Below are 115,343 nucleotides of genomic sequence, written 5' to 3' on the forward strand. Positions count from 1 at the left end.
TCTGTTAAAGACCCAAGGAACAGCTTTAAATTTTCTATTTCTGTAGTAGTTAATTGTAGGGAATCTGTCGGCAACGTTTGGTTCTCTAGTGAGATTCCGATACCATGGCCTCCCCCGCCATTATAAAATTGAATCACTTCATCCAATGTATTATAGACGCCATTGTGCATATATGGAGCAGTTAAAGTTATATTTCTTACTGTTGGTGTTTTAAATGCAAACATCTTTTCTTTTGCTTTTGATACATCATACCTACCTTGATCTTGATCTATCATTGCTCCTTTCCATCTCACCTCCCTAGGGACACCTAATACTTCTAACTCACTATGAGTATAATGAGGAGGAACAGTTCCATTAAAAATTGGAGCAAAATGACAAGTTCCACATTTTGCTTTCCCCATAAATAAATTAAATCCTTCTACCTCTTCTTCTGATAAATCTTCTCCAATATTAGATATTGCTTTATCAAATTTAGATTGGAATGGTGATAAGCTATGGATAAACATAGCTAGTGAATTTCTAACGGCATAACTATCTACTTTTTTATAGTATTTCTGAAGCTCTTTTACATATACATCATTCTTTTGTATCGCTTCAATTACTCCATTCATATGATGATCAAACTCGTCTTTATTATCTACTACTGCTTTAATTTGAGTTTCTAAATTAGATTGTCTTGCATCATAAAATTGAGAAGCTTGTAACCCTGCATACATTAATGTTGGTGCATTTCTTTTATTATCTTTTCCTTTATTGGTGATAGATAGTTTTCTACCATCTGTAAACGCCTTTTGAGGATCATGACAAGTTGCACAACTCATTTTATTATTTCCTGAAAGGGATTTATCATGAAAAAGCTGTTGACCAAGATTGACCAATTGTTCATTATATTTTACGCTATTTCGCGACATAAAACTATTGGTATTGAATGTCTGAGGATGAAATAGAGATAGTGCATCATAATTCACTTTTTGGTCGAATGGAAACTCTACCTCCCAATCATTTGTAGTAGTTACCCACAAGCCCATTAAATGATGAATATGATTTTTTATAAAATAATAGCGATCGAAACGATCAAAGGAAGGACTTTTCTTCAAAGTCTGCTTAGCGTTATCCAATTCTTCATTCCACCTTTCTAAGATTATTTGATCTTGAAATAGAAACTGATTCTGGTCTAATAAATCTTGTATACCTTGTAAAGCATATACACTTTCTTCTAAACTATTTAAATAGACAGGAGAGTCAAAACCACTTATCCCTAACGATGTTATCCGTATTAGTTCGTCTCTTATAGACCATAATAAGTGATAGGGTTGAAATACAGTAATCTTATTGTTTCCAAGTTCCAAATCAATGGTCATTATCATTTGCTTACATTGCTCATGAATACCTTTCACATCGATTTCATCTGCAAAAAGTAATTCCTCAATTACTTGGAAACCTGTTGCTTGTAGTGTTTTGTCTGCGTTATCAAATTCTTCTACCTCTGGTAAATTGGGAGAATTCAACATTTTATAAGTTCTAAAAGAATAGAAACACATGATGCCTTCTATCTTTTTCAAAGATTGTCGCCCTTCATCAAAAGCGATAATCAAACTATCTTTTTGAGAAAGTGTAGACATCTTTTCTATTGATACTCTACAATCCCTTAAATTAGAATAATAATAGGTTTCTATATTAGTTTTTAAGTCCTGTTTCTTTGATTGACAAGACAACAATAAATTACATCCAATAAGTAAAATCAGAAGATTTTTCATAATTAAAAAATTAAAGAACTCAACGACCAAATGAATGATCACTGAGTTCTAAATAGTTTGGGTTAATTATCTTTCAAGTCCCTTAATGACCGTTAGAATACTGCCTTCTTTAATTGAGTTATTAGGGTTGGATTTATCTAAAAAGTCATCAGATTTCCATGAGTGCCCTTGTTGGATTAACAAGAAAGTACCTTCCATTCCTAATTGTTTAGAAACATCGATCATACCTGTTAACTCCCATTTTCCCCAACGGTCATCAATAGAAGAATATCCATTATCAAGACCTGTTGAACCTCTGTGATCTGATTCAAGAACTACTTTTAATACTCCTGTTTTTAAATTATACTGATGTAAATAGGCATCATGTTGTTTAGAAGCTACATCATCATAACCATTAGGATCTTCTTGTATATATAAAAAGTTATCAGTAGCTAAAATGTTATCTGGGCTATGTAAACGATGTGCTTTTCCTTCTAAATTATCTCCATTAAGAAGTACTTCTAAAGTTCCGCTTAGTGGATCATTTTCATCAAGAACTAATTTATAGATTCTGCCGTACTTTGTTCTTGTATCATTGTATTGAGATCTACCTGTAGCAGTAAAGTATATTTCTCTATTAGCAGAAGCATCACCTTTTCTATAATCGATGTCCTCTACTCTATTGAAAGCCATAACTCCTTTAGCAATACATTCTGTGTTTAGTGCATCGTAAGTTCTTTCTTCTAGTTCTACAAAAGAAACAGCAACAGGTTCATCAGAATCAGCCAATTCATTATCCGTCATAGTCCCATTACCTAACTTAAGAGCATATAATTTACCGCCATCTAGGTCACCAACAGTTTCAGATACATACATTGCTAATGCTCCACCAGCATCTCCATGGCTATCATCTCCAATAAGTACTATTGTTTTATTTGGATAAGCATTCTTGCTAAGTGGAACTGCATTTTCAACCGTCCATTGTCCCATGGCGTCCAAAGTTCTTCCCGTAGACTTTTCAGAAGCATCTCTAAAAGGATCAGTAGCAAATACATTTGTAGAAGAACCTCCCCATTCTCCACCAGAAAGATAAATTGGGCCAAAACCGTGTTCTTCAGGAGTTACAAGTGTACCTGAACATTGAGCTGTATTTGCCGTAGCAGTTGCATCTAAGATGATTTCTCCTTTTACTGGTTTAAAGGTCTGATCAAAAGTCACTCTAGCTACAGAGTAGTGTGCCTCGATGTTATTGATTAAAGTAAAAGTACCATCGTCATTTCTTAATAAACCGGCACCATCTGCCATTGATCCATAAAGAAAATCAGGAGACTCCTCTAATCCATCTTCTGAAGAGAGTAAAGAGTAGATTTCTAAATGTTCAAAACCAGAATGTCTTTTCAATAAATGAGGAGTAACCGAATGATTCATCAACTTAACAGCAGAAACAGGCGATGAAATATCAAAAGTCATTACTGTTGAATTAGTAAGAGTTACCGTCAATTGACCTGTAGCTTCATCAAAAGTCACAGTAGCAATACCAACACCATCAGTACCATTAATTGATTCATTGAAATTAATGGTTGAGGTCTCTCCAGATGTAAATTGTACTATCATAGAAAGGCCATCCTCAGCTAACTGATAGCTTACCACATCATAAAGATCTAAATCTTGTGGTGTTTTCGTTTCTTCATTAGAAGAACATCCCATAAAAAATTGCAATGAGATGAAGAGAGAAAAAAAAAGCTTTTTCATTATTGTGTTAATTAGTTTTGGTATAAAATATCCATTGCAAATGTATAAAAGCCCTTTCCTCTTACGGTTAAACTAAGTTTATATCTTCATCATTAAGTTATTAAGAATCAACTCCCTTTTTCATGTTTTCGTAATCATCTAGTCTATCGAATAAAGAATTATGTTGATATACTATTCATATGAAACCCCTTGTATTTGATTTATTAGGCTTATGAAAGAAAAAACGCAACAAAGATCATTTTCTTTGTTGCGTTCATGTTTCTTGCTACTGTCAAATATTTACTTTACAGCAAATTTATGCTAACGTATACGAAATAGTATTAGTCACAGTATTAAATCAAATCAGCTATTTTTACTATTGATTTCCAAGTTCTAGTCGTTGCTTTCACTTTTAATTTTTTCTCAATGGTGTTGTTACCTAATTTAGTTTCGTGGTACTTCCCTTTACAATGAAGGTAAACTGCTTTACCTACAACTTGATATTGATCTTCCCCAGATTTTACTTCAGATAATTTTAATTGATTATCTGCTGTGGGAAATTCATCAAGAACAGTAACATGAAATTGTGCTATTTCTGAAGTGTCGAAAGGGTTATTATTCACTAAAAGATCCCAATTTTCTTGATTTAAAACGATTACAGGAACATCATGACCAAATTTTTCTTTGATTCCATCTTCTAGTCTATCGGCCCATTGTTTTTCATCAAATTCTTTACTGGAAAAAATAACATTACCACTTTGAATGTATGTTATCACCTCAGTACCTCCTAAATCATTAACTAGTGATTTTAGATCCGCCATCAACACCTTTCTTTTCCCTCCTACGTTAATCCCTCTCAGCAAGGCAATATATTTCATCTTAATTCAATTTAATATTTTTCAAAAGGGCATCTATTTTATCAGTAGTCCTTCCTGTATTTTCAGATTGAAGTTTTACTTCTTTAGCGATTAATTCAGCTTGATCCATCAATCCTAATTTATAATACAGATGTGCTTGGGTATCCATCATGTCTAATTTGTTATGATCTTGTGATAAACCATATTCAACCCATTTTAAAGCACTTTTTAATTCTGATGTATTATCTGATGAATTAAAAATCATCCAAGCCCAATCGTTACAATATCCTACAATCTCATGACCTCCAATTTTCTGAGCTGCCATGAAGTTTTGGTTTATTCTATAAAATGCTGTTTGATTATCTCCTGTAGAAAGATAAAATTTTGGCTCATATATAAACGCTGATTTTACGGTATACTCTGCAGGAAGGTATTGTTTTAAAACATACATATCCTTTTCAAAAACTGCTGTTTTTTTCTCCAATAAATGATATGAAAGCGTGTTTTTTATAAATTGAGTATAGATGTTTTGTAAATTTTTTCTCTCTATATAAGACGATATGATTTTGTAATGCTCGATATAGAAAGCAAACGCTTCGTCTTTTACATTAGAATGATAAAGAGAATGGCAAATTACATCCATAACCTGTGGATTATCTAAATCTTCTGCCTTAAGTTTTTTGATAAAACCCTCAAAAGCATCTTTGTCTTTTATTCCTAAATCAAATGCACTAGAACAATAATTTAGGTATTCATCAAATGACAGCTCTTTTCCTTCTCTTAATTTTTCTCTAATTGTAAAAAATTGAAATTTTGGATCGTAAACTTTTTCACACTTCGATAAAAAAACATCCGTTGGCATAGTTCCTTTCATCATATGCAACAACTTTCCTTTAGAATCAAAAAATAAATGAGCAGGATATGATCGAATTCCATACCTAGAAACAAACTCTTTTGCGGTTTGATCTTCTAAATTTCTATTGACATTAATAAAATGAGAATTGAAATAATCACTCACATTTTTGTCACTGTAGACATATTCTATAAAATTTTGACAAGGCTTACTCCATTCGGTGGTAATTCCAAAATAGATTAACTTTTGCTCATCACTTGCCTGTTCTATAATTTCATCCCATTCTCCTGTTTCAAACTGAATTAAATGCTGTGATTTAACCAATAAGAATTGAAACAATAAGAATAATGTTAGTAATGTGTGTTTCATAGATATTTGTTGACGATAATTATTTATTGCTGTTGTAACTAGTAATAAAACCTCTATTTCTTATGATAAAGTTGGTAATGATAGTGTTTGCAAGATACAATTATTTAGTAGAGTATGTCAATGTCTGTTATATATCCTCCTTATTTTTTCCCTTTTAACAAGATGAGGTATACCTTTGTGAAAATTTAAATTTCAAAAAAGTGACGTTCGACGAGTTAAAACTTAATAATTTCCTCAAAAATGCTATTGAAGATCTAGAGTACATTAATGTAACTCCTATTCAAAAAGAAGCATTTCCCGTTGTAGGTGCAGGAAAAGATATAATTGGTATTGCCCAAACGGGTACTGGTAAAACAATGGCTTACCTTTTACCAATTCTTCAAAACTTGAAGTTTTCTAATCAAGATGATCCAAGAGTTCTGATTATAGTGCCTACTAGAGAATTAGTTGCTCAAGTAGTCAATGAAATCGAAGCACTTACAAAATACATGTCGGTGAGAACTGTAGGTGTATATGGTGGAGCTAACATTAATACACAAAAACAGAAAGTTCATGAGGGTTTAGATATCTTAGTGGGAACACCTGGCCGTGTATTAGATATTGCTTTAGCAGGTGTCTTGAAATTTAAATCGCTTCAGAAATTTGTGATTGATGAAGTAGACGAAATGCTAGATTTAGGTTTCCGTCCTCAACTTACTCGTATAATGGACCTATTACCTGCCCGTCGTCAGAACATCATGTTCTCTGCTACTATCACTGATGATGTTCAGGAATTGATTACTACATTCTTTAGCAAACCAGAAAAGATTGAAATAGCTAGAACAGGTACTCCTGCAGATAAGGTAACTCAACGAGCTTATCATGTACCTAACTTCTTTACCAAAGTAAATATGTTAGAATACCTTTTAGAACACGAAGAAGGTATGGAAAAAGTATTAATTTTTGTTCGTAATAAAAAGTTAGCCGATCGTTTACACGAAACAGTTGATAAGAAGTTTCCTGAGCAAACGGGTATTATTCATTCCAATAAATCTCAGAACTACCGTTTTAGACAATTAGAAAATTTAGAAAGTGGTAGTATCAAATTTTTAATTGCTACTGATATTATTGCTCGTGGTTTAGATATTAAAGGAATTACTCATGTTATCAACTTTGATACCCCTGAAGTTCCTGAAGAATACATCCATAGAATTGGTAGAACAGGTCGTGCTGATGAAAAAGGTTTAGCTATCACTTTCATCAATGAAGCAGAACAAGAATATCAAATGCTTATTGAGGAGTTAATGGAAAAAGTAATTCCGTTAGAACCTATGCCTGAAGAGGTGAAAATTTCTGATATTTTCTCAGATGAAGAGAAACCTAAAATTTCAGAGAAGGATTATTTACATGATATCCGACCAAAACGAAGATCTAGTGGAGGTGGTGCATATCATGAAAAACAAGGGATTAACAACCCTGAAAATCAAACCAAAAAAGTGGAACGCGGACCTAAGAAAACAAAGCCTGTAAATAGAGGTCGTCTTAAAAGAAAATTCAGAAAGAAGTAATTGTATTATTATAATACCTATATAACAAAAGGTCTATTTCAAGAAGGTTTGAATTAGACCTTTTGTATTTATCCACCTTTGAACATCATCAAATAAATTTAAATTATTTTGTGATTTTTAAGAGAAAAGTAGAACATTGACAAACTAAATTAATCTTTAATAGTTCATCATATAGACTTTCAATATCACACTATCTTCATGAAAAATTTTATTGCAATAATTCTCTTTATTGCTCCTCATTTTATTTACGCACAAATGGATTCACTTACTATGAAAAATGGTGATCTAATAGTGGGAGAGATCAAAAAGCTAGATAAAGGCATTGTAGAAATGAAAACAGAATATTCAGATGTTAATTTTAAGATAGATTGGCACGGAATACAGAATATGATTTGTAATACAAAATTTGCTGTTACTTTATCCAATGGTGATCGTTATTTTGGAAGTATTCATTCATCAGACAAAAATGAATTTAGCATCACTACTAAAGACAGTGCGGATGTTTCAATTGATCCCAAAAATATTGTATATCTAAAACCAGTAAAAGATTCATTTATCAATAAACTTTCGGCAAGTATAGATGTAGGATACAACTACACAAAAGCTAACAGCCTCTCTCAATTAAATACAAACATTTATTTGGCTTACAACTCAAAGAAATGGATCGTATCCCTAAAAATTAATAGTATCCGGTCTGTACAAAACAATGTTGACCCTATTGTTAGAGATGAAGGAGAACTAACAGCAGGGTACTTTTTACCAAAAGATTTTTACAGTACTGCAAGTATCAGTTATCTCACTAATACAGAACAATCGATTAATCTAAGAGCGATTACTTCTGTGGGTTTAGGTAAATTTATTGTTCATACCAATAAAGCCTATTGGGGTATTTCTAGTGGTATATCCTATTTGTCAGAATCGTTTAACGCTACCACAGATGAAAATGGAATGACAACTACAAAACCTTCTAACCTCAGTACAGAATGGTATTTAGGAACAGAAATAAATTTATTCGACATTGGTGATCTCTCATTCAATGGAACTGCTAAAGGATACAGAGAATTATCAAGCAACGAGCGTTGGAGAATTGATGCAGGAGCAAATCTTAAGTACAGCTTACCCCATGATTTCTATATAAAAACAGGGTATAAAATGAATTACGATACACAACCAGTGGAAGTAGGTAAAGAGCTAGATTATCAATACACTCTAGGATTTGGGTGGGAATTATAAAAACGACATAAAATATCTAATAAAAAAAACAGCTTGATCATGACCAAGCTGTTTTTGTTGAAATTAGAAGCTATAAACTTCTTCCATTCTTTTCTTAATAATATCGTTACCAAGATTACCAATCGAACCTTCATGATTATGATTGACTGATCTCTCTGGGTTATACTCCCCTTTTTCGATTCCTTCTCCAACAATCACATAAGCTTCTCTAAAAGGAATACCTTGTAGTACTAATTTATTTACTTCTTCAACAGAGAATAAGTAATCATAAATTGGTGCTTCTAAAAGATCTTTAGTAGGCTCCATTTTTTCAAACATCAACTTTGTCATCTCAAGGCAATCATTCAACATTTCAATTGCTGGAAGTAAAATTTCCTTGATCTGTTGTAAATCTCTGTGATACCCTACAGGTAGATTACTTAGGATGGACATAATTTGAGTTGGAAGAGATGTAATTTGATTACATTTAGCTCTTGTCAGTTCCAATACATCTGGGTTCTTTTTATGAGGCATAATACTAGAACCAGTTGTGAATTCATTAGGGAATTTCAAGAAACCAAAATTACCACCTGCATACATACAACCATCCATAGATAGTTTAGCCACTGTAGCTCCTACAGATGCCATTGCATTGGCTACGTGATATTCTGTTTTACCTCTACCCATTTGAGCATAGACTACATTCACTGCCATTGTTTGGAAGTCCATCAACTCAGTTGTTCTTGTTCTGTTTAATGGAAATGATGATCCATAACCAGCTGCTGAACCTAATGGATTTCTATCTGTGATATCATAAGCTGCTTTTAGCATGACCATATCATCTACTAATGACTCAGCATAAGCACCTAACCACAAGCCAAAAGAAGATGGCATAGCTACTTGCATATGGGTGTAACCCGGCATCAAGTAGTCTTTAAATTCTTCTGATTTCTCTATTAATGTATCAAAAAGTGATTTGGTATGATCTGCTACATTTTTAATAGCATCACGCAAGTATAATTTCAAATCTAATAATACTTGATCATTTCTTGATCTACCAGAATGCAAACGTTTACCTACATCACCATAACGTTGTGTTAGTAACATCTCCACTTGAGAGTGCACATCTTCTACCCCGTCTTCGATCACAAATTCACCTCTTTCAATCTCCTCGTAAATTTCTTGTAATCCTTTTAATAAAGTGTCTTTATCTTCCTCTGTAAGTAACCCCACTTCTGCTAACATTGTAGCATGTGCCATGGAACCTTTTACATCATAAGGAGCTAAAAGGATATCTAATTCTCTATCTTTTCCTACTGTAAATTTGTCTACTTTTTCGTTGACAGTATACGACGATTTTTGCCAAAGTTTCATTCTAGTATTGTATTTTTATGAGTGATGATTGATCACTTTGATTGACTATATATTATTATCGATCCTTCTAAGACTTTGATATAACCTTCAATGCCTTTTTCGATTTCAGACAAATATATGAATTCATCTGCAGTATGCGACCTTGCAGAGTCTCCAGGACCCATTTTTAATGAGGGAATTGGCATTAATGCTTGATCTGATAGGGTTGGAGAACCATATGTTTCTTTTTGAAGGTTCAACCCTGCCTTGATCACAGGATGATCCATTGGTGCTCCTGAAGGATTTAAGCGAGTAGATCTAGGTGTTACCGTACTACCTACTTCCTTTTTGATAATCTCTAAGGTTTCTAAATTGGAATAGGCATCTGTTGTTCTTACATCTACAACAAACTTACATTCTGAAGGTACTACATTATGTTGTGTACCAGCCTCAATTACCGTTACCGACATCTTTATCGGTCCTAATGTAGGAGACGTTTTTGGAAACTGATAATTTCTAAACCAATCAATATCTTTAATTGCTTTATAAAGTGCATTTACACCTTCGTTCCTAGCGGCATGTCCCGATTCTCCATGAGCTACACAATCCAATACCATCAATCCTTTTTCTGCTACTGCCATTTGCATTAGGGTAGGCTCACCAACTATTGCAAAATCAATATTAGGTAATTGATCCCAAACATCAGCAATTCCCTCTTTTCCTGACACTTCTTCTTCAGCAGAAGCACAAATAACTAGATTAAAAGGTAGGTCTTCTCTTTTATGAAAATAGAGGAAGGTAGCAATTAAACTTACTAAACATCCTCCTGCATCATTACTTCCTAAACCAAATAATTTATCATCAATTACTTTAGGATCGAATGGATTTAGCGTCCAGTCTTTATTAGGTTTTACTGTATCAATATGTGAGTTTAAAAGGATAGTTTCTTTTTTCTCATCATAATGTTTATTCTGTGCCCAAAGGTTATTTTTATATTGATGTACTTCAACATCATTTTCTATAAAAAAGCGAGCTACAATTTCTGCTACATCATCTTCTTCTCTACTTAAAGATTCTGTCGCAATCATTTGCTTTAATAAAGCAGTAGCTTTTTCTACTAATTCAGGATGTTTCATCTTGTTTTAATTGATTTACTATCAAGATATGAAATAATTAGGAGTTAGGAGGTAGGAATTAGGAGTTAAGATTTTGTTTTAAACTAGCGCGAGTCTACTGACTCGTACTTGCGTTATGAGGAGCGAACCACTTGTAACTTGTTTCGTTGCAGAAGGGCGTAAACTCATCAACTCCTAATTCCTAACTCCTACTTGCTACCTATTATCTTCGTCCCCACAGGCTCCTTCGAAAGTAATCCTTCCACTTTCCCTAACCATACTTCTGTTACTGATGCATCAATCGCATCAAAAGCATTTTTTAGTTTAGGAAGCATTCCATCAGCAACTACGCCTTCTGCTTTAAACTCTTCGAATTTCTGAGGGTTTAATACTGGTACTAAAGAATTATCATCATTGATATCTAATAATACTCCTGCTTTTTCGAAACAGTATCTAAGAGATACTTCATGACCTGATTGTCCTAATGCCACAGCTGTTGCTTGAGCCATTGTATCTGCATTGGTGTTCAATAACTGACCTTCTCCATTATGAGTTAAAGGAGCGACAACGGGAGTAATTCCTTGTTCTAATAAACCAACAATAGGTGCTGCATTTGCTTTTCTTACATCACCAACAAAACCATAATCGATTTCCCAACCTGTTCTTTTATCAGACTCAATAATATTGGCATCTGCACCAGTTAAACCAATAGCGTTCGTTCCTTTTGCCTGAAGTTTAGCTACAATATTCTTATTGACTAATCCTCCATACACCATCGTAACTACTTCTAAAGTATCTGCATCGGTGATACGTCTACCGTCTACCATTTTTGGCTCGATTCCTAGACGCTTAGCCATTGCTGTTGCCAACTTACCTCCACCATGAACCAAAACTTTAGGTCCTTCTAATGCAGAAAACTGATCCAAAAAACTTGCTAAAGCTTGCTCGTCGTTAATGATATTTCCACCAACTTTTATGACTGATATTTTCATCAGATTGTATGTTTCTTTTATTGATTTCTAAATATAACAATGACGTTGGGTTGCAACGTCATTGTGTGTATGAACTTGAGTTCGGTGGAGGGGACCTGTGTATCCCCCATGATTGAAATCATGGGTTAATTGAATAATAACCTAATTAAGATTGAAATCTTAATTAGGTGGTACTCCATTCCTTATTAGTTATTACCTATTAATTAAAATGAGGTTGTAAACACTCCTAGCTCCTAGTTACTAATTAGTCTTCTTTCTCAAGCATTGCATTCAACACTGCTGCTGCTGCAAAAGTTCTATTATTCGCTTCCTCTAAAATTAGAGAGTTTTCGCTATCAAGAACGGCATCACTTGCTACAACATTTCTACGAATTGGAAGACAGTGCATGAACTTACCGTTGTCTGTTAATGCCATTTTCTCTTCCGTTATTTGCCAAGAATTATCTTTGCAAACTACTTTTCCGTATTCTGTTGTTGATGACCAGTTTTTGGCGTAAACAAAATCAGCATCTTTTAAAGCCTCATCTTGGTTAGTAGTGAATTTAGCATTACCTGTAAATTCAGGGTCTAACTCATAACCTTCAGGTGCAGTGATGATTAATTCCACATCATCAGCAGTGTTCATCCACTCAGCAAATGAGTTGGGTACTGCTTGAGGTAAAGCTCTTGGGTGAGGAGCCCATGTTAAGACTACTTTCTTCTTAGGTTTATCAGAATTCTCTCTGATAGTTACTAAATCTGCTAAAGATTGTAGTGGATGACGTGTTGCTGACTCTAAAGATACAATTGGTGATTTTGCATATTTCACAAAATCCTTCATGATAGAATCTGCATAATCTTCCTCTTTATTTTGAAGGCTAGGGAAAGAACGAACTCCAATGATATCACAATACTGACTGATAACTGCAGCGGCATCTTTTAAGTGCTCTGCTTTATCGCTGTCCATAACAACACCATCTTCTGTTTCGATTTTCCAACCGTCTTTATCAATATTCATGACCATCACGTCCATACCTAAGTGACGTGCTGCTCTTTGAGTACTTAATCTTGTTCTTAAACTTGGGTTGAAGAACAATAAGCCTAACATTTTATTTTTGCCAACATCCCCGTATGCTTCCGGGTTAGCTTTTATCTTTAGTGCACTTTGAACGATTTCATTTACATCTTGAACATCGTTTACAGATAAAAATTTTTCCATTTCTATAGTGGGATTTATACGATTTCTTTAGTTACTGCTTCAAAAGCATCTACAAATAATTGAGCTTGCTCTTTAGTTAATGTTAAAGGAGGTAATAGACGTACCGTATTTTTGTTAGACGATGCTCCTGTAAAGATTTTATGATCAAATAATAATTTCTTTCTTAATGGAGCAACTGCCTCATTCAATTCAATACCCAACATCAATCCTTTACCACGAATCTCTTTGATTGCTGGGTTGGATTTTAATTGTTCTACTAACCACTCTCCTACTGCAACTGATTTTTCTATTAGATTTTCATCTTTTAGAACATCTAATACTGCAATACCTGCTGCACAAGCTAAATGGTTTCCGCCAAATGTTGTTCCAAGCATTCCGTATGTAGCCTCGAATTTAGGCGAAATGAACACTCCTCCAATAGGAAAGCCATTACCCATTCCTTTAGCCAATGTCACAACATCAGGAACTACATCATACCATTGGTGTGCGAAGAATCTTCCAGAACGTCCGTAACCTGATTGAATTTCATCTGAGATGAACACTGCATTTTGATCATCACATAAAGTTCTGATCGCTTGCATAAATTCTACTGTAGGCTCATAAATACCTCCGATACCTTGGATACCTTCTACAACAACAGCACAAATATCGTGTTGAGCAAAAGCTTCTTTTAAGGCATCAACATCATTAAAAGGAAGAATTAAAGTATCATGAACAGCATTACATGGAGCAACAATATTTTTGTTATCCGTTGCCGCTACTGCTAAAGATGTTCTTCCGTGGAATCCTTTAGTAAAAGAAATAATCTTTGTTTTCTTATTATAAAACGAAGCTAATTTGAAAGCATTTTCATTGGCCTCTGCTCCAGAATTACATAAGAATAAATTCCAATCGTGATAACAACTTGCTTCTCCTAATTTCGAAGCCAATTCTTTTTGAAGTGGATTCTGAATGGAGTTAGAATAGAATACCAAATTCTCTAACTGATCAGAAAGTTGTTTTTTATAGTGAGGGTGAGTGTGCCCGATAGAAATCACAGCATGTCCACCGTACAAGTCTAAATATTTCTCGCCTTTTTCATCAAATACCCAAACATCTTCACCTTTTACAGGAGTGATGTCAAATAAAGGGTATACATCAAATAAATTAGCCATAATAGTTGATTTTTGAGTTTTTAGAATGCCATTGGTTTAAGATTCAAACCTGTCTTCTCGTCAAGTCCGAAAATCAAGTTCATATTTTGAACCGCTTGTCCAACTGCACCTTTTAATAGGTTATCAATTGCAGAAGTTACTAATAGAGTATCCTCATGTTTTTCAATACTGATAAATCCTCTATTTGTATTTACTACCTGCTTAAGATCCAAAGGTCCATCCAATACTCTTGTAAAAGCAGCATCAGCATAATAATCTTTGAATAATTGAACCGCTTCTTCTTGAGAAAGGTCTGATTTCAGATAACATGAAGCTAAAATTCCTCTTGTAAAGTTACCTCTATAAGGAATGAAATTGATCTTGTGATCGAAACCATTTTGCAATTGGTTAATACTTTGACCTATCTCTAATAAGTGCTGATGTTGGAAGGCTTTGTAATGTGAAATATTACTTGTTCTCCAAGTAAAAGCTGTGCTAGCCATAAGCTTTACACCGGCACCAGTAGAACCTGTAATCGCACTTATATGTACTTCATTGTTCAACTTTTGAGCGTCAGCCAGTGGTAATAAAGCTATTTGAATGGCAGTAGCAAAACAGCCAGGGTTGGCTATATTTTTTGCAGACTTAATGTCCTCTTTTTGCATTTCAGGTAAACCGTAAATAAACTTACGATCGCCCAATTGCATTGATCTATTTTCTACAATTCCTTCACCTAATCTAAAATCTTGACTTAAATCGATGATAACAGTTGATGATGGGAATGAATTATCTTCTAAAAATTTCACAGATTCACCATGGCCTAAGCATAAAAAGACAACGTCTGCCTCTCCAATCTCACCTGTAAAAGTGATATCGCTTTCCCCATATAAATCTTTATGAACAGCATGAAGTGGTTTTCCTACTTGCGATCGGCTATGAACATAGGCAATATCCGCTTCTGGGTGATTTAAAACTACTCTTAATAATTCACCGCCTGTCATGCCGGCGCCGCCAATAATTCCAACTTTCATGATTTTAATATTGAATAAGTTTGTTGTTTCTTCTTTAGTAATTCAGATTGGTTCGATAAAAAAGGATGCAGAAGAAATTCCGCACCCTTAGTGTCATACCAATTCAAGTTATCAGGTTTAAATATTATTCTGATACAGTCTCTTCGGCAGCATCTTTTACTTTACCAAAGATCATGTTCTGATTCGCTAAAATGGTGGCAAAACCTCTAGCATCTTCACCTGTCCATGCATTGTTCATTTCTCCATAAGCTCCAAATTCAGGGTTCATTAAATCAAATTTAGATTCAATACCTTCCAATTCGAAACGGTAAGGGAACAATGTAAGGAATACCTCACCTGTCACATGCGATTGAGTATCTTCTAAGAATTTTTCGATGTTACGCATTACTGGATCAATCCATTGACCTTCGTGCGTTAACATACCATAGTAGTTACCCAATTGCTCTTTCCAATACAATTGCCACTTTGTAAGTGTGTGCTTCTCTAATAGATGATGTGCCTTGATGGTTAACACCGGGGCAGCTGCTTCAAATCCTACTCTTCCTTTAATACCAATAATAGTATCACCCACGTGGATGTCTCTACCAATACCATAAGGAGAAGCAATTTTATTTAATTCTTGAATCGCTTGTACAGGTTTATCATAGATTTTTCCATCGATACCTACTAATTCACCTTTATCAAACGTCAAGCTAATTTTCTTAGGAATAGTCTCTGTTACTTGAGTTGGATAAGCTTCTTCAGGAAGAGATAATCTCGATCCTAAAGTTTCTTTACCTCCTACTGAAGTCCCCCAAAGACCTTGGTTAATCGAGTACATCGATTTAGACCAATCACCATCTACACCTTTAGAAATCAAGAAATCGATTTCATCTTGTCTAGATAATTGGTTATCTCTAATTGGTGTAATAATTTCAGCTTCAGGACAGATAATTTTAAATGCCATATCAAAACGAATCTGGTCATTACCTGCACCTGTTGATCCATGAGCGATACTATCTGCTCCAATCTTCTTTGCATATTCAGCAATTGCTAATGCTTGAAAAACACGTTCAGCACTTACACTTAGAGGGTAAGTATTGTAACGTAATGCATTACCGTAAACTAAATATTTCACACATTGCTCATAGAAAGTTTCTGTTTGATCTAAAGTGATATGAGAAACCACACCTAATTTGTATGCTTTTTCTTCAATCTCTTTTAATTCTTCATCAGAAAAACCTCCTGTTTGAACGATAGCGGTATGCACCTCTAGCCCTCTTTCCTCTGAAAGGTATTTCACACAGTATGTTGTATCTAAACCACCACTGAAGGCTAAAACCACTTTCTTACTCATAGATCTATTTCTTTATTTGTTGTTAATTTTTTATTCTCTATTATTGATCAGTATCTACTACTGATTTATATCTCGGATCTTTTGGATCGAAGATCATACCTGTACACAAACAGTGTTTTCTGAAAGTGCGTTGTAATATATCATAGTTAACACATGATTGACACCCTTTCCAGAATTGCTCATCATCAGTTAATTCAGAAAATGTAACTGGACGGTATCCCAATTCACTATTGATTCTCATTACAGGCAATGACGTTGTTAAACCAAATAATTTGGCCTCAGGATATTTCTTTCTAGATAATTGAAAAGCCTTTTTCTTAATTGCTTTTGCTAAACCAGTTCCTCTAAATTGTGGATTTACTATCAAACCTGAGTTAGCAACATATTTATTATGCCCCCAAGATTCAATATAACAGAATCCCGCAAAAGTTCCGTCGTCTGCTATTGCAATAACGCCTTTACCCTCTGCGAATTTATTTTCAATATATTCTACTGATCTTTTGGCAATACCAGTACCTCTCGCTTTTGCTGACTCTTCTATCTGAAAACAGATATCTTTTGCATACTCTTTATGCTCAGTTAAACTCGCCTCTACAATTGAGAAGCTCGATATATGTTTCATTTCTTGAATGGTATTCTTAATGGTCATTGTTATGCCCTATCAAGGGATTTAATCAAAATAGTGTTTTTTCTTTTTATCTAAAAATTAAACCGATCTACTTAGGTTTTTTTAAAGTATGAATAAGTTGAGAACTCACCTTCGTAATCGTCGATAAAAAGCAGGGCACATATCACCTTCCATCCTTATAAAAAATAGGGTTGAAAGTCTCCTTTTTTTGGGGGCGATATGTTTTAGTATTCTATCCATTTATTCAAATTGATGAATCAAAGTAGATATTTTAAAATGATAAATTCAAGTAAACCAGCATTTTATTGACACTTTTTTAATGAATTTATTTTTTTGATGACAAATTTAAAATACACATTGTTAAATTTTGAACACCCTACTTTTAAGTGTTAAATTTTGAACACTTAGTGTATTTTTAGTTTACACCATTTATTCTTCTTTTCATTCAGGTAAATCAAAAAATAGGGTCTTAAAAACACACTTTATTAAATGAATTTAAGGTTTGATTAATACTTTATTTACACCACTTTTTTATCATCAAAAGGGCATTATTTACAGAAATAAAAATTAATATTTAAATCGCAATCGGTTACAAAAAAAGTTTCTTGTATAAGTATTGATTATTAATAAAAAAGAGTAGAAATTATATACAGAAAATACAATGTATTTGACCTTTATATAAAATGATGATCAAATTGATCGTCTTTTAAAGTATATATAAGGATTCATTCTACAACCTGAAATAATAATCACAAAGAGAGATATGAATAGAAATAAATTCACAATTGCTGTAGTTTTATTTAGTTTAACTAGTTGGCTATTTTCTTGTTCACAATCAGAACAAGCAGATGGACACAACGATTTTGAGAAGAACGTGTATAACAAATATCCAGCTTATGATGGTGAACTTGGAGTAGTTTATTCATCATCAAATACTACATTCAGAATGTGGTCACCTATTGCTCAATCAGTAACGCTGAAATTTTACGATCAAGATTTAGGCGGAAAACCAACAAAGACAATTGAAATGTCGCCTTCTGTAAAAGGTACTTGGTTCGCGAATGTCGATGGAGATCTAAAAGGTACATATTATACGTATCAGGTCACCACTGAAGATAAAACTCTTGCTGAAACTCCTGGTATTTATACTGTTGCTGTTGGGGCGAATGGTATGAGAGGTCAAATTGTTGATCTTAAATCAACAAATCCTCAGAATTGGGATCAAGATAAACGACCTGCGTTAAAAAACTTAACCGATGCCATTTTGTATGAAATCCATGTGAGAGACATTTCAATTTCTGAAAACTCAGGTATAAAAAATAAAGGTAAATTTATTGGTCTAACTGAAACAGGAACAAAAAGCCCTAAAGGAGTGAAGACTGGTATTGATCATATTGAAGAATTAGGCGTTACACATGTACACCTTTTACCTTCTTATGACTATAAGACAGTAGATGAAACTAAATTAGATGTCCCTCAATACAACTGGGGATACGACCCTCAAAATTACAATGTACCAGAAGGTTCATATTCAACAAACCCAGACGATGGTGCTGTAAGAATAAAAGAATTCAAAGAAATGGTACAAGCACTACATAATAAAGGTATTCGTGTAGTTCTAGATGTTGTATACAATCATACATTTAGTGGCGATGATTCCAATTTCTCTTTAGAAGTACCTGGTTATTACTATAGACAAAACAATGAAGGCGGATACTCTGATGCTTCTGCTTGTGGTAATGAAACTGCTTCTGATCGTGCAATGATGAGAAAATACATGGTAGAGTCTGTTTTATATTGGGCTAAAGAATACCATTTAGATGGCTTCCGTTTTGACTTGATGGGTATTCATGATGTAACGACAATGAATGAAATTGCCAAACGTTTAAAAGAAGAAGTTGACCCTTCTATTATTGTGTATGGTGAAGGCTGGACTGCCAATGACTCTCCTCTTCCTATAGAACAAAGAGCAATCAAAGCCAATACTCCAAAAATGAAAGGTGTTGCGGCATTCTCTGATGATATACGTGACGCTCTTAAAGGTTCTGTATTTTATGATGATGAAATCGGTTTTGTACAAGGAAGTACTAAATTAAATGATGCCATTAAGTTTGGTATTGTTGGTTCTACTCAACATGATCAAATTGATTACAGTAAAGTCAATTACTCTAAAGCTCCTTGGGCACCAAGCCCTGATCAAACAGTGACTTATGTATCTTGTCATGATAATCATACTTTATATGACAAGCTAAAGATATCACAACCTAAAGCTTCTGATGCTGATATTAAAAAAATGCATAAACTAACTTCAGCAATTGTATTAACATCGCAAGGTATACCTTTTATTCATTCAGGTGCTGAAATGATGCGAACAAAAGGTGGTGAACATAATTCTTACAATAAGTCAGATGCTGTTAACCGTTTAGATTACGATTGGAAAGTAGCTAATAATGATGTATTCCAATATTACCAAGGGTTAATTGAGATTAGAAAAGCACATCCTGCTTTTAGAATGATTTCTACTGAAATGATTCAAAAGCACTTAAAATTTATTGATTTCAAAGACAATCATTTGATTGGATACACTATTACAGGACAACCTAATGGTGAGACTTCTAATGATATTGTCGTAGTTTTCAATTCAGGTAAAAAAGGAAAGAATATCAGTAAGTTTATTGAAAAGGGTAACTGGAAGGTTCTTGTGGATGGAAATAAAGCAGATGCTAAAGGAATTAAATCAACTTCATCTCCTGTTGTTGGAGCTATATCCGCTTTAGTATTAGTAAAATAATTACTTCTTGATATCATTTAAATATTAGTCGTAATCACTAAAAATAGAAAAGTCGTAAGTTGTTTCATCAGCTTACGACTTTTCTTTTATGTGCTCTTTTAGATCCTCTATTGTAACCCTCATTCCTTCTTTTGAACTCACATAAATTTCCCATTTAAACTTCATACCTAAATAATTTGCTGAAGATTTAAAAGGCTTAAAATAGTAATCAACTACATCTTCATCAGTTCCTGTTGAAATTACTGACATGCTCTTACCTCTTAACAATCTCCCTTTGTCTTTATGTAAGATTAATCCATCCGTTAGTCTATCAAAAAACGTCTTCATTATTCCAGACATACTATACCAATATACAGGAGTAGCAAAAACTATATGATCGTATTTTAATATCTCATCAAATAGCTCGATAAAGTCATCATTTTGATTATTGAAATTATAATCGAATGGAAGTATGTTCTTTTCTTTTAAATCAATGATAGGATAATCGAATTCTTTGGATATCAATTGAGATAATTGAAAAGTAAATCCTTTAGAACTTGAACTACCCAATAAGATTATTCCATTTTTCATAGCAATATATTTGATCACAAATCGATTAAACATTGAGCATTTAAAAGACATAAAAAAAGGTCAAACCTTTACGGTATGACCTTTTTAGTATTGATAATAAGAAATTAGTCTAAACGTAATTTCTTGTTAGCTGCATAGTTCACTTTCAATGCATTCGCCTCTCTTAATTGTTGACGAACATCAGAAATGATACCCATTTTAGCTTCTCTATCAATTTTTAATGACATAGTGATTTTATCACCATCCTCACCTAGTTTGTCTTTCTCAGTTATTACGTGCTGAACAATTTGATCAGGATCGATTAGTACATCGTTCACCTGAATACGTGCTTCAGTACCAAACTTTTTTCTATCAGTAGGTTCACCGATATAGATGTAAGACACTAGCGATTTCTTTTCAAGCTTTGTTAACTCAGATGCCTGAGGTAACGAGTTCTTTACCAAAAGCTCAGACTCACGGAAAGTCGTTGCAATCATAAAGAAGAACAAAAGCATGAAAATAATATCTGGCAAGGCTGAAGTAGGGATGTCCTGCTTCGTTTTTGTTTTTTTCTTAAACGTTGCCATAGCAAAGTATTTTAAATAAACGCTACATTGAATGCAGCGTTTTATGAATACCTAATTTTAGATTTCAGAAGGTTCAGCATCTGATACTTTGTAAGGGATTGCCTTCTTAGCATCATCTAACTTTTCTTTCTGAGCTGGATTATCTTTATCCAAATTCTGATAATCTTCTAAAGGGATTTTCAAATACTGAGCACGCATTTCTGAGTAAGCCAACTTTAATTCGTCGACTACTGAGATGTACATATCATAAGATGTACCACGGTCAGTTTTTAATGAAATAATCGCCTTTTGAGGAGACTCTGATGATTTTGGATCTTTTTTAGTCCAATCGTTAAGAACGAATTCTTTAACTTTTTTTCTCATCTCACTAAGGTCATTCACTTGTTCTTCTTGAGCAAGGATCATGTCTTGTGAGTTGACGATAATGTTAAATACGTTACGTGTCTTAACTTTTACATCAGTTTGTTCTGCCTTTGGTGGTAACATTACTGTCACACCTTTGTCAGATGCAATCGTAGTCGCCACCAAGAAGAAGATTAATAGAAGGAAGGCGATATCCGCCATTGCACCACCGTTAATCTCTGGCGCATCTTTTTGCTTCTTCTTCAACATAGCTTATCCGAATGATTTGACAATTCTTTGTAATACATCGACAACGATAGCAACAAGTGCTACTGCAAATAAATAATATGTCATGTTTAATACACCACCGATTCTTTGAGAAATCAATGCATTAACATTAAATGTTGACATATCTCTACCTGCGATAATTACCTCACTATCTGCTAGTGATACGCCGATGAAATATAATACTACCAAACCTACAACTGCAATTACTACTACAATTGCTGATTTTGGGTCTGTCGCAATTGACATGATAAAACCTAATACGGTTAATATCAATGCCGCAACGATCAAGAAACCTGTGAAAGGTAGCAAATATTCTGTAAATATAGCTTCACCGTTCATAATTGTGTGTTATTCTAAAGTTCTACAATTAACTATTTACTGTTTGTAAATAGGTGCTACTATTTAGCAGCTACTTCGTGTTTTACTAACATATCGATTAATGATACAGAAGCATCTTCCATATCTAAAACGATACTATCGATAGTTGATACACAGTAGTTGTAGAAAATTTGAAGAATCACACCTACGATTAGACCTGCTACAGTAGTAAGAAGGGCAACTTTAATACCACCTGCTACTAGTGAAGGAGAGATATCACCTGCTGCTTCGATTGCATCGAATGCACCGATCATACCGATTACCGTACCCATGAAACCTAACATTGGTGCCAAGGCGATAAACAATGAGATCCAAGGTAAACCTCTTTCTAATTTACCCATTTCTACTGAACCGTATGCCACAACTGATTTCTCAACCATGTCGATACCTTCAGAAGCTCTCATCAAGCCTTGAGTAAAAATTGAAGCTACTGGACCACGAGTTGCCTTAGTTACTTCTAATGCTGTGTCAACACCACCTGTTGATAACGCTTCATCTACTTTAGCCATCAACTTCTTAGTATTAGTTGTTGATAAAGTTAAAGTGATAACACGCTCAATAGCGATTGCTAAACCAAGAATTAGAGTAATCAATACTGCACCCATAAATTCCCAACCACCTTCGATGAATTTTTGCTTCACCGCTTGTGTATAAGTTGCTTCTTCAACTTGAGCTACATCGTCTGAAGAAATTTCAGTAACTGTAGCTGCTTCTTCTACTACTTCTTCAGTAGTAACTTCTTCTGTTGCTGCCTCATCTTGTGCAAATAACTGTGCTGTGTTGAATGTCAATGCACAGAAAAACATCAATAACGCGAATACTTTTTTCATAACTCTCTAACGTTCAGATCGCAATTTACCGTGGATAAATCACGCACCGATACTGTAAAAATAATTTTGTTTGACTATCATCTGTAATCGTCGAGCAAGTTAATACTAAATATAGAATTAGTATTATTTTTGATAGTTTTTAACGACTACTGACTCGCAAATAAATGTATAATTAAATTTATATACAAGTGGAATTTTCGATTATAAATGCATAATTAACACTAATCACCTAAATAAATGTTATAGTTAGTTAATTTACAAAGTAAGCTCACCTTTTAGGGGAATTCCCATTAATTTTTTCACTCTGTCAATATTATCATATTTTGACAGTAAAGTCATTAATTTTGTGAGCGCTGCCTCGGAAGTCATGTCCTTTCCACTCAGAATTCCTATACTATTTAGTGAAGCACTTGTTGCATAATGTCCTTGTAAGACTGTACCTCCATTACATTGAGATATATTAACAATGACAATTCCTTTTTCAACCGTTTCTTTTAATAAATCAAGAAACCAAGCAGAGGTTGGAGTGTTCCCAGATCCATACGATTCTAACACCACTCCTTGTAATCCTGGGGTGGTCAGAATTTGACGTATTGTGGCTTCTTGCATCCCTGGAAAAATCTTAAGTAAGATCACATTTGCTGAAATGTTCTTCATAGATTTTGCCGGTCCGCTAATAGGATCTTTCCAAAATACATCTCTTTTATATTCAATAAATATTCCTGCTTCGGCTAATGAGGGATAATTATAACTTTGAAAAGCTGTAAAATTAAAATTCTGAGATTTTTTAGCTCTATTTCCTCTGAGAAGTTTACTATTGAAACAGATACACACTTCTTGTACTAACATCTCTCCAGACTCGTGTCTTTCGGAGGCAATTTCAAGTGCCGACATCAAATTTTCTCTAGCATCAGTTCTTTTTTCTCCTATGGGTAATTGAGAACCAGTTAAAATGATAGGTTTATGTAATCCGTCTATCATAAAACTTAATGCTGAAGCAGTATGTGCCATCGTATCTGTACCATGCAAAATGACAAACCCATCAAAGTCATCATAAAATCCTTCAACTATTGTCCCTATCTGTTCCCAATGTTTTGTTGTGATATCAGAAGAATCAATCAAAGGATCTAAAGAGATCACAGTTAATTCAAAGTCAAATGCTTTTAACTCTGGTACAGCATCAATAATTTTCTCAAAATCAAACGGAATTAAACTTCCTGTTTTTGGATCTCTATCCATACCAATAGTTCCTCCAGTGTAAATCAATAAAATTGATGTCTCTGAAGTATTGGTTCCAGTGGAATTAATATTTACTGTTTTAAAATAGGTTCTTCTGCTCATGGGTTCTGCTATTTTGATAAGTACTCTTTTATAGAGAATAACTCATACGCATTTCTATCTGTAATTTCTTCAACTTCACTTCCTGAGATACCATAAAAGTCAGCGACTTTATCGCAAACATAATTGGTATATTCAGGTTCGTTTCTTTTCCCTCTGAAGGGCTTAGGTGCTAAATATGGGCTATCTGTCTCTAAGACTAGATGTTTTATATCTACATGAGGAATCACTTTATCTAATCCTCCATTCTTAAATGTTGCTACTCCCCCTATACCAAGGTGGAATCCTAAATCAATTAACTGACGTGCCTCATCAAGAGTACCTGTAAAGCAATGTAAGACACCAAAAAGTCCTTCTTGCTTAATTTCTTCAAGTAAAGATATAGTTTCGGTCATAGCATCTCTAGCATGAATCACCAAAGGTAATTGATGTTTCACAGCCCAATCTGCTTGAATTTTAAACGCTTCAATTTGTTGTTCTTTGAAAGTCTTATCCCAATAAAGATCCATTCCCATTTCTCCAACAGCAATAAACTTTCTCTTATTTAACCATTCTTCAACGATATATAGTTCTTTTTCAAAGTTAGCGTCTACGTGACAAGGGTGTAGTCCCATCATTGAAAGACACTGTTGAGGATATTTTTCTTCCAACTCTAACATACCATCAATAGATGTATGATCGATGTTTGGCATCAAAATATGTTTCACCTTATTATTAAAAGCTTGAGACAAAGTTTTGTCAATATCCTCTTTGAATTTGTCTGAATATATATGAGCGTGAGTATCTATCATTGCTATAATTTTTTGTTCAATAGACAAATCTAATAGCTTAATAGAAAATTGTTGTTGTGCTTAAATCGAATTTTTGCAATACAATTCAACGATTTCCAAAATATTGCCTAATATTGAATTTAATTATTACGTTATTCATAGAATTCCATGAACCTAGATAAAAATAATATAAAATTAACCATAACTTCATTTTATTTTACCTTTGGGCTTTTTTCACTTTTGATATCTAGTTCAACTGCCCAAAATAAACGTTATGAAACCCCTCCTATTAATAAAGAGATCCAATTCGAAAAAGGAGAAACCCTTACCTATGTAGCGGGTTACGGTGTTTTTGATGCAGGACAAGCTGAAGTAAAACTAGACAAAAAACTACATGAAGTAAACGGACAAGAGTGTTACAAAGTGGATGTTTATGGCAAGAGTATTGGCATGTTTGGACTAACCATGAAAATTAGAGATTTATGGCAAAGCTATTTCAATGTTGAAACCCAATATCCTGCTCAATTCAATAGAGATATATTAGAAGGAAATTATACTTTAATTGAACAATTAGATTTCGATCAAGAGAATGGTCAGGTGAATGCGATGTGGCATAAAAAGGAAGACCCTCCACAAAAAAAATACAAAGAATACAAAATGCAGCCAAAAACTCATGATGTTATTTCTGGGTATTACTTTTTAAGAACCATTGATTACGAACAATTAGCTGAAGGTGATACTTTAACCATGAATGCTTTTTGGGAAAATGAAGGATATGATTTTAACATCATCTACTTAGGTAAAGAAAAAGTTTATACAAAATTCGGTCGTATTGAATCTTACATTATGTCTCCAATAATGCCTGAAAATCAACTTTTCTCTGGTACACATCCTATCAAATTTTGGATTTCAAATGATGTCAATAGGATACCATTAAAAATACAGGCAGAGTTAATAGTCGGGTCTGTGAATGTTGATTTAGTAAAATATAAAGGTCTGAAGCAGAAACTCAAAAAGTCAAAATAAGTATCTGTTGACTTTTCACCTTTAAAAAAAGCTCATCCTATTAATTACCAAAAAACGATAAGATATCGGAATGGTTTTAATAGGATGAGCTTTTTAATTAAGAACTATATAACAACTCTTATAATTTCTTTGGCTAATTCATCAGGAGTTTTTGTTCCTGCTTCAATCATGAATTTTGATTGTTGATAAAAGGCCAATCGCTGACTTCTTTTATCTGATATTGACTGAAATATTTCTTCTTTAGAGGATTGAGAAAGAAGTGGTCTTGTACCGTGTTCGCTCCATACTCTTTCTGTCAAGTGATTTGCATCGACATCTACAAAAACAGTCGTCCCCAATTCATTCATAACATTCATATTATCAAAGAAACAAGGAGCACCTCCACCTGTAGCTAAAATACAGTTCTCTGGATGAAAATCATGAACAATTTCTTGCTCTACTTTTCTAAAATAATCCTCTCCTTCTTTTTCGAATATTTCAGGAATTGATCTGCCTTCTTTTTTTACGATTTCATCATCCATATCAAAAAAAGGCAAATTTAATTGACTTGACAAAGCCTTGGCTAAAGTGGATTTACCACTCCCAGGCATACCAACAAGATAAATTCGTATCATTAGTTTAATCTAATTTTGGGATCTAAGGCAGCATAAATGATATCAACAAAGATATTAACTACCACAAAACCGAAAGCAATAAAAATAGTTGCTCCCATAACTACAGGAAGGTCTAGATATTCTACCGCTTGAATCGTTTTAAATCCCAAACCTTTCCATTTAAAAATATATTCTATAAAAAATGCTCCCGCTAACATAGAGGCTAACCAACCTGACACAGCCGTGATCACAGGGTTTAAAGCATTTCTTAATGCATGAAATACAATTACTCTAATTCTTCCAACACCTTTTGCTTTTGCGGTCCTAACATAGTCTTGCGACAACACATCTAACATAGAACTCCTTGTTAATTGTACAATAATAGCCAAAGGTCTAGTGGCCAAAGTTATTGCAGGTAATATCAAGTTTTCTAAATGTAATTGACGCCCGTACAATGGATCATTCATCCATAAAGAACCTGTCATTGGTAATCCTGTATATTCGGATAAATAATAGCCAAATATCATCGCCATGAGTATGGCTAAAACAAATGACGGCATAGAAATAAAAACTACCGAAGCACTCACAATTGAATGATCTATTTTATTTCCATAGTTTAAAGCCGCTATTACTCCTAAAAAGATACCTAAGGAGGATGCAATTAAAATTGCTGTTAAAGACAACCAAAATGTGCCAGGTAAACTTTCTAATAATATTTGATCTACAGGCTTATTAGTTTGAAACGATTTCCTCAAATAGGGAAATTTAAAAACTAAAACCTTTTTACCTACTGATACTAATTTAGTGTACCTATATTTTTTTTGATTTTGTTCTGTATCTTCTTCTATAGATACCACTGATAAATCACTTAAATAACTACCATATTGATAGATTAAGGACCTATCTAAACCCAATTCTTTTCTAATTAGATCTCTTGTTTCTAAGTCGGCATGTTGACCTGACATTAAATCAACAGGATCTCCAGGTAATGCATGAAACAAGCCGAAAACGACTGTTATCACTCCTATTATTACTAGGAAACCGTACATTAATCTGTTGATTATAAATTGTAACACGCTTATTCTTTATTTAACAATTGAGAAATATCTTGTCTACTAGGAGTATCGTTATGGTGCCATTTACCTAATATTACTCCGTCTTTGACTAACATAATACCAGGATTTGATCTCACCACTGCTTTAAGTACAGTTGCATCTGCATAATAGAATGGAATCGACATACGCATCTTCTTTAAAAAGCCTTCAAAATCTGAGGCATCACTAGTGATTGCCAATGAAGCAACATCTTCAGAAGAAAGGTCTCTTATCAATTGATTGATAGGTTCCATTGTTTCAGACTCAATTTGAGAAACATTTTGAATAATCACCAATAACTTGGTCCCTTTTATAGTTATTTCAGTAAAATCTTCCCCTTCATCATTAGAAATGTAATAATCTGGAATTATAGGCTGACATTCTTTAGCATTGACAGTCTCCATTCTTACAAATTTCCAAGATGGGTCTGTTGGATAGTTTTCAAACCTCTTTTCTTCTCCATCTTTTTCCATATAATACACTGACACGCAAGCTTCTTGAGGTTGCATCATTTCAGCTATATTATTCCCTACTTTATAAGGTCTAAAATCTATTGGAGGTAGATGTTGTAGTGCATAATAACACATGCCAAATGCAAACAAAACAGACATCCAAAGTGATATTTTTTTATAGATTGTTTTATTTTGCTTCTGAACTGATGGACCTCCTCCATATACACCATACTTTGAAGATTTCTTTCCCTTAGATAATAATGACATTGATATCAAGAGCAATACCAAAAGTATAAGGTCTTTGGCAAAAGAACCCCAAGGTGAGAATTTAATCGCATCACCGAAACAGCCACAATCTGTTACTTTGTCATAAAAGGCAGAATAAAAAGTCAGGAAACCGAAAAAGACTAACAAGACTAACGTTAATCGATGCATTAACTTAGCTCTATAATTTATTAATAAGGCTGCTCCTAAAATAAATTCGAAGGCTGAAAATAAAACAGAAAGTAATAAAGACACTCCTACTAGAGATAGAAAAAACTGCTCTAGAAAAGGAAAGGTGGAGGAAACGTCTTCTGCAAAAACGTGAAAATATTCTTCAAATTTTATGGCCGTACCCATTGGATCATCGATTTTCACAAATCCTGATAACATGAATACTATACCAATTATTGCTGAAATTACTTTTTGTAAGGCCTTCATTCTAATAATGTTGTTGCTGTGTTAGTTCAAATCAATAAAGCTAAAAAAATCCTTAGATTTAAAGATATTAATTATGCAGCAAACCCCGAAAGGATTAGTGCAAAAATAGAATAATTAATCATGTCTTGATAATTAGCATCTACTCCTTCAGAAACAATTGTCTTTCCATCATTCCCCTCTATCTGCTTCACTCTCAGTAATTTCATTAAAATAATATCCGTAATTCCAGAGATACGCATCATTCTCCAAGCTTCTCCGTAATCATGATTTTTATCAAACATCAAATTCATTGTATTTGTTGCATGTTTATCGTAGTAGCTCATCACTTCTTGTGCAGGAATATCCATTCGATCATCATCAAGAAGCTCCAACTGAGTTAAAGCCATTAAGCAGTAGTTAATAATCGCTACAAATTCGCCATTAATATCCTCATCAATTTTCTGCTCTCCTTTTTCTTGAATGGAACGGATACGCATCGCCTTAATATAGATTTGATCTGTGATAGAAGACAACCTTAAAATCCTCCATGCGGTACCATAATCTATCGTTTTTTTCTCAAACAATGCTCTACATTCTGACAATACTGCCTTGAATTCCTGTTCTGTTTTTTGTTCTGCCATTTTTATTTATTATTTGGAGACCTCAAATTTTAAAAAGTAATTCCATTAAAAAAATTAAATCCTTAGATGTGTTCTCCGTCATTTTTCAGCTAACTTTGATGCAAAGTTATCACTTACCGTTATTAGCACAAATATAAATGAGGAAATCCAATAATCTATCAATAAAAATTAAAGGAAAGTTAGTAGAATTTAATGAACCGCTTGTGATGGGCATTATAAATACTACTCCTGACTCCTTTTACAATCAAAGTCGAAAAATATATGTAGATGACGCCCTATTTCAAGCAAAAAAAATGTTGAAAGAGGGAGCTAAGATTTTAGATATTGGTGGTTATTCTTCTAGGCCAGGAGCTGATCATGTTTCTATCAAAGAAGAATTAGAAAGAGTCCTTCCTGTTATTGAAGAAATTTCATCTAAATATCCAGATGCAATTTTATCTATTGATACTTTTAGAAGTGAAGTAGCTGAAAAAAGCATTGATGCTGGTGCTGCAATTATTAATGATATTTCAGGAGGTTCACTTGACGAAAACATGTATAATAAAGTTGGTCAGCTTGCTGTACCTTATATTATGATGCACATGAGGGGTACTCCTCAAACAATGCAAACACTTACAGACTACCCCAATGGAGTGACCCATGGTGTAATGCATTATTTTTCTGATAAAAAGAATGAATTTTTAAACGCAGGGGGTCTTGACCTCATCATTGATCCTGGATTTGGATTTGCAAAAACTTTAGATCAGAATTACGAATTACTCAGAGAATTAGAAATGCTACATGAATTTAATCTTCCAATTTTGGTCGGTGTTTCTAGAAAATCTATGATCACTAAGAAATTAAAAATCAATTCAGAAGAAGCATTAAACGGAACAAGTATTATCAATACCATTGCTTTACAAAAAGGGGCACAAATTTTAAGAGTACATGATGTAAAAGAAGCAGTAGAATGTGTAAAACTTACTCAAGAAACTCTTCTTTTTTAGTAGAAAGAAATTATTTTTGTATTCAATAAAATTGGAGTGACATTTCTTAAAAAAAGAAAATATTATTGTTGAACTCCTATTGGAATTACGTATTTATTCTTCGTTAACTAAAATTCTTCATCATTAATGTGAAGAGGAGTAAAAAATTTACTTAATTGAATACAAATAAGATTTTTTTTAAGGTTAACTTCATAGGAACGGTAAGATAATTCAATTCTATTCCTTGTTTCATTTATCAAGCAGTCACTCGATGTTATTATTTAGCTTTGGCTTTTTAGAAATTAATTTCGTTGATTTCCTCGATATACTTTTCGTATCGGTGCTGCTTTTTCATTTGTATAAATTAATAAAAGGAAGTGTAGCTCTAAAAATCTTTGTTGGTGGTTTATCAATTTACCTTACTTATTTGGTAGTAAAAGCCACAGACATGGAGTTACTTTCAGAAATTCTAAGTCAATTTATAGATGTGGGTGTAATTGCAGCCATCATCTTATTCCAACAAGAAATAAGGAAATTTTTACTCTTGATAGGTAAGTCTACTGACTTCAAAAACTTCCCTTTATTTCAATTATTCAAAGCAAAAGGTAAAGACGGAGAAATCAACTTAGATATTCCATCCATCATTGATGCCATGAAAGACATGAGTAACACCAACACAGGTGCTTTAATTGTTATTTCTAAGGATAGTGATCTTCAGTTTTACTCAGAAACAGGAGACTTTGTGGATGCTAAAATCTCGAAAAGACTTCTTCTTTCCATTTTCTTTAAAAACTCGCCTATGCACGACGGTGCTTGTATTATTTATAATAATAGAATTATCGCTGCCCGCTGTATACTTCCTGTATCTGAAAACCCAAATATCCCTGCCACACTAGGTTTAAGACATAGAGCTGGTATTGGTATGACTGAAAACACCAATACTATTGTATTAATTGTTTCAGAAGAAACAGGTCAGATGTCCTACATTCAAGGTGGTACTATCAACCATAATATCTCTGCTATAGAATTGAGAGGTAAAATAAGGAGATATATTACCGATGAAAATGAAAAAGAGACTAAAAATTAATTTCTAATTCCATACTTTATACTTTAAATAACCCCACTTTTTAGAACTATTCTCTGTTAATGCGAGTTGATATAAAAAACCAATTTCGCGTAAAACATGAAAGCATCTATTAAAACTATTGTCATTAACCTACTATTACCTATCATATTATTCTCTTTTACCAATCCTGTTAATGATGACCCCACGAAGTATTTAAATAAAGGGAAAGATTATTTCTATCAAAAAGAATACATCAAAGCCATAGGAGAATTAACGATTGCCATTAGCATGCAAAAAAACTTAGGAGAGGCATACTATTACAGAGGTTTAAGCAAGGATCTTTTAGGAAAAAAAGAAGGATATTACAATGAGGAATTCTGTTATGATTTAATCAAAGCAATGCATTATGGTTATTATGAAGCGGTAGAACAACTCTATAAAAGGGGACAATTTGAAGCTATTCAACTGAGCTACCTTGTGGAACATCCTGAAAAAATATTATGTATTGATTTAGCTGATCATCAACTATCAGAGTTCCCGGAGTCTTTTAGCGAAATGGAAAATTTAATTTCCGTAAACATTAATGATAACAATATTAGGGTCATATCATCTGATTTTTTTGATAATCATCCTAACATCATTCAATTAAATCTCAGTCAAAATTATTTAAAGGAATTACCTAAATCACTTACTCATCAAAAGTATTTGTATGAGCTTAATTTAAGTTACAACCGACTTAAAAGTTTACCTCATCAAATGAACGAAATGAAACAATTAAGGGTTTTGAATTTGAGAGGTAATCAATTACATCATTTAGATCATAATGTAAAAGATTTGGATCAACTTAAAGTATTAAATCTATCGATCAATCAATTTAAAAAAATACCTAAAGTGATCTACCTATTAGCTAATCTAGAAGAGTTAGATTTATCAGGTAACATTATTGATGAGAAAGAAATCAAAAAATTAAAAATGGCATTACCAGATACACATATTATTTATTAATCCGCTATGAAAATCTGATTACATATTTACAATAGTTTATTTTCAAAGCACACATACCTTCAACAAAAAAGGGAGTCATTTCTGACTCCCTTACTTTATACTTTCAATAAACATTTCATTACTTCTTCCCAGAAAACTGAGAAACCCATAACTCTATTGTTCTACCGTATCTTATTTTAGGGAAATTACCATTTTCATCTTCTTCTGCAGATGGATATTGTCTTACAACAGTTCCTGGAGGTAATTCTGAAGCAATATAATTAGTATTGCTTTTACCTAGACCTTGTCCGAATAACACAAATTCAGCATCTCCTTCAGACATCCCTACTAAGTTAGGCACTAATGTTTTAGACTTCCCTAAACCATCTCCAACTACAATATCTACCTTACCGCCTCTATGAACTTTACGATCAGTAATGATTTTCTTACGTAATTTCCTATCGTATTTCTGAATCAATTGACCTTTATATCTTACCTCTAAGATACCTTGATACCTATCTTCTACTCTAGAAATCTTACCAGGTTTTACTCCAATAGTTTTCATTTTTTCAGCAGCATTTTTTAAAGATGAAGTTAAAATATCATCCAATTTTACTAATTCTGCTTGAGAAGGGTTTACCGTTAAATAGATATTTCTATTATCTTTTACTTTCTCTCCTGCTTTAGGTGTTTGTGCTAAAACAGTTAAGTAAGGAAGGTCTGGATTATAATTTATTGGCGTAGAGTCAAATATTGTATATCTCAATCCAGCAGAAGCTAATCGTTTCTCTGCATCGTCTAATGAAAGGCTATCTACATTAGGTACAGTAACTGTTTCACCATGTTTAGTAGCTACATTTAAGTACCCTTCAAAGAATATCCACATACAAATAAACCCTGCAATTAACATCAAAAATAAATTGAAGATTAAAGCGGTTGGGGATTCCCCGAAAATTAGTTTTTTAATTTTGTTTTTATCCATAGTAATTCATTTGCTAAGCTTAGCTTCCGTTCGTTTTATACCATAATCAAGAATATTATCGATAAAGTCATAAGGCTTATAACCATTAATAGCAGCCTGATGGAAAATACATGTTGCAGGAGTCATTCCTGGCAGAGAGTTCACTTCAATAATAATTGTTTCTACTCTCTTCTGTTCTTTCCAAATTCTGACAAAAGCATCAATTCTACAATACCCTTGAACATTTAGTATTTTTGCCACCTTCTCAAGGTCGTTTCTCACAGCATCAGAAATCCATTTTTGTTCTTCTGGATTTGGAGAGAACCTTGGGGGAGTAATATTTTGCCCTTCACCAGCTAAGAATTTCTCTTCTAAAGAAAGAATTTCTCCACTTGCCAAAGCTTCAGAAGGTTCAAATATTTCGTATGTACGAGTACCATCTTCATGCCACTTTGTTAACATTCCACCAGTGATTTCTAAAAAGTGATCTGCATCTTTAGCACTAATAAGCTCCTCAATTAAGATTCTCTGCTTACTTGGAAACTCTTCATTTTTATCTAAATTCAGTTGGTTTCTTAAGTTCTCATTCACCTCTTCCTCCTCTCTGAACATTGCTTCTGCAAAATGCTCTAAAGTAGAACGGTTTTTAACCATCATTACTGCTGAAGAACATCCATCATCTGCAGGTTTAGCAATTATTGGGTAAGTAAAATTAGCTTCAACCACATCAATGGCAGCTTTTGCATCTTTAAGCCAATTTTCTTTTTGCAACAACATATGCTCTGCAACAAAAATATCTTTCTCCCCTAATATTTCAGTAGTCACAAATTTATCAATTGTCACTTCTGAACTATCTACATCTGAACCATTGTAAGGAATACCTTTTTCATTTAAATGCTTTTGTACTGCACCATCTTCGCCAGGTCGGCCATGAAGGGCAATAAAAACAGCATCTACTCTTTCTTTTAATGTATCATAAGTGAGTGGTTTTGGATCAAAACACACACCTGCGGCATATTTATCTGTAATTTTTGACGCCTTTTGAATAGCTTCCGTTAAAACCTCATGCTTTTCTCCAGACAATGCTTGATCAATTTTTAATTTGATATCATCAGCATTATCCTTTAACATGATATTGATAGGCAACTCATAGATGACATGATCTGTATCGCTTCCTGTTAAGAAAATAGGTACAGCCTCATATTTATGTGATGACGCTAGTTTTTCGAAAATATTTCTACCGCTTTCTACAGAAATGTGTCTTTCTGAAGAATAGCCACCCATGATTACACCCACTCTAAGTTTCTGTTGATCGTCTGATGACAATTGAGAAATTTGAGCATCTAATGATTTCAACAAAGGCTTTGTCACCACAGTATTTTTACCTGAACGAATACGGCATGCCAATGACGTTCTAATGATAAAGGTTAAGAATTGTGATGGGTTTAAACCAATTTCAGCCGCTTGATGAAAAAAGAAAGAAGAAGGCATCATACCTGAAGTAGTATTCGGATCATTCAAGAAGACTTCTCCACTATCAGTTACAAATCCATCAATTCTAGCATATACATCAAATTGCAATTTAGTATAGAGCTCTTCACACTTGAATTGAATTTCTCTTACCTTATCAATAGGAAGATCTATAGGAGTTACCTTTCTACTCATACCAGGAAGGTATTTCGATCGATAATCAAATACGCCTTCATTACCTCTTACAATCTCAGTAGGTGGCAATGCTAAAGGGGACGCTTGTTCATCTTCAACAACAATACAAGAAAACTCTCTTCCTTTGATGTGTTGCTCGATCAATAATCTCTCTTCTGCATCTAAAGATTGATAACTCACCAAATCTTTACCTTTTTCCTCTAACTCTGAAGTAAGGTGATTGTATAGTTCTTTTGGATTATAAATGATGGTTTCACTATCTCCATTGACATACACAGGTAAACCAATACCTAAGCGAACATCAACAAAATCATGTACAAAACGAACTTTATCTTCTTTTTCTAAAGAAGTCCATTGTTCTTTTGTAACCTCATCTATAAATAATGATTTCTTAGCAGCTGCTTTAAAAGCTTCTACATTATCTTCTTTAACTATGCTTACTCCTAAAGATGAACCTTGTCTAGGCGCTTTTACTACCAAAGGCATACCTAAAGCAGTTTTCAATGTATTGAAAGTAGCCTCCACATTTTCTTCGGTTAAATTGTCCGCATCAATCACTTGATAATCGGGTGTTTTTAAACCTAAATCAGAAAATAATTTCTTTTGAGTAATCTTATCAATACCAATAGCAGAAGACAAAACACCTGCACCAGAATAAGGAATACCATACCATTCCAATAATCCTTGCAAGTTCCCATCTTCACCGTAAGGACCGTGTAAAGCTAAAAATGCAAAATCAAATAACTGATGAAAATCCTCAGGCTTAATTCTTTGCCCTACAAGATTAGTCATCTCGTTTAATTGTTCTTCTGATAACTTACCTAGAGATTCCACATACATTTGAAAACCCGATAAATCATTAGGAACACTTTGTACAGGAGGATAAAAATCTCTAACTGTACCTTTATATACAAAACTCCAATCTAAATGAATGAAGTTACCTAAACTATCAACAAATATTGGAACAGGCTCGAACAATTGTTTGTCTAAATTATCATACACTGTTCTACCACCTGCAAAGGAGATTTCACGTTCACGTGAAATACCTCCGAAAAAAATTCCTATTTTCATCATGACCAACAAATTTAACAAAAACAAGATGAGAATTAAGTATTAAAGATTAAGTTTTCTTATAGTTTAAGCTAATTATTAATGTTTTTTACCAACAATTCTTTTTTATTTTTTTTAAAATTTAAATGTTGAGTAGGAAAACATTAAAGATCAGAGAATGAATATTGCCATCTTCTAGTTTGGATTAAATAAAACTTATTAAATTTGATGATACTATTTGATCTATTTATGCTAAAAAAATGAAACTCACCCTATCTTATTTCTTATTTATTATTATCACAATTCCTGCTTATAGTCAAGAAACTAACTTCTTTAACTCATTTATGGATTATGTAGAACACAACTCAGACTCTACTATATTTCAAGAGGAATATCATTTCGATAAAATATTTAAAGTTGTGGAAACAAAAGGAGCTGAAATACATGAATTTTATATATACAGCAACAACAAAGAAAACTATTTCGGTATTTCTCAAAAAAAAGAGGCTCAAGAGTTGATGGTATTTGACTATAACACAGAAAACATTATCACTTTTTGTCTTATAAATAATGAGCCTTATGCTATTTGTGGTCCATTCTCCTACTTTAATTATTTTGCACCCAAACCCATTAATTATGCCTTCAAAAAAATAGATCATATAGATCACAAAAAACATTATCAATCTGTTAACGATTCTATCAAACTAGATATTTATCTCTCAAAAGAAAGTGAATTTAATACTGTTGGATTTAAATATGGCTTTTGGATGATGATTGAAGAAACTTCTTTTTATGACATCCCATTATTAGATAAAGGAGCCATTGTAGAGATAAAAAAAAGTCATATAGATAATCAATTGATTCATCATGCTTTATCTCATCAACCCATGAATATAAATAAAACGGTATCATTTAAAGGCAGAAAAATTATGGATTTTGGTGTTTTTAAAGACAAAATGAAAAATGATTAAAAAAAATCATTAACTTAAATAAACATACCTTCTCTATTTATGAAGACTTAAAAATTAAAGCAATTCTAATATAACTATATGACATTAACCCTAAGCATATTAATTCTATTAATTTCCCTTTTCGCTATTTTGATTTATTCTGTATATCAACCTTGCTCAAAGGTGAAATTGAATGAAATTGATGCTTCAAAAATAAGTGTCAATGAAAATGAATTAGCCAAACATGTAAATGCATTATGCACTACGACAGGGTATAGAAATTATAAAAATAAGATTGCTCAAGCTGAAACATTGGGTTACATTTCAAAAACACTGAATAGTTTTGGTTATGAGGTTCATGAACAAAAGTTTACAGCTGTAGAAGAAGAATATGTAAATTTAATTGTCTTCTATGGAAACCCTAATGCACCTAGAATAGTAGTCGGTGCACATTACGATAGTTTTGGAGATCAACACGGTGCAGACGACAACGCAAGTGGTATTGCCGGTGTCTTAGAAATGGCCCGTCTATTACAGGTACATCAACCCATATTAGAGTATTGTATTGAATTGGTAGCGTATGCCAATGAAGAGAGACCTTTTTTCACTACGAAAGATATGGGCAGTTTTGTTCATGCTAAAAGAAATTTTGATAAGAAAGTATCTACAAAACTCATGGTTTGTTTAGAAATGATTGGATATTTTAATGATCAGGAAGGATCTCAAAAATACCCTGTAAGCTTCTTAAACTATTTATACCCAACAAAAGCAAATTTCATAGCTTTAGTTGGAAATATGAATAACCATTCTACCGTCAAAGAATTTAAAAAATACATGAAACAAGTAGCCGCAATTGATGTTTATTCTATTAATGCTCCTTCTAGTATTAAAGGGCTTGCTAATTCCGATCACAGAAATTATTGGCACTTTAAACAAAATGCGCTGATGGTAACTGATACTTCATATTTCAGAAATCCACACTATCATCAAAAATCTGATTTACCTGACACTTTAAATTATAAAAAAATGGCAGAAGTTTTGAAAGGTACTTATTATTCAATTGTAAATATTACACTTTAGACCGTTAATTATGAAGTTTAATCAAATTTACAAAAGCGATTTCCAAGAAATAGGATACAACGAATCTTATCAAATTATAAAATCAACTTGGAATACTCCAATTAATCTTTCTGAAAAAATTTACAGACAAGAATTAAATCAATATTTTGATATTTTAAAACAAACTACCCCTAAAAACGTTTTAGTAGATGCAGTTAAGGCTTACTACCAAATCCTTCCTGAAACACAAGAATGGATGCAAAAACGTAGCTTTGAGATACATAAAGAGGTTAATTTGAAAAAAATGGCATGGTTAGTATCTTCCGATTTATTCTCTCAAATGACCTTTGATCAAGCTATAGAAAACCTTAATGAAGTGGTAGAATTTCAATTAAAATATTTCGATGATTTAGACGATGCACAAAATTGGCTAAAATAAATCTTGGATAAATTATATTATATACATATATTTGAAGACATTAACAAATTGCTTTATTCTTTTTTATAAACACTTTAAACTAACATTGGATGAAAAAATTTCTTACAATATTAACTGTGACTTCATTAGCTTTATTAGCCTGTACTAGAGTTCACAAAACGAGTCCAGAAGAAATATCTTTAGATGATGACTACAGAAAAAGAGAATCTCCTTTTTATTCTTTCAAAATGAAAAAATTGAATGGAGAAGTATTAGATTTTCAATCATTAAAAGGAAAAAAGATTCTTATTGTAAATACTGCTTCAAAATGTGGCTACACTCCACAATATGAAGCTTTACAAGAACTTCATGAAAAATATGGAGAAGAATTAGTAATATTAGGTTTCCCTTGTAATCAATTTGGTGGTCAAGAACCTGGATCAAGTGAAGAGATCGCTTCTTTCTGTAAAATCAACTACGGAGTTACATTTACAATGATGGAAAAAGTCAATGTAAAAAAGAAAGATGATCAATCACCATTATATAGATGGTTATCAGATCCTGATGAAAATGGTTGGAATGATGAAGCACCTTCATGGAATTTCTGTAAATACTACATTAATGAAAAAGGAGAATTGAAAGACTTCTTTAATTCAAATATAAAACCTATGGACGAGGAGGTAATTAAATCTATCTCTAAGTAAAGAATTTACACACATCACAAAACGGCTACCTTAGATCTTTAAGGTAGCCGTTTCTTTTTATAAAAAATTCAGTCTCATGTCTCTAAATATTTTTTTACTGAGTTTTATTATTTCAAACCACCTATTATTATTAATTAATTACTTTCAAATTCCTTCTTTTTATATCTTTATAATATGAGTGATAAAATATTCTGGGATAAAAAATATGAAAACCAACAAACTGGTTGGGACATCGGTTATGCTAGTACTCCATTAGTAGAATACTTTGATCAATTAACCAATAAAGAACTTTATATTTTAATACCTGGCGTCGGAAACGCTTACGAATTAGAGTATTTATGGAAAAAAGGTTTCAAAAATGTCTATGCATTAGACCTTTCAGAAAAACCTATAAATAATTTTCTTCAAAGGGTAAAAGACTTCCCAAAAGATCAAATTATCTGTGATGACTTCTTCAAAACATCAATTAGCATAAAATTTGATCTAATAATTGAGCAGACTTTTTTCTGTGCACTCCCACCTTCAATGAGGGAACAATATGTATTACATACACATCGTTTATTAAAAGAAGGCGGCAAAATCAGTGGATTACTATTTACTTTTCCATTATCAATGGAAGGTCCCCCTTTTGGTGGTTCAATTCAAGAATATCAAAAGTTATTTAATCAGTATTTCACGATCAAAAAAATGGAAGAATGTTATAATAGCATTCCTCCAAGACAAGGTAATGAGTTGTTTGTCATCCTTGAAAAAAATGTTTGAATAAGATTGCTTTATGAATAAACAAATTGGCATTAAAGTATTGTGGTTAGACCAATACGCAAAGCTGAAAAAGGGAAATCAAAAATTAAAAGAAGAATTAGAAAATGCTTTGAAATTTTCTAACTCCTTGATCTCTGATGATCAGAATTTTGAAGTTCATGATGATGAAAAATCTGAACTTATTCTTTCTATAGAAGCAATAAGGAAGCAAAGAAAAAAACTTAAAATTGTAGAATCTGAAAGGAATTGGGTATCTAATGGATTAACTAAATTTGTTGATATTCTAAGAACATCTCAAAACAACCTTGAAGAACTCTGTGATCAAATTATCAATAATTTAGTTTCTTACCTCAATTTAACTCAAGGTGGCTTATTTGTAGTGAGTGAAAACTTAGAGGATAGAAAAGAGCTGCACCTTGTTTCTGCTTACGCCTATGAGCGAAAAAAATATTTAAACAGAACTGTAAAGCCAAGAGAGGGACTTGTTGGACAAGTATTTATTGAAAAGAAACCAATGTATTTAAAGGAAGTTCCTGAACAATACATCAATATAACTAGTGGATTAGGAAAAGCTAGACCAACTAATTTATTCATTGCTCCTATGCTAATGAATGATGAAGTCTATGGAATTATAGAACTAGCATCCTTAAATGAAATGCCTGAGTATCAAAGAGAATTTGTGCTTAAGCTGGGAGAAACAATTGCTTCTACTATTGCCTCTACTAGAAATTCGGATAGAATGAAAACCCTCCTTGAGGATTCTCAAATACAAGCAGAACAAATGAGAGCTCAAGAAGAGGAAATGAGACAAAATGTTGAAGAACTTCAGGCTACTCAAGAGGAAATGCATAGAAAGCAAAAAGAGCTTGAAGCAGCTAACTCAAAAATGCTTCATAACGAAGGAGTTCTTACTAAAGCTTTCGAGAAATTGAGAACATCTGAGGAAAACCATAAAAATCAAATTCAATCTCTTCAAAATGAAAAAGAGCAAAAAGATCAGAAAATTTTGGAATTAGAGAGAGAAATTGAGCTAAAAAACGAAGAAATTAAAAAATTAGGAGGTCAACTCTAATATTATTTCTAAACAAAGCATAGGTTATTGCAAGAAGTTGTAATAACCTATTATTTTTGCTACTTGAAAAAGTAGGTCATCTTACAATTTCTTTTTTTTGAATAGTAACAAAGTTTAGAGCTGTAAATTTTTTATACAGCTACAAAAAAAGTGATATATGAAAATTTCTTTAAACTGGCTAAGTAGCCTTGTAAATATAGAGGATAAAACGCCTCAAGAAATTGACGAACTATTAACAATGTCCGGCCTTGAAGTAGAAGGAATCGAAGAGGTAGAAGAAGTAAAAGGTGGACTAAAAGGTTTAGTTGTTGCAGAAGTGCTTACTTGCGAGCAACACCCTAATGCCGATAAACTAAGAATTACAACTGTAGATATTGGAGCAGAAGAGGCAGTACAAATTGTATGTGGTGCTCCTAATGTGGCTGCGGGCCAAAAAGTGATAGTTGCCACTATTGGTACTGAACTTTACCCTTCACCAACAGAAAGCTTCAAAATTAAGAAAGGAAAAATCCGTGGAGAAGTATCTATGGGAATGATCTGTGCTGAAGATGAAATTGGCATGGGACAATCTCATGATGGCATCTTGGTATTGGATACAGATTTAGCTAATGGTACTCCTGCTGCTAAGTATTTCAACTTAGAAAACGATAATGTTTTAGAAATTGGTCTTACACCTAACCGTGTAGATGGTTCTTCTCATTATGGTGCAGCTAGAGATCTGAAAGTATTACTAGATCGTCCAATTCAACAAGTGGCAAAACCTGAACTATTGGAAAGTTTTAAAGTAGATAATACTTCAGCTACAGTTCAAGTAAACGTACATAACAATGAAGCTTGTCCTCGATATTCTGGTGTTACTATTTCTGGTATAGAAATTAAAGAATCGCCAAAATGGATCAAGCAGAGACTTACTTCAATTGGTCTTTCTCCTATAAATAATGTGGTAGATATTACTAACTATGTTTTACATGAGTTAGGACAACCACTTCATGCTTTCGATTTAGCAAAAGTTGGCAATGAAATCAACATTAAATTTGCAGAAGAAGGACAAGAATTCATCACTTTAGATGAAGAAAAAAGAAAATTAAAAGGTCATGATTTAATGATCGCTAATGCTTCAGAGAACATGTGTATTGCAGGTGTTTTTGGTGGTTTAGCATCAGGAGTAACAGAATCTACAACAAGTATCTTCTTGGAATCTGCTTATTTCCACCCAGATGTTGTTCGTAAAACATCTCAAGGTCATTCTATTAAAACTGATTCATCTTTCCGTTTCGAAAGAGGATGTGATCCTAATATGACCATCACTGCTTTAAAATATGCTGCTGCATTAATTAAAGAATATGCAGGTGGAGAAATTACTTCTGATATTGTTGATGTTTACCCTACCCCTATTGAAAACTTCATTATTGATGTAAAATTCAAAAATGTAGACCGTTTAATCGGGCAGGCTATCCCTCAAGACAGAGTAGTTGAAATTTTAGAAGGTCTTGAAATTTCTATTTTAGAAAGAACAGAAGAAACAATTAAAGTTTCTGTGCCTCCTTTCCGTGTAGACGTTCAAAGAGAAGCTGATATTATTGAAGAAATCCTTAGAATCTACGGGTTTAACAGTGTTGAGCTAAGTGATTCTTTATCAGCAGATTTCTTAGCTTCTTTCCCAAAGAAAGATAAGCAAATTCTTCAGAGAAAAGTAACAGAGATGTTAGCAGGTTCTGGTTGTCATGAAGTGATGACTAACTCGTTAACTACTTCAAAATATACAAAAGAATCAAGTGATTTAAACGAAAGTGAAAACGTTGAAATCCTAAATATTTTGAGTGCCGATTTAGATGTTATGCGTCAATCAATGATGTTTAGTGGATTAGAAGTAATTAACCATAACATTCGTCGTCAACAAAAGAACATCAGAATATTTGAATTTGGAAAGACGTATCACAAAGATGAAAATGGTTATACTGAAAATGAGCATTTAGCATTATTCGTTAGCGGTACATCCACAGACGAATCTTGGATTAAAAAAGCAACATCTTCAGATTTCCACACCGTTTCTTCATTGGTAGAAAAAATCTTTGATCGTTTAAATATTCAAGGTATTTCTGCTGAATACATCAGTAATGATACATTTGCTTACGGATTACAATACTCAGCACGTAAAAAAGTGATTGCAACTGTAGGTTTGGTACATCCAAAAGCAGCTAAAATGACTGGTGTAAAGCAAGAGGTATTCTTTGCTGATATCAATTGGACATTATTAGTTGATATGTACAGTGCAGATTACAAGTTCAAAGAAATACCAAAATTCCCTGAAGTAAGAAGAGATTTATCTATTGTTTTAGATAAGAATGCGACTTTTGCTTCTATCAAGCAATTAGCCCAAAAAACAGAAAGAAAGCTATTGAAGAAAATCAATGTTTTTGATGTTTATGAAGGCAAACACCTTGCTGCTGATTTAAAATCATATTCTGTTAGTTTCATTCTTCAAGATGAAAACAAAACATTAAATGAGAAAGCTATTGATAAAGTAATGAATAACTTAATCAAAGCATTTGAAACGCAATTAAAAGCGGTCATCCGTAAATAAGAATAACACTACTGCTCCCAAAGAAATTTGGGAGCAGATTTTATCACCTATAGCATGTCAAAAACCATCCCCAACATTGGCGAAGAAATCAAACTATTAATTGATAAGATTAACACCCTTACTGTACTGTATAAAGAGGCTCAAAAAGAAATTGTATTGTTAAAAGAAAATCAACAAGAAACTGATGATCAAATGGCAATTCAAGAACAATCTGATAGACTTCAAGAATTAATTACTCAAGGGAATGAGCATATCAAACAATTGTTTGAGGATAAAGCTGGCCTTCAAAAAGAAAGAGATGAAGCTCAAAGTCAAGTAGAGGGACAACAATCTGTCATTCAATTTCTGAACCAAGACGTGAACCAATTAAGGGATACTCTCGAAGAAAAAGATGAGACAATTGACATCTTCAATCAACAAAAAAGAGATTTCATTAAAGAAAATCAAAAACTGAAGGATGAGTTGGTAGAATTGAGAAAACTCTCAAAAATGGCAGATTCTCTTAAAAAAGAAAAAGAAGAGATTTTGCACGAAAAAGAAGAATTATCGACTGAAATTGAGCTTTTAAACGAAGAAATCGAGCGTCTTTCTAAATAGATTGGTTTAATTTTTTTAAAAATTCGATAATTCCAATTTTTTCAAGTACATTTATTTTATAAAAAGGAATTTACTCAGATCGTCATTAAACACGGTTTAATAAATATAGTATAAAAACGATCATATTTATCTTGTAATTTACAAGGTATACATATAAAACGTAGGAAAATGGGACTAAGATCTCCTAAAGAAAATATCACATTAAAGCTATGCGGAAAGGTATACAACCTTAAAGCTACTAAGTCGGAAGAACACCTTTTATTGAAGGCAGCCGATCAGCTTAACCGTATTCTTTCGGGGCAAAAACAGCAACATCCAAATGCTGATGAAAGAGACTTACTCATAATGACTGCTTTTGATCTAATTGTGCAATCCCACACCGAGTCGGATGAGCTACAAACTTCACTTGATCGGCTTAAAATATTAAACAAACAAATTGACGAAATTCTTCCAAACAATTAGAAGATTTTTTAAATTCTAGTTTTCCTTTTTTGTATATATATTTTTAAAATGTAGTTAGATAACTACGCACAGACATCTGTACGTAAAAATGGAAACAACCCTAGTTATAGTAATTACCGCAATTGCTGGCATCGGTATTGGTGCAGTATTAGGTAGATTTATGCTTGCCAAAGTATTGAAGGGGCTTGAAACAGAAGCGAGAGATAAGGCAACGCATATCTTAGAGGAGGCAAAGAAAGATTCAGAGAGAATTAAAAGAGACAAGTTGATCGAATCAAAAGAAAAGTTCTTGAAAATGAAACAAGATTTTGATTCTGAAACCGCCAAAAGAAGAAATCAACTTAACGTAAACGAAAACAAGCTTAAACAGTTTGAAAATCGTTTAAAGCAACAAGAAGCAAAGCAGAAGCAAAAAGAAGCTAGTATTGCCAAGCAACAAGAATCTTTCAAAAAGAAAGATAAAGAAATGGAAGACCGTTTCGATGAGCTTGCAATTCAAAAAGAGCTTACTTTTAAAGCAAAAGAAGAAGCAGAGCAACTTCGTTTAAAACAAGTAGAACAATTGGAAAAAGTAGCTAACCTTAAAGCAGAGGAAGCTAGAGAACAATTGGTTGAAGCGTTAAAAGACGAAGCAAGAACAAAAGCCTCTATGCATATTAAGAATATCATGGAGGAAGCTAAAATGACTGCTACTAAAGAAGCAAGAAAAACTGTTATCACCACTATTCAACGTACAGCTGCAGAACAAGCAATTGAAAACTGTGTATCTGTATTCAACTTGGAAAGTGATGAGTTAAAAGGTAAAATCATCGGTAGAGAAGGTCGTAACATCCGTGCTTTAGAAGCAAGTACAGGTGTTGAGATTATTGTTGATGACACTCCTGAAGCAATTATTATTTCTGGTTTTGATCCTGTAAGAAGAGAAATTGCCAGAGTATCCCTTCATCGATTAGTTGCAGATGGTAGAATCCACCCTGCTCGTATTGAAGAAGTAGTTGCTAAAACAAAGAAAAATATTGATGACGAAATCATCGAAATTGGTGAAAGAACTGTTATCGATTTAGGAATTCATGGATTGCACCCTGAGTTAATTAAGTTAGTAGGTAGAATGAGATTCCGTTCTTCTTATGGTCAAAACTTATTACAACACTCTAGAGAAGTTGCTAATCTTGCGAGTACCCTAGCTTCTGAACTTGGTTTGAATTCTAAAGTAGCTAAACGTGCAGGTTTACTTCACGATATTGGTAAAGTTTGGCCAGAAGAGCCAGAAGTACCACACGCTATTTTAGGTATGAACTTAGCGAAGAAATATGGTGAAACTCCTGAAGTATGTAATGCTATTGGTGCTCACCACGACGAAATCGAAATGACAACACTTATTTCTCCAATCATCCAAGCATGTGACGCTATTTCTGGCTCACGTCCTGGTGCTCGTAGAGAAATGATGGAATCATATATCCAACGTCTGAAAGAATTAGAAGGTCTTGCAATGGGCTTTAAAGGAGTGCATAAATGTTATGCAATCCAAGCTGGTAGAGAGTTAAGAGTAATGGTTGATGCTGAAAAAGTGCCAGACACTGATGCAGGTCAATTATCTTTTGATATCGCTAACAAGATCGAAACTGAAATGCAATATCCTGGACAAATTAAAGTAACGGTTATCCGTGAAACAAGATCTGTTCACTTTGCTAAGTAATCAGTAACTAATCAAAAAAAACTCTCTATAATTTAATAATTATAGAGAGTTTTTTTTATGTCTAATATTTTAAGACTGATATTATAATGTAGAAGTTTCAAATGTTTAAACACTACTATAACATCATATTTATATTCTATTATCTATGATTTTAATAAGGGTGTGATTCTAAATCTAAAGGCAATACAATTTTTTGTTCTACTGGCTTTCCATTTTGCATAGCACACATCCATTTAGGGCATTCTGACAATAACTCTAATACTTTATCATCTAATGTTTCCTCTACTCCTTTTACTATTTCAACCTCTTGAAGTTTACCATATACAGTTACAATAAAAGAAACATACACCTTTCCCTTTCCTTCTCTATCGATACCATGACTATGGAGTGCTCCATGAAACCATGTATAAAACTCCCCCATCCCACCTGGATATTTAGCAGACACTTCTGCCATATTAAATACATTTTCATGATGTAATTCAGGGTTATTATTTTTATCTATCTCATGATTTATTAAAACCAGAAGTTCATCAGCGTGTAATTTCAATTCATCATTCATAGGATAATTGAACATATCATCTACTTCTTTTTTAGCCTCTAAATCAAGATCTAAATAGTGATGTGCCAAGGCTCTTACATACTGTATTTCTGCAGTACTTCTAGGCAATAGTGCAATAATTTCATCTGTCTTTATTAAAGCATGGTCATAGTCTTTTTGATCTATTAAATCATATGCATAAGCTACGTACTCTTGAGACATTTCTTCTGGAGTATGTTGAGCAAATAATGAGGTAACAGTAACTTGAATAAGGCAAGAGACAAGGAGTAGAAATTTCATATATATTAGTTGTGCTTTATATTATAACTAATAAAACATTAAATTATTGTCTTTTGAAGTAACTTACAACTATATGTCACCTTTTAAATAAGCTTGTCTTACCCTTTCATCCATTTTTTCGATGGCATAACGTAAAGTGGTTCTAGTCATTTTATGATAATGTTTATCGAGAAAATCTCTTTCTGCATCTTCGTTTCTTTTGCCAATTTCTTTAAGCATCCACCCTACTGCTTTATGTATTAAGTCATGATCATGATTTAAATGGCGCTCACACAAATCAAATGCAATTTTATAATCATCTTTATTAATCATGTATAGAGTTGCCACAATAGCCACTCTAATCCTCCACATTTCATTAGATTCACTTAATTCATAAAGAATATCACTAGACATTTTCCCTTCATAAATATATCTACCCAATAATTTATAACAGGAGGTATCCACCAAATCCCAATTATTGACATAATCTAAATGATTTAGGTAGCATTGTATTATTTCTTCTTGAGGGATTTTCTTTTTAGTATAATGATGAATCAACATCACTAAACCACACATTCTTACTTCATGGTAAGTATGTTTCAGTAGCTCAGAGATTTCATTGATGTTACACTCCATATACGCCTCCTTTGCTACAATCCTAATATTAGGCATACTTATCCCCATAAAATGATCCCCCTCTCCATATCCACCAGGAAAAGCTTTAAAAAACTGGGGCAATTGCACCACTTTTTTATCGTCTATAAATGATGATAACGATTGTATGATATCTTGAATGCGTTCAGTCGATTCCATAATTTAATTAATTATCTCTCCAATGCCATCTATAAGATAAGCCGGCTTCTGCAAACCATGTATCTGAAGAAGAAGTTGGAGTATATCCTCCTCCAATATCTAATAAAAAGTGATCATTCACTAAATAGGAAAGTCCAGTATCAAACCCAGGGTCGAAATCATTCAGGTTTCCAAATAACTCTATAAAGGTCCCCCATTTCTCTGTTAATGAGATACCAAAGTTAAATGTTGAAGGCAGAGAGTAATCTACTTCATTTCTTCTTGGTAGTGAAGCTCCCAAATTCATATTGAATGACAACCAATCATTGATTTGATTACTTGTCATAACATTAAATACCATTCCCACATTGTCTCTTCTATAATCATGAGATACTGATTTCAACATCAACCTACCTTGAAAACCGATAGCTGGAACCCATCCATCATTTTGAGTAAAATTATATCTAAAACCTAATTGAGTTGTAGATACTCCACTTAAGTCTAAAGTATCAACATCAGAACCAGCAAAATTAACCTTATCATTTCTAACATTGATCATGGCTTCAATATCAAATTTTTCTGTTAAACCGAACCTTAAAAAGTTAGTAAAAATAAGGGTGGACACATCTAAATCTGGAGTTTTCCCATTAATATTAGTGGTATTAAAGCCAGATTGAACTTGAATTACTTTTTTACCTAAAGTAGTTGCACCAAAAGTCAAACCTGGGCGATCTGTACTAATTTGCTCACTGTATTGAGCAATAGCAGAAATTGGTATTAAATAGATAAATAGTAGTGTAAGTAGTAATAATAATTGTTTCATCAGTATATATTTTTCGTCAATTTACTAATTCGATTGATAAACCCAAATATGTAAAACACAAAAAAAATCCTTGCCGGTAAACCGACAAGGATTATATATTAAAATGCTTTTAAAGCACAAGTATCAACCTGTAGCTCTAAGTGCACCTGCAATCGCATTAATTGAAGTAAGCAATTGGAATAATACTGCCTCCACTTCTTCAGGAGAACACTTATCATCCGCTTTCATCTTACGCCATTTTTTCAGCAATTTGATCTGAGTTTTATGCAATGGATTCAATGCCTCAGCTCTTAAGTGACTAGAGTAGTAATGGTTGCTTCTTCTTTCTGCAAAAGAAGTTTTAAGCAATGAGTCCATCATTTTTCTAGTTCTTGCCAATTCGTCCAACATTTGAGTTAGGATATCATCCTTCACGTCTTTGTCAGTTACCATCGCTGCATATTCCTTCATGATTTTCTCATCAGTTGCTTCTAATGATGTATCAATGTTAGTGAATACGTAACGAATTAGAGGATCGTGGTTGATCATTTCTTTCAATTGAGCAAAGTCTGCAGGACGCTCTTTAGAAAGTTTCTCTAATGTGTAACCTACACCATACCAAGATGTCATATTGAAACGAGCTTGGCTCCATGAGAATACCCAAGGAATTGCTCTAAGATCGGCTAATGTTCTTGTACCTGTTCTACGAGCTGGACGAGAACCAATTCTTGATGACTCAATTGCATCAATTGGAGTTGCCTCACCGTAGAATTTGATAAACTTAGGATCTTCAAGTAAGTTAACGTAGAAGTTTCTAGACTCAGAAGCTAACCAAGAAATTACTTTTTCCATTGGGTGAGAATATTTCTTACCCATACGATCAGTAACAGTATTGGCCATAGTACCCGCCATTAATAACTCCATGTTATATGAAGCGTTCATTTTGTTAGCGTACTTTTGTTCAATTGTCTCACCTTGCTCTGTTAAACGCATATTACCATTTACACCACCGTGAGGAAGTGCTTGGATAAACCAGTGAGCAGGACCAGCACCACGTGAAATAGTACCACCTTTACCGTGGAAATAGTTAATATCGATACCTCTATTATCACCTACTTCGTATAATCTAGATTCTGCGAAGTGAAGTGACCATTGAGATGCAAGGATACCACCATCTTTATTAGAATCAGAGTAACCCACCATCACCATTTGTTCTGGTCTATCTTTACCAGCACGCTTTCTTTGGTATTCTAAAGAACGACGTGTGATAGGGTGATCCAAGAAGTTTTGCATCACTTGAGGGCTAATTTCTAAGTCTTCGATTGTTTCGAATAATGGAACTACAGGAAGTTTACAAATTAAACCGTCTGGAGTTTGTTCCATTAAACCTGCCTCTCTAGCTAATAAGTATACAGCTACAAGGTCAGATACTGATCTAGTCATTGAAACGATCAATGCACCGATACCATCAGTTCCGAAATCATCAATATAGTTAGCTAATACTCTGTAAACAGAAGTAACAGCATCTGCTTCTTTAGGAAGTTGTGTTGATGGATGAGTAAAAGGTCTGTTTGATAACAATTCATTGTTCATGAATGCCAAACGTTTCTCTTCTGTCCATGTTAAGAATGAATCACCGTCCATCGAAGATGCGTTAAGCAATTGAGCAATTGCATTATCGTGGAAAGTTGAGTTTTGACGAACATCCAATCTCGCTAAGTGGAAACCGAAAGTATCTAATACTCTTAAAGATTCATTTAAGTAAGTGTAAGACATTCTTTTCGCTCCAAATGTTTCCAAAGAATCTTGTAACAATTGAAGGTCTGCCTTTAATTCTGAAGCATAAGTATATCTAAACTCGCTTTCTGATAACTCAACAGCGTGTTCTCTTTTTACTTCTACTGGAAGTTTAGCTAGACAAAGGTTGACGAATTGTCTAAATGACTCACCTACGTTTCTTTCTAAAGCATCTTTACCAGATTGACCCAGTTCTTTCGCCATCTCTAAGATACGATTGCGAAGTGGTTCTGGTGCCTCATCTAAATTACATGCAATAGATAATTTTTTCACTAAGCTAAATAAAGAACGACGAATCAATACGAATGCATTCAGACGTAAGATACTTAATGTCTCCTCAGTAACTTCGTTAGTAACTCCTGGATGGCCATCTCTATCACCACCTACCCAGTTACCAAAAGATACACGAGGTCTTTGGCTTACTTGGTGAATTAAATCTTTATCGAAACCTGCTTCACCCCAAGCTTGTTGGAAACGTTGATCTAAAATAGGTAATACCTCAGGGAAAACGTTTGTTAAATAGTGAATAGCATTTCTTCTCTCTGATGCTAAGTCTGGTTTTTCAATATAGATTTCACCAGTTCTCCAAAGAGTATCTAATATTAATTTTATTTGTGCATTAATTGAACGTTGCTCAATTTCTGTGAACATTGTGTTCTCTCTTTGCACTAATAATAAGTATAATGTTCTATGGTGCTCAAGAACAGTAGATCTTTTTGCTTCAGTTGGGTGAGCTGTTAATACAGGTTCAACTTTAACCGAAGGTAATACCTTAGCTATTTGCTCTTGAGTATATCCTTTATCTTTTAATGCTTTAAATCTCTCGCCCCACAAACCTGTTACGCTTGAAAGCCCTTGGCTGTCTTCTTTCTTACGTCTGGCTTGAACAGCACCATTAACTTCTACCATATTCAGTAATTGGAATACAATAGAATAAAGTTGCATATATTTTACGTCAAACTTTTTTAACTCATGAGTAGTTTCATTTATCCAAGGAATAGCATTTGCCATTTCCTCTTCACCACTATCCATAAGTACTTCATGAAGACATTTAAGCAAAAATTCGAGGTCCTCGTAAGGTTTCCCCAAATGCTTCTTCACCACTTCTAGCGCACTCAAAGGTGTAACTTTTGTAGCTTCTTTAGCCATAATTAATCTGAGATTTTAAAAATTATGAGAATAATAAATTTCTAATCGATTTCTAATTGCAAGAATAATATAATAATTGAAAAAAAAATGAGATATAGATCACCAAAAAAGGAAATTGTTTTATACCTATTTTATAAAACTCTATCGAGATCGGTTAAAATCTATCTGTTCATTTAGTATCAATACACACTATAAATACTTGGTTTACTAACTATTCACAATATAAGATCTTTCATTTATGAAATTTATTCTTTGATTCATTTTATTTTTCACAAATGGTAAAACATGACAAAAGTCTTGTTCCCATTTATAAATAAATAATTGAGAGAATACTTATATTATAACGAAAATCTTGTATTGTGGTTTATAACAAACCCATTAATTAAGGTTTATTAATGCAAACTTAATAATATTTTATCTATTTCATTAAAAATAACACAAAAGAATCCACAATAGCCTATCAAAAAAAACGGATTTAAGTCTTTTGACTTGATAATATTAGTTTTGATTAAAAGGGTAGTTTCATTCTACCACAACATATATATATGAAAAAAAAAGAGCTGCATTACTGCAACTCTTTTTCTGATAAATTATCTCTTTGGTTTTCTTGAAGGTTTCTTTGGTTTTTTCTTCAAACCTGAAAGATACTTTAATTGTATCATTTCGTCTTCAGATAAATACCTCCACTTACCTCTAGGTAAATCTTTTTTGGTTAGGCCTGCCAAAACAGTTCTATCCAAAACGTCTACTTGATAACCAAAATGTTCAAATATTCTTCTTACAATTCTGTTTTTACCAGAGTGTAATTCTATACCAATTTCTCTTCGGTCTATATCATTTACAGATAATCCGTCCAAGTAAATTGATCCGTCTTCTAATTCAAACTTAGGATCTCGTAATCTTTCCTCATGTTTTTCATCAAAAGGCTTATTTAACTCAACACGATATATTTTTTGAGTATTGCTTGATGGGTGTGCTACTTTAGTTGCAAACTCACCATCATTAGTGAATAAAAGTAGACCTGTGGTATTTCTATCCAATCTTCCTACAGGATAGATTCTTTCATCACAAGCATTCTTCACCAATTGCATTACCGTTTTTCTCTCTTGAGGATCTTTGGTTGTAGTGATAAATCCTTTGGGTTTATTTAAAAGAACATATACGTATTTCTCTTTTTTCAATAGCTTACCTTCATATTCAACCCTATCTTTAGATTGAACTTTGTAACCCATTTCTACAACCACCTTACCATTGATTTTTATTTTCCCTTCTGCAATTAATTGATCCGCTTCTCTTCTTGAACAAACACCTGCATTAGAAATAAACTTATTTAAACGAGTTTCAGATGATTTCACCTTTGGAACCGGTGATTCTTCTTCCTCTTTCACTTGCTTTACAACAGAAATAACTTTCTTAATATCATAAGTAGGTTTCTGTATTGACTTTTCGTGAGGACTGTAAACAGTAGTTTTTAATTTACGTTCCTTTTTCAGTTTTTCTTTTTCCTCATTTACTCTAGGACCTTTCTTTTTAAATCCAGTAGATCGTTCTGGTTTAAATTCGTCACGACGAGGCTTATCTTTTATAAATTTTTTGAAAGGACTTAAATTCTTTTGGCCTTTCTTAGGTGTATTCTTTTTCATCTTAAAAATTAAGAATGTAACACATGCTGCCAACACGGCAGTATCATCCAACAAGGATTAGAATACAAATTACGTGAACTTTATCTTATTGTACATCAGAAATATGAAAACAAAACCAAAGATTAGCCTAATTCTTCAATTTTTACCTTAACATCTGATAAAACGATCTTAACAATTTCATTAAAATTATTGAGATGGGCTTGTAATTGGTCTAAAGTAAGATCTTGTCCGTCCTCCATTAATAGTAGAAGTCCTTCTAATTCATTGTGACCTAAATAAGCTGTACTCGATTTTAGCTTATGTGCTTTTTTGGTAAACGATACTATTTCTTTGTTATCTAAGTGTTGTTGTAATTGTAAAGGAAATTCAGTTAAGTTTCTTTCAATTACCATTAACACAGAAAGTAAGAAATCTTCATCACCATCTGAGACATCATAAAGTCCTTGGAAATTGACGTTATATATCATGATAATTCTATTAGTTTATAGTCTAAAAAAACCTATCGCTATGAATATGAATTAATTAAAAGTATCATTTCAATTATTGATCATCAACGAAAAGATTGGTTTTTGCTGCATTTTCTGCTATTCCTCTAGCAAATTCCTTACCTAAAAAGGAATCGATAATATAATGTGCAACATACAATAGTGGAGTTAAAAATACTGCTATACCAAATTTGTATATATAATTAATAATACCAATTGCTATTACTTGTTCCATAGGCCAGTTTCCAAAAACATAGAACGCAATAAACAACACTACAAAAGAATCTATTAGTTGAGAAATTAAAGTAGAACCCGTTGCTCTTAACCAAATTCTTTTACTACCTGTCATTTTTCTAATGACTTGAAAAGTATGTGCATCTATAAATTGTCCCACCAAGAAAGCAACTAAAGACCCAATGATGATACCCAATCCTTGTATAAATATTGTATTAAAAGATTCATCAATATTCATTGGATTTCCTAATGAATCTACATTATTGTAATCTAGCCAGAATTGAGCAGGAGGTAATTCTGTTACAAAGAAAATGGCAAAGAAAGCATACCCTATGAGAGCTGCGGTTAAAAAAGAGGCTACTTTTACACCTTTTTTTCCAAAATACTCATTGATAATATCAGTTGTTATAAATACTACCGGCCATAAAACCACTCCAGCAGATAAATTAAAGTCTAACGTTAATGTATCAAATAAAGAAATCTGTGCAGGTTGTACTCCTAGAAAAGATTCTAAAGAAAATATTTTACTTCCTATTACTTCTGCAATGATTGCATTGGTTAAGAAAATACCACATAAAAAGACAAATAGTAATTGTTTTTTGGATTCACTTTGTACAAAGTTTTGTTTTTTGTTCATAAGTAAAAGAGTTGTTTAATCTTAGTAGACCCGACTTAAAAATAATTTTTAACTAAAAAAGACAGGTGTATTAGTAACTTAAAAAATATGGAATGGTTTACCATAATAATCTTTATAGATATATCAATGAACTAATTTATAACTATCCTGATTAAAATCACGAAAGATGTTATAAATATTCAATATGTCAAATTACCTTCCACTATTAATTTCAATATATCTATTACATTTGCGACAAAAAGTTAAATAACATGATATCATTTTATCCTGGCCCAAGTAAAATAGCCCCTGATTTAGACAAATACATGCAAGAAGCATATGATGAAGGTATCTTATCATGTAATCATAGAAGCCCTTCATTTATGCAATTGATGGAGGAGTGCCTACTCACTATCAGAAAAAAGTTAGATCTCCCAAAGAACTATGAAGTGTTTTTTGTTTCTAGTGCAACAGAATGTTGGGAGATTACTGCACAATCTTATCATGGAAAAAAATTCATGCATATATATAATGGTGCTTTTGGAGAAAAATGGTCTAAGTATAATCAAGTGAATGATCCCATCACGTATGAGTTCCCACTACATAAAAATATTAGTTTACATCAATTATCTCAATTAGGAGCCGCTGATGCTGATATTTTATGTCTAACAGCTTGTGAAACTTCGAATACAACTTTTATTCATCCAAAAACATTTCAAAAAATAAAAAAAAGGTTTCCTAACCCATTAATTTTTATTGATGCTACAAGTAGTATGTCTGGATTACGCATGGATTGGAAATCAGGTGACCTTTGGTATGCTAGTGTTCAAAAATGCTTTGGCCTTCCTTCAGGTTTAGGTGTGATGATCTGTTCACCCAAAGCCTTATCGAAAATAAATAAAAAAGATACTCATTATAATAACCTTTGGTCTATTTATAAAAACCAGCAAAAAAGACAAACAACACATACACCTAATATTCTAGGGATATATTTATTAAATAAAGTTCTTCAACATCGTCCTGATATTACAACTATTGATATCACTTTAAAAAAACGAATGAAGGAGACTGAAAAATTCTTTAAAAAGTTGGGATACGAATTCTTAGTTCCTGTTTCACGACTTCGTTCTCCTACTGTTCTTGGTATTAAGACTTCAAAAGAAAAAGTCCAACTGTTAAAGAAGTTGGCAAAAGAGCATCAAATCACTTTAGGGAATGGATATGGTGCATGGAAAGAAACATCGTTCAGAATTGCGAACTTTCCTGCGCATACAGACAACGATTATGACAAAATAAAAGATTTCTTCAAAAAAATTGAAAAAGTGTAATCTTAGTCATTATCATGCGTGAATTATACAATTATTTGTTAAAACCGTTAAATTAAACCTTTGTAAGCAGATACATTCTTAATTTGTGCTCTTAATATTTTGAGCCGAAAATGTTCAAAATGATATTTTAACCCTTCTTTACAATTAGATTTTTGTATATAAAAAATTGAAGTTGTATTTTCGGGCGATGAATAATAATTAGATTTGGATTATTCGCAGCATTAAATTCGTATTCAGATGATAGCTATCTTAGGAAAATTAGGCCTTGTACCGGTCATAGTCATCTTGGTGGTGTCTTTCCTTGTTGTCATTCAGTTATTCCGCATTATTATGAATAAAGTGGGTTCTGATATTGTAGCAGGTAAGAAAACAGGTCAGGAGAAAAGTGTTTTAGTAAAGAAATACAACGATGTTGATATTTCTAAATACTCGATTCTTTTTGGAGCAATTGGACTTTCATTGTCTATGCTTGTAGTATTAGTCGCGTTGGAATTCCCTTCGTACGATGAGCAAAAATTAATGGATCTAGGTTCATTAGATTTTGATGACGAGGAAATGGTAGACATTCCCGTAACACAGCAACAACCGCCTCCACCTCCAAAAGTTACAGCTCCGGTTATCGTAGAGGTACCTGACGAGGAAGAAATTGAGGACGAAATTGAAATCGAAATCCCAGAAGAATTCGACGAAGAAACTGTAATTGAAGAAGCTCCCGAAGTAGAGGAAGTGGAAGAAGAAGAAGTTGTCGAAGAAATTTTCGAAATTGTAGAAGATCCTGCAGGTTTCCCTGGTGGTATGGGTAAATTCTACAAGTGGGTAGGTAAGAACATGAAATACCCTTCTCAAGCTAAACGTATGGGTGTAGAAGGTAAAGTATATGTTCAGTTCGTTGTAGACAAAGACGGAACACTTACAGACATTAAAGTTGTTAGAGGTATTGGTGCAGGTTGTGATGAAGCTGCTATCAACGTCTTGAAAAAAGCTCCTAAATGGAAGCCTGGTAAGCAACGTGGTCGTCCAGTAAAACAAAGAATGGTATTACCAATTTCATTCAAGTTAGGATAATCAATCCAAAAAATATAAATAACCGATGTCTGAAAAAGGCATCGGTTTTTTTTATATTCGCACTTTCGATCATTTATATTTTGTAGCATTGAAGCTATAAACTTCTGTTTAACTACTTCCCCTAGCATGAAAAACTTTTTTTTTCTGATTGTATCTTTATTCAACAGCTTCCTTCTGTTTGGACAATCAACTGCTAAAGACAGTGATAATAAGTATTTATTTCCAATCCGACCAGGACAAAGAAATTACTTTGCTGGTTCTATGGGAGAGTTACGTACAACCCATTTCCATGGAGGTTTAGACATTAAAACTGGCGGTGTGGAAGGTCTACCTATTCATGCAGCAGCAGACGGATATATTATTAGAATGAAAGTATCTACATTTGGGTATGGTCGTGTATTATATATGATGCATCCAAATGGAGAAACCACAGTTTATGCACATCAACAACACTTTAATGATGAATTAGAAGCCTATATTGTTCAACAGCAATATGCTCAAAAATCATTCGAGGTCAATTTAGAAAACCTTCCCAAAGACTTATTTGTATTCCGTAAAGGAGATATTATTGGATATTCTGGAAATAGTGGATCTTCTTCCGCTCCCCATCTTCATTTTGAAATTAGGGATAAGGAGGAAAGACCATTGAACCCTGTTCATTATAGATTTAGTGAGGTTATTGATAAAATACCTCCAACAGTCAGAGCCATCCGTTTAAAACCTCTTGATATTCATAGTAGAGTGAATGGGGCATTTGAAATTCAGAAAAAAGTAGTCTCGGGTAAAAATGGTCAGTATAAAATATACCAACCTTTTGATGCTTTAGGTAAAATTGGAATTGAAATAGACACCTATGATAGAGCTGATGGCACTTATAATAAATATGGTATCAATACTATTAAGGTATATGATAACGATAAACTTATCTATCATCATGAAATTGATAAAATACCTTTTGACCTAAGCGCTAATATCAATACTTTCACTGATTATGAGGCTTTCCAAAAAGAGAGAAAAAGGTATCAAAGACTTTATCATTGGGATGCCAATCATTTATCTATCTACCCAAATAATAATTTAAACGGCTTTCTAACTATTGATGATCAACAAACGCATCAGATAAAAATTGAACTTTGGGATAGTTTTCAAAATAAGTCAACAGTAAACTTCAATATTGAGGGGAAAGGAATTAAACCTTCCATCAAAAACAAAGCAATCAATGATCAATTAAAAATTGAAGAAAATATATTAAAGATCTCAAGTGCAGATAAATCTACAGACACACTCTATATTAACTTCCCCTTTTATAGTATCCCTATACCTTTAAGCTATGAAACACCTTCTCAAAATGTGTATTTATGGGATTTAAGAAATGGCATTCCGGCTTCTTATTCCATCAATAATATTAAAAATGACACCTTCCTTAAGCATTTAATCCCTTCAGGAAAACATTTTATTTATTATGATGATGAATTTACTTTTGAATTTGATAAAGAAGTTCTGTTTGATAGCCTCTACTTAAATATCGAAAAAATAAACAACGAATTTATTATTGGACAACAATATCTTCCTATGCATAAAAGTGTAGAGATTAAATACAAAGTAAAAGATACTACTTTAGTTAAACCCAAAAACTTTGTCTACAAGAAAGATAGAAAAGGTGAATGGGAATATGTTGGTGGTAAATGGGAAGGAAATACAATTACATTCAAAACCAATAGATGGGGCACCTTTGGTATTTTCTCTGAAAATGTACCTCCTAAGATCATTCCTCTAAAAAAATGGAAACACAATCAACTTCGCTTCAAAATAGAAGATGACGCTTCTGGTATTGCCACTTATGAAGCCACATTAAATGGTGAATTCATCTTACTTGAATATGATGCTAAAAAAGATTATCTGCAAACCAGACTTCGTGATGACAAAGCTGCGTTAAAGGGAGAATTTATTATGAAAGTGAGAGATCATGCTGGGAATGAAAGCGTTTTTAGAACTAATAACTAATAACTAATAACTAATAACTAATAACTAATAACTAATAACTAATAACTAATAACTAATAACTAATAACTAATAACTAATAACTAATAACTAATAACTAATAACTAATAACTAATAACTAATAACTAATAACTAATAACTAATAACTAATAACTAATAACTAATAACTAATAACTAATAACTAATAACTAATAACTAATAACTAATAACTAATAACTAATAACTAATAACTAATAACTAATAACTAATAACTAATAACTAATAACTAATAACTAATAACTAATATCGAAACTACTTATTGAATTAGCAATGATTAGTGGTGAATTCCGTCTCTTTTTTTGTAGGACAAGAAGTACTTACCATTTAGAAAAAGTTCTAATTCCTGATTCCCTCTTTTATATCTCTATTTGATCTAAACTTCTTCTTTCATCATTAAATTCGCGGGTTTAAAAATAGTTGTCACATCTTTAAGCTTGTCTTTGTCTATCACCTTATTTTCTTTAATAAATTTAGTACCGATCACATAGGCTTTTGCGTTATTAATCGCATCTACTGCTAGTAATTCATCACCTTTAAAGTACCAAACCGAAAATTTTATACTTTCTGTTTCTTCTTTCCTTACTATAAGTTCTTCATACCCTTGAGACAAACCTACCATCTGTAATTTCACATCATATTGATCAGACCAAAACCAAGGAATAGTATCATATATCTTCTCATTTCCTACGATATGAGCAGCGGTAACTTTAGCTTGATCGACTGCATTTTGTACCGATTCTAATCTAATCCAATTTTTATAATGAGGGTTATAATGATACGTATTATCGCCTATAGCATACACATTTTGTAATGATGTTTGTGTATACTCATTGACTTTTATACCATTTTCTATTTCAAGGTTTAGCTTTTTGGCCAAAGATACATTTACGTTCACTCCTACCCCAACAATTATCATATCTGCAGCATAACTCGACCCATCGCTACATTGTACAGTGTTTACTCCTTCCTCATCTGTGTTTATACTTTCTACATTTTTTGAGGTCAATATATCCACATCTTTATCTGTGTGTAGTTTTTGAAAAAATTCTGACATTACTGGAGCCGTTACTCTAGCCAAAATTCTTTCTTCTCTTTCTAAGACAACAACGTGTGTGCCCATTTTTTTTAATGATGCCGCTGTCTCCAAACCTATGTATCCACCACCAATAACTACCACTCTTTTGGAGTCTGCAGTACTAATCCATTTTTTGATGTTACTTACATCTCCTGCCGTCCTTAATGGATACACATGCTTAGCTTCCTTTAATCCGCTGATAGGAGGTATTATCGGTCGAGCTCCTGTTGCTAAAATCAAATAATTGTAATGTTGTTCTTCTCCATTATTTAAAATGATTTTTTGACTCTCTTTGTGGATATCAATTACCTCTACTCCCAAATTCAGAGTAATATTTTCATCTAAATAACTGTCTTTTGATTTTAGGCAATTATCTTCAATTGAAGTATCTGCGGTTAAATAAGCTTTTGATAAAGGGGGCCTATGATAAGGTAAAACCGGATCCTTATCATACATGATAATCTTACCTTCAAATCCTTCTTTTCTCAATGAAAAAGCAAAGTTCACCCCCGCGTGACTTGCCCCTATAATTACACATACTTTTTCTGACATCTCTCTTTAACGATAAATGCATGTTTTCAATTTCAATTAATGATAACATGCAGAATTTTGATATAAAAAGGCCATGATTTTTTAATTAATCATGGCCCAAACAATTATTTTACAACGTTTAAAACTACGCCATCCATTGCTTCAGTCACTTGAAGCTGACAACATAAACGACTGTATTCATTGGCATCATCATCCAATTCTAACATATCTTGTTCTATTTCTGAGGCTACACCCGTTTTATCTGTATGGGCAGCATCTACTTGTACATGACAAGTAGCGCAAGAACACACACCACCACAGTCGCCATCAATACCTTTTACATTGTTTTTTACCGCTAATTCCATCACCGATCCAGAGGTTCCTTCTACAGTGATTTCTTGATTATCCTTTGTTACAAAAGTGATTTTTGCCATTATATTAAAGTTTGTTAGTGTTAATAATAAATTGATTATTTACCATGAATATTCATAGTGATATTATCGAAGCCTACCTTGCGATTAAACTCTCCCCACTCTTCGATATTTTCTTTGTAATCTTTAATGTCAATTGATGTTACTTTATTAGCTAAAGTAGTCATCAAAATCTTTAAAATTTGACGAGCATGTGTAGCACCAAGACAATTATGATGACTGAACCCAAAACCTACGTGAGGGTTAATTTTTCTATCTAAAACTACTTCATTAGGCTTTTCAAAAACAGCTGAATCTCTATTAGCAGAAGCCCAACACATGGAAACTCTTGAATCATTTTTAATAGCATGTTCGCATACTTTCGTGTCTTCCGTCACAACACGTCCCATATGTGTTAATGGAGAGAAGTAACGTACTAACTCTTCTACAGCTCTACCAACAATTTCAGGTTCTTGACGTAATCTTTCTAAAGCCTTAGGGTTTTCTGCGAAATATGACAAAGAATTTGTTACAGCATTAATTACTGTATCTCTACCTCCAGCAAAAGTCAAAATCATCACTCCTTTTACTTCTTCTTTTGTCATCTTCACTCCATTCACTTCAGAAGCTAATAATAAAGAATATAAATCATCAGATGGATTTTCAGCTGCACGATCAATTTGTTCATCCAAGTAATCAAATAGAATATTTGCTTTGTCGGCATCCGTAGATGACTCCTCACTTCTGAATACATGAACACCCCATCCAATCCAAGTCTCCGATTCTTCAAATGGAATATTTAATAAAAGAGTCAATGCCCTAGATTGTAACTTTAAAGCAAAATCTCCAACTACTTCGATATCATCTTTTTCAACCACTTCATCCACCAAATCTTCTATAATTTTAGTCAATTTAGCAGCATACTCTTTTTCTAAAGGTCTTTTAAACCAAGGTTCTATTAGGTTTCTATAATCTTTATGCTCAGGTGGATCAACCTCAAATGGAATCTGACGAATATCACGAATATCCACTTCAGATGGCACAACGATTCTACCCGGTGTAGCTCCTGAAATAAATGTTTTCCAATTATGTGCTGTTTTTCTTACATCTTTTAGACGTAATAGCATAGTCACAGGATCATTTTGATCATCTATATCTCCATATCCTTTTTCAATTCTAGCTTGCTCAAATGGGTCTGGAAACTCACTTGTTTTTACCTTCTTTTCTGCTTCTGTTTGGTGTTCCATAGTACTAAGAGTAAATTATGAGAGTAATGCATAGACACAATCATTCCTTATCAAAAAGTGATTAATTTAAAAAGTATGAAATTGAGACTATTGTACTACCGTTGGTGTTTTCAGTTCTATCAAATGATGGCAACATACGTTGACATCACAGTGTAAAAAGTGTAGTATTTACTACTAATACAAAGTAAAGGGGTTTAAAGTCTAGTCTAGTTCTTTATTTTAGTCATTTTGTAATGTATTTTATCATCAATAACAAAAATGAAATAAAAACTAAGGCGCAATAGGATATAATTTGATAAAAAATAACTAATAGGTAATAAGTAATAACTTATATAGAAATATAAATTAGGAGTTAGGAGTTAGGAGTTAGGAGTTAGGAGTTAGGAGTTCCTCTTTTCGAGAATTAATAAATTGGATGACTAAGAATCTTACGACTCATTATTACTTATTAGTTATTACCTATTACTTGACAAAGTAACTCATTCATTTAATCAGGTTTAAATAGCATAGTTTCTAATTCCTACCTCCTAATTTCTAGTTCCTATATCTTCCTATACATCTTTCTGAACTCCAATGGTGAGTATACCTTGAACTTTTTAAATTGTTGATAGAAAAAAGGTAGGCTTTCATAGCCACAGGTGTAACCTATTTCTGCTACTTGCATATCCGTTTCAAGTAAAAGGCGACTTACTCTATTAATTCTATATTCGTTGAGGTAGACAAAGAAAGGACGTTGCATATTTTTTGAGAAAAATCTAGAAAACGATTGTTCTGTCATATTCAGTTCTTCAGCGATTTCGGATAATTTGATTTTCCTTGAAAAGTTTTTTTCTACAAAATTTTGAACAATGTCAATGCGGTTATTGGTGTCTTTTGAAGAATCGTAAGAATAAGACTCCCCTGCTAAAATCTCTTTTACTTTTAACTGATGTAACTCTCCTAATAAAGTGATAAACTTTGCATATCGTTCCCAATGATTTGCCTCTATTATGGCTAACATTTTTTCTTTAATATTTATCGAATCTGGGTTTTCAAATAGAATGCCTCTATCTACATTTTGAAAAACATATTTGATATCAGAGAAAGAAAATAGAGGATCGATGAGTTCTTTTGGCCACTGAAATACTAATGATTCTACATTATCTTCATCATTAGAATCATCCTTCCAACAATGAGGAAGATTGGGACCTAGTAATACTAACTCACCTGGATGGTAGTCATTTACATTATTCCCTACATATCTACTTCCATTACTTTTTACAATATATGTTAGCTCATATTCAGGGTGTAAGTGCCATGGAGTTACAAATTGTTTGTCATCATATTTAAAAGCGCGAAGGGTGGATTCATCCTGTGTGATCACCTTCTCTAGAAAAGCCTTCATAGTCAAAAAAGTTATGTATATATAGTATAGTTAATTCACTTCATTCAATTATTAAGCATAATACATAACTTTTCTGTCAAAATAAAGAACAACATGGTAAAATAAATACTGTTCATTTGTAAAATGAGTCAACTATTTTTTTCAAAATATTAAGCTCCCAAACTTTTTTATACATGTTTTGAAAATGATTTTCCACCAAATATCTAGGTGATAAACATGATTAGACACTAACAAAATAACAATATTATTCACGCTATGAGCATAATTTCAAAAGCTGCTATTGGTACCGGAAATGGTCATTTTATAATCGATACAATTGAAGTAGGTGAACCTCTTGCTGATGAAGTACTTGTAAAAGTAAAAGCTGCAGGTTTATGTCATACAGATCACGATTCTTTGAATTGGGGTAAATCAATCGTATTAGGCCATGAAGGTGCTGGTATCGTAGAAAAAGTAGGAAAAGACGTTACTAATTTTCAAACAGGGGATAAAGTAATTCTTAACTGGGCTACTCCTTGTATGAAATGTTTCCAATGTCAGGAAGGGAATCAACACATTTGTGAAACCAACTCTCCTGTTACGGCAGGTGGTAATGGCTTCACTCCTGGTCATGCCCATTTAGAAGGTACAAAACTCAATGGGGAGGCTATCGAAAGATCATTTAATATCGGCACTATTTCAGAATACACTTTAGTGAAAGCATCTGCTTGTGTAAAACTAGATAGTGATATGCCGATGTCTTCAGCTAGTATTATTAGTTGTGGAGTAATGACAGGCTACGGATCTGTAGTAAATACTGCTAAACTAGCTGCAGGTACTTCTGCGGTTGTACTTGGTACAGGAGGTGTTGGACTAAATGTTATTCAGGGAGCAAGAATATCTGGTGCGGCTAAAATCATAGCTATCGATATTAATCCTGAGCGTTTAGAAATGGCCACTCAATTTGGTGCTACACATTGTATTTTAGCCGAAAAAGACGATGTAGGATTAATGAAAGCAGCTGAACTTGTAAAAGAATTAACAGATGGCAGAGGCGCTGATTATGCTTTCGAATGCACTGCAATTCCTGCTTTAGGCGCTGCGCCTTTGGCAATGATAAGGAATGCAGGTACGGCTGTACAAGTAAGTGGTATTGAGCAAGAAATCACCATTGATATGAATTTATTCGAATGGGATAAAATCTATATCAATCCTCTTTATGGTGGAGCTCGTCCCGACATCGATTTCCCTAAATTGGTCAATTTGTACAATAAAGGTGATTTGATGTTGGATCAAATGATCACAAGAACATATCCACTTGAACAATTAGGACAAGCATTTGATGATATGCTTGCTGGTAAAAATGCTAAAGGTGTAATCGTATTTGAATAATGGCTGAATCAAAATTTAGAACAACAGAACTTTCGGATCCTCGTTTCGAAATGGATGGTCTTCGCTTTATTACTGTGAAGACGGACAACTTAAAAGGTAGAGGTGATATTTGTGTTTGGGTGCCTGAAGGTGATCATAAAGATCTTCCTATTGTTACCTTATTGCATGGTGTTTACGGAAGTGCCTGGATTTGGGCGATGATGGGCGCTGCTCATATCAACACAAAACGCTTAATTGAAGAAGGAAAAATTGCTCCATGCGTTTTAGCGATGCCTTCAGATGGTTTATGGGGAGATGGATCTGCCTACAATGATCATGATGGGTTTAGTTTTGAAAAATGGATTGCAGAAGATGTTCCACAAGCCGTAAAAGAAAATATACCTCAGGTTTCTGATACCTCAAAAATGTTCATTTCAGGCCTTTCTATGGGTGGATTTGGTGCATTGAGAATCGGAGCTAAATATGGAAAACAATATGATGGTGTTACTGGTCATAGTTCTATTACAGAGATTGAGCAGATGAAAATCTTTGTAGAAGAACCTGTTGATTTTTACCGTCAGGCTGAAAGAGAAAATGAAGATGTATTTACTGCTATCATCAATAATAAAGAAAACTTACCACCTTTACGTTTTGATTGTGGTGAGACTGATGAACTCATTGAATACAACAGAAAACTTCATGCTGATTTAGAATCGGCTGGCATCTCTCATGAATATGAAGAATTTAAAGGTGGACACCAATGGGAATATTGGCAAGAACACCTAGAAGATACACTTGTTTTTTTCAATAGAATAGACGTACCAGTTGAATAGGTACATCAATCTTATAATTGTAGGGACGTAGCAATGCTTCTTCCCTACTTTTTTGCCTTTACACTCCTACTAAAAGTATTCCTACAATTTAAATAATGGGTTGATCAACATGATTTAGAAAACGATAAAGTTCACTAAATTGTTGGTACGATACACCCTATAGTTGGCTATTTCCAACAAGAAATGAATGATTATGAAATCTACTACTGAAGAACGCAAAATATCTGCAGTTGGTCCTGTAGAATTTACGGATATTATATTAAAAGAACCTCAAGATTATGCTGCCGGATTACCCGCTGTGAAAATTGCTTTAGGTCATGCAATGAAAGAAATGGGTTTGGCTAAGTCTATAGCCACACTTGCGAAAATGAATCAAAAAGGTGGTTTTGATTGTCCTGGTTGTGCATGGCCCGATCCTGATTACAGATCTAATTTAGGTGAGTTTTGTGAAAATGGTGTCAAAGCAATTGCAGAAGAAGCCACGAATAAAAGGGTAGATATTGACTTCTTTCAAAAATACACTGTAGAAAAAATGTCTCATTGGACCGATTTCCAAATTGGAAAAAGTGGTAGAATTACTCATCCTATGATCTTAAGGGAAGGGAATACACATTATGAACCAATTAGCTGGGAAGAATCTTTTAAAATAATTGCTCAAGAACTAAAATCTTTGGACCACCCTGACGAAGGAATATTTTATACTTCCGGAAGATCTAGTAATGAAGCTGCCTTTCTTTATGGCTTATTTATTAGGGCATTTGGTACGAATAATATGCCTGATTGTTCTAATATGTGCCATGAATCAAGTGGAGCCGCATTATTTCAAACTTTAGGTATTGGCAAAGGATCAGTTACATTAGAAGATTTTGGAGACACAGAGGTCGTTATGGTTATTGGACAAAATCCAGGTACCAATCATCCTAGAATGCTATCTGCACTAGAAAAGTGTAAAGGAAATGGAGGAAAAGTAGTGACCATTAACCCTTTAAGAGAAGCTGCATTAGTTAGATTTAAAAACCCACAAGAACCCAAAGGTATTGTAGGAGGAGGAACTGCTATTACTGATCATTTTTTACAGGTTAGTATCAATCAAGATGTTCCTTTACTGAAATTAATCATCAAAAAATTAGCAAAAATAGAAGCTTCTGAAGGCAATGTTTTTGATCATGAATTTATCAAAAAACACACTTCGGGTTATGAAGATTTTCTTTCAGATCTTGATCAATATCAAGAAGAGGATTTATTAAAAATGACCGGTGTTGAAGAAAATAAAATTGATGAAGTAGTTCAACTATTGGCCCAAAAGAAAAGAGTAATAATCTGTTGGGCAATGGGACTTACTCAGCATAAAAATGGTGTAGATAATATCCGTGAATGTGTCAATTTACTTTTACTGAAAGGAAGTATTGGAAAGAAAGGATCTGGTACTTGTCCTGTAAGAGGACATAGTAATGTTCAAGGTGATAGAACTGTAGGGATCACCCATCATGTGTCTCAGCGATTAAACGATGCTTTCGAAAAGACTTTCCAATTTAAACCTCCCACAAAAGAAGGCTTAGATGTAGTCAAATGTATAAAAGCTATGCACGATGGAACAGCCAAAATATTTGTAGCTCTTGGAGGAAATTTTCTTTCTGCAGCCCCTGATACTAATTATACATCTCAAGCCTTACAAAACTGTCAACTTACGGTTTCAATTAGTACTAAGCTAAATAGAACTCACTTAATCCCGGGAAAAACATCGCTTATATTACCCACTTTAGGAAGATCTGAAGAGGATAAAAATAGATTTGTTACTGTAGAAAACAGTATGGGGAAAGTACATCAATCTCAAGGGAGACTATCACCTAGTTCTGATCATTTGATGAGTGAACCAGAGATTGTAGCTAATATTGGTAAAGCCTATTTTGGCGAAAACCATACTATCCCCTGGCAAAAATTAGGCGAAGATTACAACTTAATTAGAGAGAAAATAGCCCATGTTTTTACTGGGTTTGATAACTATACTGAAAGGGCTAAAAAAGCAGGATTCGATCTACCGAATCATGCAAGAAAAGGTGATTTTTCTAAACTACCTGGTGGTACTGCAAAATTCTCAATAAATACTCCACCTCATCATAAACTTACAAAGGAGGAGTACATGTTAATGACCATCAGATCACATGATCAATACAATACTACTATTTATGGTTTAGACGATAGATACAGAGGTATTTATAATGAAAGACGTATAGTGATGATGAATCATCAAGAAGCTATTGAGAAAGGTTTTAAAACCTTTGATATTGTTGATTTAGCTAGTAATTACAACGGGATTGAAAGACGTGCAGAGAACTTTTTGATTATACCTTATGATATTCCTAGAGGAAATCTTGCCGCTTATTTCCCTGAGGCCAATGTACTTATACCTCATGATCAATACGCAGACATTAGCTATACACCAATAAGTAAATCGGTGAAAGTCACAATTTTGAAAAAAGAAGAACAATAAACTATTTGATAGCAACTACTATTCATATATAAATAATTAGGAGTTAGAAACTTTGAATTAAATTTCTAACTCCTAATATTAAAATTCTGCCTCTATTTTATCGATAATTTCATCTATTTCATCAAATGGAATTTGATGCTTTCCTTGAAGAAAATCAGTTAAATAATACGCTTTATCATCTACTGAGTCTACAACAACATGATAACATCTTCCTTCATTAGTGACGATATCTATTTCTCTATTTAGAAATAAATTAGCCTTCTCCTTTATATCTTTTCCGTAATATCGTTTATTCGTCTTTCTCATAACTTGTATTCTGATTACGTAAATTTGATGTCATTTTTTGAGATAATCAAATGTAATCATGTAGTTTATAAAAAATGTGCTAAGAATGGAAGATTTAATTAGGCGTATTTTCAAAAACTTCCATATTATCTAATTGTCCACCTCCTTGATTAGGACTACCTCCTGCAATATAAATTTTATTCTTAAAGTGAATGGCATTACTGCCGTGTCTACCTCTAACTAAATTTGATAATAGACTCCACTGATGTGTTTTAATATTTAATGCTTGAGTATAATTTAAAGCTTTAGGTTTATGATTTTCTCCTCCTAAATAAATGATATAATCTCCGATCGTAGTACAACCTGCCGCCGCAGAACCATGTGGTAATTTATTCTTTAATGTTGACCAACTCTTCTTTTTAAAATCATAAACATCTACATGTGTTTCTACATCATCAAAAAAAGCAGTAAAATTTCCTTCGTGATGACAGCTACTATTTCGTCCTCCGATAAGGTATAATTTATCTTCCGCTATTACTGCATTAAAATGATCTCTTATATGTGGTGCGAAAGTAAGGTTTTCCCACTGTCCAGTTTTAGGATCAAATACATCAAACCTGTTGGTTGTTCCTGATGTATGACCATATGTAATTCCACAGGCAACATATATTTTCTTATTATATACAACTGTACCAGCACCTCCTCTTTGAATATCTTTAGGTATAGATGGTCCTTTTTCCCATTGATCTTTTTGTGGATCATAGATCCAAACATTTTCTAAGGGTAGTTCTGTTGGATAATTACCTGTCATGGCTCCTACTACATAAATTTTATCTTCATACGAAACCGCTTGAAAGTGATGTATAATTTGAGGTGCTTCTCCTTTGGTAATCCAAGTATTTGTTTTCGGATTATAGACTTCTACCTTTTTAGTTTCCCTTCCACCCATCAAATAGAATTTATTTTGATGTAGTACAAAAGTACTTTCATGTCTACCAATTGGTTTATTTATCGTCTCCTTAATATTCCAATTATATTGTTTTAATTGATTGATATCTTGAGCACAGAGGAATGAAGAGATAAATAAAAGTAGACTAATAAAAATTACCCAAGAAGGATTACCTTTTTTCATGTTGTTTAGTGAATTATGATAGTTGAATTTTGCTTGGGCTAATTTATAAAAATAAAATCTGAGCTCAATGAAATAATTGATCATTAGAGAGGGTGTATTTTTTAGAAACTAAAGATTCTATTCTACTCTCTTTCCAATACACAATAATTAATTCATCATACTCAGATTCTTTGTATCAATTTTTAGAGAAACTATAAGTTAATATCTGCTAGTTTTTCAATTCTGTTTCTCTTCAAGTATTCATCAATGGTCTCAAAATGTTCAAGCACTCTTTGATCTTTAAATTCGAATACTTTCTCTGATAAACCTTGTAAGAAATCTCTATCGTGAGATACCAATATCAAAGTACCATCAAACGATTTCAAAGCTTCTTTCAATACATCTTTTGACTTTAAGTCTAAGTGGTTGGTTGGTTCATCAAGAATCAATAAGTTAACTGGCTCTAAAAGTAGTTTAACCATAGCCAAACGTGTTTTTTCACCACCTGACAATACTCCTACTTTTTTATCAACGTCATCACCACCAAACATAAACTGACCTAGAATATTATTGATGTGTTTTCTGATGTCTCCTTTCGCTACTTCATCAATAGTTTGGAAAATAGTAAGCTTGGGATCCATCAAAGAAGCTTGATTTTGAGCAAAGTAACCTACTTTGATATTATGACCTAATTCACTCACTCCTGCATCAATATCAATTTCTTTCAAAATAGATTTAAGCATTGTAGACTTACCTTCACCATTTCGACCTACAAAAGATACCTTTTCTCCTCTTCTAATAGACATATTGGCATCCTTGAAAACCACATGATCACCGTAAGATTTTGAAACATCAGTAACTGTTACAGCAATTTCTCCAGAACGAGGTGCCGGTGGAAATTTCAATCTTAAAGCTGAAGTATCTACCTCATCAATTTCTATAGGAACAAGCTTTTCTAACATTCTTTCTCTCGAAGAAACCTGATTCGTTTTTGAATAAGTTCCTTTAAAACGATCGATAAATTCTTGTGTATCAGCAATAAATTTTTGTTGTTCTTGATAAGCCTTAAGCTGATGTGCTCTACGATCTTCTCTTAATTCAAGATATTGAGAGTAATTCGCTTTATAATCATAAATACGTCCCATAGTCACTTCTATGGTACGATTTGTAATATTATCAATAAAAGCTCTATCGTGAGAAATCACCATTACTGCCTGCGCTTTATTGACTAAAAAGTCTTCTAACCAAATTACAGATTCAATATCAATATGGTTTGTAGGCTCATCTAGTAAGATAAGGTCGGGCTTTTGAAGTAATATTTTAGCTAACTCAATACGCATACGCCATCCTCCCGAAAACTCAGAAGTTTGTCTGTGCATATCTTCTTGTCTAAAACCTAGACCTTTTAAGGCTTTTTCTACTTCTGCATCGTAATTCACATCTTCTAAAGCATAGAACTTTTCTCCAAGATCCGTTACTTTTTCTATGATGTTCATATATTCCTGACTCTCGTAATCAGTACGAGTTTCAAGCTCTTTATTAAGTGCTTCCATTCTCTCTTTCATTTCAAACACTAGTTGAAATGCTTTAGAAGCCTCTTCAAAGACAGTACAATTATCTTCGGTTAATAAGTGCTGAGGTAAATAAGCAATCACAGTATCTTTAGGTGCACTCACTTGTCCTTTAGATGCTTTTTCTACTCCTGCCACAATTTTCATCATGGTCGATTTTCCTGCTCCATTCTTACCCATCAATGCAATCTTATCGTTTGGATTGATGACAAAAGACACATCACTAAAAAGTGTTGCCCCGCTAAATTCTACTGCTAAATTATCTACTGAAATCATTGAAATATATGTTTGCCACAAAGCTAACTAATTTGATGCAGAATTTATATTGATGTTTGTAGCAACTACTATTAAATTCTATCTTGTATTCGAATTAAACTAACTATTATATGATTTTAGAAGTCGCCCTCCTTCAAGTGAAAGCAGGCCAAGAGCAACAATTTGAAATAGATTTTGATAAAGCAAGCCAATACATTAGTAGTATTGATGGCTATAAAGGACATACTTTAAGAAGATGTTTAGAGGCTAAAGGAAAGTATATATTGCTTGTTGATTGGATTGATGTAGATGCACATGAAATTAATTTTAGACAATCTCCTCAATATTTAGAATGGAAAGCAATGCTACATCATTATTATGATCCTTTTCCAACAGTAGAGCATTATGAAACAGTCTTTGAAAATTCTAATCAATAAAAAAATGAACCCAATTGGAGCTCATTCATTTTAAAAGTAAGGGTACAAGAAAATTTATAGCCATTAAAAAAACACCCCGTTCTAAATTGACGGGGTGTTGCTCATTATTTTTTTACAGCATTTTCAATCAGAACATCATAAACATATCCTGATCCAAAGTTTTTATTTAGAATCACTCCACCTTTAATAGTGGCTACTTCACCTACTTTGAAGTTGTCGTTTGTAGTTAAAGTGACATCGTATTCTCCTTTACCGATAGTTCCATCTTGTAAGTGAACAAAATTCACATTCATCACTCCATTATTGACCTTAACTACTTGTCCTTTGATGATCACCTGTTTGTTCTCATACTTTTTAGGGTTTTCAAATAGTTCTGCAATGCTAATTCCATTAGGTGCCTTCTCTATTTTACTTACTTGTGGGCTACCCTGAGGAGTACTTTTATTTTCAACTTTTACTTCACCCGAAACATTATCTCTAATACCTTCTGCAAAAATGATTCTTTCAAAAGTTCGTTGAAGCGTTTTACTTTGAAAATTTTGCATTTCCATTCCACCATCGTAATAATAAGTAGCACCAATATTTACTGGTCTACCCGGTATGGCCATCCAATATTCTTGATCGTCTTCAGTGACATTTATATATAAATATCCTCCTCCTGACATTTGTTCCTTTACCACAACCTTATGCGTATTTTCTCCTAAAACCTCCTCAGATTTTTGAGCCGTATTAACGTGTGTATTTCCTTTTGTATTGTTGTTTTGACTAGTGTTATCACAACTCGTAATAATACAAAAAGCCAATAGTGTTAATGCGAAAGTATTTTTCATTCGTTTCTATTTTTTTTGATTTTGGGTAAAATTAATCAATTCATTCAGAGTTCATGTAGAAGGAGGATTTTTTTATATTTCTTTTTAATCTCAGTAGGAGAATATCATTAAGAAGCTCCTTCTAATCTTCTTATTTATAATTTTTCCCATCTATGTTTCATTAATCATCTCGATTTACAAATTAAGAGTAATTTACCTCCCTTATCACCACCTTATTTCAATCTATATTTCTAATATTACTTTTGGTATTTCTACCAAATGAATTGAATTAGCTAGATTAAAAAGACAAAATGAAAAATATCACTTTAGGACTACTCCTACTTTTTATAAGTGTTACCACTTTTGCTCAAAAAAATACAAATCCTAGAGCAGCATGGTTTACTGATGCTCGCTTTGGTATGTTTATACACTGGGGAATATACAGCGGTGCTGAAGGATTTTGGAAAGGTGAAAAACTGAGACATCATAATAATTATGCTGAATGGATTAAATTCAGAAACAGCATAAATAATGAAGAATATATCACTTTACTAGATCGTTTTGATTGGAATGATATTCAACCAGAAGAATGGGTGATCTTGGCCAAAAAGTCGGGAATGAAATACGTTACGATAACTGCCAAACATCATGATGGTTTTGCCCTTTGGGATAGTAAAGTAAGTGATTATGATTTAGGAAATTATTCTCACCCTAAAAGAGATATTATTAGAGAAATGGCTGATGCTTGTAAAAAGCATGGTATAAAATTCTGTTTATATTATTCTCATTGGGTCGATTGGGAACATTCATATGGATGGAATCACTCAAGAGAAATCTACCCGCTTCAACCGGAAGAATACGATCAATATTGGCAAGAAAAAGTGGTTCCTCAAATCAAAGAACTCCTAAGTAATTATGGTGATATTTCTATGTTATGGTTTGATATGTGGCTTCCTCATGAAAAAACCATTGTTACTAAAGATCAACTTTTACAGCTGAAATCTATCATTCGTGAATTACAGCCCAACTGTGTAGTTAATTCAAGATTAGGTTTATCAATAGAAGAAAATCCTGATATTGATTACAAAACTTTAGGCGATAATAAACTAGGTAATAAAAAAGAAGATTTCCCTTGGCAATCTCCCGCTACAGTTGCTCATTCTTGGGGATTCCATTCCTCAGATGCTGAATGGCAATCTACAACGGCATTATTAAAAGCATTGATTAGTAATGTAAGTCTAAATGGTAATTATATGCTTAACATTGGTCCAAGAGCCAATGGTGATGTACCTTATGAAATATCTCATAGAATGCTTGAAATGGGAAAATGGTTGGATGTAAACGGGGAAGCAATTTACGGAGCTGAAGCTTTTGACTTAGATAAGGATCAACACGATTGGGGTAAGATTACTTGTAAAAAAGAAGGTGATAAATTCAAACTATACCTTCACCTTTATAATTGGCCCTTAAATAAAAAGTTAAACTTAACAGGAGTTACTACTGCTCCTCAAAAAGTATATTTACTTGCTGATAAACAAAAACAACCTATAGATTTTAATTTTTCGGAGGTGTTTACTGAAATAAATTTACCTCATGATGCCCCAGATAATTACATTTCTGTGGTAGTAGCAGAATACAATTCGAAACCCAACATTTCAGATGGTTTGATTGCCAAAACAGTAGATAATGGTTACTCTTTATTACCGGGGAATCAAAATCCAAAAGCAGCGTCTATTACAATACAACCCAAAGGGAGAAAGAAAACGATTCCAGAGCATGTTATCATCTCAGAGAAGATGACCTTTTCATGGAAAATCTATGTTGATGAAGTAGGAGAAAAAGATATTGATGTATCCTACAGTTTTCAAAATCAAAAGAATGTTGGAAAAATTACTGTTAGTATAGAGAATCAAACACTAACACATCAAGTACTTCCTACCGGTGAAACTGTTGGAGAACCTAATATGAATTGGCATATTGATTATTTCAAATCTAATCGACTAGGAAAAATGAATTTTTCTAAAAAAGGATATTATACAGTAAAAATGACGGTAGAACCTCAAAAAAAGAAAGAAATAAAATTTCAATGGCTTTGGATAAAATAGAATTAATAACAAAAGCAAGAAAAGAAGCAATGCGTTATGTATTACAAAATGTAGACTACGATAAAAAAGGGGGAGACATATGTTAATTTAGAGGTGAATCCCGAAATAGTTAGTGTCATAAAATAATTCATCTACTTTATTATATTTAGATTCCTTTCAATGAGTTCAAAATCATTTTATCAATAGAATGAGTACGTATAATGATTAATAAAATACTGCGTAATGGTATTAAACGAATTGCTTTGACTAATTTATTATTAAAGTCAATGTAATTCGTTTTTTTGTAAAATTCTTCACCATATAGATTAACTTTTACTATTCATCATCATAAAGGATCACACATTGTTTAATACTCTTTTTTTTCTATATCAATTTCAAAACAAACTATTTATTAAATAAAGTAGATTTCTTTATTTAGAGGTAAAACACTAATATTTAAATTCTTATTTTATATAACAGATAAGCGAAAATCATAGTGTTTAAAATCAACAATATAACAAAGTACAAAACCTTTCCAATCCTCCATCGTTACATTTATTTAGAAAATTCAAAATTATATTCTATCAAATAGATAAGCAACAATGGTCTAATCTTTGATTGATAGACAAACAATTCTACTTTCAATTATTTTAATTTTTTTATTGCTACTTCCAAGTATTTTTTTTTAAACAACTATGAAAATTTCTCTTTTACTATTATGGTTAGTACTGCTAACCCCTTTTGTCTATGCACAAGATGTAAACATTCCAGACGAAAAATTCTTACATGAATTAATTAAAAAAGGGTATGATACGAACAACGACAGTATCATTCAAGTATCCGAAGCAGAGGTCGTAACTAAGTTAAATCTATATCAGAAGGATATTTATGATTTTACGGGTCTTCAAAGTTTTATCAATCTAGAATGGTTAGACATCTCACACAACCTACATTTAAATGTTAAAGGTGTGCCTATGGATTTTACCATGATGCCTAACTTAGTCTATCTAGATGCATCAGTAAATAACTTTAGTGATGTGAATGTAACTAATCTATCTCACCTCGATACTTTAGATATTGAGCAATTGAATTTAAAAACATGCGATTTCACTGGTTTGGAAAAACTGAAATACCTGAATATCACATTCAATAAGTTCGAGACTATTGACTTAAAGATGTTTACGGAACTGCTCCACTTGGATATGGCTTACAATGATTTGGATGCAGTTGATGCTTCCCCTTGCATAAATCTGAGAAGACTAAACATTGGTTCAAACGGTCTAAAAAGTCTTGACGTTACAGGTCTTACTAAGTTAGAAGAGCTTTATTTAAGTAAGGCCGACATCTCTGAATTAGATCTTTCAACTCAAGAAAGTCTTAAGCGTCTAACGTTTTCTTACACCAATTTACCAAGTCATTACACATTCGATGGCTTACCAAGTTTAGAGGAAATTTACATCTCTCATAACGCTTTGGAAAGTATAGATATTAATCATTTACCCAAGCTCAAAACTTTGAGTTGCGGTTATAATGAAATTAAAAGTCTTGATCTAACGGGGATGAAAAGCTTGGAAAAAGTCGACTGTTTCTTTAACGAAATGGATACTATAATTCTTGAAGGCTGTGATAGTCTAACTCGTCTACGAGCATGGGAAAACAACTATACAGGAATTGATCTTTCTGATCAAAAACAGATGTTCGCTTTGTATTTAAGTGATAATGATATTAAAACATTGGACCTTTCTAGTATAGATAGTTTATACTATTTCGATGCTCATGGCAACCAATTAACTGAGGTCGATTTTTCTCACAATAAAAACTTGGAAACTATTCGACTTCAAGAAAACGATCTGACAAATATTGATGTATCGTTTTTACATCAGTTACACGATTTTGATGTGGAGAATAACCCTAATCTGAATTGTCTATCTAGACTTCCCAACTCCATTAGAGATTTAAATTACAGAAATACTGGTGTTCAGTGTATTTCTAATCTTCCCACAACTATGGTTGATTATTTAACGGATCTTGGTAGTAGCTTCTTTTTTAATTTAGATGAATATCAGGTATGTCTTCCGGATAATAATCCCAACGATTGTCCAACTTTCCCAACAGTCTATGGCAACGTTTTTTACGATTATAATAAAGATGGGGTGAAGGATGATGACGAGAACAATTTCGAAGGTTTAGAAATTACTTTTAATCCTGGAGAACAAGTCTTTACAACCGATGAAAATGGCTATTATTATGCGATACTAAGCGATACAGGATCATTTACAGCAACAGTAAGTACTCCCGAACATTTTGATGCAGTACCTCAAACTTTCGAAGTAGCTACATCTGATTATTCGGATAAAATTATTCAAAACATCCCTCTTCAATCGAACAAAGAAGTCAATGACCTATATGTTAGAATCCCTTATTTCAGCCGTGCTCGACCTGGCTTTTATATGCGTTATGTTGTCGAGGTGCTCAACCACGGTACAGAACAAGTAGAAAATATTGAAGTCACTTTAAACATCCCTGCCTTTGAACTCGCCGACTCCCTATCAGACTTTTCAGTGAGCGGAGAAACAATTACTTACACCATTGATAAAATGAATGTAGGTGAAATGTATAAAATTGATCTTTGGGGTAAAACTTCATTAGATGCTTTCGGAGAGGAAGTCGAAATGATTGCTGAAGTTGAAATTGATGGAATTGAAGATGATAATGCAGAAAACAATACTGAATCTGTTGAATTTATCGTCACAGGATCCTACGACCCTAACGACAAACAAGCTAGAGACAGTATCACCACAGAAGAAGTAGAAGCCGGCATTCCACTCGACTATTTGATCAGGTTCCAAAATACAGGAACAGATACCGCATTCAATGTGTATATTCTCGATACTTTATCAGATAATCTGGACTTAGAAACGTTTGAAGTGTTAAGTGTCTCTCACGATTATGAAGCCGTATGGTACGACTCCAATGTAGTGGTCTTCACTTTCGAAAATATACTTATTCCAGATAGTATTGTCGATGAGGCGAATAGTCATGGCTATATCAACTATCAAGTATCACCAAAAGCAACATTAGTGGAAGGCGATAGTATTCAGAATACAGCTTATATCTATTTTGACTTCAATAAACCAATTGTGACCAATACAGTCACTACTTTGGTGTATAACCCTCCACCTTCGGAAGAGGAAGAAGAAGAAGAAGATGATGATGATGATGATGATGAAGAGATTATTAGTTCTTCTATCTCAGAATTAGAAAATAAGATCCTCTTCTACCCTAACCCTGTAAAAGGAAATAAAATTATCCATATCAATTCAGATCAACTTATTGATGTTGAAATTTCAAATTCATATGGTCAGTTAGTGTTCCGAAAAGAAAAGATATCGAAGAGTTTCTCTGTAAACGAGTTACCTTCTGGTATTTATTTCTTGAGGTATTTTGTGGATGATGCTAATTGGGGTGTAATGAAATTGATTGTAGAGTAAATAGTATTTATAAATATTTTGAGGCAGTTAATTTATTTGGAGACTGACTAAAAAAACGAGGAAGTATTTCTTAAATGCTTCCTCGTCTTTGATTTCTACTGATTATGAGGTTGTACACTTTAATATTGTAGAAGGTAAAACTGAAAAGCAAATCTATTATCACTTTTATAAGCCAGCTGACACTAAAAGTTATAGTTATTATATAACTACTACAGGTCAAAAAGATGATGCTGAAATTAGTTATTCATTAAAAAAAGACCCTTAACTTTTAGCACTTCATGGCAATAAAATTGAGAAGCTTTTTAATACTGAAGTAGCTTATATTGGTACATACAATACTCATGAAGATCATTTTACAAGCGATGGATATTTCGAACTTGTAAAATGGCATCCAATTGGTTCAAGTCAACGTTCAACTCTACTGCCTTTGAAGAAACCTCACTTTAGGGAAAATGTTGAACATGAGTTTCCGTTAGAGCATAATCTTGTAAAATAAATTTCAGTTGCTCTATCTTCATGTTCTCCTCTGAAATAAGAGTAATAACATTAGTCTGAAAATAATAAAAATTTAATTAGGGGATTTCACCATGAAATCCCCTTTCATTATTGAATACAAAATCTAAAAATAGAGTTCTTCAATAATGAAAAATATAATTACTTTATCAATCACATTATTTTGGTCGATCACCTCATTTGCACAAGATATTTACATCAACGGAAAAATTTTCACCTCTGATAAGAATAATCTGTGGGCCACAGCTTTGGTTATTAATAATGATAAAATTGAGTATGTTGGAAATGACCACAAAGCTTTAGAATGGAAGTCTAAGGAGGCTAAAGTGATCGATCTTGAAGGGAAACTATTACTTCCTGGATTATACGATTCTCACATGCACCCAACTATAGCAGGTCCAAATATGACTTTTGTATTGGATCTTTTTGGAATAGAAGATAAAGCAGAGGCAGAAAAAAAAATCCGTAAATTTGCAGCAAAGCAACCAAAAGACGCTTGGGTACTTGCTAACGGATACAAGATTAAACATTTTGATAAATCGACTGCTCAAGAATTGGATGAACTTGTAGGTGGAAGACCTGCCATTATCTGTGAAGAATCACAGCATACAGGTTGGTATTCGACAAAAGCGATTGCACATTTTGGAGTAGATAAAAGCTCTCCTGATCCTGATGGTGGTTCATACGATCGTTTTGAAGATGGTACACCAAGTGGTCACTTTAGAGAAAAAGCACATATTGCAGCAGGTTTTTTAGCCACTCCAGAACTTCTTACACAAGAACAACAAGAAATTGCCATGAAAGCTATTTTGGATAGATGTAATAGTGTGGGGTTTATTGGCATTGAAGATGCCGCTGCTCTTTCTGCTAAGGGAGCGGATAATGTATATAAAAGGTTATATCATAAAGGAGAACTGACCGTAAGAATGGAATATAACAGAGTACATTTGTCTCCTATTGATGATGAAACGAATAATAAAAGCCTAGATGAGCGATTCTATGAAGGAAACGAAATGTTAACTTCTAAAACAGTAAAATTCGCAATCGATGGTATTCCTACAGATAAAGCATTCCTTTTTGAGCCCTACGAAAATGCTGATTGTGAGCATTCACATACATGTATTGGAGTAGCCAACTATTCTAAAGAAAGGTTGTTAGCTAATTTCAAATATCTTATTGATAATGGTAATAGAATTTATGTACACGCTGAGGGGGATGCTGGTATATCAAGAGTAATTGATTGTCTTGAAGAAATCAATAAAGATAGATCTATTAAAGATGATAGACACGTGATCACACATGTTGATTTAATTAAAAAAGAGGATGTCGATAGATGTGCAAAGTTAGGAATTGTGCTTCAGGTACAACCTCAATGGCAACCTTTGGATGAGTTTGCAAAAAGCTATATCAAACCTGCTTTAGGTGAAGAAAGATTTAATGAAATTTACCGTTATGATAGACTGTATCAAAGAGAAGACATTATGGTGGGTGTGGGTGCTGATTACCCAACTGGACCTGTTTTCTCACCTTGGGAGATGATGCAAAACATTGTAACAAGTAAGAATGTAGGAGAAGATATGCAACCTAGAGGTTACACTTCTTCAGTTGAAAAAGCAGTGTTACTTTTCACTATCAATAATGCTTATGTGATGTTCAGAGAAGACATAAGCGGTAGTTTAGAAGCTGGAAAAAAAGCTGATTTCATCATCGTCGATCAAGATATCTTTAGCATTGATGTAAATGACATCCATAAAACGAAAGTATTAAAAACTGTATTGAATGGAAATACTGTATATGAATCAAAATAAGCAGTATTGAGTCAAAAGAATACCCATTGGAAAACGATGGGTATTTTTTTTTCTTCATACATCAAGAATTATCATTTTCTGCTAATGAAAAGCTACATCTTCTCTCTAACAATATCACTGTTTGCTCATTAAGACGGGACTGCTTCAAAAATTAAACAACTAAACATTTCCTCTTAAATATTAAAAAACCTATTCGAAGTTTAGTCTATTGTCATTACATTTGTAAGAATCGAACACAAACTAATTTTGTAATGGCAAATCTAGAGTGGAAAACAATTAAAGAATATGAGGAAATCACCTTCAAGAGTTTGGATGGTGTAGCGAGAATCGCAATAAATAGACCTGAATGCAGAAATGCATTTACACCGAAAACCGTTGATGAAATATGGGAAGCTTTAATTATTTGCCATGAAAGTCAGGAAATTGGTGTTGTTCTAATTACCGGTGAAGGTCCTTCTCAAAAAGATGGTGGATGGGCGTTCTGTTCTGGTGGCGATCAACGTGTTAGATCTAATACAGGTTATAAAGGATCAAATGGCGTAAATAGATTCAATATTTTGGATGTACAACGTCAGATTCGTTTCATGAATAAAGTAGTTATTGCTGTCGTTCCAGGTTGGTGCGTTGGTGGTGGCCATAGTTTACATGTTGTTTGTGATATGACAATAGCAAGTAAAGAACATGCTAAGTTTAAACAAACAGATGCTGATGTAGCTAGTTTTGATGGTGGATTTGGTTCTGCTTATTTAGCTCGTCAGGTAGGTCAGAAAAGAGCAAGAGAAATCTTCTTCTTAGGTGCTGAGTATTCTGCACAAGATGCTTACGAAATGGGTATGGTTAACAAAGTTGTACCTCATGAAGAGTTAGAACAAACTGCTTTTGATTGGGCACAAGAAATCATGACAAAGTCTCCTACAGCAATCAAGATGTTGAAGTTTGGCTTTAATCTAATTGATGATGGTTTAGTGGGGCAGCAAGTTTATGCAGGTGAAGCTACTCGTTTAGCTTACGGCACAGATGAGGCGACAGAGGGTAGAGATGCTTTCCTTCAGAAAAGAAAACGAGACTTCTCGAAATTCCCTAAATTCCCTTGATCCAATTAATCAATAGAAAATATTATAAGAATTTGTCATCATCATTAATGTGGATGACAAATTCTTTTTTTATACTAAAAAAAAAATACTTCTAACTTATTATTTTTTAATTAACTATTTACCATGAAAAAGCAACTATCCTTTCTTCTTTTACTTTTTATTTCGCTTCATTCTTTTGGTCAGGAAGAATTTGTAGCATTAGAGAAAAAAGAAGATTATAAAAAGGCAGAACCAATTGTACAGAATGTAGTAGATTTCCTTTTAAGCAATCCAACTACTTTTAAGGAGGAGGTAAGAAAAGCTGGTTACGCTTTCGTTATAAAGTGGATGTCTGGCACTCCAGATCATACTTTTTCCATTTCTGCTGAAGGAATGAATTTATTGAATAGCGATGAGGATTATCTTGCCATGTATATGGCGGCACAAACAAAATTTGCATTTGATAATCTCGATAAAAAACTAACCCCTGTAGAAATTGAAAAAGGAGGGATCGTTTTATTTTTCGAATATTGTGCTAACCCTGTGAATGAAATGAAGTTTACGAAAGGCATGAAAAAGTACTTGAAAAAGAATAAACTTCAATAAAAAAAGTCCTTCGTTGAAATATGTTCAACGAAGGACTTTTTTCTATCTCTTAAATTATTTATTTCTCTACATCAATATCAAATAAATCAGTAATGATTTTACCCATTTTTTGACCTTCTTTTTTATTGACAGATGCTGTTGCTTTTAATTGAAGTACGGGAACTTTCATGATTTTATTCAACAAGTTCTTTGTAATCTTTTCTACTTGCTTCTTTTCTTTAGAAGATAATTGATCTTCATACTTTTGAACTTCTTTCCCTCTAATTTCTTCAAGCGTATTTTTTAAACCTTTAATTATAGGAGAAAATTCCATTTCCTGCGTTCTCTTATTAAACTCAGATAATGAACACTCAATGATTGCTTCTACTTGTGGTATTGCATTGATACGCTTTTCTAAAGCCTTATCAGCTCTAGCGTTAATATCATCAACCGTATAGACAATCACTCCAGGAATATCCTCTACATCTTCAGCTACAGAACGTGGTACAGATAAATCCATAAAACATTTGAAAGCTAGAATATCTAAAGAAGATATATTTTCTTTATTAAAATAATCGGCAATTGGTAAAGAAGAGATAATAACATCAGCTTCTTTAGCTGCTTTCCATAACTCTTCGAAAGGTCTGGTTTTATATCCTGTTTCTGAGGCTAACTCTTCCGCCACCTTAAAGGTACGGTTCATGATAGTCACATCAGAAATATCTGTGTTTTGTAAGTTTCTTACGGCGTCCGTCCCTATTTCGCCTAAGCCAACCACAAGAATTTTGGGGTCATTAATATCAGAAGTTAATTCATCTAACATTTCTACTGCAGCATAAGATACTGAAGCAGCGCCATCCCTAAATTCTGTTTCTATTTGCACTCTTTTGTTAGCATTAAAAATTGTATGCATCAAACGGTGTAAATAAGGCCCTGCCATTTCATGATCAGCCGTCCATTGATACGCACGTTTTACCTGACTAGAAATTTGAATATCACCTACTACTTGAGACTCCAAACCCATAGCCACTCTGAACAAGTGATTTTGTACATCTTTGGGATCACAAACAGATTCAAAATATTTATTCGCTTCAGCTCCTTTAATATTTTTAATCGAACAGATGTCCTTGATTAAGCTATCAGATATATCCTCATCAGCCATATAATAAGCCTCCGTTCTGTTGCACGTAGAGACAAACAACAGTTCGTTAAGACGTTGATCTTTCTGATACGTCTTCAACAGTTGTTCACAATCGTCTTGCGACAATGATAACTTACCTCTAACTTCTAGAGGAGTATTTTTATAAGATAATCGAATTGCTTTGAAATCTTTCATACCTGTTTAAAAAGGGTCTTGGTACAAAAATACTACTTAAGTAGGTTAAAATATAGGTTTATTTAAAATGATTACCAATTAATACTGTAAATCAAACTTTTAGAATAAAATTCAAGCTCAGGAAAGGCAAAACTTTGTGTAGTATGTATAGGAGTTAAGTGACCTCCCTTAAAATGTCCGTCTACACATTCTCCCATAACGTTCCATTTTGATTGTGATTGTTCGTCGATATACAACCCATCTTTTTTAGAAAACGATAACCAAACTCCATCATACAATGAAGAAAAAGCCACTGCTGAACCTATTACTTTAGATTGATTGATCTCCCTTTGGTCTAACATTGATTTACTGCCATCCACATAAAAAATTGTGATGTACATATCGTTTGGAGTATCATTTATTACTTTTTTCTTTCTAATTTCTTCTAAAGGGTAAATCATATGATCACCACGTAAATTAAGTGTAATCACCCTCTCCATTGGCATCATACGTTCATCTGGCATATGATTAAGAAACAAAGGTTTTTCGGTAAGAATATTATCGTACTTATAATAAGGGTTGATTCCATAAGGTAGTAAATCATCTTTCTCATCGAAACGTAACACTAAACCATATTTACAATTATCATAAAACTGATTCATAGTCATTCGAATACAATCTCTTTCTGTTAACTGCTGATTTCTTAATTCTCCCGTTTCACATTTACCTGTATATTGTTGCCACCAAGATTCCGATTGCTCATCATACAAAACAACATTACTCATACGTACCATTCCTGAAGGAGCAAAAACCAATTCTCTTTGTACACCATTTCTTTCAAAACGTCTTTCAAATACTTTAATAGCATCTGTTAAAGGACAATAAGTAATGGCAATTGGCATGCCTCCTATTCTATCGTTAATGACCTGATGAAACATTAAAAATTCCATAGGATAAGCCTTGTGTTCTCTACCTTGAGAAACCACTACAACATTTTCGTTACCCTTATAAAAGTCTTTAGCGCGTTCTTCGTTATAAAATTTAGGATGATTAATGGCTTTAAAAGCATCTCTAGGGGTGAGTGCTTGATATTGCCACAAATTGAAATTCGTATTTTCTAGGTCAGTATTCCATTCATCGTTTACACCTACCCTATTCACTTGAGCGTTAAGCCCTAGTGTTATACACATCATCAAAAAAACGAGATGGAAGACTCTCATATTAAAGTAATTATTTGTTCCCTAATTTAATTTATACAAAAGTAACAAATGATGTTAGACCTACCATTATTTTTAAGTCATATTAATGGTAAAAAAACCATGATATATATGATAAAATATACTATTTCAATATTCCTTTGAACATAAAAGATAAATAAACTACATTTTAACGTTTTTACTCTTTATCAAAAAAAAAATCATCTATTTTAATTTTACTTATAAACTATAACTTTTTAATACAATGTTTAAACAATTTTTTATTACTTCCCTACTACTAGTCACTTCATTCACACTTCTTGCTTCTGGTTCTGAAAATGCAGTACCAAACGAAGAAACCCCCTATCATTTGATGGGCGAATATGACGGTAAAGGAATGTCAGTAGTATGGACGGTAAATGAATGGCCTGCTGGTTTAGAAAAAATGGTCATTAAAAAGAAAAGTGCCTCTACAGGAAATCAATGGGTAACACTAACTAAAACTCCGTTATTACCAGGATTTAAAGAAGATAAAGCTTTAGATAATGTTACTGACAATGCTGATTTTTTAGAAGAAATGAAGCAATATCAAAAAAACGCTTTTGAGAAAGATCCGAAAGGATTATCTTCTTTAACCAACGAAGAACTTATGAAAGCAGTTGGTGAAAATCCTAAAATGATTTTTTGGGTGAACTTAAGCATTTTAGCCGAATATAAATTTGCATTAATGACAGGCTTTGGTTTCAAAGAAATCGATCCAAAAAAAGAAGTTATCACCTATGGATTATTCCCAGTGATTAATGGTAAGGAGGCTACTACTCCTATATTTACTAAAGAATTTGATTTAAATGCTAAATTAAAGGACGAACCGGTTATAGTTTCTAAAAAGACTGAAAAAGGGTTGGGTGGAGAAGGAGTAAAGATTGATGTAACTTATGAAGCTTCGTCATTACCTGAACACTTTAGTTTATTTAATGTCTACCGTACAGAAGAAGGCTCTAATGAAAAAGTAAAAGCAAATAAAAATTTAATGGCTATCAGTACAAAATTAGCTGAAGGCGAAACAAACCTTAAGCTTACTTTCAAGGATAAAGAAATTGATAATACAAAAAAATATAAATATGAATTTATCATCACCTCTTTGTTTGGAAATGATGCGAAACCATTTACTGTAGATTATATTCCTGCAGCACAATAATATTTTTTTATTCAAAAAAGACCTTGATGAATCAATTACTCATCAAGGTCTTTTTATTTATGGTTAGACAGATCTTACTTTAATTTAGGAGTAATTCTTCCTCTAACTATTGGCTCGATAGCCACACTCAATCCTTTAATAACATCCACAATATTCTGATAATTTAATGTTTCTGCTTCATCGTTTACCGTATGGTAATACGTATCGAAATCAATATCTGTAGAAGAAACTGTATGTGCAATGACTCCTCTTACAGCAAATGGAGCATTATCAGAACGCATAAATAAATCTAAATCTTCATAAGGATCGGCAAACAATTTAAAATTGATACGATTTTTTAATACCGTTTCTGCCATTTGTGCTCCTAACGTACTTTTGTCATATCCTGTTATATATGCCTTTCTTTTCCCATTTACAGAAGGTTTACCAATCATCTCTATATTGATAAGTGCTACTATATTTTTAAGCTCTTCATCAGACATATGATTTGCCATATAATCAGAACCTATAAGTCCTAATTCTTCTGCGGTAAAAGTGACAAACAATATAGTTCTTGGATATTTTATTCTTCTCTTACCAAAATACTCTGCTAATTGTAAAACGGCAGAAACTCCAGATGCATTGTCGTCTGCTCCATTAGCAATTGAATCGCCTTGTATTTGCTGTAAAATCCCTATATGATCATGATGAGCACCGATCATTACAACTTCTTTAGCTCTTGGACCGTTCCCTTCAATTTTAGCCATGACATTTCTCATGACGATTTGATGGGTTTTCTGTTGAAAAGATAATTTAATTTTTTTGAATTTTTGTCTAACCTCTGGCTGATCTTTTACCCAAATGATATTTCTAGTACCATCCAATTGATCTAAATAATTTTCTTTGTTAGACAACTTTATTTTCAACTGAGACATTTGCTGTTGGTTCATATCTCCTTGTACCCATACTAAAGTAGGCTCGGTGGTTTTAATTAAACTTTCTCTTTGATCTTTAAAATCATCCTCTTCTCCTAAAGTTATCACCTTCAGTGATTTTGCCTTTTTAAGCATCCAATCAGAGCGATCAGTATCTATAAAGAAATCAGAAGTTGATACAGCTTTTTTATTCAATAAAAGAGATTCAGAAATAAGCTCTACTCCAAACTTATTGATATTTTGAAAGTAAGAACCCTCATCACCTGCAGGAACAAGCCCATACTTTTCAAACTCTGTTTTGATGTACTCTGTAGTTAGTCTTTCTCCATCAGATCCAGCATAACGCCCCCTTAATGCATCACTCGATAAAGTATCAATTATTTCTTTTGTACGTCCTGTTGAAATCTGTGAATATACAGAAGTAGGTAAGATGATAAATAATATTAAAAGGCTAGATATTGTTTGTACTATTCTCATGAACTATGAAGATATGTTAAGTTTTTCCCTAATGAATTTAATCGTTAGAAACTTTTTTAAGCACGAAATGTATTAAACATATGTGACACGTTTTCATTAACGATTGGGTTTGTACTAATGGTTTTTTTAACCTCAAGTGACAATTTCAACATAAAAGTAAAGGAATTTACTTTAAATAACATACCACTATGAAAGAATATACAACAGAGGTAGATGTTTTATTTACTCAATTAAAAACTGCTACTGATAAAGATAAAATAAGTGACTTAGAAAATTCAATTCTTCAAATTTGGCAAAAAACTGAAGATCCCTTCATGATTGACGTATTTCATTTGGGTACAGAACAAATTGCTAAGGAAAGGTTTAAAGATGCCATTGCAACTTATTCTCATGCATTAATTTTTAATAAAAATCACTCTGAGGTTTATAATAAAAGAGCGATTTGCTATTACATGAGAGGTGAGTTTAAGAAGGCTATAGAAGATTTAAATAAAGTATTAGAATTAGAGCCTAGGCACTTTGCTGCACTCTCGGGTCTAAGTACTATTTATAGAGAACTTAAACTCGAAAAATTATCTTTAAATCATTTAGAAAAGTTATTAAAGATTGTCCCTAATAAAGAAGGGTTAAGTCTTCAGGCAAAAAACATTAGAAAAAACCTTAGGAAAAATTAGTTTCTAGCACATTGCTATACCAATAGTCCTTTGTCTTTTTTACTAGGATCTGTAGCACCTGGAGGTAAAATATAAATACCTGGAGGTAAATCTAAATCTGGGTCATTTGGAGATACAGGCCAACCACCATTATTATCGTTATCGTCATTATCGTTGTTCAATGGAGAATCGTCAGTTCCTCCATCATGAAAAAACGATTGGTAAAATGACCAAGCTGCTATACCAATAGCAAAATACATAACTAAAAATATGATGTGAAGGTTTTCCATTTTGGCTGAGTTTGAGTATAATCCTTTAGGTTAATCTTTGTTACATCAATTTATAAATAAATGTAAACAAAAAAAAGAGATAGATTAAAACTATCTCTTTTTTTCGTATCTATTTTCTTTTACTTATTTAAGTAAAATCGTTTCTCATCGATATAATCTTTCAGCTTAGACAATTCCTCTTTTGAAGTAATTTCTTGGACATTGTCATTCACTAAAGAAGCTCCTACTCTCTTATCAATAAGATTGACAACCTTAAATTTCCTCCATATAGGATCCTTCTTAACCTCTACAATGTCTCCTGTCGCTATTTTCTGTGATGGTTTAGGAACATTTCCATTTAATAAAACCTCTTCTTTTTTACAAGCATCTGTGGCTACGGTACGTGTTTTAAAGATTCTTACGCACCAAAGATATTTATCTATTCTCATATTATTCGTTGGGGTATTTAACTTCTAAAAGTGTCCCTTTATTATAAATTTCTTCTTTTTCCAAAGTACCACTTTTATCAAAATATTGCCAAGTATCTAATTTCTTGTCTTTGTATTGTTTTCCTTTTTCTCGGATTTGACCATTTCGATAATACTTTTTAATTACTCCGTAGATGTATCCTTTGTCATAAGGTACTTCCATTAATACAGTTTCACCATCATCAAAATATTCAATATGAATACCTACTAAACGGCCTTTTCTATATTTTTCCCGAGTCATTAACACACCTTCTTGATTATAAATCAAACTTTCGCCGTCTTCAAAACCATTAATGTAGTTCTTTGTAGTCTTTAACTTACCATTTGCATAATAAGTTTTCCATGCTCCAGTTTTTAACTTCTTAATCAGTTTACCTTCGGTTTTTAACTGACCATTCTCAAAGTATTCTTTTGTCGAATTTTCTGTTTCATTTTTGGCATATGTTTCTACCATCATTAAAGTGGTACCGTCTTCATAATATTGTTTCTGCGCCCCCTTTTTTAAACCTTTCTGATAGTTAAAAACTTGTTTCAAAGCACTATCATCATAATACATTTTAGTTATTCCATGCATTTTACCTTGCTGCATGTGCCCTTCTTGTAATAAAACCCCACTCTCAGAGAAATCTCTAAAAACTCCTTTTTGTTCTTTCCCTAAAGCAGTAATCATTTCAGACATTAACTGACCATTTTGATAATAGTTTTTATAATTACCTGTACTTCTACCACGAACCATTTTGTTTTCAGACATTAGTTGTCCAGACTCATAATACTCTAATCGAAGACCGTGTTCTATATTATTTTCAAAAGGAATTACTTGTTTTAATTTACCTGAAGGATAGTATTCTTTTGACTCTCCTTCCAATTTCCCCATCACAAAATCACTTTCTTTCTGTGCAGTGGTTGAAGCTGGAAAATAGGTAATATACTTCCCATCAATTTTACCTTCTTTGTAATTTCCTTTCTGTATTAAATTTCCTTTCTCATCATATACTTTAGTGATACCATTTCTTTGTTCCCCTAACATTTCTGATTCATTCATCAATTGACCTGAAGGGTAGTATTCTTTCCAGTAATTATTTTTGATGTTATGTTCTACTTTCAGTTTACCATCAGGAAAGTATTTTTTCATTACACCCACCATCTGATCTTGTTTAAAATGAGCCACCGTTTTTTTCATTCCTTCTACATAAAATGAAGTATACTCACCGTGCTTCATATCGTTTTTATAATGCACTTTAAAATGAACTCTTCCGTTCTCGAAGTACTCAAAAAACTCTCCTTCTAATTTACCGTCTTTGTAATGAGATTTAACAATCAAATTATCAGAACCAGGAAAATATCTTTTGTATTCTCCGTCTATTCTATTTGAATCTCCTTCCAACACATAAAACTCCTCTGCTACTATTCCTGCCCAATCATCATAAAATGTTTTTATTAGCGTATGCTCTTTTGATTGACTTAATACACTAAAAGGAATTAAGAAAATAAAAGAAAAAGTAGAGATTATATTGTTATAATATTTTAGGTACTTCATAAGTTTGTATGAATTTCAGAAATTGATGGGTCAATAAGTATCTATAAAAAGTCAAATATTATGACCGAGTGATGGTATATCTTCAAAGATCAATTATCATTCCTAGTATAACAAACATCTAAAGGTTTCCTAACTTAATTAATGTGAAAAATGAATTTATATATCTTAGATAAAACATATTCTTACAAAGACATTCAGCAAGGAAACTTCCAAATGGAAGGAGATGATTTTATTGATCCAATACTATTATTCTGCTTTGAATGGTTGAATAATACCCAAACTTTCTCCCTTCAATCATCTGGATCCACGGGTGCTCCAAAAGAAATTCAAATCTTAAGGAAACAAATGGAAAGCAGTGCTTCTGCTACTGTAGCCTTTTTAAATTTAAAAAAAGGAGATCATGCATTAGTGTGTCTAAATACAAACTACATTGCTGGAAAAATGATGCTCGTAAGATGTATGGAACAAGACATGTTTGCTACAGTAGTGCCTCCTTGTTCTGCTCCATTTAGAGAACATAATTTGCCTCAACCTTATGATTTTATTGCAATGGCACCCATACAAGTACAGTTTTCATTAGACTGTGCAGATGGATATCCAGACTTTTTATCAACAAAAAAATTGATTATTGGTGGTGCTCCTATTACTGAGAATTTAGAAAACAGAATCAAAAAAGAACTTTCGAAGGTGGAGGTATTTCAAACTTACGGAATGACGGAAACTGTCTCTCACATTGCTCTTAAAAAAATTCATGCCAATGCAGATGCCAACTATCATACATTACCTGATGTACATATTGGTGTTGACAATAGAGATTGTTTATGGGTGAATGGTCCTATGAGTAATCATCAAAAATTACAAACAAATGATGTAGTTACTCTTATTTCTTCCAACTCATTTCTTTGGTTAGGCAGAGCCGATAACATTATCAATAGCGGTGGCGTAAAAGTACAGGCTGAAAAAGTGGAAGCTGCTATTAATGTCGTTTTAAAAGACATTGGTTATCAAAATATCAATTTATTTGTTGGAGGTATACCTCATGAAGATCTAGGAGAAGAAGTAACATTATTTGTTGAAGGCATTCAGCTAAAGGGTACTGAAATTGATCAGCTTTCAGAATTAATACAAAAGACATTGGGTAAATATGAGATACCTCGACAAGTGGTTTCTTTACCCAAGTTTGAAAAAACAGAAACTTTAAAAATAAAGAGAAAAGCCACTATTCAGAAATACCTGGATTAGTAGAACTATTTACATTAAAAGTAAGAATATAATCTTGCAATTGTTGATCTACAGGTAACTCTAATTTCTTTTTAAGACGGTACCTAGATGTTTTTAAACTATCTTGAGAGATACCTAATAAATTCGCACATTCTATTAAACTTAAATTCAATCGAATTAAAGAACAATGCCTAAGATCATGTGATGTTAAAGAAGGGTGTTGCTCTTTTAATTTTCTATTAAAATCTTTGTGTACCCCTTCAAAATAATGTTGAAACTCTTCCCAATCTTTATCCGTTTTTTCGCTCTGATCTAGTGTTTTATAAATTGGTTTCAAAATACTTTTCAACTGATTATTATCCTTTTCTAGTATTTTCAACTGCTTTCTTAGACTTTGCATAAAGTTACTTTTTTCAACAATATTTAAAGTCACTACTGTAAGGTGCTTGTTTCGTTGTTCTAATAATTCGGAAAGCTTTTCTTCTCTTAATTGAGAGTTTTTTAATTCCGCTTTAGCGATCTCATGTTCAGCATCAGAAATTCTTTGTTTTTTCTGATAGAGTTCTTGTTGCTGATCCATAATTTTAGTTCTTTGAGTAGCAATTTCTTTTGCTCTCATTTCTACTAAATACTCCAAGCGCTTCCCTTTTTCTTTTAGTTTCTTATTATGCCTTTTAAATAAAAAGACAATTACTGTGGTTAGTAAAATAAATAGTATTACATAAAACCATGACTTTTTATAAAAAGGAGTAATAATTCTAAATTCAAAGCTGGCGATATCACTCATTTGGTATCCCAACTGCTGAGCTTTCACCTCAAAAAGATAATTACCATTTGTAAGGTTCAATAACGTTAGCTCATCAACTTTTGAAGGTAAAGTCCAAGTTGAATCTACAGAACGTATTCTATATTGATATTTTACATTATCATTTGGAAAAAATTGATGATCAAATTTTAGCTTAATGTTACTTTCATAAGGCAGTTCGGCATTGGATTGATCCCATAAATACTCTTTGGCATTTTCCAATGTATATAATCTAATTTTTGGGACTGAAGTCTTGTCCTCTAATAATGGAGAATGATCAGAAATAACCAATCCTTTTTCGGTAGCGATCCACAATCTACCTTCAGAATCACACTCTAAACCTTGGAGTTTAATTGCGTTTGAAGGAAGTCCGTAAGTCTTATCAAAATATTGAACTTTTTGATTTTTAACTCGGATTAATGCATTAAATGATGCCAACCAAATAGCTTGATCTTTAGTTTGAGCAATAGCTTTATAAGAAGTAGTCTGAGGCAATCCTCTAACAATCATTTCTTCTAAAGTGATTTCATTTTTCTCTAATGATGCATTAAAGTAATAACAACCATCTGTTGTAGCGATATACACTAATCCATCATTTATAAGTAAATCATTAATACTTATATTTTGATCCACTTTTCGAGGAAACTTCAAATTAAGGCTTTCAAATGTTTGAGTTTTATAATTGAATTTAGAAAGTAATTGAGAGGCATTTCTTCCTCCAATGTAGAATGTACCTTCACCCTTTATCACATGTGTCCCATTCAATACTTCTTTTTGAATGATCGTGACGTCGTCTCCATTTAATTTAAGTAGTCCTTGATCATATTCCCCTACTGCCCACAAATGATTTTCTTCATCAACAAACATGGAAATAATAGATCCTTTTACATCTACTTTATCTAATTTTTCAAATCTATTATTATTTAATGGTGTCTTAAAAATATGGCCATCATATGTACCGATATATAACTCATCATTAAATAAAGTAAATACCCTAGATCGTTCTGGACATTCGTATAGATAAGTTTGTATCCAATTTCCATTCACCCATTCTAATTGCCTTAAGCTATCTCCTAAAGAGATTATTATTCTTCCCTTTGCTACTTCTTTGGCTGATTCAACAATACGATGTTTTGTAACGATATCAATAGACTTAAAAGGAGCCTCCTTTAATAGTCCCATACTTTCGGTACCTGTCACCCAAATACCTTGTCCTTCTACTCTCTTCAAATCAATAATATCTTCCATACCATTTAAATGAAGTTTTCGAACTTTAGGATCACTTTTCGATAGATCAACATAGTAGACTCCATCGTTCCATGTTCCTACCATCAATTGTTTATCTTTCAATTGACAAGCAGAAGAAACGTCTTTTATATCACATAACTTTTTCCAAGTACTAATCTGTCCCTCTCTATTGACTGTCATCTCGAAAACACCTTCTTTACCTCCGATCCAAAAAGTTTTAAAACCCACTTTTTCAACGTAGGCTATATTATGAAGATCTTGGGGTAATGTAACTTGAACTAAATCGTCTTGTTCTTTATCAAAAGTAAAAATACCTACATTATAGCTAAACGCCCATGTGCGTTTATATCCGTCAATTTCAAATAGTACGGAACGAACATAATGTGGAGATTGTGATTCACCGGTGAGTGTATATCTTTTGATTTTGTTGTCGATATAGTGAACTATAGTGGATGTTTCTCCAATCCAATATTCATTTGGAGTTACTTCAAAAATACTTTTAGGATAATATAGAAAATTAGGAGAAAGGGTTGTACTACCTTCTAAAATTGGTTGTATATCAAATTGATTGTCTCCTGAGGTAATTTTAGCAATTCCAAGATCATGAATAACATAAATAGAATGATCTTTTCCCCTAGTTAGAGATTTAATATAATGGCTTGGTAACTTAGAATGAATGAACTCAGTGGTATTACCATCAAACTTCATGATACCATTATCAGTAGCTCCCCAAATAATACCATCGTCTGTATAAGATATTGACTTTAATTGTTCTGATATTAAACCACCTTGTACAGGATAGAAGACAAACTCCCGTGATTGTGAATAACTTTTTGAATCTACCAGCAAAAAGAAAAAGATATAAACAAAAACTATGTATTTGCTCTGCATGATGTGATTTAATTGATAAGTTGTTCACAATTTTGATAAACATTCACAAATTTCCTCAAAATTGTGAATAACTTTCTAATTGTACAATATTCAAACATTGTAAAAAAGTGGAAGAAGATCAATTACTCCTCGGAATGCTGTAGTCCTTTAATTGGTAGAGAAATAGTAAAAGAAGTTCCTTTTCCTGGAGCAGAAGCTACTTTAATATCACCATTATGATCCTGGATAATACCAAAAGAAATAGACATACCTAAACCTGTTCCCAAACCAACTGGTTTTGTAGTAAAGAAAGGATCAAACACTTTACTTATGGTTTCTTTATCCATCCCTTTTCCATCATCTTTTATTCTGATGTAGATGTAGTCATTTTTACTCCATGTTTTTATATAAAGGTTTCCTTCTCCTTCAATAGCTTGTTCGGCATTGTTTAATATATTCATAAAGACTTGGTTTACTTTACTTTCGTTACAGCTTACCAAAGGTATCCCTTCATATTCTTTATGTACTTCTACTCTATTTTTCAATTTATTATTCAGAAGGCCAAGAGAAGTATCGATACCTTCTTCAAGGTTAGCATCTACAAATTGTGCCGCATCCATTCTTGCAAATGTTTTTAAGTCCATTACAATTTGAGTTGTTCTTGTAGCACCTTCTTCTATACCATTTAATAGCTCACTAATTTCATCAATTACAAACGAAATTTCGTACTGATCTTCTATTTCCTCTACAATGTTATCTTCAACGTGTTTGGTTAATTCGTTAAAGGCTATCGTTAAATCTTCAATATCATCTTTTAGAGGCAAAACATTATTTGCTACAAAGTTGATAGGGTTATTAATTTCATGGGCAATGCCTGCAGTTAATTGACCGATAGAAGCTAATTTTTCAGAACTAACTAATTGATCTTGCATCTCTTTCAGCTTAAGTAATGTAGATTCTGTTTCTTTTAGAGAATTACTTAATGCTTGATTTTTATTTTGAATCTCGTGGTTTTGATCTCGAATTTCATCATGAGCAACTCTCAATTTATCTGATTGAGTACGTAAAGCTTCATTTTGTCTTTCGATATGTTTTGTTCTCTTCTCTACTAATAATTCTAAGTGATTTTTATGTACTTCTAATTGTTTTTGAGCATCTTTTAATTCAGTGACATCCACTAAGAAACTGGTAATACCTATAATATTGCCCTGTGTATTTCTAAACGGATTAAAGAATTGTTCAAAGTAATATCCTTTAAATTTATCAACTACAACAAGGTCTTCACCTTTGATACATCTATCAAAATAATCGTCTTGGAAAATATGTTTGTTATCTTCTCTAATATCATTGTAAATATCTAACAGATAGTCCCCTTTTTGTAATCTCTTACCGGTTAACATTTCTGTTATTTTCATGAATTTTTCATTACAACTCAGCATTCTTTTATCACGATCTAAGGTATATACCATGATGTGATCAGAATTATCTAAAATATTTCTGAGTAGTTCGTTGGTTTTTTTGTACTCTTCTGCAACTATCTTTCTTTGTCTAAGTTCACCTCTCCATTTATTACTCATAAAGGCTAATGAAACAGTAATGATAACCCAAAGTACTAAGGTTAAACCTAGAGTGAAATTTCTTGATGCTATAGAACTTTTTAATACTGTTTCTAATGGAACTCTTGTTGTAATAACCCACGGTTCTGTCATTCCTTGAATCTTTATAGGAAATAACATTTCATAGTAACTTTCATCTCCGTTCTCACTTTCTACAATACGCGATACTTTCTGATCGTTTCTTAAAGAGGCGAATAAATACGGAGGAATACCATCATTTAACCCGATATCTTCTTGATTTATCGACCCAACAATTTGTCCGTTTGGAGCTGCAATACAGATATACCTATTATCTTTATTATCATTTTCATCAATAAAATTTTGGAAGAAAGCTAAACGGATAGCCGTGCCTACCGCTCCAACAATTTTTTTATTTTCATCAAAAAATGGTAATACTACATGTACAGCAAAGATATTTTTTTCTTTACTCTTTTTGATATGTTTAGGTAAGGTTACAAATGACTCTTTAGAAGCTAAAATTCTATCTTTTAAAAAGAAGTCATCCCAATTAAGTTTATCTTGAATTACTTCATGGGAAATTTGATTTGAGTTGGGATCAACAATTTCTTTATCGTAAAACTTAGGGTTATAAACAGTAGAATCTTGATTGGTACTATCTAATAAAGCCATCCACAAATATTCAATATTGTTATATTGTGATACGGTATTCGTAAGAAGAGCCAACATTATTTCATCTGATTCTTTGGATTTTTCACCAATGATTTTCATTGTGGATCCCATCAACCTCATTTCAGATAATAAAGTTTGCAAACGAGATTCAATAGACTCACCATATCTAACTGCTCTTTCTTTTGTTACCTCAAAAGCAAGCTTTTTAGATTGACTTCCGCCATTCTCGTAAACTTTAAAACCAATAATTAAAAAACTAAAGGTGGTTAAAGCGATCACACTCAATATTGATTTGCTCTGTGAACTCAATTTTATCTACAAATAGGTTATTTTTAAGAAGTTATCTTTTCGTCTTAAGTATTAAAAACTCAATTTTATAATCAATCAACAAAATTAAAAATTATATAGCTAACTCGAGATGCTAATTTAAACATTTAAAAAATTTATTGACTGCTAATTTAATACACTTTAGAAAGTTTTAAACGTATGGGTGTATCAACAAAAGTTTCTTTATTATCTAAGTAATTATTTCCTCTATTTAATTTATTCCAAGATAATAAATTCTTAATTCGGTTGTTTAATATATAGCCCTTACACGGATGATATATTAACGTACCCAATTATTTAAAACTTCTATTCCCCTGCCGTCTTGATTTCGATAAATTGTTGTTTAATTTGTTCTGATATCACTGTTTATCTGTATAAGAATCAGATTGAAACAGCCTTTATTGTTTTTCCGAAAGTCAAGTAATACAAAAGTAGAAAAAAAACATTAGACAATACACATAATGTTTATCAACATAAAATTATAAATATTTATTAGTATCGAAACGCGTTGCAATCAAATGTTAACAAAAACTATATCCAATAGGGCATCAAAATTTATAAAAAGATCGTATTTTAAAGTAAGATTAGTTGATGTATTCAACGTTATTAAAAAATCTCTTGTATAGTAAGTATGAAAAAAGAATCTAAATTGCTCAAAATTCTTGAGTACTTAGAAGCAAATGAGGCAAAAGAAACGAGAAGTTATTTTGTTCCTTCACTTTGGCTTGGACAAGAACAAGGTGCTTCTGCTCCAGTAGAAACCAACCCGATGACTTTCTTTAAGGAAGCTATTAAAGAAATAACAGCTCCTACAGATAGTAATGTTAATTATAATTATTCATTATCTAAATTAAGAAGTGATGTTCACGGTAATGGTGGAGACTGGACCTATTTCTCAAGTTTTTACAATATCTTCCCAAGACTAACCACCGCATATGATCATGATAACGACGGTCACGTTGGATCTGATTATAGAATGGATATCACATCAAGTGAAAATGGTTTTAGAGAAACTGGTACATTATTAAAGTGTATTGCTTTATTAAAATATATCAGAAACTTAGGTTGTAATACGGTATACATGTTACCAATCACTAGTATTGGTGAAGATGGTAATCGTGGTGACCTTGGTTCTCCTTATGCTATTAAAGATCAATATAAATTAGATCCTAATTTAGCAGATCCTTTGATTCCTTTTACTGTAGAGGAACAATTTGAAGCATTCGTTGAAGCAGCTCACATGATGGGTATGCGAGTAATTATGGAATTTGTACTAAGAACCTCTTCTTTAGGTGGTGATTGGGTAACTACAAATCCTGAATGGTTCTATTGGATTGATAGAAATAGAGCTCATGAGTACCATTCTCCAGAATTCCCTGCTCACGAACTTACTGAAATTAAGAAAATTCCAAAGGGTGGCGGATTCCACTTCGCTCCTAGTGCAGAATATAGATCATTATTTAAAAAACCACCTCGCCCTGAACAAATTAAGATCGAGGACGGTAAATTTGTTGCCTACACTGATGAGGGTGCACTAATTATCCCTGGTGCATTTGCGGACTGGCCCCCTGATGATATTCAACCTGCATGGTCGGATGTTACTTATCTAAGAATGTATGATTTTCCTTATGAGCATCAGCCTAATGATTATAATTACATTGCTTATGATACCATCCGTTATTATAATCCGGAATTGGCTCAACCAAACCACGTTAATCGTCCACTTTGGGATAAAATAAGTGGTGTTATTCCTCATTACCAACAATTTGGTATTGATGGGGTAATGATTGATATGGGACATGCCCTACCTCAACCTTTAATGGAAGAAATTATCCATAAGGCGAGAAAAAATGACCCTGACTTTGCTTTCTGTGAAGAAAACTTTGATGTTACTCAAAAAAGTAGAGACGCAGGATTTAATGCTGTTTTAGGTCACGAATGGAGGGTTACTGCTAGAGATAAGCGTGATGGTATTCAAAGAATTGTACAAGATTCTAACGACTATCTTGCATTGCCATATTATGGTACTCCCGAAACTCATAACACACCACGTGCTATGATGAGAGGTGGAGAACCTCATTGTAGAATTAGTTATGTTTTAAATAAGTTTTTACCTAATTCTATTCCTTTAATTCACCAAGGATTTGAATTACTTGAAGAATGGCCTGTGAATACGGGACTAAACTTCTTGCAATCAGAGACCGATTACTATAGTAACCAACGTCTTCCTTTATTCTATAAATCTGCTTTAAGATGGAATAACGATCATAACTTAATTGGATACATCAAGTATATCAATTCAATTTATAATCAGTTTGGATGGATGTTAAACAACGAATACTTAAGAGGTAATGAAAACTCTATGACAATTCATTACCCTGAGAATTCTTATGATAGTGTAATTGGGTTTGAACGTTTTGATCCATGGCACCTAGACCATACTGTTCTTGTTTTAGTCAATACAGACTTTCACAATCAACAAGATTTCTACTTAAACATTCCAGGTACTAACAATGGTAAGTATTGGGATTTTGTAGAACAAAAAGAGTATGAGTTTGTAGACAACTGGGTATCTGGTACACTACAACCTGGTCAATCCATTATTATGGAAATCAGAAAATTGGTATAACATTAAGTTGATAATACATCTAACCGCTTACATTAATGTGAGCGGTTTTTTTATGCCTTCAATAAATTTACGTTGTCTATATTCAACCATTTAACTCCCTAGTTTTCAAGCCTTAAACAACTCATTATCATACTTCCATTTCTCTCTTTTTTCTTTCACATTTAATATGAAAAAGTTCACAAGTGTTTGCTAAAATATCTTAAAATTAATCGATTATATAGGTATGTTTGTATCGAACGATAAAAAAACCAATTATGAAAAAAAGATATTTCACTTCAATTTTAATTAGCTTATTGATTCTAGTTCAACTTCCATCATATGCTCAACATTATTCATCAAATAATACTTCATTAGAACACCATAAAGAAGAAAAAGGAAAAAGTAAAATTGCTTTCTACATGGGATATACAGCTATCCCACAAGCTATTAATCATGATGTTTTAATCGTTCCTACAATAGGTTTTGATTATACTTATAGACTAAATAATAAGTTCTCTATTGGATTAGTTAATGATTTGGAAATGGCACAGTATGTTGTAGAAGTAGAAGGTAACCAAGAACTACATCATGGCGAAGAAGCAAAAGAAACAGAGGTCCTAGAAAGAGAGTTTGCGTATGTTGGAGCTGTTGTTTTGTTTTATTCACCAATAGAAGGATGGAATATTGGTATTGGTCCTGGTATAGAATTAGAAAAGAATAAAAACTTAATGGTAGGAAAAGTGCTTCTCGAAAAAGAATTTGAACTTCCAGGGGAATGGGAAATCGCACCTACACTTCAATATGATATTAAAGAAGATGTTTATGACTCTTGGAGCTTAGGACTAACCTTCGGTAAACGTTTTTAATTCACGGTTCAGAGGTAGATATAAATCATGCTAAATCAAAAAATAATTTGATTTGATGACATACATATTCGATTTGTTTTTCTGTTATTCCAATAAATAACGGTAAACTTAATGTAGTAGAGGCGATTTTTTCAGCAATGGGAAAATCGCCTTTTTTATAATTTAGATGACTTAACCCTTCTTGAAGATGCATAGGAATTGGATAATGAATTTGAGTTCCTATACCTTTGTTCTTTAAATAAGATTGTAATTCATCTCTCTTCTCTGTTTGGATAGTGAATACATGATATACGGGCAAGCATACATCTTTAGGTTTAAAAAGAACAATTCCCCGTACATTTTTTAAATATTTGATGTATAAATCAACCTTAAATCTTCTTTCTATATTCCACTTATCCAGGTATTTAAGCTTCACGTTTAGAAAACCAGCTTGTAATTCATCTAATCTAGAATTAACACCTGTGGAATCGTGTACATATTTAGTTTTTGAACCGTAATTTCTCAGTGCAATACATTTATCATAAAGTTCTTTATTATTCATGTTTATTGCACCTGCGTCTCCTAGTGCTCCTAGATTTTTACCAGGATAAAAACTTGTTGCACTAATATGGCCAAAACTACCCGCTTTTTTTTGCTTCCATTCCGCCCCTTGAGCTTGAGCATTATCTTCTATCAAATAAAGTTGATGTTTGCTCACCAGCTTTAAAATTTGATCCATATTGACCACAAAACCATACAAGTTTACCACTAATATTGCTTTTGTTTTATCCGAAATATTTTCTTCAATTAATAAAGGGTTAATCAATCCATCTTCCAAAGAAACATCAACAAAAACGGGTGTAGCATTTAAAGATAAAACGGCTAAAACACTGGCATAAAAAGAATTAGATGGAAGAATTACTTCATCTCCTTCTTTTATATCTAAAGCCATTAATGCAATTTTTAGAGCATCAAAACCATTACCAACCCCAACACAATATTTTGTAGCATTATATTGCGCATAAGAAAGCTCGAAAGCTTTTAACTCATTACCTAATATATAATTTGATTCATTATATATTTTAGTAAACGTATCAAACGCTTCCGAGCGAATACTGTTTTGGAGTGGTTCTAAAGTTAAAAATGGTACCTTCATAGGAGCTTTAAAATTTCTCCATAGATACAATTTTAAACATACATATCCTCATAAACATCAAAAATATGTTCTATAGTAGGATCAATTAATACCTCCTCTTCATGAATAACTATTGGTGTTTTTAATAAAGAAGGGTAAGCTGTTAGAGTATGTTTTAATACTGTTTCACTCATCTCATGAATGTCTTGACTAAAACATCTGTACCAAGGTGAGTTTTCGTTAATCAGCATAGATGCTGCTCCTGATTGCAATCTTTCGAAAAGATGGTCTAAAAGTCTTACAGTTAAGTTAGAGTTGTTTACGATAATTGTATCTACTTTCGTCTTTGTCTTAACTTCAGCTAGTAATACTATTTGACTTTGTCTTGTGCTGTCATAAATAAAGACAGTCTTTTTGGGGTTTTGGAATGATAGTGACATATGATAGTAATTTGGACAATGTAAAATGTAAGCTACGTGCTATTTGTTCATTTACAACAAGATAAAATTTATTGATTATTTTGTTGATCGTTACGGCTAAATGATAGGATAATTTATACTAAACAATAATAAAATCAATTTTAGTATATTTATTCTTTGTGCTTTTTATAATCATTTTTTTTAGCTTTAACAATTTACATCTTTTTTAGATCAAAATCAATTCATGAAATCTCATTTTCGCCTACACGTTTTTTCAGAAGTAATTCAAAGACATAGTTTTACAAAAGCTGCTGAAGCCCTTAATATCTCTCAGCCTGCCGTTACTAAGCATGTAAGAGCTTTAGAAGAAGAATATGGGATTCCTTTATTAGAACGAAAAGGAATGCTCATACACCTTACCCCTGCTGGTGAGATTTTAAAACAATATTGCGATAAGATATTCAGCTTAGAACGCCAACTACATTTTGATATTGATTCTATTAAAGAAAATATTGGTGGTACTATTAGGATAGGTGCTTCTACCACAATTGCACAATATATTATTCCATCGGTCATTGCTACTTTCCAACAAAAAGTAAAAGATGTAAAAATTGAAATACGTAGTGGTAACACCGAAGCTATTGAAAATTGGTTATTAGAAGATGTGATCGATATTGGAATGATTGAAGGAGACCCACATCGAGGAGGTTTAAAATATATTCCTTTTTTAAATGATGAACTTGTTCTAGTTTGTTCTGCTAAAAATAATCTTAAAAGTACGACTATAAATATTGATCAACTCTTAAAAAAGCCTTTGGTGATGAGGGAACAAGGAAGTGGTACTAGAAAAATTATTGAAAACGCACTTCATCAGAAAAATATTAAAGAGTCTTCTTTAACTACAGTCATGTACCTCGATACTACAGAGAGTATCAAAAGGTATGTAAGTTCTTCTAATAACTATGCTATTCTATCAATTTATTCTGTACTAGACGAGCTCAATAGAGATCAATTACAGATTATAGATATTGATGACCTTGAAATTAACAGAGATTTACATTTTGTTATAAAGGAAGGAGGATCAATAGGGATTGGAGCTCGTTTTATGGATTACGCCCTTCTTCATTATAACAAAAAGTTATAACCCATTCGTTTTATTGATTCTTTTTCATTCAAAAAATATTGACTTTTGTAATGTAGAAAAAACAACAAAAGTATAAAGTTATGAAAAAGATAATCACTACGTTAAACCAACATCCCTATATCAACAAAGTTATTTATACTGCCTTAATAATCATTACATTACTTCCTTTCACCAATAGCGTTTTTGCTTTATTCTCTGGAATCATTTTCGCTTTAATTTTTAAAATTCCAAACGAAGAGCTTAACAAAAATATTAGTTCAAAATTATTAAAATGGTCTGTAGTATTTTTAGGATTTGGATTGAATGCTAAAGAAGCTATTCAAACTGGTTCTGAAGGATCATTAATTACATTTACTTCAATAGCCTTAACATTAACTTGTGGAGCTATAATCGGTAAGAAATTAGGCCTTGATAAAACAATTTATAGATTAATTGCTTCTGGTACTGCCATTTGTGGTGGTAGTGCAATAGCAGCAATGGCTCCTGCTTTAAAAGCAAATGAAAAACAAATCTCTGTAGCGATGGGGACTGTGTTTATATTAAATGCTGTAGCATTGGTTGTTTTCCCTATTGTTGGTCATATTTTCGATTTAACTCAAACTCAATTTGGCTGGTGGGCAGCTTTAGCCATTCATGATACAAGTGCTGTAATTGGCGCTGGCCAAGCTTTTGGAGAAGAAGCATTAAAAGTTGCTACTACTGTAAAATTAACTAGAGCTTTATGGATTGTTCCTATTAGTTTAATAGCGGCAATAACTTCTTCAGGAAAAGTAAAATTAAAAACAATGCCTTTATTTATCTTCGGATTTATTGCTGCTGTGATCTTAAATACTTTTGTTCCTGCAGTGAATGAATTTGCTGGAGTATTTAATTTCATTGCTCACAAAGGTTTAGCCTTAGCTTTATTCGCTGTGGGTTGTACTCTTGATGTGACTAGCATCAAAAAAGTTGGACCAAGACCAATTTTTCAAGGTTTAGCTTTATGGAGCATTATTTCAGTAATATCATTAGTTGTTGTAATACATATATTTTAATCCATCAATATAACTATTATATTTATAGAGAGTATCGTCTATTCATTAGAAGGTACTCTCTAATTATATATACTCTTTTATCATCATCAATGGCCTCTAATAACAAAAAATATTTAAAACTATCTCTTATTCTGATAGTACCTGTTTTACTTTATTTCGGTTTTCAATATGCCAATACTCAGTTAGAACGTTTTGCTATAGATGCAATTAAAGAGGTAGCTATTGGTAAAAAAGGAGAAGGGTATTTTGTTAATTTTCAACATTTTAATATTTACTGGTCAGAAAGTAAATTGGATGCTACTGGAATTACAATCCTTCCTAATGCTGAATCTGAAAATGATAATTGGGTGAATGCATCAATTGATACTATTGTCATAGAATTTAGTCATCTATACTCAGGTCTATTATTAGGAAATATCCAAGTCAAAGAGTTTTCGATGATAAAACCTAACCTTCAGTATTTTTGGAAAGAAAAGAAAGAAGAAGATAAAAATGAGCAAGATGAACATCATTCTCCTATTCCAAAATTTGAAGTACTTGGTAAACGTTTAAATAAAATTGGCATATCAGGTATTAATATTATTGATGTTACTTTTAACGGATACCTTGTGATGCCTGACAATCAGCATCAACATATATTTCATACTACTCAAAACATTCAACTCAGTGGTATCAATTTTCACTTAGACGAAAGAAAAGAAGAAGACATTATTGATATTGAAAAAATAGCTTACAATGTTGGTCCTACTTTTATGAAAGCATATGGAAAGCTCTATGAATATGAATTCGACAGTCTGTGGGTATCCGATGAAGATAACTCTTTTAGTATTCATAAATTTAATCTAAGACCTCAATCATCACCTGAAGTATTCTTTAAAAGAGTAGGTAAACAGACGGATATGATGAGCATCTCATTAGATTCTATGTTAGGGAACGGTTTTGATGCCAATAGTCTATTTAAACATAATGTGATTAATCTAGATGAATTAACTTTAGATGGAGCTGAGATCTTAATCTACAGAGATAAAAATTATGAAGAAGACACTACCGTATTTAAGAAATTACCACACCGATTATTACAAACTATTGACTACTCTATCAAATTAGACAAATTTGCCCTGAACCATTCTACTTTAACTTATAAAGAGAAAAGTAAAAATGCCAAGCAACCTGGAACAATCAGTATAAAGGATATCAATTTATTGATTAATAATATTAATACAGATTTAAAGAAAAATATCCATTTAGATCTAAAATGTAAACTTTTTAGTAAAAGAAACACCCATATTTCTTTGGATTTAAATACAAGTGATCAAGCCTCACATTTTCTTACTGGTCATGGTAAAATACCGGCTTTCTCAATGTATCACCTCAATAAATTTACACATCCTAATATGGGTGTGTTGTTTCAGAAAGGAGAGGTAGTTGATATTAACTTTGATATAAAAATGAATGATAAAATTGGCCGCGGTAATTTAGATTTTTACTACAAAGACTTAAAACTTAAACTGATTGGAAAGAACGACAATAAAACCAATTTTGTAGAGTCGCTTACTGGTTTTGCTGCAAATAGTTTAGCTTATAATAAAAATCTACCTGGTAAACATGCTAGACACGCTCCTCTGTATTTTGAAAGAGTTCCTTATAAATCTGTTGTGCATTATGTTATTCACACCATACTTTCAGGTGCTGAAACTGCAGTAATTGGAACATATGGTCAACTCCCACACAAAGAAAGAAAAGCCTACAAAAACCAAGGACACCATCATCGCAAATAATTATTCACCTATAAACGTAATTACTAAACTTCGGCCGGAAGCTCTATCTCGGTGTTCTCCTAAATAAATCCCTTGCCAAGTTCCTAATAATGGACGGCCATGGTTTATCGGAAAACTTACTGAAGAACCTAAGGTAGATGCTTTTAAATGAGCAGGCATATCATCTGGTCCTTCATAAGTATGTTTATAATAAGGAGCATTTTCTGGGTGTAATCTATTAAAATGACTTTCAAAGTCTTCTCGTACTTCTGGATCAGCATTTTCATTTATTGTTAAGGATGCTGATGTATGTTGAATAAATACTTGTAGTATCCCTGATTTCCCTTTTATTTCAGGAATCTGATCTAATATATGATCAGTAATAATATGATAACCTCTTGGGTAAGATCGTAATCGAATTTGCTTTTGAATAACCATAGTATGTTTTGGTTTTAAACTAAAAAAATCATCTTTTTAAAAAAGCCCACGACTTTCATCATGGGCTTTACTATTAGGAAGCTAGGAATACCTATTCTAAGCATCTACTTCCCACAATATTTATATTCCATTCTCTTGTAGAAGTGTCTTTAATGATGCTTCCGAAGGACGTGGAGCATTATCTTCTATTACATTCCCTTTCTTATCTAATAAGATGAATCTAGGAATTGAAGAGATTTGGAATTTCTCTGTAAAAGAAAAATTATTAGCTAAATGTAATTGATTACCGTGAAGCTCTTTTTTCTTTACCATCCCTTTCCATGCGTCCTTGCTTTGATCTACAGATACACTGACAAAAACAATGTCTTTATCTTTATATTCTTCTTCAATTTCTTTTAATGATGGTATTTCTCTTAAACAAGGTCCACACCAAGATGCCCATACATCTATATAAACTAATTTTCCTTCAAAATCTTTAAGGTCAACTTTCTTACCACTTAAATTTTCGAAAACATATAATTTATCTTTGTCCCCTTTAGGTGATGTATAACTACTTAAAATAAAATAGGTGATCAGTAGTAATGACCAAGTGAATAGCTTTTTCATAATGATAAAGTAAAATCTTAATTCGTATAAATTAAGGTCAATAGGTTATTAATAAATTTACAATTATTGGTATAACAAATATCAGACAAAAAAAATAAAAACAGAAATAATCATTTCCTTTCTATTAGTAATTATTTCCCGTTATGTAAAAAGGCTGATAAAATAAATTATCAGCCTTCTTATATTTTTTATATACATTCGAGCCTTATTCGGTCTATTGTATAAATTAGATCAACTCTAAAGATCTATTGATAAATGAAGTAAGATCACCACCTTTCAAGTTTCCTTGAGTTAACTTAGCCAAATCATATGCATGATTCACTAATTTGTTTTGTTCTTCTTCTTTCTCTTCTTTTAAGATTCTTGCAACAAACTCTGAGTTACCATTGATAGTGATTGTATCACCACCACCCATGCCGCCGAACATGCCACCCATGCCACCTTGCATAGCTGCCATTTCTTCCATACGACGCATAAACTCAGGTTTAGTAATCATAACAGGAAGTTCGTCTGCAGTCATTGCTTCTACTTTAGGCTCAAGTTTATCATTACCTAACGCACGTTTGAAGATGTCTACCAATTGTTTTGTTTCATCTTCTGTAAGCACTGATTCGTTCTTCTCATCAGTTTCGATCAAGTTATTGACAGTATCAGAATCAATTCTCTTCATTGTAATATCTTCGAACTTATGTTCTGTATTACTGATAAAGTGATTATCAATCAGAGTATCCATCTTTAATACATCGTACCCTTTCTTTTGTGCCGCTTGGATGTAAGTATCTTGAGTACCTTGATCCGAAGCATATAAGAATACAGATTTATTGTTCTTATCTACTTGACTAGCTTTAACATGTTCTTTGTACTCTTCGAAAGTATATAATTTACCATCTAAAGATTCTAAAAGACAGAATTTTTTCGCTTTATCGTAGAACTTATCGTCAGTCATCATTCCGTATTTCACGAAAAGACCGATGCTTTCCCACTTCTTCTCAAAGTTTTCACGATCGTTCTTGTACAAGCTGTTTAATTTATCAGCTACTTTACGAGTAACGTAAGAAGAAATTTTCTTTACGTTAGCATCAGATTGTAGGTACGAACGAGAAACGTTTAATGGAATATCTGGAGAATCAATTACACCATGCATTAATCTTAAGAATTCAGGCATGATTTCCTCAACGTTATCAGTAATAAATACCTGACGTGAGTACAATTGAATTTTATCTTTATGAGGAGTAACGTCTTCTTTTACTTTAGGGAAGTAAAGAATACCTGTTAATTCGAATGGGAAGTCAACGTTCAAGTGAATCCAGAACATTGGCTCTTCAGACATTGGATATAACTCTTTGTAGAAGTTTAAGTAATCCTCGTCTTTTAATGTTTTAGGATCTTTTGCCCAAAGTGGCTCAGATTTATTGATGATATGTGGCTCAACAATTTCAATGTCTTTAGCATCATCACCTTCACCTTCTTTTTCTGTTCTCTTGTCCTCTCCTACTTGAATAGGAATAGGCATGTATTTAGAGTAACGGTTTAAGATAGTACGTAATCTGAACTCGTCTACAAACTCTTCAGAATCTTCATTTACATGAAGGATAATAGTTGTACCTCTTTCTGCTTTATCAGATTCAGAAATTTCATATTCTGTAGAACCATCACACTTCCATTTTACTGCAGGCTCATCTTTGTAAGACTTAGTGATTACTTCAACATTATCAGCTACCATAAATGCAGAATAGAAACCTAGACCGAATTTACCGATAATTGTAGATGTATCAATATCTTTAAATTTCTCTACAAATTCTGTTGCTCCAGAAAATGCTACTTGGTTGATATATTTTTCTACCTCTTCTTCTGACATACCGATACCACGGTCTGTAATCGAGATAGTTTTATTTTCTTTATCAACTTCAACTTGGATAGTAACGTCACCAATCTCTTTGTCGAACTCACCCATTGACGCTAACTTCTGTAGCTTTTGAGTCGCATCTACAGCGTTCGCTACCAACTCACGTAAAAAGATGTCGTGGTCTGAGTATAAGAACTTCTTGATGATTGGAAAGATATTTTCAGTATTTACTGAAATAGAACCTTTTGCCGCCATTATGTTTATAATTTTTAGTTAATGTTCAATTAATTAAAGCATGTCTAAAAAAATATGCCTTTACTTGATGCCAACTTTTCAAATTGTATTCCAATTAAAGATTTTATGACGAAATGACACTTTGACGACCTTTATGTCAGTGATCGTTTTTTAAAATCAGATGACATTTTAAAAAATTATGCAGAAAAGACATAGTATAAATGATGAATATGGTATCAATTAATGAGATAGTTGAAGAAGACCTAAAAAAACTTTTGTGTTTGTTTGAAAAAAAATCATAGATTTGTGTAACTTATTGTCGTGAAAATATTCTTTGAGAAGTTTTCGCACGTAATTGAAATTGAACTAAAATCTTTTACATGTTACTTTATAGTATCAAAGCTTTTATTAAAAATCAAGCTTTTACGTATCGACATTAATTTAACTCTCTTGCTGAATCAATTCAGATGGGTCTGATTTGTACTAACTTAATCGATTAATAAATGACGTACAACAGTTTTCAAAAACCTTTGAAAATAGAAATCCCTTTTTAGAAACAGTATTCAACAAGAATTATGTCGCAAGGTATAAATATACCTTGCCTTCAAATTTGTATAAGTAGTCACACATCATAATAGAAAGGCTGTTGAATATTTCGACAGCTTTTTTCTTTACTTTAAGTTTTTTGTGGAGGTTGATTGATAAATGGGTTAATATTTAATTGAAGATAAAAAATAAATTCCCAATAGATTGTATACATTTGGAAAGTCATTTAATAGTTCTAATTAATTCTAATAAAAAAACAATCTAAATCTTATTTTGTTCAAATGTTCCCATCAAAAAAAACTTTTAACGATTTAATAGACGCTAACTTGATTGAAGCTTTACATCAATTAGACATTTCTACACCTACCCCTATTCAAACTGAAATTATTCCATTGATAGATGGTCAGACTAATAACCTTGTTAGTATCGCTCCAACTGGAACTGGAAAAACTTTAGCATATGTTCTCCCTTTATTAAAAAAAATATCAACAAGTACAGAAGGTACTCAACTACTTGTCTTAGTTCCTACAAGAGAATTAGCTCTTCAAGTAGTAGATGTTTTTCAACATTTTTGCTCATTATATAATTTTAATGTTTTGAGTATCATTGGAGGTATTCATCCCGGTAAGCAATTAAGGTTATTAAAAAACAACCCCTCAGTTATTGTGGGTACTGTTGGTAGAACTTTAGATTTCCTCGAAGGAGGGCATATCAAACCTAATAACATTGCACATGTAATTTTTGATGAAGGTGACAAGATGTTTGACATGGGTTTTAGACAAGAATTGGAGATCATCTTAAAAAAGCTTCCTCAAGCAATAAGAATGTATTTCTTCAGTGCAACCATAACCACTGATATAAATACTTTTCTAAAGGGTTTCTTCAATGAATATCAAAAAGTAATTATTACGAAAGAGGAAAAAGAAAATACGCTTCAACAACAAGTATATTTTGTTGATCAGCGTAATAAAAAAAGACTGTTATTGCATTTTTTACCTTCTGTAAAGGATAAACAATTAATTATATTTTGTAACACTAAAAAGGGAGTGAACTTTTTAGAAAAGACTTTAAAGAAAGAACATTATAACTGTATGGGTTGGCATGGGGGAAAACCTCAGAGTGTGAGAAGTAAAGCATTATTAGATTTTAAAGAGGGAAATATATCCATACTCATTGCAACAGATGTTGCCGCTAGAGGTATTGATATTGATGACTTAGAGTTGTTATTAAATTATGAGGTATCAAAACACCAAGAGACTTTTATTCATAGAATTGGGAGAACAGCAAGAGCTGGAAAGAGTGGTGTTGCTATTCATTTCGTGGATGGAACAGAAAAAGAGCTATTTCATAATATCACCTCAGAATTAGAACATCAAATTGAAGTTATCGAACATGAATTCCCTCAATTAGAAATGGAAGAAGATTTAGAAAGAGATAGAATCAGGAAAATCAATTTTAGAGATAGAAGATAAACTTTAATGATAAAAAAATCTATAAGTTTATTTTTTCTATTCTTATCACTGTTCCTAATTGAGATGATTCAATAAATACTTCTCCACCAATGGCATTTACTCTATAATTTATGTTTGTTATTCCAACTCCCCCTTTTTGATGTTTTACATCAAAGCCAACACCATTGTCTTCATAAATAATACGTCCTGTGCTATTCTCATTTCCAAAAAATTGAATGTGTACTGATTTAGCCTGACTGTGTTTTTGTGCATTATGCAACATTTCTTGGATGATTCTATAACAATGGTTTAAGGTTTCCACATTTTTTGAATCTGGCCATTGAATAAATTTAATAAATACTGTTACCTCTTTAGAATTATACTTTTCTGATAAATCGTAGATAGAGTCTTCAAAATTGATCACATCATTAAATGTTGGAGTAATCAAACCATGACTCATCTCACGTACTGTTTTAATTGTTGAGGTAATTATTTTTTTAACTTCTGGCTCTCCTAAGTGATCTGATTTATTCACTAAAGCTAAATTCCCTCCTACATGATCATGTAATTCTCTTCCAATACGATTTCTCTCAAATTCTTGGCCTTTAAGCACTGCTTTAGAATAGTCATTCTCTAATTGCTTTTGTTTAAATAACAATCGTAACCTATCATTATAAATGTTGATTACCTTAATAAAAAGCATAATAAAATAGAGAATAGATTCGTAGGCAATAAATAAGTAATAGAGATAATCTGTAAATGTTGCCCTTTCAATAATTCCTAAATTAGGAAGAGATACAAAAATGGCAATCACTATTAATCTTGTAAGAAAGACCCCAAATGCTATTTTCCCATAGATACTTTTACTTTTAAATGACTGGAATAATAAATAAAAACACCATCCAAAGCTTACCCAAGATAAAAGTACAACAGAGATAAAAATACCTGCAATTACCTCTTCATTTTTTGTGATAAGGAATAATATAAGTGTGATAAATGTGTATGCAATCCATAAAGGTGTAAACCATTTGATTAGTTTATTAAAGCCATTTCTCACATCATTTAATAGGTATTTATAAAAATAAATTAATGATATGATGTAAAACAAGTTGGCAAAATGCCTTAAGTAATAACTGAAATTAATCCACTGGGAATCGAAGTATTTCACAAAAGATCCTAGCTCCGTTTCTGCAAACAAGGCTCCACTATAAAAGGATAAAGCATAAAATAAGAATACTTTTTCTTTACTTAACAGGGCAACGATTAATCCCATTGTTAACATAGTCAGGACTAATACTCTCAGAATAATCAGGTTTTTATTGTCCTCATAATTTTCTTTTAAAAACGTTGGTTCATCACAAAGAAATAAATCTGTATGAGTTGGCCAACCGTAACCATTTTTGAAAAAGAAAATTTCGATCTCTTCCCCTGCTTTAAAATCTAATTTCAAATCATATCCTCTAATTAAAGGCTGATCAGAATCTTGATAATAAGAGGAATTAGATCCTAATTCATATTCTTTAATTACATCATTTTCATTCTTTACCCAAATCCTCATTCTTGGAACGAGAATATAATTAAAGAATAGGATTTTACTTTGTTGTATATCGCTATATAAGCGTAAGCGGTACCAATGCGTATTCTCATAGGGACCATCAGAAAGACCATCCAAAGATGTTTCTTTCCAAGAATCTAGAAAATGCGGACCTCCATCTATAAAAAATGGGAGTTGATCTGTATAATTCTCTACGTAACGAGTACAGTTTGTTCTTTTAGGATTTGAGGTAACATTATACACCTTTGATTCAGCATAAATAAGACTCGAATACAAAAATCCTAAAAAGAGTAAAAGTAGTTTTTCCTTCATTTTGTGATTTGAAGAAATTATTATCACACAATTATATATAGATGTAATTTAAACGAGTAAATTATCGATAGCATATTTAATTACATCTGCTTTATTATCTAATTCAAGTTTAGCCTTAATATTCCTTACATGTGTTTTTACAGTTTCTAAACTTATAAAAAGATCTTCAGATATTTCTGACATACTTTTACCAGAAGCTTGTAACCTTAATACTTCTTCCTCTCTTGGCGAGAGTAAAATATCTTTAGATTTTTCTAACATTAAAAGATGTTCAAGTCCTTCTGAAAAATAAGATTCCCCTTTTAAAATTGTTTCAATTGCTTCAATAAAGCTATCAGGATGATCATCTTTTAAGATGTATCCATTGACTTTAGAATTAATTGCTTTTTTGAGTAAAGATTGTTTCCTGTGCATTGAAACAATTAGATATTTCTGTTCTTCATAAGAAAGTCGGGCTTTGTTTATAAATTCATACCCTTTCATTTCTGGCATATCCATATCGACTAAAATAATATCAAATTCATCTAGTCTTAATTTCAAGGCTTCCAACGGATTGTTGACAATCACAGCAGAAGCGTTCATTTTTTTTTCTAAAAATTGTTCTATACCAGTTGAGAAAAGAATATGGTCATCTACTATTAAGATTTTTAGTATTGGCATTTCGTGAAATAGTTCAAGTAATAGATTGTAGTAGTAACAATAGAAATTAGTTGTTTTATGTAACGAAACCAATATAAATAAATTAGTCAGTAAATTTCCATTTTTAATAAAAGAAATCACATCATGTAATGTATATCCCCCTTTTGTTAACCTTTTCTCTATTCTTAAACTTTTAAAAAGTGCTCATTTATTATTATTAAAATAATTACAACTAAGTTTCTATATGATAAAAATCCAATATTACGAAACTGCTTTTTAAAGGTCTCCTTATTTTACAAAGCTTAAAAAATGAATGATTAATATGACCGATAATAATTGTTCATGTTGTTATACTGATATGGCTTCTTGTTTAATTTTTTTGGGTTATGTTAAAATAATGTTTTATAAAGAACTAATAACTAAATTTGTCATCAATTACTCTCTTATTTCACCTAGTCTTAATGACTTTTATTCTAACTTACTGATGAAATACTTTTCAATTATTATCACTTGCTTTTTTATATTTTCTTGTCAACAAAAAACATCCTCTGAATATGATGAAAATTTGGTAAATGAGTATAAATCTGATGATTATGGAATGAAAAAGTATGTAATGGCTTTTTTAAAAAGAGGCCCTAACAGAGAACTTACAAATGATGAAGCTAATGCTTTACAAACGGCTCATTTAAATAATATCAATAAAATGGCTGAAGAAGGAAAGCTTGTATTAGCAGGTCCTTTCTTTGGAGACGGAGAAATAAGAGGTATTTATATATTTAATGTGGAAAGCATACAAGAAGCTGAAGCACTAACAAATACAGACCCTGCCATAAGAGCAGGAAGTTTAACAATGGAATTAAAAGAATGGTACGGTTCTGCTGCTCTGATGGCAATACCGAACCTTCATAAAAAATTAGAAAAAAGAAATGTTGCTGAAGGAGGAAAATAATTTAACCTTTTACCATAAAGAATCGATCAACCAATTTGAAATGAATGAACTATTTCATCTGTGGAATAGTGTTTATCCTATGCAATTGGCTTATCAAGATTTGAGTGGATTAGCAGATTATTTCATGCCATTACAAAATAAACATCATATTCTCGTAAAAGATGTACAAAATAAAGTAGTGGGTTGGTTCTTTTGTTTTGAAAGAGAACATGAAACTTGGTTTGCTGTTTTAGTGAATAATGATTTAAAAAAACAACATATTGGAAGTACTTTAATCCAATTGGCTAAAGAACGTTTCAGGCCTTTAAATGGATGGGTGATTGATCATGACAGGTATTTTAAATTAGATGGTCAGAAGTATGAATCGCCGTTAAGTTTTTATTTAAGACATGGTTTTAAAGTCATCGAAAACGAACGATTAGAGATACCTATTTTATCTGCTGTAAAAATTACTTGTTCATAAAAAAATCCCTGTTTAGTAAACTAAACAGGGATTTTATATAT

Annotated in this window: 96 protein-coding genes (1 of these 96 cut by a window edge); 41 read left to right on the forward strand and 55 right to left on the reverse strand. The window is 32.7% G+C overall.

All coding sequences use genetic code 11. The features are described from left to right. The 4 genes from NH26_RS07980 to NH26_RS07995 all read right to left on the reverse strand — a co-directional run. A protein-coding gene (locus tag NH26_RS07980) for a cytochrome-c peroxidase (RefSeq protein ID WP_044224996.1) crosses the window boundary here: on the reverse strand, positions 1–1,757 show its 5' portion. It extends 16 nt beyond the left edge of the window; 1,757 of the gene's 1,773 nt are visible here — the first part of the coding sequence; it begins with the start codon at positions 1,755–1,757; the stop codon falls past the left edge of the window. A gap of 66 nt (positions 1,758–1,823) precedes the next feature. Continuing rightward, the gene (locus tag NH26_RS07985; protein ID WP_242427310.1) at positions 1,824–3,488 is read right to left on the reverse strand and encodes a PhoX family protein; all 1,665 of its coding nucleotides are present in this window, start codon (positions 3,486–3,488) and stop codon (positions 1,824–1,826) included. 332 nt (positions 3,489–3,820) lie between these two features. Then, positions 3,821–4,345 carry a DUF1697 domain-containing protein gene (locus NH26_RS07990; protein ID WP_044224993.1) on the reverse strand — a complete coding sequence of 175 codons (525 nt, stop codon included), beginning with the start codon at positions 4,343–4,345 and terminating at the stop codon, positions 3,821–3,823. 1 nt (position 4,346) lies between these two features. Continuing rightward, positions 4,347–5,546 carry a thioredoxin family protein gene (locus NH26_RS07995; protein WP_044224991.1) on the reverse strand — a complete coding sequence of 400 codons (1,200 nt, stop codon included), beginning with the start codon at positions 5,544–5,546 and terminating at the stop codon, positions 4,347–4,349. A 200-nt stretch (positions 5,547–5,746) separates the two neighbouring features. Here NH26_RS07995 and NH26_RS08000 point away from each other — a divergent pair, with 200 nt between their 5' ends. Then, entirely contained in the window at positions 5,747–7,093 is a 1,347-nt protein-coding gene (locus NH26_RS08000; RefSeq protein ID WP_044224989.1) for a DEAD/DEAH box helicase, read from the forward strand. 198 nt (positions 7,094–7,291) lie between these two features. Next, complete coding sequence (locus tag NH26_RS08005) at positions 7,292–8,326, forward strand: DUF481 domain-containing protein (RefSeq protein ID WP_044224987.1); 1,035 nt, start codon at positions 7,292–7,294, stop codon at positions 8,324–8,326. 63 nt (positions 8,327–8,389) lie between these two features. On the opposite strand, the gene argH is transcribed toward NH26_RS08005, so the two are convergent. From argH to NH26_RS08045, 8 genes are all read right to left on the reverse strand, one after another. Continuing rightward, on the reverse strand, positions 8,390–9,679 hold the full coding sequence (gene argH, locus NH26_RS08010; protein WP_044224985.1) for an argininosuccinate lyase: 1,290 nt from the start codon (positions 9,677–9,679) through the stop codon (positions 8,390–8,392). A 32-nt stretch (positions 9,680–9,711) separates the two neighbouring features. Then, positions 9,712–10,794, reverse strand: a complete 1,083-nt coding sequence (locus NH26_RS08015; RefSeq protein WP_044224983.1) for a M20 family metallo-hydrolase — start codon at positions 10,792–10,794, stop codon at positions 9,712–9,714. Between the two features lie 188 nt (positions 10,795–10,982). After that, positions 10,983–11,765 (reverse strand): acetylglutamate kinase, encoded by a 783-nt coding sequence (gene argB / locus NH26_RS08020; RefSeq protein WP_044224982.1) that lies wholly within the window; start codon positions 11,763–11,765, stop codon positions 10,983–10,985. Between the two features lie 244 nt (positions 11,766–12,009). Next, positions 12,010–12,963 (reverse strand): N-acetylornithine carbamoyltransferase, encoded by a 954-nt coding sequence (locus tag NH26_RS08025; RefSeq protein WP_044224981.1) that lies wholly within the window; start codon positions 12,961–12,963, stop codon positions 12,010–12,012. Positions 12,964–12,977: 14 nt separating this feature from the next. Then, positions 12,978–14,117, reverse strand: a complete 1,140-nt coding sequence (locus NH26_RS08030) for an aspartate aminotransferase family protein (RefSeq protein ID WP_044224979.1) — start codon at positions 14,115–14,117, stop codon at positions 12,978–12,980. A gap of 20 nt (positions 14,118–14,137) precedes the next feature. Further along, entirely contained in the window at positions 14,138–15,127 is a 990-nt protein-coding gene (argC, locus tag NH26_RS08035) for an N-acetyl-gamma-glutamyl-phosphate reductase (RefSeq protein WP_044224976.1), read from the reverse strand. Between the two features lie 124 nt (positions 15,128–15,251). Continuing rightward, positions 15,252–16,463, reverse strand: coding sequence for an argininosuccinate synthase (argG, locus tag NH26_RS08040; protein ID WP_044224974.1), 1,212 nt, complete (start codon positions 16,461–16,463; stop codon positions 15,252–15,254). A 40-nt stretch (positions 16,464–16,503) separates the two neighbouring features. Then, positions 16,504–17,085 carry a GNAT family N-acetyltransferase gene (locus NH26_RS08045; RefSeq protein ID WP_052432092.1) on the reverse strand — a complete coding sequence of 194 codons (582 nt, stop codon included), beginning with the start codon at positions 17,083–17,085 and terminating at the stop codon, positions 16,504–16,506. A gap of 769 nt (positions 17,086–17,854) precedes the next feature. Here NH26_RS08045 and pulA point away from each other — a divergent pair. After that, positions 17,855–19,882: a type I pullulanase gene (gene pulA, locus NH26_RS08050; RefSeq protein WP_044224968.1), complete on the forward strand. Its 2,028-nt coding sequence runs from the start codon at positions 17,855–17,857 to the stop codon at positions 19,880–19,882. 72 nt (positions 19,883–19,954) lie between these two features. Here the strand turns inward: pulA and NH26_RS08055 are convergent, their stop codons facing one another. From NH26_RS08055 to NH26_RS08085, 7 genes are all read right to left on the reverse strand, one after another. Further along, a complete protein-coding gene (locus NH26_RS08055; RefSeq protein ID WP_044225167.1) occupies positions 19,955–20,452 on the reverse strand; it encodes a flavodoxin family protein in 498 nt (165 codons plus the stop codon). Positions 20,453–20,556: 104 nt separating this feature from the next. Continuing rightward, entirely contained in the window at positions 20,557–21,018 is a 462-nt protein-coding gene (locus NH26_RS08060) for an ExbD/TolR family protein (RefSeq protein ID WP_044224965.1), read from the reverse strand. Between the two features lie 57 nt (positions 21,019–21,075). After that, the gene (locus NH26_RS08065) at positions 21,076–21,630 is read right to left on the reverse strand and encodes an ExbD/TolR family protein (protein ID WP_044224962.1); all 555 of its coding nucleotides are present in this window, start codon (positions 21,628–21,630) and stop codon (positions 21,076–21,078) included. Between the two features lie 3 nt (positions 21,631–21,633). Next, the gene (locus tag NH26_RS08070) at positions 21,634–21,987 is read right to left on the reverse strand and encodes a hypothetical protein (protein WP_044224959.1); all 354 of its coding nucleotides are present in this window, start codon (positions 21,985–21,987) and stop codon (positions 21,634–21,636) included. Between the two features lie 59 nt (positions 21,988–22,046). Next, on the reverse strand, positions 22,047–22,856 hold the full coding sequence (locus NH26_RS08075; RefSeq protein ID WP_044224957.1) for a MotA/TolQ/ExbB proton channel family protein: 810 nt from the start codon (positions 22,854–22,856) through the stop codon (positions 22,047–22,049). A 255-nt stretch (positions 22,857–23,111) separates the two neighbouring features. Then, positions 23,112–24,197: an asparaginase gene (locus NH26_RS08080; protein ID WP_044224954.1), complete on the reverse strand. Its 1,086-nt coding sequence runs from the start codon at positions 24,195–24,197 to the stop codon at positions 23,112–23,114. A gap of 8 nt (positions 24,198–24,205) precedes the next feature. Beyond that, positions 24,206–24,985, reverse strand: a complete 780-nt coding sequence (locus NH26_RS08085; RefSeq protein WP_044224951.1) for a TatD family hydrolase — start codon at positions 24,983–24,985, stop codon at positions 24,206–24,208. Between the two features lie 147 nt (positions 24,986–25,132). Between NH26_RS08085 and NH26_RS08090 the strand changes: the two genes are divergently transcribed. Next, entirely contained in the window at positions 25,133–25,990 is an 858-nt protein-coding gene (locus tag NH26_RS08090) for a DUF3108 domain-containing protein (protein WP_052432083.1), read from the forward strand. Between the two features lie 104 nt (positions 25,991–26,094). On the opposite strand, the gene NH26_RS08095 is transcribed toward NH26_RS08090, so the two are convergent. From NH26_RS08095 to NH26_RS08110, 4 genes are all read right to left on the reverse strand, one after another. Beyond that, entirely contained in the window at positions 26,095–26,604 is a 510-nt protein-coding gene (locus NH26_RS08095; protein WP_044224948.1) for a shikimate kinase, read from the reverse strand. Further along, complete coding sequence (locus tag NH26_RS08100) at positions 26,604–27,659, reverse strand: ABC transporter permease (RefSeq protein WP_044224945.1); 1,056 nt, start codon at positions 27,657–27,659, stop codon at positions 26,604–26,606. The genes NH26_RS08095 and NH26_RS08100 overlap by 1 nt, the downstream gene beginning before the upstream one ends. Before the next feature lie 2 nt (positions 27,660–27,661). Next, on the reverse strand, positions 27,662–28,831 hold the full coding sequence (locus tag NH26_RS08105) for a BT_3928 family protein (protein WP_044224943.1): 1,170 nt from the start codon (positions 28,829–28,831) through the stop codon (positions 27,662–27,664). Between the two features lie 71 nt (positions 28,832–28,902). Continuing rightward, positions 28,903–29,451 (reverse strand): DUF1599 domain-containing protein, encoded by a 549-nt coding sequence (locus NH26_RS08110; protein ID WP_044224939.1) that lies wholly within the window; start codon positions 29,449–29,451, stop codon positions 28,903–28,905. A gap of 137 nt (positions 29,452–29,588) precedes the next feature. Between NH26_RS08110 and folP the strand changes: the two genes are divergently transcribed. The 3 genes from folP to NH26_RS08125 all read left to right on the forward strand — a co-directional run bounded on the left by folP (position 29,589) and on the right by NH26_RS08125 (position 32,487). Continuing rightward, positions 29,589–30,437, forward strand: coding sequence for a dihydropteroate synthase (gene folP, locus NH26_RS08115; protein WP_044224937.1), 849 nt, complete (start codon positions 29,589–29,591; stop codon positions 30,435–30,437). A gap of 250 nt (positions 30,438–30,687) precedes the next feature. Beyond that, a complete protein-coding gene (cdaA, locus tag NH26_RS08120; protein ID WP_044224934.1) occupies positions 30,688–31,503 on the forward strand; it encodes a diadenylate cyclase CdaA in 816 nt (271 codons plus the stop codon). 96 nt (positions 31,504–31,599) lie between these two features. Beyond that, entirely contained in the window at positions 31,600–32,487 is an 888-nt protein-coding gene (locus NH26_RS08125; RefSeq protein WP_044224930.1) for a leucine-rich repeat domain-containing protein, read from the forward strand. 118 nt (positions 32,488–32,605) lie between these two features. Here the strand turns inward: NH26_RS08125 and NH26_RS08130 are convergent, their stop codons facing one another. Both NH26_RS08130 and NH26_RS08135 read right to left on the reverse strand, forming a co-directional pair. Continuing rightward, positions 32,606–33,448 (reverse strand): PASTA domain-containing protein, encoded by an 843-nt coding sequence (locus NH26_RS08130; protein WP_044224927.1) that lies wholly within the window; start codon positions 33,446–33,448, stop codon positions 32,606–32,608. A gap of 6 nt (positions 33,449–33,454) precedes the next feature. After that, positions 33,455–36,163 carry a D-alanine--D-alanine ligase family protein gene (locus NH26_RS08135; protein ID WP_174549708.1) on the reverse strand — a complete coding sequence of 903 codons (2,709 nt, stop codon included), beginning with the start codon at positions 36,161–36,163 and terminating at the stop codon, positions 33,455–33,457. A gap of 239 nt (positions 36,164–36,402) precedes the next feature. On the opposite strand from NH26_RS08135, the gene NH26_RS08140 reads away from it, so the two are divergent. The 10 genes from NH26_RS08140 (at position 36,403) to rny (ending at position 46,446) form a co-directional block, all read left to right on the forward strand. Continuing rightward, a complete protein-coding gene (locus tag NH26_RS08140; RefSeq protein ID WP_044224922.1) occupies positions 36,403–37,113 on the forward strand; it encodes a hypothetical protein in 711 nt (236 codons plus the stop codon). Between the two features lie 78 nt (positions 37,114–37,191). Then, entirely contained in the window at positions 37,192–38,172 is a 981-nt protein-coding gene (locus NH26_RS08145; RefSeq protein WP_084812103.1) for a M28 family peptidase, read from the forward strand. A 10-nt stretch (positions 38,173–38,182) separates the two neighbouring features. Next, complete coding sequence (locus NH26_RS08150; protein ID WP_044224919.1) at positions 38,183–38,590, forward strand: hypothetical protein; 408 nt, start codon at positions 38,183–38,185, stop codon at positions 38,588–38,590. 89 nt (positions 38,591–38,679) lie between these two features. Further along, positions 38,680–39,273, forward strand: a complete 594-nt coding sequence (locus NH26_RS08155) for a glutathione peroxidase (RefSeq protein ID WP_044224916.1) — start codon at positions 38,680–38,682, stop codon at positions 39,271–39,273. 174 nt (positions 39,274–39,447) lie between these two features. After that, entirely contained in the window at positions 39,448–40,035 is a 588-nt protein-coding gene (locus tag NH26_RS08160) for a methyltransferase domain-containing protein (RefSeq protein WP_044224913.1), read from the forward strand. A 13-nt stretch (positions 40,036–40,048) separates the two neighbouring features. Further along, positions 40,049–41,107 (forward strand): GAF domain-containing protein, encoded by a 1,059-nt coding sequence (locus NH26_RS08165; protein ID WP_052432081.1) that lies wholly within the window; start codon positions 40,049–40,051, stop codon positions 41,105–41,107. A 157-nt stretch (positions 41,108–41,264) separates the two neighbouring features. Further along, a complete protein-coding gene (pheT, locus tag NH26_RS08170) occupies positions 41,265–43,691 on the forward strand; it encodes a phenylalanine--tRNA ligase subunit beta (protein ID WP_044224910.1) in 2,427 nt (808 codons plus the stop codon). A 54-nt stretch (positions 43,692–43,745) separates the two neighbouring features. Then, positions 43,746–44,288, forward strand: a complete 543-nt coding sequence (locus tag NH26_RS08175; RefSeq protein WP_044224907.1) for a hypothetical protein — start codon at positions 43,746–43,748, stop codon at positions 44,286–44,288. A gap of 168 nt (positions 44,289–44,456) precedes the next feature. Beyond that, the gene (locus NH26_RS08180; RefSeq protein WP_044224905.1) at positions 44,457–44,750 is read left to right on the forward strand and encodes a cell division protein ZapA; all 294 of its coding nucleotides are present in this window, start codon (positions 44,457–44,459) and stop codon (positions 44,748–44,750) included. Between the two features lie 88 nt (positions 44,751–44,838). Further along, positions 44,839–46,446, forward strand: coding sequence for a ribonuclease Y (gene rny / locus NH26_RS08185; RefSeq protein ID WP_044224901.1), 1,608 nt, complete (start codon positions 44,839–44,841; stop codon positions 46,444–46,446). Between the two features lie 151 nt (positions 46,447–46,597). Here the strand turns inward: rny and NH26_RS08190 are convergent, their stop codons facing one another. The 7 genes from NH26_RS08190 to NH26_RS08220 form a co-directional block, all read right to left on the reverse strand. Beyond that, on the reverse strand, positions 46,598–47,284 hold the full coding sequence (locus tag NH26_RS08190; protein ID WP_052432080.1) for an energy transducer TonB: 687 nt from the start codon (positions 47,282–47,284) through the stop codon (positions 46,598–46,600). Positions 47,285–47,353: 69 nt separating this feature from the next. After that, entirely contained in the window at positions 47,354–48,076 is a 723-nt protein-coding gene (locus NH26_RS08195; RefSeq protein WP_044224897.1) for a DNA alkylation repair protein, read from the reverse strand. A gap of 7 nt (positions 48,077–48,083) precedes the next feature. Next, positions 48,084–48,878 (reverse strand): transporter, encoded by a 795-nt coding sequence (locus tag NH26_RS08200; RefSeq protein WP_044224896.1) that lies wholly within the window; start codon positions 48,876–48,878, stop codon positions 48,084–48,086. Positions 48,879–49,001: 123 nt separating this feature from the next. Continuing rightward, positions 49,002–51,803 carry a phosphoenolpyruvate carboxylase gene (locus NH26_RS08205; protein WP_242427311.1) on the reverse strand — a complete coding sequence of 934 codons (2,802 nt, stop codon included), beginning with the start codon at positions 51,801–51,803 and terminating at the stop codon, positions 49,002–49,004. 590 nt (positions 51,804–52,393) lie between these two features. Next, the gene (locus tag NH26_RS08210) at positions 52,394–53,446 is read right to left on the reverse strand and encodes a pseudouridine synthase (RefSeq protein ID WP_084812104.1); all 1,053 of its coding nucleotides are present in this window, start codon (positions 53,444–53,446) and stop codon (positions 52,394–52,396) included. A gap of 122 nt (positions 53,447–53,568) precedes the next feature. Then, complete coding sequence (locus NH26_RS08215; RefSeq protein ID WP_044224893.1) at positions 53,569–53,913, reverse strand: hypothetical protein; 345 nt, start codon at positions 53,911–53,913, stop codon at positions 53,569–53,571. Positions 53,914–53,986: 73 nt separating this feature from the next. Continuing rightward, positions 53,987–54,802, reverse strand: coding sequence for a queuosine precursor transporter (locus tag NH26_RS08220; RefSeq protein ID WP_044224890.1), 816 nt, complete (start codon positions 54,800–54,802; stop codon positions 53,987–53,989). 251 nt (positions 54,803–55,053) lie between these two features. Between NH26_RS08220 and NH26_RS08225 the strand changes: the two genes are divergently transcribed. The 3 genes from NH26_RS08225 to NH26_RS08235 all read left to right on the forward strand — a co-directional run bounded on the left by NH26_RS08225 (position 55,054) and on the right by NH26_RS08235 (position 59,178). After that, complete coding sequence (locus NH26_RS08225) at positions 55,054–56,109, forward strand: aminotransferase class V-fold PLP-dependent enzyme (protein ID WP_044224887.1); 1,056 nt, start codon at positions 55,054–55,056, stop codon at positions 56,107–56,109. A gap of 237 nt (positions 56,110–56,346) precedes the next feature. Next, positions 56,347–57,174: an energy transducer TonB gene (locus tag NH26_RS08230; protein ID WP_084812105.1), complete on the forward strand. Its 828-nt coding sequence runs from the start codon at positions 56,347–56,349 to the stop codon at positions 57,172–57,174. 126 nt (positions 57,175–57,300) lie between these two features. Continuing rightward, positions 57,301–59,178, forward strand: a complete 1,878-nt coding sequence (locus NH26_RS08235) for a M23 family metallopeptidase (protein WP_044224884.1) — start codon at positions 57,301–57,303, stop codon at positions 59,176–59,178. Positions 59,179–59,587: 409 nt separating this feature from the next. Here the strand turns inward: NH26_RS08235 and NH26_RS08240 are convergent, their stop codons facing one another. The 4 genes from NH26_RS08240 to NH26_RS08255 form a co-directional block, all read right to left on the reverse strand. Then, positions 59,588–60,841, reverse strand: a complete 1,254-nt coding sequence (locus NH26_RS08240; RefSeq protein ID WP_044224882.1) for an NAD(P)/FAD-dependent oxidoreductase — start codon at positions 60,839–60,841, stop codon at positions 59,588–59,590. Positions 60,842–60,945: 104 nt separating this feature from the next. Beyond that, positions 60,946–61,254, reverse strand: coding sequence for a 2Fe-2S iron-sulfur cluster-binding protein (locus tag NH26_RS08245; RefSeq protein WP_044224879.1), 309 nt, complete (start codon positions 61,252–61,254; stop codon positions 60,946–60,948). Positions 61,255–61,289: 35 nt separating this feature from the next. Beyond that, positions 61,290–62,477: a cytochrome P450 gene (locus NH26_RS08250; protein ID WP_044224877.1), complete on the reverse strand. Its 1,188-nt coding sequence runs from the start codon at positions 62,475–62,477 to the stop codon at positions 61,290–61,292. Positions 62,478–63,018: 541 nt separating this feature from the next. Further along, a complete protein-coding gene (locus NH26_RS08255; RefSeq protein ID WP_044224874.1) occupies positions 63,019–63,861 on the reverse strand; it encodes an AraC family transcriptional regulator in 843 nt (280 codons plus the stop codon). A 255-nt stretch (positions 63,862–64,116) separates the two neighbouring features. Between NH26_RS08255 and NH26_RS08260 the strand changes: the two genes are divergently transcribed. The 3 genes from NH26_RS08260 to NH26_RS08270 all read left to right on the forward strand — a co-directional run bounded on the left by NH26_RS08260 (position 64,117) and on the right by NH26_RS08270 (position 68,535). Then, positions 64,117–65,232 carry a Zn-dependent alcohol dehydrogenase gene (locus tag NH26_RS08260; RefSeq protein WP_044224871.1) on the forward strand — a complete coding sequence of 372 codons (1,116 nt, stop codon included), beginning with the start codon at positions 64,117–64,119 and terminating at the stop codon, positions 65,230–65,232. Continuing rightward, positions 65,232–66,044, forward strand: coding sequence for an alpha/beta hydrolase (locus NH26_RS08265; RefSeq protein WP_044224868.1), 813 nt, complete (start codon positions 65,232–65,234; stop codon positions 66,042–66,044). The genes NH26_RS08260 and NH26_RS08265 overlap by 1 nt, the downstream gene beginning before the upstream one ends. A 193-nt stretch (positions 66,045–66,237) precedes the next feature. Beyond that, positions 66,238–68,535: an FdhF/YdeP family oxidoreductase gene (locus NH26_RS08270; RefSeq protein ID WP_044225141.1), complete on the forward strand. Its 2,298-nt coding sequence runs from the start codon at positions 66,238–66,240 to the stop codon at positions 68,533–68,535. A gap of 78 nt (positions 68,536–68,613) precedes the next feature. On the opposite strand, the gene NH26_RS08275 is transcribed toward NH26_RS08270, so the two are convergent. The 3 genes from NH26_RS08275 to NH26_RS08285 all read right to left on the reverse strand — a co-directional run bounded on the left by NH26_RS08275 (position 68,614) and on the right by NH26_RS08285 (position 71,778). Continuing rightward, positions 68,614–68,841 carry a hypothetical protein gene (locus NH26_RS08275; RefSeq protein ID WP_044224866.1) on the reverse strand — a complete coding sequence of 76 codons (228 nt, stop codon included), beginning with the start codon at positions 68,839–68,841 and terminating at the stop codon, positions 68,614–68,616. Between the two features lie 94 nt (positions 68,842–68,935). Further along, positions 68,936–69,952, reverse strand: coding sequence for a Kelch repeat-containing protein (locus tag NH26_RS08280; RefSeq protein ID WP_044225139.1), 1,017 nt, complete (start codon positions 69,950–69,952; stop codon positions 68,936–68,938). Positions 69,953–70,143: 191 nt separating this feature from the next. Continuing rightward, the gene (locus tag NH26_RS08285) at positions 70,144–71,778 is read right to left on the reverse strand and encodes an ABC-F family ATP-binding cassette domain-containing protein (protein WP_044224862.1); all 1,635 of its coding nucleotides are present in this window, start codon (positions 71,776–71,778) and stop codon (positions 70,144–70,146) included. Between the two features lie 110 nt (positions 71,779–71,888). On the opposite strand from NH26_RS08285, the gene NH26_RS08290 reads away from it, so the two are divergent. Beyond that, positions 71,889–72,194, forward strand: a complete 306-nt coding sequence (locus NH26_RS08290) for an antibiotic biosynthesis monooxygenase family protein (RefSeq protein WP_044224859.1) — start codon at positions 71,889–71,891, stop codon at positions 72,192–72,194. 104 nt (positions 72,195–72,298) lie between these two features. On the opposite strand, the gene NH26_RS08295 is transcribed toward NH26_RS08290, so the two are convergent. Next, positions 72,299–73,024: a hypothetical protein gene (locus NH26_RS08295; RefSeq protein WP_052432078.1), complete on the reverse strand. Its 726-nt coding sequence runs from the start codon at positions 73,022–73,024 to the stop codon at positions 72,299–72,301. Between the two features lie 290 nt (positions 73,025–73,314). Here NH26_RS08295 and NH26_RS08300 point away from each other — a divergent pair, with 290 nt between their 5' ends. The 6 genes from NH26_RS08300 (at position 73,315) to NH26_RS08320 (ending at position 82,578) form a co-directional block, all read left to right on the forward strand. Then, positions 73,315–75,108 carry an alpha-L-fucosidase gene (locus tag NH26_RS08300; protein WP_044224856.1) on the forward strand — a complete coding sequence of 598 codons (1,794 nt, stop codon included), beginning with the start codon at positions 73,315–73,317 and terminating at the stop codon, positions 75,106–75,108. A gap of 674 nt (positions 75,109–75,782) precedes the next feature. Continuing rightward, entirely contained in the window at positions 75,783–78,578 is a 2,796-nt protein-coding gene (locus tag NH26_RS08305) for a DUF7619 domain-containing protein (RefSeq protein ID WP_044224854.1), read from the forward strand. Positions 78,579–78,666: 88 nt separating this feature from the next. Next, positions 78,667–78,843 carry a hypothetical protein gene (locus NH26_RS25390; protein ID WP_158021902.1) on the forward strand — a complete coding sequence of 59 codons (177 nt, stop codon included), beginning with the start codon at positions 78,667–78,669 and terminating at the stop codon, positions 78,841–78,843. 376 nt (positions 78,844–79,219) lie between these two features. After that, the gene (locus NH26_RS08310) at positions 79,220–80,899 is read left to right on the forward strand and encodes an amidohydrolase (protein ID WP_044224851.1); all 1,680 of its coding nucleotides are present in this window, start codon (positions 79,220–79,222) and stop codon (positions 80,897–80,899) included. A 251-nt stretch (positions 80,900–81,150) separates the two neighbouring features. Then, positions 81,151–81,993 carry a 1,4-dihydroxy-2-naphthoyl-CoA synthase gene (locus tag NH26_RS08315; RefSeq protein ID WP_044224849.1) on the forward strand — a complete coding sequence of 281 codons (843 nt, stop codon included), beginning with the start codon at positions 81,151–81,153 and terminating at the stop codon, positions 81,991–81,993. 123 nt (positions 81,994–82,116) lie between these two features. Continuing rightward, the gene (locus NH26_RS08320) at positions 82,117–82,578 is read left to right on the forward strand and encodes a hypothetical protein (RefSeq protein WP_044224847.1); all 462 of its coding nucleotides are present in this window, start codon (positions 82,117–82,119) and stop codon (positions 82,576–82,578) included. Positions 82,579–82,636: 58 nt separating this feature from the next. Here the strand turns inward: NH26_RS08320 and hemA are convergent, their stop codons facing one another. After that, on the reverse strand, positions 82,637–83,893 hold the full coding sequence (hemA, locus tag NH26_RS08325) for a glutamyl-tRNA reductase (protein WP_044224845.1): 1,257 nt from the start codon (positions 83,891–83,893) through the stop codon (positions 82,637–82,639). A gap of 71 nt (positions 83,894–83,964) precedes the next feature. Further along, entirely contained in the window at positions 83,965–85,065 is a 1,101-nt protein-coding gene (locus NH26_RS08330; RefSeq protein WP_158021903.1) for a DUF3179 domain-containing (seleno)protein, read from the reverse strand. 268 nt (positions 85,066–85,333) lie between these two features. On the opposite strand from NH26_RS08330, the gene NH26_RS08335 reads away from it, so the two are divergent. Beyond that, positions 85,334–86,266 carry a hypothetical protein gene (locus NH26_RS08335; RefSeq protein ID WP_044224841.1) on the forward strand — a complete coding sequence of 311 codons (933 nt, stop codon included), beginning with the start codon at positions 85,334–85,336 and terminating at the stop codon, positions 86,264–86,266. Positions 86,267–86,340: 74 nt separating this feature from the next. On the opposite strand, the gene NH26_RS08340 is transcribed toward NH26_RS08335, so the two are convergent. Beyond that, positions 86,341–87,657, reverse strand: a complete 1,317-nt coding sequence (locus tag NH26_RS08340) for a M28 family metallopeptidase (protein ID WP_052432077.1) — start codon at positions 87,655–87,657, stop codon at positions 86,341–86,343. A 188-nt stretch (positions 87,658–87,845) separates the two neighbouring features. Between NH26_RS08340 and NH26_RS08345 the strand changes: the two genes are divergently transcribed. After that, complete coding sequence (locus tag NH26_RS08345; RefSeq protein ID WP_044224837.1) at positions 87,846–88,331, forward strand: tetratricopeptide repeat protein; 486 nt, start codon at positions 87,846–87,848, stop codon at positions 88,329–88,331. Positions 88,332–88,345: 14 nt separating this feature from the next. Here the strand turns inward: NH26_RS08345 and NH26_RS08350 are convergent, their stop codons facing one another. From NH26_RS08350 to NH26_RS08360, 3 genes are all read right to left on the reverse strand, one after another. Beyond that, positions 88,346–88,600 carry a hypothetical protein gene (locus NH26_RS08350; RefSeq protein WP_139262940.1) on the reverse strand — a complete coding sequence of 85 codons (255 nt, stop codon included), beginning with the start codon at positions 88,598–88,600 and terminating at the stop codon, positions 88,346–88,348. 119 nt (positions 88,601–88,719) lie between these two features. Beyond that, a complete protein-coding gene (locus NH26_RS08355; RefSeq protein WP_071397122.1) occupies positions 88,720–89,028 on the reverse strand; it encodes an RNA-binding S4 domain-containing protein in 309 nt (102 codons plus the stop codon). A 1-nt stretch (position 89,029) separates the two neighbouring features. Next, positions 89,030–90,604 carry a toxin-antitoxin system YwqK family antitoxin gene (locus tag NH26_RS08360; protein WP_044224832.1) on the reverse strand — a complete coding sequence of 525 codons (1,575 nt, stop codon included), beginning with the start codon at positions 90,602–90,604 and terminating at the stop codon, positions 89,030–89,032. A gap of 150 nt (positions 90,605–90,754) precedes the next feature. On the opposite strand from NH26_RS08360, the gene NH26_RS08365 reads away from it, so the two are divergent. Next, positions 90,755–91,846 carry an AMP-binding protein gene (locus NH26_RS08365; RefSeq protein ID WP_044224830.1) on the forward strand — a complete coding sequence of 364 codons (1,092 nt, stop codon included), beginning with the start codon at positions 90,755–90,757 and terminating at the stop codon, positions 91,844–91,846. Here NH26_RS08365 and NH26_RS08370 read toward each other — a convergent pair. Both NH26_RS08370 and NH26_RS08375 read right to left on the reverse strand, forming a co-directional pair. Then, a complete protein-coding gene (locus NH26_RS08370) occupies positions 91,824–94,769 on the reverse strand; it encodes a ligand-binding sensor domain-containing protein (protein ID WP_139262942.1) in 2,946 nt (981 codons plus the stop codon). The genes NH26_RS08365 and NH26_RS08370 overlap by 23 nt on opposite strands. A gap of 122 nt (positions 94,770–94,891) precedes the next feature. Beyond that, positions 94,892–97,303, reverse strand: coding sequence for an ATP-binding protein (locus NH26_RS08375; protein WP_084812107.1), 2,412 nt, complete (start codon positions 97,301–97,303; stop codon positions 94,892–94,894). A 649-nt stretch (positions 97,304–97,952) separates the two neighbouring features. Between NH26_RS08375 and NH26_RS08380 the strand changes: the two genes are divergently transcribed. Together NH26_RS08380 and NH26_RS08385 are read left to right on the forward strand one after the other, a co-directional pair. Next, a complete protein-coding gene (locus NH26_RS08380; RefSeq protein WP_052432075.1) occupies positions 97,953–99,950 on the forward strand; it encodes an alpha-amylase family glycosyl hydrolase in 1,998 nt (665 codons plus the stop codon). 254 nt (positions 99,951–100,204) lie between these two features. After that, positions 100,205–100,795: a hypothetical protein gene (locus tag NH26_RS08385; protein WP_044224824.1), complete on the forward strand. Its 591-nt coding sequence runs from the start codon at positions 100,205–100,207 to the stop codon at positions 100,793–100,795. Between the two features lie 25 nt (positions 100,796–100,820). On the opposite strand, the gene NH26_RS08390 is transcribed toward NH26_RS08385, so the two are convergent. Both NH26_RS08390 and NH26_RS08395 read right to left on the reverse strand, forming a co-directional pair. Next, complete coding sequence (locus NH26_RS08390) at positions 100,821–101,930, reverse strand: DegT/DnrJ/EryC1/StrS family aminotransferase (protein ID WP_044225122.1); 1,110 nt, start codon at positions 101,928–101,930, stop codon at positions 100,821–100,823. Between the two features lie 32 nt (positions 101,931–101,962). Continuing rightward, the gene (locus NH26_RS08395; protein ID WP_044224820.1) at positions 101,963–102,349 is read right to left on the reverse strand and encodes an arsenate reductase family protein; all 387 of its coding nucleotides are present in this window, start codon (positions 102,347–102,349) and stop codon (positions 101,963–101,965) included. A gap of 223 nt (positions 102,350–102,572) precedes the next feature. Here NH26_RS08395 and NH26_RS08400 point away from each other — a divergent pair, with 223 nt between their 5' ends. From NH26_RS08400 to NH26_RS08410, 3 genes are all read left to right on the forward strand, one after another. After that, complete coding sequence (locus NH26_RS08400; RefSeq protein WP_044224818.1) at positions 102,573–103,472, forward strand: LysR family transcriptional regulator; 900 nt, start codon at positions 102,573–102,575, stop codon at positions 103,470–103,472. 80 nt (positions 103,473–103,552) lie between these two features. Further along, positions 103,553–104,506, forward strand: a complete 954-nt coding sequence (locus tag NH26_RS08405) for a YeiH family protein (RefSeq protein ID WP_044224815.1) — start codon at positions 103,553–103,555, stop codon at positions 104,504–104,506. A gap of 89 nt (positions 104,507–104,595) precedes the next feature. Next, positions 104,596–106,284, forward strand: a complete 1,689-nt coding sequence (locus NH26_RS08410; protein ID WP_044224812.1) for a hypothetical protein — start codon at positions 104,596–104,598, stop codon at positions 106,282–106,284. On the opposite strand, the gene NH26_RS08415 is transcribed toward NH26_RS08410, so the two are convergent. The 3 genes from NH26_RS08415 to htpG all read right to left on the reverse strand — a co-directional run bounded on the left by NH26_RS08415 (position 106,285) and on the right by htpG (position 109,408). Continuing rightward, on the reverse strand, positions 106,285–106,701 hold the full coding sequence (locus NH26_RS08415) for a secondary thiamine-phosphate synthase enzyme YjbQ (protein WP_044224810.1): 417 nt from the start codon (positions 106,699–106,701) through the stop codon (positions 106,285–106,287). Positions 106,702–106,821: 120 nt separating this feature from the next. Further along, on the reverse strand, positions 106,822–107,307 hold the full coding sequence (locus NH26_RS08420) for a TlpA family protein disulfide reductase (protein ID WP_052432074.1): 486 nt from the start codon (positions 107,305–107,307) through the stop codon (positions 106,822–106,824). 226 nt (positions 107,308–107,533) lie between these two features. After that, positions 107,534–109,408 carry a molecular chaperone HtpG gene (htpG, locus tag NH26_RS08425; RefSeq protein ID WP_044224807.1) on the reverse strand — a complete coding sequence of 625 codons (1,875 nt, stop codon included), beginning with the start codon at positions 109,406–109,408 and terminating at the stop codon, positions 107,534–107,536. 806 nt (positions 109,409–110,214) lie between these two features. Between htpG and NH26_RS08430 the strand changes: the two genes are divergently transcribed. Further along, positions 110,215–111,405 carry a DEAD/DEAH box helicase gene (locus NH26_RS08430; protein WP_044224803.1) on the forward strand — a complete coding sequence of 397 codons (1,191 nt, stop codon included), beginning with the start codon at positions 110,215–110,217 and terminating at the stop codon, positions 111,403–111,405. Positions 111,406–111,424: 19 nt separating this feature from the next. Here the strand turns inward: NH26_RS08430 and NH26_RS08435 are convergent, their stop codons facing one another. Next, positions 111,425–113,251 (reverse strand): sensor histidine kinase, encoded by a 1,827-nt coding sequence (locus tag NH26_RS08435; protein WP_044224799.1) that lies wholly within the window; start codon positions 113,249–113,251, stop codon positions 111,425–111,427. A gap of 48 nt (positions 113,252–113,299) precedes the next feature. Further along, on the reverse strand, positions 113,300–113,911 hold the full coding sequence (locus NH26_RS08440) for a response regulator transcription factor (RefSeq protein WP_044224796.1): 612 nt from the start codon (positions 113,909–113,911) through the stop codon (positions 113,300–113,302). 463 nt (positions 113,912–114,374) lie between these two features. Between NH26_RS08440 and NH26_RS08445 the strand changes: the two genes are divergently transcribed. Both NH26_RS08445 and NH26_RS08450 read left to right on the forward strand, forming a co-directional pair. After that, positions 114,375–114,839 (forward strand): YciI family protein, encoded by a 465-nt coding sequence (locus tag NH26_RS08445; RefSeq protein WP_044225116.1) that lies wholly within the window; start codon positions 114,375–114,377, stop codon positions 114,837–114,839. Between the two features lie 40 nt (positions 114,840–114,879). Beyond that, the gene (locus NH26_RS08450) at positions 114,880–115,302 is read left to right on the forward strand and encodes a GNAT family N-acetyltransferase (protein WP_158021904.1); all 423 of its coding nucleotides are present in this window, start codon (positions 114,880–114,882) and stop codon (positions 115,300–115,302) included. Positions 115,303–115,343 lie beyond the last annotated feature (41 nt).

It is taken from the genome of Flammeovirga pacifica (assembly GCF_000807855.2).
GTDB classification, from domain to species: Bacteria; Bacteroidota; Bacteroidia; order Cytophagales; family Flammeovirgaceae; genus Flammeovirga; species Flammeovirga pacifica.

Excerpts from the sequence above, each read along its gene's own strand:
- cdaA (WP_044224934.1), top strand. The coding sequence starts at position 30,688 with ATGTTATTATTTAGCTTTGGCTTTTTAGAAATTAATTTCGTTGATTTC.
- NH26_RS07985 (WP_242427310.1), bottom strand. The coding sequence starts at position 3,488 with ATGAAAAAGCTTTTTTTTTCTCTCTTCATCTCATTGCAATTTTTTATG.
- NH26_RS08260 (WP_044224871.1), top strand. The coding sequence starts at position 64,117 with ATGAGCATAATTTCAAAAGCTGCTATTGGTACCGGAAATGGTCATTTT.
- NH26_RS08330 (WP_158021903.1), bottom strand. The coding sequence starts at position 85,065 with ATGATGTGTATAACACTAGGGCTTAACGCTCAAGTGAATAGGGTAGGT.
- NH26_RS07990 (WP_044224993.1), bottom strand. The coding sequence starts at position 4,345 with ATGAAATATATTGCCTTGCTGAGAGGGATTAACGTAGGAGGGAAAAGA.
- NH26_RS08415 (WP_044224810.1), bottom strand. The coding sequence starts at position 106,701 with ATGGTTATTCAAAAGCAAATTCGATTACGATCTTACCCAAGAGGTTAT.
- NH26_RS08135 (WP_174549708.1), bottom strand. The coding sequence starts at position 36,163 with ATGAAAATAGGAATTTTTTTCGGAGGTATTTCACGTGAACGTGAAATC.
- rny (WP_044224901.1), top strand. The coding sequence starts at position 44,839 with ATGGAAACAACCCTAGTTATAGTAATTACCGCAATTGCTGGCATCGGT.
- NH26_RS08450 (WP_158021904.1), top strand. The coding sequence starts at position 114,880 with ATGAATGAACTATTTCATCTGTGGAATAGTGTTTATCCTATGCAATTG.
- NH26_RS08160 (WP_044224913.1), top strand. The coding sequence starts at position 39,448 with ATGAGTGATAAAATATTCTGGGATAAAAAATATGAAAACCAACAAACT.
- NH26_RS08215 (WP_044224893.1), bottom strand. The coding sequence starts at position 53,913 with ATGATATATAACGTCAATTTCCAAGGACTTTATGATGTCTCAGATGGT.
- NH26_RS08250 (WP_044224877.1), bottom strand. The coding sequence starts at position 62,477 with ATGGAACACCAAACAGAAGCAGAAAAGAAGGTAAAAACAAGTGAGTTT.
- NH26_RS08300 (WP_044224856.1), top strand. The coding sequence starts at position 73,315 with ATGAAAAATATCACTTTAGGACTACTCCTACTTTTTATAAGTGTTACC.
- NH26_RS08395 (WP_044224820.1), bottom strand. The coding sequence starts at position 102,349 with ATGTCACTATCATTCCAAAACCCCAAAAAGACTGTCTTTATTTATGAC.
- NH26_RS08025 (WP_044224981.1), bottom strand. The coding sequence starts at position 12,963 with ATGGAAAAATTTTTATCTGTAAACGATGTTCAAGATGTAAATGAAATC.
- NH26_RS08245 (WP_044224879.1), bottom strand. The coding sequence starts at position 61,254 with ATGGCAAAAATCACTTTTGTAACAAAGGATAATCAAGAAATCACTGTA.
- NH26_RS08355 (WP_071397122.1), bottom strand. The coding sequence starts at position 89,028 with ATGAGAATAGATAAATATCTTTGGTGCGTAAGAATCTTTAAAACACGT.
- NH26_RS08350 (WP_139262940.1), bottom strand. The coding sequence starts at position 88,600 with ATGGAAAACCTTCACATCATATTTTTAGTTATGTATTTTGCTATTGGT.
- NH26_RS08230 (WP_084812105.1), top strand. The coding sequence starts at position 56,347 with ATGATAGCTATCTTAGGAAAATTAGGCCTTGTACCGGTCATAGTCATC.
- NH26_RS08200 (WP_044224896.1), bottom strand. The coding sequence starts at position 48,878 with ATGAAACAATTATTATTACTACTTACACTACTATTTATCTATTTAATA.
- NH26_RS08165 (WP_052432081.1), top strand. The coding sequence starts at position 40,049 with ATGAATAAACAAATTGGCATTAAAGTATTGTGGTTAGACCAATACGCA.
- NH26_RS08430 (WP_044224803.1), top strand. The coding sequence starts at position 110,215 with ATGTTCCCATCAAAAAAAACTTTTAACGATTTAATAGACGCTAACTTG.
- NH26_RS08335 (WP_044224841.1), top strand. The coding sequence starts at position 85,334 with ATGTTTAAACAATTTTTTATTACTTCCCTACTACTAGTCACTTCATTC.
- NH26_RS08070 (WP_044224959.1), bottom strand. The coding sequence starts at position 21,987 with ATGAACGGTGAAGCTATATTTACAGAATATTTGCTACCTTTCACAGGT.
- NH26_RS08220 (WP_044224890.1), bottom strand. The coding sequence starts at position 54,802 with ATGAACAAAAAACAAAACTTTGTACAAAGTGAATCCAAAAAACAATTA.
- NH26_RS08290 (WP_044224859.1), top strand. The coding sequence starts at position 71,889 with ATGATTTTAGAAGTCGCCCTCCTTCAAGTGAAAGCAGGCCAAGAGCAA.
- NH26_RS08305 (WP_044224854.1), top strand. The coding sequence starts at position 75,783 with ATGAAAATTTCTCTTTTACTATTATGGTTAGTACTGCTAACCCCTTTT.
- NH26_RS08370 (WP_139262942.1), bottom strand. The coding sequence starts at position 94,769 with ATGCAGAGCAAATACATAGTTTTTGTTTATATCTTTTTCTTTTTGCTG.
- NH26_RS08440 (WP_044224796.1), bottom strand. The coding sequence starts at position 113,911 with ATGCCAATACTAAAAATCTTAATAGTAGATGACCATATTCTTTTCTCA.
- NH26_RS08060 (WP_044224965.1), bottom strand. The coding sequence starts at position 21,018 with ATGGCAACGTTTAAGAAAAAAACAAAAACGAAGCAGGACATCCCTACT.
- NH26_RS08340 (WP_052432077.1), bottom strand. The coding sequence starts at position 87,657 with ATGAGAATAGTACAAACAATATCTAGCCTTTTAATATTATTTATCATC.
- NH26_RS08075 (WP_044224957.1), bottom strand. The coding sequence starts at position 22,856 with ATGAAAAAAGTATTCGCGTTATTGATGTTTTTCTGTGCATTGACATTC.
- NH26_RS08090 (WP_052432083.1), top strand. The coding sequence starts at position 25,133 with ATGAACCTAGATAAAAATAATATAAAATTAACCATAACTTCATTTTAT.
- NH26_RS08140 (WP_044224922.1), top strand. The coding sequence starts at position 36,403 with ATGAAACTCACCCTATCTTATTTCTTATTTATTATTATCACAATTCCT.
- NH26_RS07995 (WP_044224991.1), bottom strand. The coding sequence starts at position 5,546 with ATGAAACACACATTACTAACATTATTCTTATTGTTTCAATTCTTATTG.
- pheT (WP_044224910.1), top strand. The coding sequence starts at position 41,265 with ATGAAAATTTCTTTAAACTGGCTAAGTAGCCTTGTAAATATAGAGGAT.
- NH26_RS08235 (WP_044224884.1), top strand. The coding sequence starts at position 57,301 with ATGAAAAACTTTTTTTTTCTGATTGTATCTTTATTCAACAGCTTCCTT.
- NH26_RS08110 (WP_044224939.1), bottom strand. The coding sequence starts at position 29,451 with ATGGCAGAACAAAAAACAGAACAGGAATTCAAGGCAGTATTGTCAGAA.
- NH26_RS08015 (WP_044224983.1), bottom strand. The coding sequence starts at position 10,794 with ATGAAACATCCTGAATTAGTAGAAAAAGCTACTGCTTTATTAAAGCAA.
- NH26_RS08295 (WP_052432078.1), bottom strand. The coding sequence starts at position 73,024 with ATGAAAAATACTTTCGCATTAACACTATTGGCTTTTTGTATTATTACG.
- pulA (WP_044224968.1), top strand. The coding sequence starts at position 17,855 with ATGAATAGAAATAAATTCACAATTGCTGTAGTTTTATTTAGTTTAACT.
- NH26_RS08105 (WP_044224943.1), bottom strand. The coding sequence starts at position 28,831 with ATGAAGGCCTTACAAAAAGTAATTTCAGCAATAATTGGTATAGTATTC.
- folP (WP_044224937.1), top strand. The coding sequence starts at position 29,589 with ATGAGGAAATCCAATAATCTATCAATAAAAATTAAAGGAAAGTTAGTA.
- NH26_RS08180 (WP_044224905.1), top strand. The coding sequence starts at position 44,457 with ATGGGACTAAGATCTCCTAAAGAAAATATCACATTAAAGCTATGCGGA.
- NH26_RS08030 (WP_044224979.1), bottom strand. The coding sequence starts at position 14,117 with ATGGCTAATTTATTTGATGTATACCCTTTATTTGACATCACTCCTGTA.
- NH26_RS08265 (WP_044224868.1), top strand. The coding sequence starts at position 65,232 with ATGGCTGAATCAAAATTTAGAACAACAGAACTTTCGGATCCTCGTTTC.
- NH26_RS08435 (WP_044224799.1), bottom strand. The coding sequence starts at position 113,251 with ATGAAGGAAAAACTACTTTTACTCTTTTTAGGATTTTTGTATTCGAGT.
- NH26_RS08445 (WP_044225116.1), top strand. The coding sequence starts at position 114,375 with ATGAAATACTTTTCAATTATTATCACTTGCTTTTTTATATTTTCTTGT.
- htpG (WP_044224807.1), bottom strand. The coding sequence starts at position 109,408 with ATGGCGGCAAAAGGTTCTATTTCAGTAAATACTGAAAATATCTTTCCA.
- hemA (WP_044224845.1), bottom strand. The coding sequence starts at position 83,893 with ATGAAAGATTTCAAAGCAATTCGATTATCTTATAAAAATACTCCTCTA.
- NH26_RS08270 (WP_044225141.1), top strand. The coding sequence starts at position 66,238 with ATGAAATCTACTACTGAAGAACGCAAAATATCTGCAGTTGGTCCTGTA.
- NH26_RS08280 (WP_044225139.1), bottom strand. The coding sequence starts at position 69,952 with ATGAAAAAAGGTAATCCTTCTTGGGTAATTTTTATTAGTCTACTTTTA.
- NH26_RS08360 (WP_044224832.1), bottom strand. The coding sequence starts at position 90,604 with ATGAAGTACCTAAAATATTATAACAATATAATCTCTACTTTTTCTTTT.
- NH26_RS08005 (WP_044224987.1), top strand. The coding sequence starts at position 7,292 with ATGAAAAATTTTATTGCAATAATTCTCTTTATTGCTCCTCATTTTATT.
- NH26_RS08285 (WP_044224862.1), bottom strand. The coding sequence starts at position 71,778 with ATGATTTCAGTAGATAATTTAGCAGTAGAATTTAGCGGGGCAACACTT.
- NH26_RS08405 (WP_044224815.1), top strand. The coding sequence starts at position 103,553 with ATGAAAAAGATAATCACTACGTTAAACCAACATCCCTATATCAACAAA.
- NH26_RS08315 (WP_044224849.1), top strand. The coding sequence starts at position 81,151 with ATGGCAAATCTAGAGTGGAAAACAATTAAAGAATATGAGGAAATCACC.
- NH26_RS08240 (WP_044224882.1), bottom strand. The coding sequence starts at position 60,841 with ATGTCAGAAAAAGTATGTGTAATTATAGGGGCAAGTCACGCGGGGGTG.
- NH26_RS08320 (WP_044224847.1), top strand. The coding sequence starts at position 82,117 with ATGAAAAAGCAACTATCCTTTCTTCTTTTACTTTTTATTTCGCTTCAT.
- NH26_RS08195 (WP_044224897.1), bottom strand. The coding sequence starts at position 48,076 with ATGGAATCGACTGAACGCATTCAAGATATCATACAATCGTTATCATCA.
- NH26_RS08085 (WP_044224951.1), bottom strand. The coding sequence starts at position 24,985 with ATGATAGATACTCACGCTCATATATATTCAGACAAATTCAAAGAGGAT.
- NH26_RS08190 (WP_052432080.1), bottom strand. The coding sequence starts at position 47,284 with ATGAAATTTCTACTCCTTGTCTCTTGCCTTATTCAAGTTACTGTTACC.
- NH26_RS08420 (WP_052432074.1), bottom strand. The coding sequence starts at position 107,307 with ATGAAAAAGCTATTCACTTGGTCATTACTACTGATCACCTATTTTATT.
- NH26_RS08255 (WP_044224874.1), bottom strand. The coding sequence starts at position 63,861 with ATGAAGGCTTTTCTAGAGAAGGTGATCACACAGGATGAATCCACCCTT.
- NH26_RS08175 (WP_044224907.1), top strand. The coding sequence starts at position 43,746 with ATGTCAAAAACCATCCCCAACATTGGCGAAGAAATCAAACTATTAATT.
- NH26_RS08095 (WP_044224948.1), bottom strand. The coding sequence starts at position 26,604 with ATGATACGAATTTATCTTGTTGGTATGCCTGGGAGTGGTAAATCCACT.
- NH26_RS08125 (WP_044224930.1), top strand. The coding sequence starts at position 31,600 with ATGAAAGCATCTATTAAAACTATTGTCATTAACCTACTATTACCTATC.
- NH26_RS08155 (WP_044224916.1), top strand. The coding sequence starts at position 38,680 with ATGAAAAAATTTCTTACAATATTAACTGTGACTTCATTAGCTTTATTA.
- NH26_RS08205 (WP_242427311.1), bottom strand. The coding sequence starts at position 51,803 with ATGGCTAAAGAAGCTACAAAAGTTACACCTTTGAGTGCGCTAGAAGTG.
- NH26_RS08080 (WP_044224954.1), bottom strand. The coding sequence starts at position 24,197 with ATGAGCAGAAGAACCTATTTTAAAACAGTAAATATTAATTCCACTGGA.
- NH26_RS08065 (WP_044224962.1), bottom strand. The coding sequence starts at position 21,630 with ATGTTGAAGAAGAAGCAAAAAGATGCGCCAGAGATTAACGGTGGTGCA.
- argB (WP_044224982.1), bottom strand. The coding sequence starts at position 11,765 with ATGAAAATATCAGTCATAAAAGTTGGTGGAAATATCATTAACGACGAG.
- NH26_RS08310 (WP_044224851.1), top strand. The coding sequence starts at position 79,220 with ATGAAAAATATAATTACTTTATCAATCACATTATTTTGGTCGATCACC.
- NH26_RS08145 (WP_084812103.1), top strand. The coding sequence starts at position 37,192 with ATGACATTAACCCTAAGCATATTAATTCTATTAATTTCCCTTTTCGCT.
- NH26_RS08225 (WP_044224887.1), top strand. The coding sequence starts at position 55,054 with ATGATATCATTTTATCCTGGCCCAAGTAAAATAGCCCCTGATTTAGAC.
- NH26_RS08410 (WP_044224812.1), top strand. The coding sequence starts at position 104,596 with ATGGCCTCTAATAACAAAAAATATTTAAAACTATCTCTTATTCTGATA.
- NH26_RS08385 (WP_044224824.1), top strand. The coding sequence starts at position 100,205 with ATGAAAAAAAGATATTTCACTTCAATTTTAATTAGCTTATTGATTCTA.
- NH26_RS08210 (WP_084812104.1), bottom strand. The coding sequence starts at position 53,446 with ATGAAAAAGAATACACCTAAGAAAGGCCAAAAGAATTTAAGTCCTTTC.
- NH26_RS08045 (WP_052432092.1), bottom strand. The coding sequence starts at position 17,085 with ATGAAACATATATCGAGCTTCTCAATTGTAGAGGCGAGTTTAACTGAG.
- NH26_RS08130 (WP_044224927.1), bottom strand. The coding sequence starts at position 33,448 with ATGGATAAAAACAAAATTAAAAAACTAATTTTCGGGGAATCCCCAACC.
- NH26_RS08390 (WP_044225122.1), bottom strand. The coding sequence starts at position 101,930 with ATGAAGGTACCATTTTTAACTTTAGAACCACTCCAAAACAGTATTCGC.
- argH (WP_044224985.1), bottom strand. The coding sequence starts at position 9,679 with ATGAAACTTTGGCAAAAATCGTCGTATACTGTCAACGAAAAAGTAGAC.
- argC (WP_044224976.1), bottom strand. The coding sequence starts at position 15,127 with ATGAAAGTTGGAATTATTGGCGGCGCCGGCATGACAGGCGGTGAATTA.
- NH26_RS08275 (WP_044224866.1), bottom strand. The coding sequence starts at position 68,841 with ATGAGAAAGACGAATAAACGATATTACGGAAAAGATATAAAGGAGAAG.
- NH26_RS08150 (WP_044224919.1), top strand. The coding sequence starts at position 38,183 with ATGAAGTTTAATCAAATTTACAAAAGCGATTTCCAAGAAATAGGATAC.
- NH26_RS08345 (WP_044224837.1), top strand. The coding sequence starts at position 87,846 with ATGAAAGAATATACAACAGAGGTAGATGTTTTATTTACTCAATTAAAA.
- argG (WP_044224974.1), bottom strand. The coding sequence starts at position 16,463 with ATGAGTAAGAAAGTGGTTTTAGCCTTCAGTGGTGGTTTAGATACAACA.
- NH26_RS08380 (WP_052432075.1), top strand. The coding sequence starts at position 97,953 with ATGAAAAAAGAATCTAAATTGCTCAAAATTCTTGAGTACTTAGAAGCA.
- NH26_RS08055 (WP_044225167.1), bottom strand. The coding sequence starts at position 20,452 with ATGAAAAATGGAATAATCTTATTGGGTAGTTCAAGTTCTAAAGGATTT.
- NH26_RS08365 (WP_044224830.1), top strand. The coding sequence starts at position 90,755 with ATGAATTTATATATCTTAGATAAAACATATTCTTACAAAGACATTCAG.
- NH26_RS08400 (WP_044224818.1), top strand. The coding sequence starts at position 102,573 with ATGAAATCTCATTTTCGCCTACACGTTTTTTCAGAAGTAATTCAAAGA.